Origin of the sequence: Salinicoccus jeotgali, from assembly GCF_039538805.1 — a bacterium.
GTDB classification, from domain to species: Bacteria; Bacillota; Bacilli; order Staphylococcales; family Salinicoccaceae; genus Salinicoccus; species Salinicoccus jeotgali.
Map to the genome: position 1 here is coordinate 1 of NZ_BAABCK010000021.1, position 112,290 is coordinate 112,290.

Sequence of the window (112,290 nt, forward strand, 5' to 3'; positions counted from 1 at the left end):
CCCGTTTTTATTCCGGATTCTAAATCCTAAAACCTCGTCGACCTGATCTCCACTCCTACTATATGAAAATAGTACCACAGGACCTGGCCGGGTCCTGTGGTACTAATCTTAGTATGTTTTTATTGGTTATTTTAAAGGTGAAAGTTGATTCAGTTAAATGTTATGGTGGCACGCACTCTACATTTGATTAAATTAATTTCATTCTAGAAAGTGTTTGATATGGGGAAGATAGGGAAGAAAGTAACAACTCTGAAATTAAGAAGAGTTGCAATATGAGGTTCTTCATCTTCAGTGCATTTTAGGTTTGCATTTCTATGGAGCATGAAGTGTAATCATATTATCTCGAATCAAAGATAAATTTTACTACATGGAGGTAATTGACAATGACAGTTTATGTATCTGATCAAGCGCATTCAGAAGTTGCATTTCAAGTTAAGCATATGATGGTGTCAAAAGTAAGGGGAGGCTTCGAGAACTTCCATTTCGAAATCGAAACAGAAGATCTGGAAACTTTTAAAGATGCCAGCCTCTATGCGGAAATCCAAACAGAGAGCATCAACACTAAAAACACCTCACGAGATGAGCATTTGAGGTCCGAAGATTTCTTCAACGCCGAAAAGAATCCGAAAATCACATTCCAGTCTAAAAGTATAAGTAAATCGGGTGAAACGATTTCAGCTACTGGCGATGTTACGATGAATGGTGTTACAAAAGAGAAGACAATAGAACTTGAATATAATGGCAAAGCGATGGACCCTTGGGGCAATGAAGTGCACGGTATCCAAAGTGAGTTCGTCATCAACCGCGAAGAGTTCGGTCTGACTTGGAACCAGAAATTGGAAACAGGCGGCGTCATGGTAGGTAAAGAAGTCAAAGCGATGGTTGAACTCGAGTTTACAGAAAAGACAGAGTAGTATTATTCCATAAAAGCCTCTATGAATTCATAGAGGCTTTTATTAATGCTTTTTATAACGGCTAACTCAAATGCTATAATTGGATCATCTGGTTCACGATGTATACATATGGAGGTTCGATAATGGATAACGAGAAGATTATTGTAGAAGCAAAGGCCATGGTGGGTGAATTTCATGGAGATGACATGACGGGACATGATTATTGGCATGTGATGCGCGTATATAATAATGCATGTATGCTGCAGTCGAAAGAGGGCGGAGACCTCTTTACAATCCAGATTGCAGCATTGTTCCATGATATGATCGACTATAAAATGACAGATGATGAAGGGCGAGAGTTGAAACGCATAAAAACTTTCCTGAGAGAGCATGGTGTGGCTCAAGGCACCGTCGATAGAATCATCCATGCTATGCAGGCCGTATCTTTCAAGGGAGGAACGAACCCTGTAGAGGTTGAAACCATTGAGGATGCCATCGTTCAGGATGCAGATCGACTCGATGCATTGGGCGCAATCGGCATTGCACGTACGATGGTTTTTGGCGGAAGTAAAAACCACAAGCTCCATGATCCAAAAATGCATGCCAGGCAAAACTTGACTTTCGAGCAGTACAGTAAGGAAGATAACACTATAATCAATCATTTCTATGAAAAACTGCTTAAACTGAAAAAACTGATGCATACTAGATCAGCCAAACTACAAGCTGAAAAAAGACATCAATTCATGGAAAGATATCTTGAACAATTCTATAATGAATGGGACGGAACGCTCTAAAATTGCCTTCTTGCCTAGAAAATCTGGAACAGTCAAAAGAATGGAGTGGATGTATTGGATTCTTTGTATACACTAGCGGAACAATGGCCGCTTATAACAGAAATGTCGCGTAAAAAAGAAGTTTTCTGGGAAAATCCAGTATACGGAAAAACCATTGAAGAACCTCAAGGTTTTGAGCTGACCCTAGAAGATATAAAGGAAGCAGATGCACGGTTGAGACGATTTGCACCGTTCATACAAAAAGCCTTTGATGAGACTGTGAAGGATGAAGGAATCATCGAATCACCATTGTTGCCGGCAGATCGGTTCCAAGCGCATCTAGAGAGAGAGTTTCATAAGATGATCAGGGGATCATGCTTCATTAAAGCGGATAATGCTCTGACTGTATCCGGTTCTGTCAAAGCACGTGGAGGCATCTACGAAGTATTGAAGTATGCAGAGGAATTGGCGGTAAATGAAGGGTTGATTGGACTGGATGGAGATTACAGTCGCTTCTCTTCTCTGCCATTCAAGAAATTCTTTTCAGACTACACAATAATTTGTGGTTCGACTGGAAATCTCGGACTGAGCATCGGCATCATCAGTGTAGCACTTGGCTTCAAAGTGACGATCCATATGTCGAGTGATGCAAAACAGTGGAAAAAAGATCTTTTAAGGGAACATGGGGCTGAAGTCGTCGAACATGAAGATGACTACAGCAAAGCTGTGGATGTGGGCCGTCAGGTGGCAATTTCCGATAGGAATAGCTATTTCGTAGATGACGAAAATTCAAAACCACTCTTTACAGGTTATGCAGTGGCGGCACTGCGCTTGCAGAATCAACTGGATGAAGCAGGCATTACTGTAGATGAAAAGCATCCTTTATATGTTTATCTGCCGTGTGGTGTAGGGAGTGCACCAGGCGGCATCAGCTTTGGTCTGAAGCAAGTCTACGGCCAACATGTCCATCCGGTGTTCGCTGAGCCTGTAGCGGCCCCCAGCATGCTTTTAGGGGTGATGACGGGACGGCACGATGCATTGTCGGTAAAAGACATCGGATTGGATAATAACACGGTAGCGGACGGGCTTGCTGTGGGGAGGCCGTCGCAATTCATCGGCAAGCTTTTGGAGAATCAGATCCATTCCTTCTATACCATTGCAGACGAGCAGTTGTATCAGCTGCTTGCAACGGCCTACGACACTGAGGGGATCAAAGCTGAGCCATCTGCGGCAGCAAGCTTTATAGGCCCTATCAAAATGGATGTCGAAGAAGAGGAAGCAACGCATGTTTTGTGGTGTACAGGCGGAAGCATGGTGCCTGAAGAAGTGTGGCATTCGGATTACCAAAAAGGAAAAATATAGATAGCCGAGGGTTGTGGCTAACGTCCGTCTGATAGTATAATATCAAGCGGCATAATAACGTGGTCGAAGAAAGCAGGTGACGAAATGGACCGTGTTGAATTTAAGAAAAAAATCATTGAGTACGCCCATTCAATCGGCATTGATGATATAGGGTTCACCCATACCGAGCCGTTTGTGGAATATAGGGAAAAATTGATTGATTATCATGAGAAAGGCTTTGAATCAGGGTTTGAAAAAGGGACCATCGAGGAGAGGACGGATCCTGACCGCACATTGCAATCAGGGCGCAGCATAATCTCCATCGCGGTGGGATATCCGAATAAACTTCCTGATGCACCTAAAAGTAAAAAGGGTGAGCGGCGGGGCATGTTCGCCCGCGCATCCTGGGGGATGGACTATCATACCTTGCTCAACTCAAGGCTTGAAAAACTCGAAGCCTATATAAAATCCATCGACGCTTCAATCGAATGCAACTCGATGGTGGATACCGGGGTGTTGAGTGATCGTGAAGTGGCGCGGCGGAGTGGTCTTGGTTTCATAGGGAAGAATGGCTTCGTCATAAACCCCACACTCGGAACGTATACTTATCTTGGTGAGATGATCACCAGTTTCCCATTTCCGCCTGATGAAGAATTGATCGACTCTTGCGGGGACTGCAATATATGCGTGGACAGATGTCCTACAGGTGCCCTCGTCGGAAATGGGCAGCTGAATTCAAAAAAATGCATTTCTTTCCTGACACAGACAAAAGGCTTCCTGCCTGATGAATATCGCGGTAAGATCGGCAACAGGCTGTATGGCTGCGATACATGTCAGCAGGTATGCCCGCGCAATAAAGGCATCAATACAAACCACCATGATGATATTGTACTGGAACCTGAAATATTGAAGCCTGAACTTACTGGACTGCTTGAAATATCAAACAGGGATTTCAAGGAGACATACGGGCATCTTGCAGGAACCTGGCGCGGCAAGAAACCCATACAGCGCAATGCGATCATAGCCCTGGCACATTTCAAGGAAGTATCGGCTGTAGATGTATTGAAACGTGTAGCGGAAAATGACCCGCGTCCTGTAATCAAGGGGACCGCCTACTGGGCGATAGGCTGCATACTGGAAAACGATGCACTTGGCTACATTGGAGAAAGATTTAAAATAGAGACGGACGAGACAGTAAAGGAAGAGATGCTAAAAGGCATCCAAGAGAGCGCTTAGGAGGAACATATGGCAAACCATATCGTATTATATCAACCCCAGATCCCGAACAACACGGGCAACATAGGAAGGACTTGTGCAGCAACGGGTTCGACACTGCATTTGATCCACCCACTCGGCTTTTCTACGGACGATAAAATGCTGAAGCGGGCTGGCCTCGACTATTGGCCACATATAAATGTCGTCCACCATGATTCGGCAGAAGCGTTTTTTGAAGCGACTGAAGGGAACTATTACCTGCTTACGAAATTTGCGACAAAACCTTATACGGATATGGACTTTTCGAGTGACGAAGAAGCCCATTATTTCATTTTCGGACGGGAGACGACAGGGCTACCCGACTGGCTCAAGGAGCAGTATGGCGATAGTGCCTTAAGAGTCCCGATAACAGATAAGGTGAGATCTTTAAATTTGGCTAATACAGCGGCGATCCTCATATATGAAGCATTGAGGCAACAAGGTTTTCCGCATATAAAATAGGAGGAGAAAAATGAATTCAGTTACCGAGCTACTACAGGCGCACAGATCGATCAGGAAATTTAAGGAGACGCCCCTGGATCAGGAGACGATTCGGGAGCTGGTGAAATCTGCACAGGCGGCGAGTACATCCAGCTATGTGCAGGCCTATAGCATCCTGGGTGTCACCGATAAAGACAAGAAAGCGGCTTTAAGGGCAATCAGCACCCAACCGTACGTAGAGGATAATGGCCACCTTTTTGTATTTCTAGTTGATTATCACCGCCATATCGAACTGTCAAAAGACAAAGGGACACCGATTTCGCACGATAAGACAGAACAATTTGTTGTAGGTACCGTCGATGCCTCCCTAGCAGCTCAAAATCTTGCTGTGGCGGCAGAAAGCATGGGACTTGGCATGTGTTATATCGGCTCACTGAGAAATGATATGGCGGAGGTCATAGAAATACTTGAATTGCCTGAAGGTGTATTTCCGGTTTTCGGCATGGTAGTCGGTTATCCGGATCATGAGGGCAGTCAGAAAGAACGCCTGCCTTTTGAAGCGGTCTATCATGAAAACACCTATACTCCAACGGCAAAAGTGAAACCGGAGATCGACGCCTACGATGAGAGGATAAGGAGTTATTATGAAGGTCGTACCGGGGGGGAACGGCGAGACAGCTGGAGTGACCAGGTGATCGGCATGCTCGGCAAAAAGCAACGGCTTGATGTGGATGCTGTCGTAAAGAGGCAAGGCTTTCTCGGCCAATAAAAAAAGCAGGCCATGCTATACATGACCTACTTTGAACTTAACTTAGCTTTTCTTCACCGTCATCCTTATATCCATATTCGGAATCACGGCTTGAAGAAAGAATGGCAGTGATAAAGGACATACTGACCATCAATATCAGAAATGCTTTCATAATTAGCGCCTCCTATATTTCCATACATGATAACATTATAAACCATCCAGAAGAAAGAAAAAAGCTGAAAAGGGATAATTTTTGTTAGAATCGCTACTCACCAGGGTAGAATAATATAGATGTTTATAAAACAGAGAAAACCGGGAGGAATTTATATGGCAATGAATTTTAAGATATTCAAGGATAAGACTTTGGTAAACGACTATATTGCAGACATCATAAGAAAGCAAATCCATAACAACCCGACAAGTGTGCTTGGTCTGGAGATGAGCAGTGAATTGGAGGGGAGCTATGGCAAGTTGGTTGAAGAATCAAAAGAACACCCGGCCAACTATTCCCAAATCTATATTGTAGCCATCAATCGGGATGGAAATACTGAAGTATTCAATGAATTGGACATTCCTGAAAGTCAACTGAAATTAGAAGGCACCAAAGAGTCGATGAAATCGGTCCTTGATGACAAAAAACAAGCAAACCTTACAGTGTTATCGATCGGAGCCAATAAAAAGATTGGCTACAACAATGTCGAAGGGAATGAACAATTATTTGAATCACGGGAGATGATTCTTGTGGCCACCGGAAACGATAAGGCTAAGGCAGTGAGAGATCTGTACGACGCGGCAGAGAACGGTCAGGAAGATTTCGCCAAAGTTAAGAAACACCGCATGGTGACTGTTGTCATGGATTCAGAAGCGGCATCCCAGCTTGACCACGATATCGTCGACTACTACACATCAGAGTTTGCGTAAGGTGGGATATGATGAAAAAAGATGAAGAAGTGGATTATAGGAAAGATATCGAACCTGAAAGTAATGAGATGACAGAGGATATGGAAGATGTGAAAGCGCTGGGAAAAGAAATGGAACAGATTTCTCAAAATGAAGATTATCCGATTGATTCCTCGAACGATGAAACACATGAAGAAGACTTAGATGATGAAAATAATGGATAACTGATGAATCCTTCTGTAAATTAGTATAAAATATTCTATGAATACTAATTTTCAGGAGGTTTTTTAATTGTCATACAGGATAGAAAAAGATACGATCGGCGAAATTAAAGTTCAAAGTGACAAATATTGGGGTGCACAGACAGAAAGAAGCAAGCAGAATTTCCCAGTAGGAAAAGAAAAAATGCCTATTGAGGTCATTACAGCATTTGCACACCTCAAAAAAGCTGCGGCAGTTTCCAACCATGCACTCGGCAAACTTTCCGAAAATAAAAAAGAAGCGATCATCCACGCGTGTGATAAAGTAATCAATCGTGAACTGGACGACCATTTCCCTCTTGTAGTATGGCAGACTGGAAGCGGTACCCAGAGTAACATGAACGTCAATGAAGTCGTCAGCTATGTCGCGAATGAATATCTATCTGAAAAAGGTGTAGACGAAAAGGTCCACCCGAACGATGACGTCAACAAATCCCAAAGCTCCAACGACACATACCCAACGGCAATGCATGTCGCCCTCTATCAATCTGTAGAGGAACAACTCATACCTGCCCTCGAAGGTCTTAAAAAGACATTCAAGGAAAAAGAAGAGCAGTTTGAAGACATAATCAAAATCGGTCGCACGCATCTGCAGGATGCCACTCCATTGACATTGGGCCAGGAAATCAGTGGTTGGAGATACATGCTCGAAAAGTGTGAAGCACTGATAGGTGAATCCAAAAATCAAATCAGAAACCTTGCAATCGGTGGTACGGCTGTAGGTACAGGCATCAACGCCCACCCTGAATTCGGCGACCGTGTAGCAAAAGAAATCTCCAAGCAGACCGGTTACGAGTTCGTCTCCTCCCCAAATAAATTCCATGCTTTGACGGCGCATGATGAAGTCGTCTATCTCCATGGTGCATTGAAGGCGTTGGCTGCGGACCTCATGAAGATAGCAAATGACGTCAGATGGCTTGCCTCCGGTCCACGCGCTGGAATAGCAGAAATTGAAATCCCTGCGAATGAACCGGGCTCATCAATCATGCCAGGTAAAGTCAATCCGACGCAGTCTGAGATGCTGACGATGGTTTCAGTACAAGTCTTCGGTAATGATTCGGCAGTCGGGTTTGCAGCCTCCCAGGGTAATTTCGAGCTGAACGTATTCAAGCCAGTCATCCTTTATAATACACTGCAGTCCATCTACCTGCTTGCAGACGGCATGCAGACATTCAACGATAATTGTGCTGTCGGAATAGAACCGATTGAGGAGAACATCAATAAATTCCTAAACAATTCCCTTATGCTGGTCACGGCACTGAACCCACATATCGGATATGAAAATGCAGCGAAAATCGCCAAAAATGCCCATGAGAAAGGTTTGACCCTCAAAGAATCCGCAATTGAATCCGGACATCTGACCGAAGCTCAATTCGACGAATGGATCAAACCAGAAGAGATGACCCAATCCAAAGATTAGGAGACTGTATATGATGAAGAGAATCGGACTTGTGGATATCGGATCTAATACTGTACGCCTTGTATTGTTTGAATATGATGAGGAGACCGGTCTTAAAGAGCTCCAGAACATCAAGACACCAGCACGGTTGGCGTGGTACCTCGATGAGGACAAAGTCATGGCAGAAGAAGGGATCGATAATCTCATTTCCATCCTGAAAAGTTTCCAGCTGATCAGTGAAAAATACAGCGTCAAGGAAATCCATCCGGTCGCAACAGCGGCCATCAGACAGTCCGTCAACGTGGATGACATCCTCGAACGGGTAAAATCAGAAGTCGGTATGGAAATCAAAGTCATCACTGGCAGGGAAGAAGCATTCTACGGCTATCATGCAGTGGTTCATACCATCAGCAATATGGACGGCCTCATCATCGATATAGGTGGGGGGAGTACTGAACTGACATATTTCGAGAATAAGGAACTCATCCATTCGGTCAGCCTCCCATTCGGTGTCGTAACATTGAAAAGCATGTTCTTTGATGATAAGAAACATAATGATGAAGAGGCGTTGGAAGAGACGGAAAAGTATGTCAAGAAACAGCTTAAATCGATCAAGTGGCTCTCAAAGCGTAAAGTACCGATACTTGCGATTGGAGGAAGTGCGCGTAATATAGCACGTATCCACCAATCTTCAACCAATTATCCCATAGCAGGCGTCCACGGTTACTCCATGGATCGGAATGATCTACAGGATGTATATGATCTTCTTGAGAACACAAAGGAAGATAATCTAGATGACATCGATGGGTTGAGTAAGGACCGTAGCGACATAATCCTGCCGAGTACCATCGTCTTCAAATCGCTTTACGATATCTCAAGAGCCCAAGAATTCAAGTTCAGCAGGCAGGGGATACGGGAAGGTCTGGCGATGTCCATGATTACCAGAGACTACCCGGCGGCCTTTAATAAATACCATATTTTCAGGGATTCATTGAAGGAACTTGCCAGTGATTTCCAGATCGATTTCGAGGAAGGGAAGAAACGTCAGGAGATCACTGAACGCCTTTATCATGAATTGGAGCGGTATGATTTCATCTCCATCAGCAGACATGAGAAATACCTGATGAAGAATGCTGCATATATTTTCTATCTCGGGTCGTTCATCGACCGGGATGCGACAAGTCAGCACACCTACTATCTGATCTCAAACAGCAACATCAACGGCATTGTCCATAGAGACCGGGTGAAGCTGGCTCTGCTTGCAAGCTTCAAGAACAAGACGCTCCTGAAGTTCTTTGCGGATGAATCCGGATGGTTCAATAGCGAGGAAATGAGCATTCTCATGAAGCTCGGCAGCATATTGAAGTTTGCGAATGCCCTGAACATCTCGAACACAAGCATTGTAGAGGATCTTTATCTGGATGATGAAGAAGATGATATGACTCTCACAATCAAATATAAAGGGGATCCGATTGCAGAAGAGTACCAGGCAGCGAGACAGAAGAAGCATATCGAAAAGATTATGGATGGGCATCTGGAAATCAAATTCATAGAAGCATGATAACCAGTTTCATCTTAGAGGAAGTAGGAGAATAGTAATGACATATCGATTGAACAATAAAGAATACTACAACAATCGAGAGCTCAGTTGGCTCAGCTTCAACTACCGGGTGATTGAAGAGGCAGAGGACGATACGAACCCGCTACTTGAAAAGCTGAAGTTCCTGGCAATTACAAGTTCAAATCTGGATGAATTCTTCATGGTACGTGTTGCAGGGCTGAAAGACCAGGTAAAGATGGATTATCATGAACCGGACACCAAGACGCAGATGACGCCTGGCGAACAGCTCAAGGGCATCAGTGATATGAACAGGCGGAACTGCGATGCCCAGTATGCCATCTTTCATCGTCTGATGAAGGAATTGGAAGGCTATGACATCATCCTGAAGCGGCCGGATGAACTTCCGCATCATCTGCAGGAAGAACTCGGCACGATATTCAGAAATGAAATATTCCCTTCCCTTACTCCTCTTGGAATGGATGCCTATCGCCCATTCCCAAAATTGATGAATAAGAAAATCAATATTTTCGTCAACCTTTCGAATGAATTGGGTGATCAGACCGCCATCGTCCAACTGCCGACTGTTATCCGCAGGTTTTATGAACTTAAGGAAGGGGACAGAACCTATATTGTCCTGACTGAAGATATCATTGAACAGCACATCAGTGAATTGTTCAGAGGTTATAGGATTGAACGGACCTTCCCGTTTAGGATAACGCGCAATGCGGACCTGACCATCCATGAAGAAGGGGCTGCTGATCTCCTGATAGAGATCGAGCGTTTCCTGAAGGAACGGACAAAAGGAGCGGCCGTCAGGCTGGAGATAGACACAAGCAAGGACGATTCCATCAATGGCTCCTTTCTGAAAAATGAATTGAATCTCGAGGAGCAGGATGTATATAGGTTCAACGGGCCATTGGATTTAACCTTCCTGTTCGACTTGACAGCGAGGTTCAAGGAACGCCATCCCAATCTTGCATACCCGCCATTCGTGCCGCAAGAACCAAAATTCCTGAGAGGAGAGAACATCTACAAGCGTGCCTTGAAAAAAGATGTCTTCCTACATCATCCTTTCGAAAGCTTCCAGACGATTGTGGATTTTATGCGTGAGGCGGCAGAGAATCCAGATGTCCTTGCGATTAAACAGACACTCTACCGGGTCTCAAGTGATTCTCCGGTGATTGCAGCACTGAAGCATGCTGCTGAAAATGGTAAGCAGGTGACTGTGCTCGTAGAGTTGAAGGCACGCTTCGATGAAGAAAATAATGTCCAGTGGGCAAAAGAACTTGAAGATGCCGGATGCCACGTCATTTACGGCATGAATTTCCTGAAGACCCACAGTAAAATTACTTTGGTGGTCAAAAGAGTCAAAGGCAGATTGATCCGCTATGTCCACCTTGGTACCGGCAACTATAATGACTCCACTGCGAGACTGTATACGGATATGGGGCTGATCACAACGGACGAGGCCATAGGGAATGATGCGATCAACTTCTTCAACTACCTCAGTGGCTATTCCCTAAAGCCCGACTACCAATCACTCCATGTCGCTCCGTTTGAAATCCGGGATCTATTCGCGGATCATATCGATAAGGAAATCGAACTGCATCGGACATACGGCAAAGGTTATATATTCGCCAAAATGAACTCGCTTACAGATAAGAAAATTATCAACAAGCTTCTTCAGGCTTCCCAAGAGGGTGTGAAAGTAGATCTGGTGGTGCGGGGCATCTGTTGCCTTAAACCAGGAATAGAGGATGTCAGCGAAAATATCAGAGTGGTGAGCATCGTCGGAAGGTTCCTTGAGCATTCAAGAATCTATTATTTCAACCATAATGGTGAAGGGAAGATGTTCTTATCTTCTGCCGATATGATGACGCGGAATATGATCAAGCGTGTGGAAATATTGTTCCCAGTCAAAGATCCAGCAATCATCGAAGAGATCAAAGCGATTGTCAGGTTGTATCTGATGGATAATATCAAAGCGCGTAGCCAACGCGCTGACGGCACTTATGTTTATGTTGAAAACGAACATCCTCCCATCAGTGCCCAAGTGGAATTGATGCGCCGCTCTGAAAGAAGCGGTCGCGAACAGATCATCCAACATGAAAATCAGCTGTTGCTTAAAGTAAAAGATCGTTTCAGAAGACGGAAATGAAACGATACAGGCTAAAAAAACCTTCACCCCGTAATTTCTTGGGGTGAAGGTTTTTTCTACAATGTCTTTCTGTCGAGTTCTACGCGTACAGTTTTTTGAAGCAGGGGGTGGATGAATTCGATTCTATAGCTGAAGAGTTGCAGGTCCCTAAGCGTCGAGTTCCCGTACAGGGGATCACCGATGACTGGGGAACCGATGTGTGCCAAATGTACTCTAATCTGGTGGGTGCGGCCTGTCTCCAATTCAATTTCAAGCTCGCAATAATCCGGTGTAACATGCGACTTGGTGATATGGGTCACTGCTTCTTTCCCTTTATCAGTAACATGGTATTTATTGCGCTCTTTTGGATTTTTGGCTATCGGGGCACTGATGGTTTGTTTTTCAATCAACCTTTTTGTATCAATGCGTGCAATATAAGTCCTTTTGATTTCACGTTCACTCAACATATGGTCAAGCATCTTCTTGACTAAAGGGTGCTTGACGACAAGGAGGACGCCCTTGGTTTCCTGATCAAGACGATGGACTGGTTCGAGGTAGTCGGCCTCTAGAGTATAGATGGCATGGTTCATCAGTGTATTGGTCTCAGACATCTCGTTCGGATGTGTCTTGACGCCGCGAGGCTTGAAGAGTACAGCGAGATAACGATCTTCATATAAAACATCACATGTCCGATAGCTTGGTTTGTACTGGCTTTTGGAACCGTCATCTGGGAGAACGACTACATCTTCTGCATGGATGGGTGAATTGAGACGGGCTGGTTCACCATTTAGCGTTATCTCTTTCGACATGCGCAGCAAATGAAGTTCTTTTTTGGGTACATGAAGGGTCTTCAGCATTTCTTCAAGTGTTGACCCGTCAAAATTCTCATGTATTGTGAATTTCATCTATTTGTCCCCTGTCATATCTTCAATGAAAGATTTGTAGTCATCAGAGTTTCCGGGATTACCATAGAGGCGATCGACTTCCTTGCCATCTTCAAAATAGATGAGGGTCGGTGTCCCTTCAATTTCAAATTCCGACCATGCTGCGTCATATTCCAAGACATTCAATTGCGTGACTTCAGCATCCGTCTGTTCAAATGCATCAGCTAAAAATGGCGTGGCTGCGATGCAGTGTACACATGTCGGGCTCCATAGATAGACGAACGCGTTATCTTCTTCCTCTATAATCTTCTTTGTCTCATCGAAAGTTTTATTGAAGTGGTAATTCTCATCATCCAACTTGTCGATGGTTGCGCCTTCAAGCTCCTCCGGCTCAAGGTCCGTGTAGGGATAGTATCCCGAATCGCTGATTTTATCAGGATCATTTGATGCACTGTTCATAAATATAAAAATGCCTACAAATGCCACGATGATAAGTGCTACAATGCCGTAGAATATTTTATTTCCCATGGTTCAGTCTCCTTCTTATTTTCTTTTTGAAATAAATGATAGTATAAAGATGAGCGCAAATGCAATGAGCGACAAGAATGGAATTGTAATGAAGCCCAGCCAGTCTATATACTGGATGGTACAGGAAACTCCGGTACAGGCTGTAAATCCATCACCGAGGAAACTGATTTTCTGCAGGGCGTAATGGTAAGATGCGATAATGAGACCAAGCAGACTCATGAATCGGATATAGTATACGGCACCATGATCATTACGGATGACTGAAATGATGGAAATCAGTACTAGCGGATACATGAGTATGCGTTGATACCAGCAGAACTCACACGGTTCATACTGTCTGATTTCGCTGAAATAAAGCGAACCGAGAGTGGCGATCAATGAGATGAGGAAAATGGATTGCATATAAAACTTGTTTTTTGACATGGCTGCCCTCCGATAGACGAGTGATTCGAACCCATACTGTATCATTATAAGTGAAAACGGCCGTTGGATGTGGAAGTTAAGGTTACAAAGCTGTTAATTTTTAAAGTGGGGTGATCCTTATGAAAAGTAAACTTCAGTTGTTGAAAGACATCGCAGAGTTCCTGAATGAAGAGACGGATAGGCCGACAATGGTCGAAGGGGCATTGAAGATGCTGGTCGATCACTCGGAATTTGATACGGGGTGGATATTCTTCATAAATGAAGCGGGCCAACATGAACTCACCACGCATTACCGTCTCCCGTCCTCCCTAAAAAATAACAATTATCATTATTTATGTGAGGGCAAATGCTGGTGTGTCAATAAATATAACAGGAAAGAACTTAAGACGGCAACGAATATTTTTGTATGTTCGAGGCTTGAACAAGCCCGTAACGAGTACCCCAATGAAAATAATGGGATCACTCATCATGCTACTGTCCCACTTATTTCTGGGGACGAATCCTTCGGTCTATTGAACGTGGCAAGCCCTTATCGTGAGAAGTTCGCCAAGGACGAGCTGGATCTTCTGGAGTCGGTGGCATTTCAGATAGGATCTACTTTAAAACGCATAGAACTGACGACGCGTGAGCAGGAGAATATGCTCATAAAAGAGCGACAGCGACTCGCGAGAGATCTGCATGATTCGGTCAATCAAATGCTGTTCTCGATAGGCATCACTTCGCATGCTGCAAAATCATTGAATGATGCGGACAAGGCGAATGTGGCTTTTGATTCCATAGAGCGGACTTCGAAACATGCGATGAAGGAAATGAAAGCCTTGATCTGGCAACTGAAGCCGATAGGGCTCGAGAACGGCATCATCGATGCTGTCGAAAAGTATGCAGGGCTGCTTGGCCTTGAAGTTGAGATTGGTATGGAGGGCTTCTATGATGTGCCAGACCATGTGGAAGTCGCCATTTATAGGGTTATACAGGAAAGCTTGAATAATATACGCAAGCATTCGGGTGCTGAACATGCGATAATTAGAATGATGGCGAAGGACGATGTCTTCTCCGTAATCATCGAAGATCGAGGCAGCGGTTTTGAATTTGAGGAAAATCATCGGTCCAGCTATGGCTTGTCGAATATGACCGAACGGATCCATAAGCTCAATGGAAATATAAATATCGATACCGGGAAGGGGAGGGGGACCCGCATCATGATCACCATCCCCATGAAGGAGTGAAGCATATGTACAATATCATATTAGTGGATGACCACCATATAGTAAGGGAAGGCATGAAGTTCCTGTTGTCGACTACAGAAGATATTCGCGTAGTCGAAGATTTCGGTACTGGTAGGGAACTTCTTGAATATCTGAAGAGTGCCAAAGATATAGACTTGATCCTTTTAGATCTTGTCATGCCCGAGATGGATGGTATAGAAGTCACACGTGCAATCAAGGCATATTACCCTGAAATTAAAGTTCTGGTGCTCTCCAGTTATACTACCGAAGAGTATGTGAGGCCGGTCTTTTCGGCGCATGCTGATGGTTATATCATAAAAGAAATGGAAGCAGAGGAACTCATTGCCTCGATTAAAAGTGTAATCGAAGGGGAGAAGGTCATCCATCCTGATATACTTGAGGTAATAGATAGGGAAGGGCATATGCCGCATGAAAAAAATGCGCTGTCCGCACGTGAAATTGAGGTGTTGAGGGAAATCGTTCGTGGAAAATCAAACCGTGAAATTGGTGAAGCCTTGTATGTCAGTGAAAAGACAGTCAAGACGCATGTCAGCCATATTCTCAACAAGCTTGAGGTGACAGACCGGACACAGGCTGTAATATACGCCATCAAGTACAATATAATCAAATTGTAAGGTGTTTTGGAAATCGTTTTCAATTATTGTTTACAAACGTTTGCATCAAACAGTATAATTAGCACAGACATTTCAAAGTTTGGAGGCATAATATGAAAATAGGAAATAAACTTACTATACAGATTGTAGTTGCACTAATCCTTGGTATCATCATCGGCTCGATACTGAGCCCGATGTATGACAGCCAGCAATGGGTGCAATGGGTCGACCAGTACATATTCAATATTCTCGGCCAGCTTTTCCTTAATATGATCTTCATGATGGTGGTACCAATAGTCTTCATCTCCATCGTGCTTGGCGTTGTAAGTGTAGGCGACCCTAAACTGCTTGGAGGTTATGGTCTGAAGACGCTGCTGTTCTATTTGGCGACCACCGCCATTGCAATCACCATCGCAATGGTCGTTGCGAATATACTGGATCCGGGTGAAGGGCAGTCTGCTCTACTTGGTTCAGACGAAGTCGCTGAGTATCGCGAGACCGAGCTTGAAGGTGGAAGCACGGGGGAAGCACTGCAGCAAGGTTTTGATCAAACTGTCATCAATCTGATCCCAACAAACGTCGTCGAGGCGATGGGTACACAAAACATGCTTCAGATCATCGCATTTGCGATTTTCATCGGTATCGCGATAATCGCCAAGAAGGATAAGACGGCGGGCCTCGTCAAATTATTCGAGGAAGCAAATGAAGTAGTGATGTGGATAGTACTCGCTATAATGAAATACTTTGCAGCCATCGGTGCGTTCGGGCTGGTTGCAACAGCTTTCGTCCAGGCCGGATTCGGAGCGATACAGCAACTCGGCATGTATTTCATCTGTGTACTGTTGGCACTCTTCATCCATATGTTCCTGGTTTACGGTGCTGCAGTGAAGTTCTTGGCAAAGAAGAGCTTCATCTGGTTCATTAAAGGTTTTGCTCCCGCAATGGGTGTGGCGTTCAGTACATCTTCGTCCAGCGCAGTGCTGCCGATTTCACTGAAGTCAGCTCAGGAGAACCTCAAGATCCGTAAAAGCATCTCCAGTTTTGTGCAGCCGCTCGGTGCCACGATCAATATGGATGGGACGGCAATCATGCAAGGTGTCGCGACGGTATTCATCGCACAGCTTTCAGGCATCGACCTGACGATCATGCAGATGGTTACAGTCGTCTTGATTGCGACGATCGCAAGCATCGGTACAGCAGGGGTGCCGGGCGTCGGGCTTGTCATGCTGGCAATGGTGCTGACTGCAATCGGACTCGATCCTGCAGCAATCGGAATCATCATCGGTATAGATAGGTTGCTTGATATGACGCGGACGATGGTCAATGTTACAGGTGATGCGGCAATATCTCTGATCATCAACGAACAGGAGAACCGTAAAGAAGGCAAAACCGGACAGGAAACATGATGATTAGTGACAATTAAATGACGGGCATATATTGAACTCTTGGTGAAATTCAATATATGCCCTTTTAATTTACATGAAAATATACTATTATATTAAAAGTGTATTATTATAGTAAGTGGTTTTTATAATAACCGAAACGAGTGAAAGGAAGAAAAGAATGGATAAACAGACTTTTACGGAGTTACTCCAGTCCAAGTTCAAAATGGTAAGGACCGAAGCGGGCTATACTCAGGACTCCATGAGTCAGACGATCGGCCTATCCAAAAAGACGCTTGTACAGATAGAAAAAGAACGGATCCTTCCTAACTGGACGACATGCATTTCGCTTTGTGCCCTGTTTAGGGATAGTGATGTCCTGACCAACAGTTTCGGCGGTGACCCTCTGGAGTTGGCACAGCTGATCTCAAGAGGCCATTGTGTCTACCCGAACTATGAAGGGGAAGCGGTCTATTGGGATGACCTTGAAAGAAAGAATGGCTATCGCCTGCAATATAATAAAAGCAATAAAATCTATCGGGTACTGAGCCCGATGAACCGACCGCTCCATGCATCATATATCGAAAGGGAGATCAGAACGTACTTTAACAGACAGTCTGATCTACAACCTGTCTAAGGCACCTCATGGTGCCTTTTCTTATTTATACATGACGGTAACAGGAAGGGGTGTTTTTCATGAATGATGGAATCCAGATCGTCCTGATGATGATCATCGGGGCTCTGATAGGCGGATTGACCAATATGCTTGCCATAAAGATGCTGTTCAGACCCTATGAACCTAAATATATCTTCGGCAGACAACTGCCATTCACACCAGGTGTAATTCCGCGCCGCAGGGAAGAAGCGTCAGTTAAGATGGGGGAGATCATTACCCAACATCTGCTGACGCCGGACGCTTTCATCAACAAAATCGACAGTGATGAAACGAGGCGCTTCATCATGCTGTTCATAGATCGGCAGATAGAGACAATAGAATCGGAGAATTTGAGCCTTCGCTATTTCCTGGAGCGGATCCATGAAGGCTTGTCAGAGAAGGTGATGAGGAGCTTCAACGATGCCCTTGATGTAAAGGTGGCTGAAGAAGGCGGCAAGCTATATGGCCGGAGCATCGAGTCACTGATTCCTAAAGCCGCGCTCGCCACACTCGATGGAAAGGTGGATGGACTCCAACCCCAATTGACGAGGAAAATTTCAGCCTACATCAATTCTCAGAAAGGGTATGAAGACCTGTATACGATGGCTGACGAGTTCGTTCAGAACAGAGGGAGGCTCGCACGCTCCCTGAAATATATAATGACGACGGAATCCATCGTACGTAATATCCAAAAGGAATTGAACAAGCTGATATACGACCCGAAATTGACCGATATAGAGCTGAGGATCATCAATGAAGAATATGAACGCCTCAAAAAGACCCGATTGGATGAAATCGTCACAGAAGGTGACCGGGATGCTCTGATTGACAGCATTGCGGAGACATTGAAAAGGCGGATAGATATAGACGGCATACTGGATTATCCGATTAAGGACTTCAATCCCGAGATGTTCAATACCTTCAAGGAAACCGGCAAATACAAATTGGGTGGTAATATCATTGAATATCTGAAAGCGAATACCGGAAGGATTGTCGAGAAGCTCCATTTGGCCCACGTCATAAAAAATCAGATTGACAGCTTTGAATTGAGTCATATCGAAAAGCTTGTCATGGAAATATCTGATAAAGAGTTCCGTATGATCACATTGCTTGGCTTTTTCCTTGGTGGCATGATCGGAATCATACAAGGGCTGATTGTTGTATTTTTATAAGTGCCGATTTTATGTTACAGTATAGTTATCTTTATTAAAGGGAGTTTTTTATCAATGTCAGTCAACGTATACGATCAGGCAAATGCATTGGAAGATGCATTGCGCAAATCAGATGAATTCAAGAATATGAAAGAGTACTATGAAAAAGTAAATGCTAATCCAGAGTCGAAATCACTCTTCGATGAGTTCAGGGAAGTACAGATGAACCTGCAGCAAAAACAGATGCAAGGTGAGGAAATCCAGGAAGAAGATGTCCAAAAAGCACAGAAATCCGCTGAAGACATCGAAAAGGACGAAAACATCAAAGCTCTTATGGAAGCAGAACAGAAGATGAGTGAACTCATCCAGGATCTGAACCGTGTCATCATGAAGCCGATTGAAGAACTATACGGTGTAAATAACGAAAACTAATTGCTAAGAGGTCTGTTGAGGGCCTCTTTTCTTTTGGTTTTTGGTATACTGTAGATATAATGAGCAGAAAAGTCAGGTGAGGAATATTGTTTAAATTTATACATTGTGCAGACCTGCATCTGGACAGTCCATTCAAGTCCCGCTCGAAAATGATTCCAGGAATCTTTGACGTGCTTACAGAAAGTACATATATCAGTGTCAAAAGGATGATTGACTACGCGATCCAGGAAAAGGTCGACTTCCTTGTCATAGCAGGAGACATGTTCGATGCAGCGAACCGTACACTGAAATCCGAAGTGTTCATGAAACGCCAATTTGAACGTTTGAAAGAAGCCGGCATCTTCGTCTATATCATCCATGGCAACCATGACCCGTTGACAGATGGCTTCAAAGCGGAGTGGCCGGACAACGTCACGGTATTTGGTGAAAATGTAGAAACGTATGAGATGGTGAGTTCACACGGAGAACGTATCTTCCTCCACGGTTTCAGCTATTTCATGGATGATACATATGAAAACAGACTGGAGGAATATCCAGTCAATACAATGAACGAAGGCATACATATCGGCCTGCTGCATGGTACTTATTCCCAGAGTCAGTCCACCCAAAAACGATACACGGAATTCAATCTACGGATGTTGAATGAAAAACTGTATCATTATTGGGCGCTTGGCCATATCCATCAGCGTGAAGAATTGAGTGATCTGCCACCTGTGCATTACTCAGGTAATATACAAGGCCGCCATAAGAATGAGTATGGCGAAAAAGGCTTCCTTGTGGTGGAGGGCGATGATGTATATCTTACAACACGGTTCATCCCTGTACAGGAAATCATTTTTGCCGAGTATGAACTCGAAGTGGCAAACCTGAGCAAGCAGTCCCTTTACCAGGCAATTGCAGAATTCAAAAATCGCTTAAGGGATAAAGGAAAGCACATCATCCAGTTGACTACCGTCTATGATGGAGACGAGGAACTGACGGGTGCCGATCTGACTGAAGTAATTGAGTTGTTGAAGGAAGATGAGAGGGATATAAAAGAGTTCGTCTGGATTGATGACCTTAAGGTGAGGTACCTGCAGCAAGACAACATCGCCTTGATCAACGACATCAAAGCAAGTCATTCTTCCGATGAAGAACTGTTCAAAGAAGCGGTCAATGCGCTCTACATGGACCCGAGGCTGAACAGGTATCTGGACCCTGTGCAGGATATCATCCCGGAAGCGCTGCTTGAAGAGGGTGAAGAACGACTTAGAATGTTGATGAGGAAGTAGTGAATATATGAAAATTATTGGACTCGATATATATGGCTATGGAAAAATAACAGAAACAAAATTTGATACCAATAAACAATTAGTTCAACTCTTTGGCGAGAACGAGGCCGGCAAGTCAACGATGCAGTCGTTCATCCACTCCATTCTATTCGGATTCCCGACCCGTAAGGAACAGGAGCCGAGAAGAGAGCCGCGCATGCACAATCTATATGGGGGAAAGATTACAGTCGAATTTCCTGATGAGCCGGGCACCGTAGAGATCGAACGCATAAAAGGTAAAGTGCAGGGTGACGTCAAAATTTATTTTGAAGACGGGACTGTGCGTGGTGAAGAATGGCTCATCAAAAAATTGAATTTCATCGATAAAAGAACATACCGCTCGATCTTTTCCTTCGATGTGCTCGGACTGCAGGATATACACAAGAATATGACTGAAGACAAGCTGCAGGAGTACCTGCTTCGTGCAGGCGCGCTTGGCTCCCATGAATATGATGAGATGCTTAGTGCAATCGATTCCGAGCTAGGCACGATCTATAAGAAAAATGGTTCAAAGCCGGAATTGAATAAGGAAATTGCTGAAATGTCAGAGCTCAACGATAAGATCAGGGCGCTTGAGCAGGTGGAGGAACGGTACGATACTCTAACCAATGAAAGAGTGAAGAGTGAAGAAGCATTAAACTTCACCAAAGATGGTCTGCATCAGCTGGAATCGATAAGAAAGCAGAAAATGAAAGAAGTCGTTTACCATAAAGACATCAAAGAATGGAAGAATCTTGAGAGTCAAGTGAACATCGAACCGATCAATTTTCCTGAAAAAGGGATCGAGCGATATGAGAAGATGAAGCATCAACTCCAACAGTCCGATCAGGATATTGCCTTGCGTACAGAAAAATTAAAAGTTCTGGAAAAAGAGTTGGCAGGCATCAAAAAACCTGATGGAGAAAAAATCGCCCATTTGGAAGGTATATTGAAGAAAGAGCCTGAAATCAAGCAGAAGCGAATGGAGCACAAGCGTCTCGCTTCAGAAATAGCAAGCAATGAAGAAGCCATCGGCCTGCTCATGAGGGACGTAGGCTGGAGTGAGGAACATCATGAGGTCGATGATTCCAACATCGTGAAGGAGTCTGTTCAGTCGCTCCTTTCGAAATTGGATGAAGTGGCGCTGGAGGAACAATTTCTGGTGCGTGAATTCGATCAGGTGAAGTCCGACATCAGTCATTACGATAAGGAATTGGCACAGTTGGAAGCGGATCAGATCAGTGAAACGCGCATCAGAAAAAAGCAGGAACTGATGGACAAGGAATTTGAACTGAAGGAAAAGGAAAAGATGTTCAGTCTGATCGAAAAAGACTATGAACGGGAAAAACGTAAACGCAATAGATCCAGCAGGATGCAGCAGATGCTCATCATTGGGGTCGGGATCATTGCCCTGTTGGTTGGCATCTTCTATCTTGTCGGGTCAGAATGGGTGATAGGAAGTGCATCGGCCGTGGCCGGCGCACTGATATTGCTGCTACTTACCTTGAACAGGGAAAAACCGGATGAATCGCTGAAGGAGGACTATCAAAAAGAGGTCGCGGAACTTCAAGAAGCGATTGAAACCATCAACAGGAACCACAACATGGAGTTTGAGCTCAGTACCGCAAGAGAACTCAAAATGGATCTTAAGGAACTCAAGGCGAAACGCATTTCGACCCATGTCCGTCTTGAAGAACTGAAAGAAACTTTATCGAACAAAGAAGCACTGCATGATTCATTGAACACCGATTTGTCGAAGATGAAAGCAGATCTGAAGATAGATATGGACATGGAAAACAAATCAATGCCTGATGCCATCCACACGATCAGGGAGATAAAACAAAAGAGGAACCAGATCAACAGGTATCAAGTCGAGATGGATAATCTCACCCGTGAACTCCAGGAATTCAAAAGCAGCGTCAAGGAGGATCTGATGCATTACGGTATCCACTATGACGACGCGAGTGTATTCCATGATGTAAAGAATGCAGCATCCGACATGTATAAGGATGAAGCTGACCATACTCGATTGAATGATCAGATTACTCTCTTGCAGAATGAGAATAAGGTGCTTCAGGATAGCGTAAAAGAAGCGCACTACGAGATCAACTCTCTGTTCGACCAGGTTTTGGCAGAGGATGAAGAGACATATTATTACTATGCGAGAAAAGACGACGAACATAGAAGGAATGTCCGCCGTTATAATGAATTGGATGAGAAGTTGGGTGAAGAGCATTTCGATTATGATGCACGGAATGCCTTGGCCGATATCCTGATGTCTGAGCTGCGGGAGGAAGAAGAAGACATTGTCGAACAGATCGAAGCACTTAATGATAAGGTTCATGTGGAGCAAAAAACGCTGGCTGAACTGAACTCGGAGATCGCGATGATGGAGAGCGACGGTAAGTTAAGTGAACTTCATCACTTATATGAGATGAAAAAATCATATATCCAGAATATATCGAGAGACTACATGTCATTGAACTACATCCGGATACTGATTGAAGCGCACATCCGAAAGATTAAAGATGAACGTCTGCCTGTCGTCATCGAAGAGGCAAGGACTATTTTCCAGAAGATAACAAACGGACGTTATATCAACATCATCTATGATGATGACGGAGTGAAGGTCAGGCATGACAACGGTCAGCTCTTCCATCCGCTTGAACTGTCACAGTCTACAAAAGAAATGCTCTACATCAGTTTAAGGCTGAGTCTGATCAAGGCGTTGAAAGGGTATTATAAGTTACCTCTCATCATCGATGATGCCTTCGTGCATTTTGACAAGGAGAGGAAAAAGATCATCATGGATTATTTGAGGAATGAAGTGCAAGATCAGGTGCTGTATTTTACATGTAACCTCGATAACTCAATTCCTACGTCCCAAACCATCAAACTTAAAGAGAAAGTCAAATGAGGTGAGTGCACATGAATAATATATCGAAACTGAAGGCTGGAGATTCCGTCGACACTTTTTATCTTATAAAAAGGAGCCAGCAAGGCGTCACATCACAAGGTAAACCCTATATGACCCTGTTCCTGCAGGATCGCACGGGAGATATCGAAGCCAAGCTATGGACCGTTTCAAAAGAAGATATGGAAGTCCTGAAGCCAGAAACACTGATCAAGGTGAAAGGGGATATCATTGATTACCGCAACAAGAAACAGATGAAGATCGCTACCTTCAGATTAGCTACAGAAGAGGATGGGTTGAATCCTAAAGACTTCGTCGAGAAAGCGCCGATCGATGAAAACACCTTGTACGAAAGCATTATGGATTATGTGATCAAGATTGAAAATGGCAGTCTGCAAAGGATTGTAAGGCAGATGCTGAAGAAATATGGCAAGGAATTTTTAAGTTATCCGGCTGCAATGAGCAATCATCATGATTTCGTCTCCGGACTTGCCTACCACGTCCACTATATGCTGAGGACAGCAGAAGCGCTCTGCGACATCTATCCTTCACTGAACAGAAGCCTACTTTACAGCAGCATCATCCTTCATGATATAGGAAAGGTTAAGGAACTGTCTGGTCCTGTCGGTACAACCTATACGACTGAAGGAAATCTGATAGGGCATATCGTGATAGCGAGTGAAGAAATCTCCAAAGTGACAGCTGAACTCAATATAGAGGGAGAGGAAGTCCTGCTGCTTAAACATATGATTTTAAGTCACCACGGTAAGCTCGAATACGGTTCACCTAAGCAACCAATGCTGAAAGAAGCAGAAATCCTCCATTTCATCGACAATATAGATGCGCGCATGATGATGATGGATAAACACATAGACAAGGCGGAAAAAGGTCAGTTCACGGAACGGATCTTCCCTCTTGAAAGCCGCTTCTTCTACCGCCCGGAACATTTGGAATAAAAAATACCGGGACGCTAATTTTAGCGTCCCGGTATTTTTTTATTCTTCCGATTCCTCAGTCGGTTCTTCTACAGAAGTGTCGTCACCTGGTTTTTCAACTGGTTCTTCTGATTCCGGATTCAGGTAAGTATCCTCGATGTACGTCTTGATTTCTTCGTTTTTGAACTCTACATTATATTCTTTGAGCAATTCTTTGTAATACTCAAGGACTTTATCTGGGTTTTCTTGAATCTTCTCGTTGATCAGTTGACCTTTTATGGAATCGAGTTCTCCATCAATGTCTTTTTCTTCATGACGTTTGATGATGTGGTATCCGTATTCAGATTCGACAACATCCGAAATCTCACCTTTTTCGAGTTCGAATAGTGCATCTTCAAAACCTTCAACCATTTGTCCCCGTTGGACGTAGCCGAGTTCGCCGCTGTTTTGGGCACTACCGGTATCAGATGACTCTTCTTTGGCCACTTCTCCGAAGTCTTTGCCATCTTTGATTTCCTTAAGCAACTCTTCGGCTTTCTCTTTGCCTTCTTCGTCACTTAGGGCGTCCTCTCCATCTCCAGTCTCTATCAATATATGAGAGGCTTTACGGACGGATTTTTTTGCTTCTTCATCAGTGATATCAAATTTTTCACTGAAGAATTTATCATGGAAGGCGTTGTTGATCCGTTGTTTTTTGTATTTCTCGACGGTCATGCCTGGTTGTTGCTGCTGAAGCAGTGCGGCAAATTGATCTTCCCCGCCCATGCCTTCTATTTCTTCATTGATCTGTGATTCAATTTCTTCTGTGTCGATCTCATCAGCATATTTCTCTTTAAGTATTGTATCCAACGTCAGTTGGAATGTCTGGTTGGCTATACTGTCTGTTCCCAACTGGTTAAGTATGTCGTCTGTAGTTACATCACCTGCATCACTTGTGGCAAGGACGTCACCATATTCTGTTTCACTGGATGAGCTGTTTTCACTGTTATCGTCTGAGCATCCGGCCAGGCCGATGAGACCAAGTCCGAGCACCATGGGCGCTATTATCTTCTTCATTGCACAAATCTCCTTTGATAGTGGATACAGGTGCTAATATATCATAATAAAGCGACGAGGCACAATTGTAGTCCCCCGCCGCTTCATCAGATTGATTTTATTTGTCGCTGTTAAAGGTGTCCTGGATCTCTTCGACACGATTCTGTATATTATCCACATCTTTTTTGATATGTTCAATATTTGGATTGATATCCGCCTGGAAGTTGCTGATCATTGTTTTGACTTCGTCCCCAAGCGTTTCAAACACTTCCTGTGATTCGCGCTTAGTCTGGAGGAAAGAGGATTTCACTTCATTCGCTTCCATTTTAAGCTGATTCATCTGTGTCTTCATATTTCCGGACCCGGATTTAAGGGAAGATTGCAATTCAGCTCCTGACTTCGGGGCATTCAAAACAGCGATGAGTGTACCGCCCGCTACACCGACAGCGAAGCCTGCCGCTAGATTTCTGAATTTCATACAGTGTCACGTCCTTTTTGATTTATATTACATTACCCTCATGTTCTCGGGTTCATGCATCCAATTGTTCACGGATTGAGCGGGCGATTTCTTTTTTCTCTTCATCAGAGTGCAAGTTCTCATCAGACTGCCATTCATATCCGAACCCATCATATTCTGCCTTGTAGCGTGGGATGAGGTGGAAGTGTAGATGGAAGACGGATTGGGAAGCGTAGGAGCCGTTATTCTGGATGACATTCAGGCCATCGGGATTAAAAGTACTCTTCAACGCATTCGCCATCTTCGTGACGACTTTCATGATGTGCGCGCCGGTTTCTTCATCGAGATCATAAATGTTTTCAATCGGTTTGCGGGGTATGACCAGCGTATGCCCCTTTGATAGGGGGAAGGCGTCCATGAAGGCGATGCATGTTTCATCTTCATATAGGATGTTTGCTGGAATTTCACCGTCTGCAATCTGTTCAAAAATGGTTTTACTCATTCATTGTACCTCCATTGTTCTCTTGTGATATATTTACTTAGTATCAGTATACAAATAATAACCTACATTTAAAAGGAAGTTGAATATGGTACTTCAAATAGATCAATTGACCGGCGGCTACTCCAAAGTCCCGGTTATACATGATATTTCGTTCAATATCGATAAAGGTGAAATAATAGGTCTGATCGGATTGAACGGTGCAGGGAAAAGTACGACTATCAAGCATATATTGGGTCTGTTAAGACCGCACTCCGGAGAGATCAGGGTAGGGGGTGTGACTGCTGATGAAGATATCGAGGCGTACCGCAGGCAATTAGCCTACATTCCGGAGTCACCGGTCCTCTACGAAGAGCTCACCTTGAAAGAACACATCAATATGACAGCCATGGCTTACGGGATAGATGAAGCAACTGCGATGCAGCGTGCAGACAAACTGCTTAAGATCTTCCGGCTGGAAACAAAAATAGATATGTTCCCGACACATTTCTCCAAAGGCATGAAACAAAAAGTCATGCTGATCTGTGCTTTCTTGTCCCACCCTGAACTTTTCATCATCGACGAACCGTTCCTTGGGCTGGATCCACTTGGCATAGAATCACTCATACAATTGATGGTAGAGGAAAAGGAGCAGGGGCGCTCGATACTGATGAGCACCCATATCCTTGCCACTGCAGAACGCTACTGTGATCGATTCGCTATCGTCGACGACGGGCATTTGACTGCAATCGGCACACTGCCGGAGTTGCGGGAGGAGTGGCATATGCCAGGGGCGACTCTTGATGAGGTCTACCTCAAAATAACAGGGGGAGAAGTCTACGATGACTGATCGACTGTTCAGAATGCGGATGAATGAGGATGTTGCAAGGCGCAGCCATTACGGGAAATTCATATTCAACAGCCATTTCCTCATATTCTTATCGATAGCAATCGGATTCTTCCTATATTCCTTATTATCGCTCGTCCAGACACTCACCCCATCCTTCTGGCTGAATGTCATCATCTCATTTGTACTCGGCATCACGCTGCTGCCGTCCTACCGAACTTTATTCAAGCAGGCGGATGGAATCTTCCTGTTGGCCTATGAAGCGCAGCTAAAAGACTATCTTAGAGCGGTAGATCGCTACTCTCTGACACTTGGGCTATGGAGGCCGGTTGCAGGTGGCGTTGTTGCGTTGATTCTGATGACGGCAGGACACCCGGCCATTGAAATAATCATTGCACTGCTAGCCTCAGTTTTTTTCTACGTGATGAATTTCATGATCAGAAAAGAAATCATCAATTCAGAGTGGCCTGTGCTGCCCGTATCATTCGGATTGATCGCCCTGACCATCCTCTCGCTTATCTTGATCCTTACAGAGCCCATCCTGATTGTATTGCCGTTCATCGTCTACGCGCTCCTCCTGCTCTTTGCCAAAAAGCATAGTCATGCAAGTATGGATTGGCGAAAACTGATCGGTTACGAAGAGGAACAGCTGAACAAGTATTACCAGACGGTCTCGTTGTTTACGAATGTCAGTCATATAGATAAGCAGTTCAAGCGTAGAAGATATTTGGACCCGCTACTCTGGAAACCAAAAGAAGCTTCCTTCAACAAAGAAAAGATGTATGAATACCTTTTCTACCGGACGTTCGCCCGAGACCATGATCTGCCTATGATCGTCCTAAGATTACTGGTTCTGTTCGGTGTCGTTATGGTATGGATCGCCAACTTGTATCTATCTGTAGTCATCGCACTTTTTGGCATATACATCATCGTCCTTCAGATGTCTCAGATCTATACAGCACAGGCATACTTGCTCTGGCCGAAGGTCTGGCCGGTGGATCGGTCATATATACAGAAGAGTTATGTAACCTATTCACATAAATTGGTGTTCGTGATAGCGCTGATTTTCAGCATCCTTTTCATATCAATCCACCCGGGATATTTCTACTTAGGGATCATGTTCCCGCTCTGGGGGTACATCATCAACCGAAGCTTGAGCCGGGCGGTCTACAGAAAAGAAAAAGAACTAAGCGACTGAGTCACTCAGTCGCTTAGAAGTCGTCCTCTCCATCTTCTTCATTGTCTTTCAGCGGGAGATAGAATTTGGAAGAAATCGATTTATGGAAAAGCGATTCCTCCGTCCTGAATTTTGCCAGGGCATCGGTGCTCAGGAAGTCGGAGTAGCCATCGGTATCCTTGAAGTCGTAATAGGTTGAGGACTGGGCCCAGCCAATCATTACTATGAATTCGTCTTCGCCGAGTGCTTCGCCGATACGGTAGAACTGTACGCCACGCGTGTTGTCAAGCACTTCTGAAAGTCTAGACAGATGGCCATGCACAGGGCCTTTACTGTCTCCGGGCACAGGAATGAAATGGATTGAAACCGGAGAGTGTTCATCAAGTTCACTGGTCGAATGACTCAAATTATATGAATGCCTTGAACTGAACATGCTTTCCTTTTCTTCGGATTCATAATATAGGAGGGCGTCTTTGCCGATTGCTGCGATGTTGAGCCCTTCATTATTCTTTTTCAAATCAATCATGTAGGATATTGTTCCTGTCGTCAGATGTAAGTTCATCTATTTCACCTCGTCGTTAGTCTTATTACAGTTATACCTTAAACGCTAATGTCTTAAACCTGGTTCAAATGAATCGAATTTTTGACATTATGCCACTTATTTCAATTCGCCTGCTTCAATATGTTAAAATACTGGGTGGATATATATATAAATTGGAGGAGAATGATGTGTTCAACGATACAATATTGAAAGCAGCAAGGGGAGAGAAGACGGATCATACCCCTGTATGGTTTATGCGTCAGGTTGGTAGGAGTCAGCCTGAGTACAACAAGGTGAAAGAAAAGTACTCTTTGCTTGAAATCACAAGACAACCTGAGCTGACAGCTTATCTGACAGGCACACCGGTAGAAAACTATAATGTCGATGCGGCAGTACTGTATAAGGACATCGTATCACCATTGGCCCCGATGGGCATCGATGTCGACATCAAACCTGGTGTCGGCCCAGTCATTTCAAATCCAATCAGAGACATAAAAGATGTAGAAAAACTTGGAGAGCTGGATCCTTATAAAGATCTCGACTACATCTACAAGACAATTAAAATATTGACTGAAGAAAAACTCCAAGTACCGCTCATCGGCTTCTGCGGTGCGCCGTTTACTGTAGCAAGCTATATGATTGAAGGTGGACCAACCAAAAATTACCATAAGACGAAGACGATGATGTATAATCAACCAGAAACTTGGTTCAAGCTGATGGATAAGCTGACTGAGATGAGCATCCGTTATCTTAGTGCCCAAGTGGACTCCGGAGCGAAAATGATACAAATCTTCGACTCATGGGGCGGGGCGTTAAGTAAAGAAGATTATGCATATTATCTATCCCCTTCGATGGACAAGATCATCAGAGCCATCCAAGAAAAGGGTGTACCAGTAATCGTCTTTGGAATCAGTGCCTCCCACCTTATTCCCGAATGGAATAAACTCAGCATGGATGTGTTGGGTCTTGACTGGAGAACGTCAATCAATGAAGCGAGGGAAATGGGTGTCAAAAAAGCACTTCAGGGCAACCTTGACCCAGCATTGTTGCTTGCAGATTGGAACGTCATCGAAGCGCGGGCGAAAGACATCCTAGATCAGGGGAACAATGAAGGTCATATATTCAACCTCGGACACGGGGTGTTCCCAGCAGTTGAGCCGGACACATTAAAACGTCTTACGGCTTTCGTTCATGAATACAGTAAAGGAAAGTGATAGTGATGAAAGAGAAAAAAGGATTGCTTGTCATGGCGTACGGTACGCCTTATAAAGAAGAAGATATTGAACCATATTACACGCATATAAGGCGTGGCAGAAAACCTTCTGAAGAAGCGCTCCAAGATTTGAAGGACCGCTACGAAGCGATCGGTGGCATTTCACCGCTTGCTGATACGACAAAAAGGCAGGCAGAAGCGTTGGCAGCTAAACTCAACGCTTCGCAAGATGCAGTGGAATATGAATTGTTCATTGGACTCAAACACATCGACCCATTCATCGAGGATGCGGTTGAAGCGATGCATGACCATGGCATCAAAGAAGCTGTTTCAGTCGTACTGGCACCTCATTACTCGAACTTTTCAGTCGGTTCCTACAACAAGCGTGCTCATGAAGAGGCCGAGAAGTATGGTATTTCAATCAAATCGGTGGAATCTTATTATGAACAGGAACCGTTTATTGATTTCTGGACAGAAGCAGTGAAATCTTCCCTTGCTGAAGTACCGGATTCCGAGCTAGATGAGACGGCGGTCATCGTCAGTGCACATAGTCTGCCTGAGAAGATTAAAGAGCATAATGACCCGTATCCGGATCAGCTTGCTGAAACTGCAAAATTGATCCAGGATAACGCTAATCTAAAGAACGTGCATATAGGTTGGCAGTCAGAAGGAAACACCCCGGATCCATGGCTTGGTCCGGACGTCCAAGATCTGACACGTGACTTGCATGCCGAATACGGTTACAAGCATTTCGTCTATCTGCCAGTCGGCTTTGTCTGCGAGCACCTTGAAGTGCTGTTTGACAATGACGTCGAGTGCAAAGTGGTATGTGATGAAGTCGGTGCGGGCTATCATAGGCCAACGATGCCGAATACTGATGAACGCTACATCCAAGCAATGATAAACGAAATAAATAGATTGTAGTAAAGGCGGATTAACTTGAAGAAAATTGCAGTTATAGGCGCAGGTATAACAGGTTTATCAGCAGCGTACTATCTCTCGAAGCTGGAAGATGTCGAAGTGGACGTGTATGAAAAGAGTGACCGTGCAGGCGGTAAGATCAACACGTACCGAAAAGACGGATACGCAATTGAACTTGGTCCTGAATCCTATCTTGCCAGAAAGCAGAGCATGACGGATTTGGCTGAGGAGATCGGCCTCGGAGATGACCTTGTGCGAAATTCAACAGGAACATCCTATATTTACGTGAACAACAAGCTCTCATCCCTACCAAAAGGTTCAGTCCTCGGGATGCCAACCGAGCTTGTACCGTTCATGACGACAGATCTCATCTCTGCTAATGCCAAACTGCGTGCCGGTGTTGATTTCCTTAAGAAGCCAACCCCCGTATATACAGATATCTCTGTCGGCCACTTCTTCAGGGGACGGCTGGGTGATGAGGTTTTGGAAAATATCATTGAACCATTGCTTTCTGGCATCTACAGTACAAAAATAGATGAACTCAGCCTACTGTCGACCTTCCCTCATTTCAAGGAACTTGAAGAACAGCACGGTAGCCTGATCAAAGGGGTCTATCATCAAAAGAATCAAAAAGCCGGAGGTGCCAAAACCCCTACCGGTAAAAAACAGGGGCAATTCCTACAGTTCAAGCATGGTCTACAGTCCTTCATAGACCGACTGAAAGAGACCACTGAGCAACAAGGTGCCTCGATGCATTTCGGATACGATGTCAGTGCCATCAAAAAACATGGCAAACGCTATCGCCTGACCGCAAACGAACGTACAAAAGAGTATGACAACATCATCGTGACGACGCCACACTTCCAATACAAAAGGTGGTTCAACGACCTTTCGCTTGAATATTTCAAGCATATGGAAGCCACAAGTGTTGCGACAGTGGTCATGGCCTTTGATGAGAATCAGGTCAAAAATGATATAGATGGTACAGGTTTCGTTGTCAGCCGCAAGATGGATACGACCATTACAGCATGTACGTGGACCAGCAAGAAGTGGACGTATTCCGCTCCGGAAGGCAAAGCACTTCTACGCGCTTATGTCGGTCGCCCGGGCGATCCGATCGTCAACGAGAAGGATGATGATGAAATCATCCGCTTGGCTAGAAAAGACCTTGATGATATCATGACGATCAATGGAGAACCTGAACTATCCATCGTAACCCGCTTGAAAAACTCCATGCCACAGTATAAAGTCGGCCATAAAGAAATGATCGCCGGAATCAAGGAATATATGGCCAAACAGTATCCAGGAATCATCCTGACAGGTGCTTCGCATAATGGGGTAGGACTGCCGGATTGTGTGGATCAGGCCATAGAAGCAGTAGAATCAATTTCAGAATAAATGTAAAAAAATGCCCCGGATGTTATTATGATAATATCAGGGCATTTTTAATAAGGAGGCACCAGTTGAATGAAATTCATTTCGAATAATGACATCAAAGATCCAATGATCAATCTCGCTATGGAAGAATACGTGTTGCGTGAAATACCTACAGACGATTCCTATTTCCTGTTCTATGTAAATCAGCCTTCCATCATCATCGGCAAAAACCAGAACACGATCGAGGAGATAAACGAACCTTATATACGTGAAAATGACATAAAGGTTGTACGTCGTGTATCGGGAGGGGGCGCGGTCTATCATGATGAGGGTAACTTGAACTTCAGCTTCATAACAGAAGACGATGGAGAGAGTTTCCATAACTTCAGCAAGTTCACTCAACCTATTGTGGATGTACTGCAGAACATGGGTGTCAATGCAGCATTGTCTGGACGTAACGACCTAGAGATTGATGGAAAAAAAGTCTCGGGGAATGCTATGTTTACACAAAAGGGCCGGATGTTCTCTCATGGCACGCTGATGCTAGATAGTGACATCTCAGAAGTCCAGAATGCGCTCAGGGTGAATAAGAAGAAGATTGAATCAAAAGGAGTAAAATCAGTAAGAGGCCGTGTCGGCAACATCAACGATTTTATGGAAGAACCTCTTGATATAGAAACATTTAAACAGAAAATACTCGAATCCATATTCGATGGCAGCGAAAATATTGAAGAATATGTGCTGACTGAAGAGGATTGGGAAAGAATCTATAAGTTATCGGAAGAGAAGTATCAGACGTGGGATTGGAATTATGGCAAAAACCCTAAATACAATTTTGATGTCTCCCACAAGTTCGATGCAGGTTTGTTGGACGTCAGGCTTAATGTCAAGAAGGGCAGAATAGAACAGGCAAAAATATTCGGCGACTTTTTTGGCGTAGGAGAAGTGAATGTCATCGAAGAACGACTGATCGGCACCGAGCATAATCGTGAAGCCATCGACAAAGCGTTGGCGGATGTCGATATCAGTTTTTACCTCGGCAGGATCACCAGAGAGGAATTTCTCGATCTAATTGCATAAAAATAAGCTGACTGTTAACCATATGTATAATCTACCGGTTAACAGTCAGCTTTTTTTATATTGATTACTCTTCAGCAGCATCTTCATTATCCATTTCCTTTAGCTTTGATGTATATATCATAAACTTCTCTTCATCTTTTTCTACAAGTGATGCTTCAATCTTTTCAAGGTATAGCTTGCGATTATAGTCGTCAATCGCTTCTTGGAGAAGAAGTTCGGCAGAAAGGTCGTTTATGGTGTTGATGAAGACTCTCAACTGGTTCGCCGGGTATACTTGCTTATTCATCTCTACATCCCCCTTCATCATTTGGTTGTTACAAATTATATAACACGAAATGCCATAGGTCAAACAACATTTCGAATATTCCGTTAATTTAATAATGTAAAATTACATTAAAGCAATTTATTTAACATTTTGTTATATTATAGTTAACAAAAATAAATGCATGTGCTATTATTTAATTAACATAAAGCAAAGGGGAGCATGCGATGAAAAGACTTCATTACCAGATACACGAGGAAACGATGTATATCGTGCCGATCGACAATGATGGGATGATCGAAAGTCGGATTGGAGAAGCGTACGGAGAGGGGATCGAATGCAGACTCAATCCAAATAAAGTGATAGAGAGGAATTGCCGTAGCCATTCGCAGAACTATCATGCGAGAAAAGATTTGAGCAGGACGTTGACCGGCATCTCAAGCAAAGTACCGATCATCATCGATCTATTCGGATCTTACATATATTTCTGCACCCATTCCGATCGGATTAGTGAAAATAACTGGTTCAACATCAATCATATTCAATCCTATATGAATGATGAGGGCATGACACGGGTGCTATTTTCAAATAATGAAGAGCGGATAATAGACATTTCATATACATCCTTCAACAATCAATACTTGAACGCCTTGAAGCTGCATTATAAATTCAATCAGCAGAAAGAGAAGTATCAGAAGAAAGAAATGAGTATGCAGTTCCAATATCCTACCATGGGACGGGGAGAAGCGGCACGAGTGAACGAAACGATCTATCATTCTTATATAAGTTACATAAATGGGTTGGAAGTTAAGCGAGAAGTGTAATAAGAATATAAAACATGTGCTCAAACGGTTGAAATACTGTGTAAAGTTGTTATAATTGTAAATGTTCGATTGAAATTGACAGCATTCCACAGTAGCTCAGTGGTAGAGCTATCGGCTGTTAACCGATCGGTCGTAGGTTCGAATCCTACCTGTGGAGCCATGGAGATGTACTCAAGTGGCTGAAGAGGCGCCCCTGCTAAGGGTGTAGGTCGGTATTCCCGGCGCGAGGGTTCAAATCCCTCCATCTCCGTACCAATCCCGTAACCCCTGTGGTTATGGGGTTTTCTTTTTGTGTGGCCACGCTATGGCCACGGAATGGACACCAAAACGTATTTATAGGCCGGATATGGCGTCCTTTTCTGTGCTTGGATAAAGATGGCCATACACCTTTTCGATGGTAACTGATGAAGCGTGTCCGAGTCTTTTGGCCAGTGTCTCCCGGTCCATGCCCAACCGATTGATGCAGTCGGATGCATGGGAGTGTCTGAATTCATGTATCTTGATTCTTTTAATATCTGTCTGCTTCACCAGCGCATCGTATTTTTTCCCCACTGTTGTTTCTCCAATGGATTGGTAAAAGGAGCCGAACACGACATAATCCTCTTTATATGGTTGATTCTCCTGATACCATGCTTTATACTCCTGCAGCACCTCAATTACGTGGCCCGGAATGTACACTTTCCGTTTGGAAGTCTTGGTTTTTGGCTTGTGGACTTGGCCATTGTAGTTTGTCTTATCTATATTAATATACCCTTCCTGAAAATTGATATCCCGCCAGGTCAGCGCCCGTTGCTCTCCATGTCGCACACCACTGAAGTATAGCAACCTGAAATAAGCCCTGTATCGTAAATCCTCTATTACACTATAGAAATGTTCAAACTCCGCTACAGTCCAATAATTCCACGTATAGTCCTCATCATTCTCAATGTTGCCTGCTAGTGCCGCGACATTGGATTTTAAGTCATAGAACTTCATGCCATGCGACAATATGCTACTGAGCGCAGTATGGATATCCTGAACGTACCCCTTCGATAGCTTCTTTCCTCTAAACTCTTTTTCCTGCATATGCTTATGAAAATCCAATATGTCCTTTGTGGTCATGTTATAGACATCTATGTTCCTGAAATATGGATCCAGATGATTATTGATGTAATTCTTCATGGTTTTAATACTGGACGGCTTTCTACGATCCGCGTACCATTCCAGATAATCATTGGATAGATGAGTGAAGGGGAGTGCATCTTTGATTGCCCCTTCATCCAAGCTGATGAAGAAGTCATCTTCATACGTTCGAGCGTCCTTGCGGCGTCTGAACCCTCTTTTCTTGTGATATCTCCGTTCTCCAAACTTATCCATATAAGACAAACTGACATAGTATGTCTTTCTGCTTTCATCCTTGTATATCGGCATGTTTATTCCTCCTAGTTATAAATGGTCATCCGCGTGTGTTCAATCAGCATCTCGATGCGTTTCAAAGCAAGATCAAATGGTACATTAAAGTAGCTTGTCACTTCCTGCGCCGTATATAATTCATACTTCATGATTAACTTCTCCGGCATCATCAACAGAATAGCGAACTTCTCAGCCTCAGCTTCCTGCATCTGATTAAACGCGCGTGGCATGTGGCGTTGATCTGTACAATGCAGGAACATATGGCCGGCTTCATGGCAGAACGCCTTCCACATTTTAAATGATGCATCGATTTTAAGTGCTATGACATCTATTCCTCGTTTTGTCATATAAGCGTTATCAATATGGTTGTAGAGTATGTGTGCTGAAAACATATAGGACAGGTGCGAGATGTTCAAATCCAACCGATCCGTGACGCACATATCTACAATGTCATTAACCCTTTTTTCAATTCTCATAAAATCCCCCTTAGTTTAAGAACGTGTGTTCGGTTTCAAGTTTAAAAAATTACTGACCACCAAAAGTGCCAGTGGTCAGCTGGTTATATTACTACTGTAAATTGATGATGCCTGTCTGTGTGCCCCAGAATCCGGATTGTACTTGCAGCTGTTTAGTGTCACTGTCAATGACGCCAGGTGCTACATCATAAACTACATACGCATTTCTGGAAGATCCCGGGTTGACTTCTTCAGCCAATAATCCGAGATTGTCCGCTGCAACTTCCTGATTCATATAAGTAGAAGCAGTCGTATCTGGTTCATATACCACTTCACCATCGGTGATTTTAAAGAAGTCGCTCGTTAGCATTACAGCTTCATTTTTATTATTGGTTACTGATACATCCAAAACAAGATAGGTGTCGTTTGCTGTTGATGATAAACCAGTGCCGACGGAATCGCGTTGGAACCATTCATTCACAACAAAGTCGATTTCATCCACTGTTAAAGCTTCACCTACACTAGCCGTTTCATCAACTTCTTCTTCAACAGTCTTTTCTTCTGTCGGTTCCTCCTTTTCAACCGTCTCTTCTTCGGTTGGTTCCTCTGTATTTTCCTCAGTTTCTTCTTCCACCGTCGCAGGTGCTGAAGTAGCTTCTTCACTCTGTTCGGTACCGGTGGCGACTTCTGTGCCTGCGGTGTCTGTTTCATCTTCTCCAGTGATTAAAGATGATAAGCCAATCACTGCAATTGCTGCTGTGACGATCCATTTCGCCGCCTTATTCCAATTTGTGTGCGCCCACATCAGGTATAAGCCGATCGGAAAGAAGATAATCAACATAATAATGACGAACCACGACTTCTTGTAAATTGGCGTCTTTTGTTCTGGCATACTAAATCCCCCTATAATTCTAAAATATGTAACTTAAATCTATAAATAATAGGGCAGTGCCCTAATTACTTCCCCTTGTTCTTCTTATCAATCCAATACTCTAGTTGATCGTTCAGCAACTCCCTTAACTCCTGCTTATCCTCTTCGGAAAGATTATCGAAGCCTTCCTTATCAGAGAACATTAAAGCGTCCACATCATCGAGAGGGGTTTCCAGCTCTTTTCTCTTACCTAATAAATCATCAGTAGAGCAGTCGAGCGCATCGGATAATTTTATTACATCTTCATAATTTGGGTTAGTGTATCCTCTTTCCCAATTAGATATAACTTGTGAAGATACCCCGATTTTATCAGCCAGTTGTTTCTGGAGTAAGTTATTCATTTTTCGATATTTTTTGATGTTATCGGAAACACTCATATAACCCCCTCCAATCATCTTTAATACTATCAAAAATAACGGTATATGTTACCTTACTAACGTAATTTGATAATTTTTTATCTAAAAGTGTTGACATTAACTAAAAACGTTAGTATAGTCTAATTAACGGATAGCGTTAGTGGGAGGTGAGGCAAATGATTAACAAAAATATCAGATCTATCCGTCAAAGAAAAGGGCTCACTCAGAAGCACGTTGCAGAACAACTGGGGCTCTCCCAGATGCAGTATTACAGGATTGAAACAGGCGTAGCGAAATTAGATGCCAATCTCCTTCCTGAATTAGCGAAAATACTGGATGTAGACCCATCAAATTTTTTTGACATTATAGTAACGGATAACGTTAATTAAGGAGGCATAACATGGAAGAACTAATGCAGGAAACAGTCAAAGCACTACTTGAAGAAATTAAAGAAGGTAGAGATCCGCAATTGGTTGAAGCAACTGCGAATCTCATTAAAGCCATTACGGATTACAACATCAATGCTTAAGGCTTGGCATATCGCCTGATTTAGGTTCATCAAGTTTCAGATAGTCGATTCTATCCTTGTTTATAAGAAATCTTGATTGATTACCTAAAATCAAGAGCGTGTCGTCTGTTTCGTTAATAACTTCTTTGATTCTTAGAGGCTTACCGTTGACGTAAGCATGTACTCCTCTATTCGAATCAAGAACGCTTTGGATTTCAGCAGAATAATTCATTTAATCACCTCCCATCTAAAGGGAGTATACCAAAGAAAGGAGAGACGACATGAACGAGAAACAGCTATCTAGAAAATCTATAAAAAATAAAAAGAATTCTTTATTAGAAATTATTGAGTCCTGTGAGATTTGCGGTTTCGATTTTAAACCGACATTAGAAGTGCATCACCAAATACCTGTCTCTCGAGGAGGGACGGACGATATAGAAAATCTATCTATACTGTGCCCGAATTGCCATAGTTTAATTCATGCCATCACAAGTGACAATTCCAAAAAAGTATTTAGTTGCGAAGAGATGGATCAATGGCTAAAAGAGAATTTTAATAGAGTGCAAAGGGATAAGGTTTTTTATTACTCCATGCGACTATTACGGACAGGTGATGAAAATGAATGAAATTCAAACGAACAACTTCGATTACTCGGTTTTGGATTCTTCCACTGCTGAATATCTGAAAGATAGAGAAAACAGCATGAGTAAGACGTTGGAAAACGCAGCCGAAAAACTCGGAGAAGATTTGACTAAAGCGAAAGAGAAACTATCCAAAAAAGGATATGGATGCTTCGAAGACTGGTACACGTCATTAGGCTTAAAAACTACTAGCGTTTATAGATATATCAACCGTTACGAATTCGTTTCTTCCAAATTGGAAGATTCAAAAATGCTAGAAACATTCCAAGAACTCACACCTAGTTTACAAAACGAAATGTCCAAACCATCAGCGAATCCTGAAGTTAATCAGAAAGTATTCGATGGTGATATTAAAACTCACAAAGAATACAGGGAGTTAGAAAAGCAACTCAAACAGCAGGAAGAAGCATTAAAACAACGTGACTCTGTCATCCAATCCACCCAAAGAGAGAATGAGATTCTTCAATCAAAGGTGGATGAAGCCGAGAACAAAGAGCCTGAAATCAAGACCGTCTACAAAGAGAAAGTACCGAAGTATATTGAGCAACAGATGAGCGATAAGGAAAGAGAACTCCTTGATTCCAAGCGCTCCATTGCCCAACTTGAAAGCGAATTGCGGAAGGCCAAGGAGAATCAGGAAAAGATGCAACGCGTCGAAGAAGTTGACGAAGAGACGCAGATTGGATCAAGACGTTTCCAAGCGGAAAGCAACGTCCTCTTCCTGAAGGAAAACATAAACGATTTCCTTGAAGAAAACTCCGTCAACGCCTTTAGAGAAGGTGCAATTGCCACAAGTAGCCAGAGAACGAAAGACAATCTATTGCAGGGCGTAGAAGAATTGGAAGCCTTCTGCCGAGCAATGCGTACAGCATTGAACAATAGAATCACAGTAAATTAATGGAGGCGGTTCACATGAAATTTCAAGAAATGTTCGGAGTTAGAAAGCAAGAGCAAGCAATGGAAGAGTACAACTTGACGGTAGCTGACCTAGATAAAGGGATCATGGCGGTTTTAGAAGCATTCAAGGAGCGAAACGACGAACTGGTCAGGCATCTGAAGATGAACGATAGACGCGAGGAAAGAAGGCATGAATTGAACAAAGAGGAGTTCGGCAAAGTCAGGAAGGACATCGAAACCGTCGATGAAAAGCACTCAAAAAAGTATGCGGAACCTTGGGAAGTGGACGCTATAAAAAATGCAGTATCCGATAAAGCGGAGCTTTTTGTCAGACGCAACGGGGTTCAACTTACGTTAGATGCAATCACACCAGTCGGTCATATGACCCTAGAAGAAATTACAATCAAGCGAAATGCGGCAGAGAAGCAATTCAGGAAAGACTTAAGAGCTGTCAAAAGTAAGATTCTTGTCTCCACCAAGAAGTATCTGGGGATGAAAGGTAACGCCCGAAATGACCATATCAGAAGCGTGGATGTAGATAGGGCGACACGGTACATCAAATCACTTACAGCAAAAGATATTCAAATTTAAAGGAGAGTTCATAATGAATCAACATACCTACAATCGACTAAAATATCTAATCGACCTAATTGAACAGGCGCGGCTCAATAAAGAGAAAGTATACACGATTCCCGAAGAATATGAAGGTGCAAAAATCAAGTCGCTGACGGATAGAGAAGGATTCCTGGAATACATTCTTTCTCACGTGCAGGACGTACTGATCGATGAAACGACCGTTAAAGAACTGGAAGATCAGCTTGAAGCGCTCAAAAAAATAGATGTATCTATGCTGCGAGATGCCCAAAAGAGGAAAGGGTTCACAGTTATGAAAGGCGGTAAGGACTAGCGACCAACTAGCCTTACCAGTGAGTTATCAATTATGCGACTGATTAACTCTAACTTAATAATAACCGTAGACACTGACAACATTCAATAGATGAAAAATGACAGGGGGTCAACTTATGAAATCATCAATTGTCAGGTATCGAAAACGCACCGGAGCCACCCAACAAGACGTTGCAAATATGCTTTTCACGGACAAGTCCCAAGTCTGCAAGATTGAAAAAGGCGACCGCACCATGACCGTTTCAATGTATGAAGCAGGCTTCAACAATGTACCAGATCCACATCTACTCAATGACATGGCCCATGAAGTCACGGGTGGTTATACCATGCCAACACCATCTAACAGAGTGTACGACGACCACCGCATGAGCTTCAGGTTCCGCATTCAGAAGGAGATTGAGGAGTTTACAGACATGTTGCCTCAGATCCGTTTGGACAAGCACCCAGAGTTCCTGACAAGAGAAGAGAAGGAATCCGTCACTCGAATCGCATCGGAGCTGCAGGACGTTCTGTTTGAAGGGCAAGGCATGCTCATGAAACTGCTGGATGACTACGGTATTCCACCAAAAGAAATCAACCAGGGTCGGGACGCTCGACTCAGAATGGAGCGACGTATATGAAGAAGTTCTACACACTCTACATTGCACGAAACGAAGCCGGCGACTCTATAGCAGATACCGCCAAGCTGCTCGGACTCACTAAAGGGAACTATTGGAACCGTGAGAATGGCATCACCGATTTCAAGTTAAAAGAGGCCTTCAAGTTGGCTGAACATTATGGCTTGTCTGTGGATGAACTATTCCAAGAAGCGCCGAAGATCAGAAGGGAAGTGGGATAGATGGTATGGCTTGGCATCTTCGCGTTTGGTATTGTCGCTACGCTTTCCGCACTACAAGTCATCAGTACAGGACAGATACTTTTCATTAGTTTCATCGCAGTCGCGCTACTCACGATGGTCGCACCTGTAATAGCAGGCAAAATGGCGCAGAAGGAGTGATTACATGCATGCAGATCCAACACTACCAGTCGTCAAAGTGAAATCCATCGAAGTCACTGTAAACGCCACTGTCGATGTTGCTTATGTCGAAGATTTCAACGATGTACGCAACGAGGATTACATCCAGCAGCAGATCAAGGATGCCGTCACTAAAGCTAATTATGAAACAACTGAGCTTGTGGATTTGAAGCTCGAAGATTACTGAAGGGAGGTGATGGAATGGATCAAATCAAAGTGAAAGTTATCCAGCATGATAGCAAGAAAGTCTTTGAGAGGGATGTTCAGTCGCTCGTGAACACTACGAATATCGAAGTGGTAGACATTGAGTTTTCGCCGATACTGCACGACCGGAAAAGAACAAGGTTCCTAGCAATTGTTCTTTATAAAGTAAAAACGCCCTGACTGCAATCAGGACGAGTAAGGAAATTATACCAACTTAATTATATCACAGGAGGTCTATCATGGTACAACCAATCAATATTAAGCAATTGACCCACGAAGAATGGCTGCAACACCGTCAGACAGGCATTGGCGGCAGCGACGCGGGCACAATCCTTGGCGTGAATAAATGGAAGTCCAAGACGCAGTTGTTCTTCGAGAAGACGAACCCGGAGCTCAGGCAGGGCATCGACAACGAATATATCTATTGGGGTCATGTGCTTGAAGACATCGTAGCCAAAGAGTTTGAGAACCGCACAGGCAAGCGCGTGAGAAGAGACAACAGGATGCTGAGGCATCCAGAGCACGACTTCATGCTCGCCAATATGGATCGTGTGGTAGTGGGGGAGAAAGCACTGCTCGAATGCAAGACTACTTCACAGTACAACAAGGACCAGTGGGAGGGTGATGACATCCCGGCACAGTACCTTTGCCAGGTGCAACATTATATGGCCGTGACAGGCTATGAAAAAGCCTACATCGCCGTTCTATGTGGGGGTAACACCTATATCTGGAAAGAGATTGACCGTGATGAAGAACTGATTGACATCATCATCGAAGCCGAAAAGGACTTCTGGGAGAACCATGTGCAAGCTGGCGTCATCCCTGAAATCGATGGAAGCGATGCAACGAGCGCCTTCATCAATCATATGTATCAAGACATCGACGACGAAGAAGTGGCGCTCAGTGACGATGCTGACACACTCTTGAAGGCCATCGAAGCATGTAAACGGGACATCAAAGAGACGAAGGAGCTCCAGTCGAAGTACGAGAACCAACTGAAGGACCAGCTTGGCCATAACGTAGCAGGTAAGACATCAAACTTCTTGGTGTCCTGGAAGCCGCAAACCAGGCGCACGATTGATAAGAAGGCGCTTGAAGAGAAGTACGGTAAGGACACACTCGATGCATTCCACAAAGAAACGACGTTCCGCAAGCTCGCTATCAAAGAAATCAAGGAGGAAGAGTGATGAAGTTTGAGATCGGAGATTATGTTGAGATATCCAAACGTTGGACAAAACCGAAAAGAGGAGTGCCTGTATTTGAAGGCCAAAAAGATTTCTATGAATGGTGCGAAAAACACAATGATGATGATTCAATGGTTGAAATAAAAAAACTCGAGAAAGTAACAGCGAAAGAAAAGGGTGTTATATGCGGATTCAGGAATAACGTAAAAACGGACTACACACTCTCTTATGAAGAAGGAGTTGATACCGGGTTCGGTATAGCGGGAGAAGGTATTCATCAGATTGATTCAAAGCACATTGATGTCTATCTAGTCGCTACGAGAATGAATTGTATCAGACGCGTAAGCAAAGAAGATATTCAATTAATCGCTGATTCCAGCAAAATCAAGGAGGAGAAATAATCATGGCGACAAACGAAACACTCAAAAATCAAGTAGCAACTAAACAGAATAACGAGGTGGCAAACGGCAAGAAGCCAATGACCATAAACGACTATATCGATCAGATGGCACCTGCAATGGCACAAGCGCTGCCGAAGCATATGAGCGTTGAACGTATGACAAGAATGGCAACGACAGTCATCAGGACTACACCACAACTGAAAGAGGCGGATGTGACAAGTCTCCTGGGCGCCGTTATGCAGTCTGCACAACTTGGCCTGGAGCCGGGTCCAATGGGGCACTGCTACTTCTTACCATTTAAGAACAATAAGAAAGGGACAACGGATGTCACGTTCATCATTGGCTATCGCGGCATGATTGACTTGGCCAGGCGTTCTGGTCACATCCAAAGTATCTACGCCCATGCAGTGTATGAGAATGATGACTTTGAGTATGAGCTTGGCTTGCATAGCGACTTGAAGCACAAGCCGGCAGAAGATAATCGTGGACAGTTTAAAGGGGCTTATGCAGTAGCACACTTCAAAGACGGCGGCTATCAATTCGAATACATGCCGAAATCAGAAATTGAGAAACGCAGGGCGCGTAGTAAAGCAGGCAACAGTAAGTACAGTCCTTGGGCGACGGATTATGAGGAAATGGCGAAAAAGACTGTGATCCGTCACATGTGGAAGTATCTTCCGGTATCAGTAGAAATGCAGAATGCTGTTGAACATGACGAAGGCACTGGAAGGAATATCAAAGATATTACGCCAGATGATGAAGCATATGTAGACATTCCTGAGATGGTAGGGGACACACCTGCAGATGGAGAAAACGAGGGGGAATAACTCCCTCTCTAATTAGGAGGATAAATCATGATTAATAGAACAGTACTTGTGGGTCGCCTTACTAAAGATCCTGAACTCAAAGTCAGTCAATCCAATATATCCGTGGTCAACTTCACCTTGGCAGTCAATCGTCCATTTACCGACGCCAATGGCGAACGGGGTGCAGACTTTATAAACATTGTTACTTTCCGCAAGCAAGCTGAGAACGTGAATCAGTATCTAAAGAAGGGGAGCCTGGCTGGTGTAGATGGCCGACTTCAGTCCCGCGGTTATGAGAATAAAGAGGGGCAACGAGTCTATGTGACTGAAGTGGTCGCTGACAGCGTGCAATTCCTGGAGCCTAAGGGATCCAATGGCTCCGGTGGCCCATCGACTCCCCAAGACCAAAGAAGCGCCTCAGGTAGCAGCTACGGTGGCGAGAGCAGGGGGCGGAACAATTCGAATAGCTACACCAACGCTTATGGCAGTCAAAATAAACAACAGGTAGAAGATAATCCCTTCCAGGGTGATGGCCCGGTGGATATCAGTGATGATGATCTGCCGTTCTAAACAAAAAAAGAGTGCCTACTTGGCACTCTCTAATCCTTTATCAACCAGATCTCTAATCGCTTCAGTGCGGCTGGGGATGCGGTTTTCAAATTGATAATCTTCAATTCGTTTCAATTGTTCATTAGTGAAAGTGACGAGCACCTGCCTGTTCTTCTCTTTATCAACCGCCATGACAATAACCTCCTAAAGTTATATTGATAACCATTATAAGTTATATAACCCATATTGACAAGAGATGGTGGAAGCAGTATATTAAGCATATAAGTTATATAACTTATATAATATATATGAATGGAGTGATCTGGTGAACAGATGTAAAACAGATCTTCAAAATCAGTTTAAGACAGAATTATTTAGGCTCTTCGAACATGCAAGAGTGGCGGCAGAAAATCAAGTTGGATTGGATGTATACGAACAGTACGAGTTTTATCACGAAGATAAAATGTATTTCGCAGACTTTATGGTGACATTGAATCAGTACAAAAGCGAACCGAATCGATTGTTGTACAGAAAAGCCTCAGTTGCAGTGGAAATAGACGAGAGTCGATTGATGCAAGATCCAAAGAATCAGAATATCGCAGACTACATTATTAACTCTAACGGTGTGGATTGCATTAGATACAACGGAGTGACTGTTAAAAATCATAAAGAAGGTGCGGCACTAGAGGTATTAGAAGAATTATTCGAGGACTTATACGAGCGCGAATTCGAAACTGCATGAGAGGTGGAAACAGTGAATAACGACAAAAAAATTAAGACAATAATATCTTCGCTTTCTGGCCAGAACAACATCATCAGCTTCCCAAAAGTGTATTTGATTTTAACTGAAGATATTAACGCAGCACTCTTATTAAATCAAATAGTTTATTGGAGTGATCGGACGAAAAGAAAAGATGGCTTTTTCTACAAAAGCTATAAAGACTGGACAGACGAAATTATGTTGACTCAGTACCAGGTGAAGCGAGCAGCGACGAAATTGGAGCAATTAGGTTTCATCTCGACAAAGATAAAAAAAGCTAATAACGCGCCGACAAATCATTACAGGGCGAATATCCAAGAGATAACAAACTCGATTATGAAGAAACTTGATAATAAAGAAACTTCACAATCGGATTATCAAGAAACTTCATTTTCCGATTATGAAGAAACTTCATTTTCTTCAATAACAGATGATTACAAAACAGTTGACTACACAGTTGACTACAGCGAATCTCCGCATCCTCCGGATGCTATCGAATCCGACTTCGAGAAATGGTGGAATCTTTACGATAAGAAGCTCGACAAGAAGAAAGTCAAATCAATCTTTAAACGCTGCCACAAGAAACATGGCTACGAAGCGATCAAGAAAGGAACGGAAGCATATCTCAGAACTGTCACAGATAAGCAGTTTCAAAAATATCCGACAACCTTCTTAAACGCAGAAAGCTATCTGGATATCGAAGGGTATCAGCAAGAAGCGAAGAACATGGTGTCGACTTACAAAGCTAACTCTCCCTCTCGGGACACCAGTCGTCAAGAAAGGCAAATCGCAGAAATGAACGCAAGACTCGAAGAAGATGAGAAGACGGGCTACACGCCATTTTAAAGGAGGCACAGCATGGAAGAGCTGAGTAAATTATATCGCGATGTCGAGAGCAAGGTGGCTGTTCCAACCCGGAAGCCAGTTGAACGAACGTTCAGTCATAGATGTGACGGATGCAACCGAAGGGTGCAACTGGTGACATTCGATGATGGCAACAAAAAAGAAATCGGCTGCCACTGCGATAAAGTGCAAAGTGACAGAAAGAAAATAGAGATACGGAAACAGAAGGAATACTGGCGCGCGTCCATGTTCCCGTATTCTCATAAGCGCGCATCCTTCGATAAATTCAAAACCTTCGACAATAAAAAGATGGAGCGTGCGCTGATAATTGCCAAACGGTATGCAGACAAGTTTGCGGAGAATTTCAAACAGAAGCGTCTGTATGAACGCTATGAACGATCAGATCTGACACTCGAAGAATTCAACCAGGAGTACGGTACAGCCGTGGAAGAGGACGCTGAAGACATACTGACCAACCTCATCATGAAAGGCGCACCTGGCACAGGAAAAACGATGCTGGCCAATGCGATATACCATCAGCTGCATAAAGAAGGGTTCAAATGCTTCTTCATCAGTTCGAGCGAATACCTGGAGCGCGTCAAAGACGGGTTCGATGATTCAGCTGCAAAAGTGCAATTAAGGAAGTATCGAGAAGAAGCTGACTTATTCGTACTGGATGACATCGGCACCAGTTTTGACAAGCCATGGAAGGTGGATGAATTTTACAAGCTGATGGAAATCCGCAAAGGAAAATTCAATGTATTTACAACCAACTTATCAGACGAGGAATTCGTTAGAACGATTGAACTGGAGCGTATTCACTCTCGAATGAATCAGGATGCTTACACGATCCGAATGGACTTTGAAGACTACAGACTGAAAGGAGATAACCGATGATTGCAACTACAGAGAAATCAATTGTCTACAAGCTGCTGGATGGCGACGAGATCACCAAGCGAGACATACAAAGCATTGGCATGTTCAACGACCATTACATTGACTTACTGCTCCGAGCTGGCCAACAAATCGCTCGGCAGAAGGTCGCAGAGGCATTAACGCGAAATGGCATACAAGAAGTGTGAGAAAGGAGAAAAGAACAGTGAAAAGGACGTACAGAAGTGAGGATGTAGCAGAAGCAGAGCGTAATGGTATCAACTATGAAACATTTACCAGGCGCGTCAGGAACGGTTGGACGGTAGAGGAAGCCAAAACAAGACCACTCAGCGGCCGTCGGTCAATGGAAAAGGTGCGCTATGCCCAGATGGCTGCTGAGAATGGGGTATCAGACAACACTTTCGGTGCACGATTGAAAGCGGGATGGACGCTGGAAAAAGCAGCGACAACCCCCATTCTGAATCAAAAGAGCTTGGACGCGGACTTAATCCAGAAAGCAGAGCGCAACGGGATCTCCTATGCACTCCTCTACAACAGGATTCGTAAAGGGTGGAACGAAGAAAGAGCAGCGACAGAAAAAGTGGAGAAGCCTAAAGAGGATATGACGGATGAAGAAGTGCTGGAAGTGATCGGCAGAATTAAGACAATGCGCAAACTAAACAAAGAGTTCCCAATGACATACCCGGCTCCGATGGTTGAGCGTATTACTGCAATGGGGATGACCGTGGATGAAGTCGAACCTAGGAGGGTGATGGATCTTGGCTAGTGGAGCGAAGCGTAGAAAGAAGAAGGTATATCGGTATCTACGACACGGCAACATTATGGCAGAAGGCACTGTGGAAACGATAGCGAAAAGAATGGGGAAGTCCGAGATGGGCATCTATCAAATTGCATATCGGACTAAAAAAGGTTTAATAAAGGGTGCAGAAAAGGTGGTCGAATACGGTAAGTATGAACCTGTGTATGATCTAATCCGGGACGGCGCCCTTGAATCGACAGGGACGATTGAAGAGCTTTCTGAAGCGCTTTTCCTTTCAAAAGAAACGATTAAAACTTATGTGAGCAAAAAGGAGCGTCATAACATAGAAGTAAAATACCGTGGGACTAAGTTAGTCAAGCTGGAGGAGATGAGCGAATGATTCAAAAGAAAGCACACAACAGACATGCTCCAATACCAACCAACGACCAGCAAGAACCGGACGCGGTTAAAAGTTATATCCATCGACCAGTGGAGCATAAGCCGTTGCGGCTATCTGATTACTGGATGGATTGCTTTCATTCAATGTTTAAGGAGTGGAGATAATGACTGTAACAGACAAGTATAAAGTTGCCTACAGCGTATACGAAACCGATCAGTACGACGACTTCAGCTTCATGGAAGAGAATAGAGGGATTTCAGCGAACCATGTAAAGGCGCTGGTCAAGAATATCAAAGACGGATATGAGATGCCGCCAATCATCGTCAACGAACATATGGAAGTAATGGATGGTCAGCACCGGTTGATGGCACATAAAGAGCTGGACGAGCCCGTTACCTTCATCATTCAGAGAGACATGAAAGAGAATGCCATACAACGTGCGAATACCGACGTCAGCAAGTGGACGACGCCACAGCATATCGAGTATCACATCAAACGCGGCAATGAACACTATGCCAAACTGAACGAGTTTAAAGAGTACAGTGGTATGCCAGTGGTCCAAGCGATGCGCATTCTCGGTAAAAGCGCAGATTCAAGAATCAAGTCATCTGCAAAGATTATCCAGCATGGCGTGTTCGTAGTTACTCACGAAACAGATGCGTATAGCTTTACTGATGAGGTGGTGCTGCGTATGAGGATGGAAGCGCCGACCGGCAAGATAATCTCGGCTTTGAAGCGTTTGTATGACGCAGGTGTCGATACAAAGCGGCTGGTTACTGCGGTCAACGTAACAGAAGATGAATTAAAGTTGCTGAACACTGTGCCAAAGATCATTGAGACGATTGTCAAGGTCTACAACACGGACTTAAAGCGTGCGGACCAGGTCAAAATGAAAGAGTACGGTAAGAATCAATATAAAGTGTATATCTAAGGGGAGTGATGACATGAGTGCAACCATCATGATTTTAATGGCAATTATAGGCGGCTTGGTTGGTACATTGATCGCACAGATACAAGCGGCTAAAGCGTGGAAAGAATGGGCGCGAGAACTGAGTGATGAAAACCTTGAAATGCATAAAGAATTAATGAAGTTAAGGAGGCTGTAACGTATGAGCTACTTCCTCAACCTCCGTCATTTGTACCAGGACGGCGAAAGGTTTGCCACAGCCATTCCTAAGGCAGATCATGTCGCAGTCATTAAGCATATGTACCAAACAGTCCTGACGGAGGATATGGAATTAACGTATGTAGAGTATCGAAGCTTTATAAAACAGCACAGCTTCAGCGAGAAGACGCCACAGGGCGTTGAAAGCAGTTTGCCCGACCTAAGTGTCCAAAATGAAGAAAACGCGCGACAGGCTACGCTATTTGACTATATATAAGGAGCTGATTTAATGCATTACAATCATCACTGCAATGGTACATGTGGAGAACGGCTCGATGCACAAGCAACAACGATACGACGGGAAAACCTACTAAAAAATAAGTGGCGCAAGAAATACCATGAACTACTTATCGAGAAAACGCATTTGGCTATAAAAGCAGGCAAGCAAGTGGCACAGCTCCAGAGAGAAAAACGAGAGCTGACAGCGTTGGTCAATAAGTTGGGCGAGGAAAATAAACGCCTAAAATGCAGCTACACTAAAGCGGCTGCTCGATCGGATGCCAATTGGGATGGCGGTAAGAGAAGGGAGAGGGTTAGATGACAGGACTCGTATTGCTCGGCTACACAGCATTCATACTGCTGATTATTGCAACGTTGATGGTGATTATCGATTTAGCTGTAAATTGGATTGGGAGGTTGAGGAAATGATGACTATTTTATTAGCAACAACTATTGGACTGCTTGTCGTATCGGTTGGGCTGAATGCATTTCTGTTCATAACATCTTTCGCTTTTTATAAGAAAATCAATGAGCTTGAAAAATGATGGAGGAGGAGAAGGAATGAGTGAGCATGAATATCCTTACTTGGAAAAGGCGGTTAAGTATTACGAAGAGCGTTTCGAGCGAAGAAACCCTATCCGAGACGAGCGTGACGAGTACAACGATTTGAAGACGGCTCTTCGCAAAGCTAAGGCGTTTGATGAAATCGTCGAATTAGAACCTAAGAATTTAAAGTACGTCGATAGACCACATCTGTTAAGGAATCAAATCATGGATATTATTTGGCAGTACGAAAGCGAGGAATTGGAATGAAAGCAGCCGTCAGCGATTTCGGAAGTAAAGACTTCTTCATGACCGTAAATGCCAATTTCATTAGATTAGGCCAGGACGACATCAGAGAAGACTTCCTGCATATTGCAGATAAAGTCATTATGCCAGGTGATCGAATCACACTAATCGGTAAGGCGGACAGAAAAGCGAGGAGCATTCATCTGAATGAAAGTGACTTCCTGGAGTATAGAGGCACATTCACTGATGGCTTTCACACGCTTGCTGTATTTGCAGTCAATGGTTCAGCGCCAGAAGGATTGTATGAATCATTCTTTTACCTAGATCATAAGCAACTATGCATCATGACAAATTACGGTCAGTCTGCAACTGATATTCAAGCGAACGAAATACATGTACTGGAGGAGATTAAATAAATGAATCAACTAATACAGCAAGTAGAACAGTGGAGCAAAGACAAAAACTTACACGAAGGTAACTCAGACAGACAAGCGCTTAAATTCTATGAGGAAGCCGGAGAAGTGGCTGCTGCATTATCAAGAGGCAACACAGAAGCACTAAAGGACGGCATAGGCGACACGGTGGTCACACTGATTATATTGGCTCAACAGCACGGTATGACGTTGGAGGAGTGCTTGCAGTACGCATACGACGAGATTAAAGGACGGAAAGGTAAGACGATTAATGGCACATTCATCAAAGAAACAGACCTCTAAAGACATACTGCAGCAAGTGAAAGAGATACTGGAGCGTGATAATGATTGAATTTAAAGTAGAGGGCAAACCAGTACCACAGCCAAGACCGCGTGTGTATCAGGCTGCTTCGGGTAAATCAAAGGCAGTCAATTCTAGGCGAAGCAGAACATACAAGCGTTTAGTGAAACTGACAGCCAAGAGCTACATGAATAGACAGCGACTGACCATTGCTGAGTGTCCTATAACCGTTCATCTGACATTCGTTTTTACTCCGCCTAAGTCTTACACCAAAAAGAAGTTAAAGGCCATAGAAGACGGTTCGCTGGTGTATCAGAAAAAGCCAGACCTGGATAACTTGGCCAAAGGCATACTGGATGCACTGAATGAAACGGTATACAAGGATGATTCACAAATTGTAGAGCTTAACGTAAGGAAACAATATGGGGACACTGACCATGTGCTCATAGTGATAGACAAACTATAAAACGGGGAGCGAGTTTTAATTATGCGACTGATTGAACCGACAAAAGACGAGGTGCTTGTGCTGATAAACGAGTACAACAAAAACATCAACACGATTGACCAGCTGCTACGCGCACACCAGGAATTATCGAGCTCCGGGCTCGTCTCTCAATACGGGGATGAAGCAGGAATGCCAAAAGCCGTAGGCGGCGCAAGTGAACCGATACTGTTTGAAGTGGACAGGCGTATCAAGCAAGACCGGATGATTGACCGTTACAAGGAGAAGGTGCAGTACATTCAAAATCGTCTGGACTGGATTATAAACGAACCACAAGCCATCGTCCTGCATCATCGCTTAAACGGCACGAGTATCAAGGAGATATCGAAAATAGTTAACTTGTCGCCAAATAAGGTAATGCAGCTACTGGAAGAGTGCGCAGAAATACTTACAGACAAATAACAAAAATAACGAAAATAACAAAAATAATTAATTTGGGGAGTCGCATGTGCAAAGTGTAAACTGTGGGTAGGAGCGGACGGCCCACTCACACCGCTCAACGACAGACCTCCATAGTTAGAAAGCTGCTCACAAACGTGGGTGGCTTTTTTCAATGTTTGCTGAAAACTGGTGCTGATCCATATAGAGAATCCACAAATACAGGTGGCAATCAGCGCTGGTTTTGAGCAAGACAATACATAAATAGAGAAAGTAGGTGAGATATGAAGTGGCTAAAAGGAAAATGACACTGAAGCAGCAGCGCTTTGCTGATGAATATGTTATACATGCGAATGTCTTCAAATCGGCGATCAATGCTGGATATAGCGAGAATTATGCAAAGACGAATGCGAGTAAGTTGTTAGAAAATGATAGTATAAAAGCTTATATTGACGAGCGTTTGGCCGAATTGCAAAGCAAAGCCGTTGCAGATCAGCAGGAGGTCATGGAGTATCTCACCTCTGTCATGCGTGGGCAAGTTGAGGATGAGGAGTTGATGGTTGTTCCGCTAGGTGATTTTGAAAGCGAAGTGCAGCGCCATGAGCGACGATCTGATACTTCACAACGTACTAAGGCGGCTGAGCTATTAGGCAAGCGCTACAAGCTCTGGACGGACAAGCAAGAAGTCGAACACACCGGCGCCGTTCAGTTTGTGGATGATGTGGAATGACAACTGCGATTAAGATATCAGAGCTACTGCCTACAGCTTTTCATCCGGTGTGGAAAACAGCGAAGAATCCAAACATCCTCAACGTCGTCTGCAAGGGGGGCAGGGGCTCCGGCAAGTCATCAGACATCGCTCATATCATCGTACAGATGCTTATGCGCTATCCAGTGAACGCTGTTGGCATCCGTAAGATAGATAACACCATTGAGCTTTCCATCTTCGAACAAATCAAGTGGGCGATATCAGAACAGAAAGTGAGTCATCTGTTCAAGGTCAATAAATCCCCCATGAGAGTCACATATCTGCCGCGTGGAAACTATATGGTCTTCAGAGGGGCAAAAGAGCCGGAGCGCATCAAATCCTTGAAGAGTGCTGAATTCCCATTTGCAATCGCTTGGATTGAAGAACTGGCCGAATTCCTAACTGAAGATGAAGTCACGACCATCACCAACTCCCTGTTAAGAGGAGAACTGGAAGATGGTCTTTTTTATAAATTTTTCTATTCGTATAACCCGCCAAAGCGTAAGCAATCCTGGGTGAATAAGAAGTATGAATCAGCATTCATCGCAGATAACACATTCGTGCATCACTCAACATACCTGGACAACCCATTCATCTCTAAGCAGTTTGTTGAAGAAGCAGAGGCAACCAAGGCAAGAAATGAACGTAAATACAGACATGAATACTTAGGCGAAGCCATCGGCTCTGGTGTCGTGCCATTCGACAATCTGCAATTCAGGACCATTACCGATGAAGAGGTTGCAATGTTCGACAATATTCGACAAGGCATTGACTGGGGCTATGCTTCAGATCCATTCAGCTTTGGACGGTGGCATTACGATAAGAAGCGCAGAACGATATACGCCATTGCAGAAATACATGAAGTGAAGTTAAGCAACAGAGCAGCTGCTCAAAGAATTAAAAGTAAAGGATATGATGATGAATCAATTACTGCCGATGGTGCAGAGCCAAAATCAGTGGATGAAGTAAAATCATACGGATTAAGAGTGAAAGGCTCGAAGAAAGGTCCTGGTTCTGTTGAGTTTGGTGAAAAGTGGTTGGATGATTTGGATGCAATCGTGATTGATCCTAAACGGACGCCAAAGACAGCGTATGAATTTGAAAATATAGATTATCAAACAGACAAAGACGGCAATGTTTTGCCGAGGCTCCAGGATGTCGATAACCACACAATCGACCAGTTACGCTATGCAATGGAACGCGATATGAAGCAATCATCATTATCAATACTCAAATAAAGGGGGCTTCCCATGGATCCATTCACAAAACCGCATGGTGAGGTGCTGACAGACAGTGTCAAGCCATCTGAAGAAACACAAGAAGAAATGATTATTCGTCTTATTAAAGAAAACGCATCAAATATTGAAATCTATCGAACGGGCCAACGGTACTACGATAACCATCCGGATATCATAGATGAGCAAAAACCCACAGACCATGAAGGGAACTTTGATCCCTTAAAGCCGGACTGGCGGTTCGACCACAATCCCCATGCTAATCTGGTAGACCAGAAAGTGGGCTACATCGCAGGAGAGTCCCCCAACTATCAACATAAAGACGAAACGGTCATGGCAACCATTGAGAAGCATCTTGACTATGATTTTGATGATGACCTAAACGACATTCTCACTGCTGCTTCTAATAAAGGGGTTGAGTGGGTGCATCCATACGTGGATGAAGAAGGTGACTTCAAGATGCTGGAGATTCCAGCTGAGCAGATTATCCCCATTTGGCAAGACCGCAAGCAGCGTGTGCTTAATGCTGTCATCCGTCATTACACGGTGAGGAATGAATACCGGGTCGAGTACTGGACGGCTGATGATGTGACTTACTATCTCTATGTAGATAGTGGCTTGGAGCTTGCCTGGTATCATGGCATGAACGAGGACAACCCAACAACGCATCTAGATGGTGAGAGTTGGGGCAGAGTACCGTTTATACCATTCAAGAACAACAGTGACTCCACAAGCGATATATGGCGCTATAAGACATTTATTGATGCAATGAACCGACGGTCCTCTGACACACAGAACATGTTTGATGAATCGACTGAGCTTATCTACATTCTTAAAGGTTATGAAGGCACAGACTTATCGGAGTTTATGAAGAACCTGAAGTACTACAAAGCCATCAACGTGGACAGTGAAGGCGGCGTTGAAACAATACGCGTAGAGGTGCCCGTGACATCTTCTAATGAATGGCTGGATAAACTGCGCGGCTATATTTATGACTATGGCAGAGGCGTGGATTTCAACCGAAACGAACTCGGCAACAGTCCTTCAGGTATTGCACTACGTTTCTTATATACCGGCCTAGATCTTAAAGCCAAACAGTTGGCACGGAAGACCATCCCGGCCATCAAACAGCTCCTGTGGTTCATATTCGAGTATGAAGGCATTGACAGCAACCTTGCTGAAGAAGTGGATGTCACATTCAACTACAACCGTATGGTCAATGAAAAAGAACAGTCAGAGATTGCATCGACATCTCAGTCTTATCTATCCGAGGAAACAGTCCTGACGCACCATCCTTGGGTGGATGATGTAGAAAAGGAGAAGGAACGCAAGGACACGGAGGGTATCGTGATGGGCGGTGAGGGCGATGGTCCAGAACCAGAATGACATCGATAAGCATATCGACAAACTCATTGCCGAAGCTGAACACGAAGCTGAGAAGATACTAGCTGCCCGTCTGAAACACATCAAACAGTCTTTCGCTGAAATGTTGGATAAGTATCAACACGATGATCCGCATATTACTTGGACGGAATTCAACAAGTACAACCGATTCAAAAAGGAGCTGCAGCGCATTGAAGAGCTTCTGCAGGATGACTACAGCGAAATCGTCAACCTGATTGTGTTCAGTCAGACAAAGATTTACTTGGACAACTATATGCGCCATATGTATCTATTCGAGTATTCTAGTGGTATTCAGATGAGTTTTACGGTGCCATCGACTGAGCAGATTAAGAAAGCACTGGAGCAGCCGATCGAATTGATTAAGCTGGCACCGACGTTTCAAAGACATCGTAAACAGGTCATTCAGAAGCTCCAGGGGCATATTGGAGAGGGCATCCTGGCAGGCAATAGCTACAACCAGATAGCAAACCGCATCAACCAGGATGTCGGACTGAGCATGCGACAGGCTCGAATGGTGGCACGTACAGAAGGTCATCGGGCACAAACGCAATCCGCAGATGATGCAGCAGATAAAGCGCGTTCCTTCGGCGCTCGTATCAAAGGCTACTGGGATGCAACGCTTGACCGCAGAACCCGAGCATCGCACCAGAAGATGGACGGCAAGTCAGAAAATGAGACCGGCATGTTTAAAGTCGGCTTATCCGTTGGACCGTCTCCCGGGAATCTGGTAGGTGTGGACAGTGCCAAGCAGAATATCAATTGCAGATGTAAGAAGTTATATAAGGTCAATGGACAGTTACCCTCTGTCAGACGGGCAAGGAATGATGATGGTAGTACAAGCCTGATACCTTATCAAACGTATGAAGAGTGGGCTAAATCTAAAGGAGTGGATGACTGATGGCAAAGTACAGAAAGAAACCAGTGGAGGTTGAGGCCATGAAGTTCACCGATAAAGACAAAGATAGAGTATTCATGTGGATGTATTACGACCCTTATATAAGCCTCAATGCAACATACGAAGACGGCAAGCCTGTTTTAAAAATAAGGACGCGAGAAGGTATTATGACCGCTTGCGAAGGCGATTATATTATCAAAGAACCGAGTCCCACGGAAAATAGACGATTCTATCCTTGCAAACCCGACATCTTCCATGCGACATATGAGCTGGTCGAATGAACATCTCAGTCGATTTAAAACAGATAAGACCGAATGTATATGTTATCAAGAACCCATTTACAGGTGCTCTAATGATTGTAAGGAGGTAGTCAGCATGGGAAGTGTTAAGGGGTTAAACATAGCCATATTCGCATTCTTTGGTTTAACATCAATTCTTTTCTCCATTGCACATTTCGGCACGGAAGACCCTGTTAGAGGCACAGCATATGCTGTGTTCACAGTACTGAGCATCTTGCTGACTATTCGTGAGATAAAGCTGTGGAAGAAAGAGCGCAATTCAAGAAGGTTCTAGGAGGTCAATTATGGATAAATCAGAACGCTACTTGAAAGACATTGCCAAGTCACTACAAGCTGTTGAGAAGAATACAGCGGAGATTGCTCGAGAACTCAAAAAGCAAGGACGAAAACCAACCATCGATGAGAGAACAACGGAGATTGCAGATGCGATTAAGAGTCGACAAATAGACCACCGAAGGGAGTGATGCCAAGTGATTAATTTCAGTTGTAAACATTAACGAGGAGGTGATCTCCCATGATGATAAGAGTGGGAATATCTTGATGGCACTACACCGTGCTTAACGTTTATCCAGTCGGGTAAGCGTATTTATTTTGCCCAAACTACTCATGGCGTTAAAAGGTGTATAACTCGTGCTGGATTAGACCAGTGTTAATAAAAAATGTGAGGATTGATTTATATATGAAAAGGCAATTTTTGAGAGATTTAGGCGTTGACGAGGAGCATATCCCGAAGATTATTGATGAGCATCACGACACGGTGAGGGAGTATAAGGAGTCTGCAAGTAAAGCAGATGACCTACAATCCCAACTCGATACAGCGAATGAAGAAATCACTGAACGGGATAATCAAATCGAACAGCTTAAAAACTCGACTGACAACGAAGAACTTCAGAAGAAACTGAACGAGTACGAAACTTCTAACGCAGACTACGAAAACAAACTGAAGCAAGTACAACTGGACAGCGCCATCAAATTGGCAGTAGCCAAAGAGGCGAATGATCCATCCGACGTACTGGCATTCATCGACAAAGACGGCTTGGAAGTCGCAGAAGACGGTACTATCAAAGGGTTGGATGATAAGTTGTCCACACTCAAAGAGAATAAACCGTACCTGTTCCAAGCGCAGAAGAAGACAGGCAGGACACCACAAGAGGGTGGGCCTGCACCAAGCATCACGAAAGAGGACTTTGACAAGATGTCCTACACGGAAAAGAATGACCTCTACAACAATAACAAACAGCTTTACGACGAATTTACCAAATAATATTAATGGAGATGATTGAATATGGCTCAAACACAAGCTGCAAACCTAGTAAATCCACAGGTAATGGCAGATGCAATTTCCGCAGAACTGCCTAACAAAATCAAGTTTTCACCTTTCGCATCCGTAGATAACACACTCGTAGGCCGTGGTGGCGACACAATCACTCGTCCGAAGTATGCTTACATCGGCGCCGCCGAAGACCTCACTGAAGGCGTACCAATGGACCCGACAGCAATGAGCATGACGACTACACAGGTCACTGTCAAAGAAGCTGGTAAAGCGGTAGAGGTTACTGAAACAGCCATCCTTACTAATGTGGATGGCACACTTTCAGAAGCACAGGCGCAACTCGCTAAAGCGATGGCGGACAAAATCGACATCGACTATGTAGCGGCGCTCGCTGGTACAGCACAGTCCTTCGATGGCGCACCGAACACGGTTGAATCCGTACTGGGCGCACTGAAGACTTTCGGTGATGAAGATGCAGAGGATTATGTTCTCTTCATGAATCCATCCGACTACTACGACCTCATCCAAAGCCTGTTCACCGCTGGCGGTTCCGTACAGGACAGAGCGCTCACTAAAGGTCAAGTATCCGAAATTGTCGGCGTAACTTCCATCGTGACATCCAACCGCATCACAGCTGGAGAAGCCTACCTCCAAAAGCAAGGCGCTGTGGAAATCGTCTACAAGAAACAACCTGAAATCAACGTTGACCCGGACATCCTCGCACGTACAGTTGTGCTTGCAGGTAACGAGTTCTACGCTGTCAACCTCAAGAATGACAATGGTGTTGTAAAAATCGCTTCAGCAGGCGTCTAAGGGGGCTGGTATAGATGATGCTACGCAGACACAGAAGGAAGGGGCAGACGAAACAGTCTGACCTCTCTCCTAAACAACAACTCGACGACATGAAAGTATCCGAACTCAAAGACCTTGCTAAAGAAAAGGGTGTCGAAGGCTATTCTGAAATGAAGAAGCCGGAACTGATCGAAGCACTCCAGGAATAGGAGGTGCAGTAAATGGATGCAACGAAAGTAAAAGCAATCAATAAGTGGGATATCGCGGACACATCAAAAGATATGCACATCGAAACGCTTATCCCACACTATCAGGGCATGGCAGAAGAGTATTGCAATCGGACATTTAGCCCACAGCTGCCATTTAAAGTGGAGCAATACATTGCCAAGTCCATCGCACGGGATTTCACGCAACAGCAGGGCATCTCTAGCCGTTCTATGGGCTCGGTCAGTTATAGCTATGATGCTGACACTGATGAGAAGCTGAATGCGATCATTAAACCGCTGCGTAAGCTGAATTGGGGTGGCGCACATGTTCATGAGTGAATTCCCACATGAGATCAGCATCATCACTCGAAAGACGATTCAATCTGGCTCCTATCCGTTTAAGGAAGAAGTCGTGGAGACGGTAATTATGGTCAACGGCTTCATGGACACGCCTTCTACATCTGAAAGGCTAACCTTCCATAATATGCAGAAACAGCTCACACGGGCGCTCTATGTGCCGTACAGGGTGAAGCCCAAGCACACCGACATCATCATGCATGATGGGAAAGAGTACGAAATCATCGGCGATGTCGAAGACCAGGGTGGACAGCATGAAGTCAATCGGATTCCACTGAAAGAGGTGGACGAATGAAGAATTTAGCAAGAGCTTTGCAAGCCTACAACGATGAAACGATCGAGAAGGTTCAAAGAGGTGTTACTGAGACCGCTGTATTACTCGATACGGAAGCAAGCAGTCGTGTAGCAGTCGATACTGGTATGACAAAGAACTCCATACAGTCTGACATCGGCGGCTTGGAAGCGACAGTTAGTGTTGGTACGTATTGGGCAGTTTTCCTGGAGTTTGGGACTGGCATCTACGCTACAGGCCCTGGTGGCTCTAGAGCAAAGAAGATCCCGTGGACCTATAAAGGGGATGACGGCAAGTGGTACACGACTTATGGCATGGTCGCCCAGCCATTCTGGTTCCCTGCCATAGATGTCGCGAGAAGATACTTCAAAAATTACTTTAGTTAGGAGGAGATTGGATGAACTGGGTGAGTGCTCATGAGGAACTATATAACGGCTTATTCAATACGGTCCTGCAGTCGCCTCTGATGGCTAAAGTGAAGGGTGTCGAGGATGGCGTGAAGAAGGAACTCGTGACACCGTACATCGTCATCGGTGAGACGAATGTCACTGAAGAGGTAACTTCCACATCCATGCGTGAGGATATTGCCGTACAGATGCACGTCTATGCAGACGGTAAGCCGGAATGCCGGGAGCTGATGAAGTGGCTGAAGTTCTACACCCGTGTAAAGATTCCGATGGCGCATTATGAAGTCGAGAAAATCAGATTAAGCAATGAGCAGGTGATGACGGACATTGACCAGTACACATCTCATGGTGTGTTGCGCTTGGTCTATACAGTCCGACATCATGTGTTATACAGAAACGAAAAATAAGGAGATGAAGTGAATGGCTAACAATTATGCAGTACTGGTACAGCCTGCCAATTCAGAGTTGGGCGCTGAAGGAATAGTAGTTGGCGACATTACAGAAGGCGGTCACACGATTACAAATGAGGTTGTTGATAAAATCAGAGGTGGTAAAACAGATCGTGACTACGGCGCACATGCTGAAGAAGTCACATTTACTGCCAATCGTGTAGAAGGCGACGTAGGGCAAGAAGCCTTAGATGACGCCATCCGAAACAAAGAGCAGATTAAGATATGGCTCATTGACAAACGCGTGAAAGAAGTGACGATTGATGCAGCTCAGGTAGATGGACATGATGCCGTATTCGGCTACTCTGTTGTTTCTGAAATCAGCAAGTCATTTGACGATGAAGAAGATACCATCGAGCACACACTGGCTATTAAAGTCGAGACGGCTAAAGGTGCACTGCCGAAGCTACCGGATGCGGTACTGAATCCATCTACAGCCGCAATAGACTTCGAAGCACCAGGTGAATTCACAGGCTCACTCGAGAATAGAGATAACGCATCATCAGGAGTATAAAGCACACCGGACGGGCAATCGCTCGTCCTTTTTATTTATCTATTTTATCTATAAAGGAGCAATTACATTATGACTGAATCCATTAAAGAACTTGTGATCAAAGATCAACAGGTAGAAGCGAAGGGCTCATTCCTTTTCGGAGAGCGTGCCAAAGAATATGCGACGAAAGACAAGGACGGCAACGAAACGCCCGGTATCAATGCCATCTATCTTGGACTGGTGCAACGCCGTACGGATGCACTGCTGAACTTCTGGGACTGCGCCACGGCTCATGTAACCCGCTTTAAAAAAGGTGACATTCAAAAAGCGTTGGGCGAAATCATCGATGAGAAAGAAGATACGATCGAGCTCATCCGGGGTGCCATCGAAACCCTAGAAAACTCTGGTTATTTCAAGCAGGAAATCAGGGGGTTTTGGCTGAACGTGAGGCAGAGCTACAAACAGGCGAAGCCGGAAGATGGCCAGACGAAGGAAGAAGCGAAAGAGGCGGCCAAGGAGAGCGCTCAGTCTCTCGTGGACATGTACGAAGCAGTGATGGATCCAGCGAAGGAAGAAGAAGCAATGAAGTAATTGACATGGATTATGTCTTTGCCACCACCCAGCGCATGCTTGGCTATATTCCAGAACACGAAATATGGCAGATGACACCCCGGTATTGGCGCAATTTAATTAAAGGCGCCAGACACCGGCGATTGGACACTCTTGAGGACGGATTGTTCACTGCCAACGCAATGGCTCGGATGAACAACGGCGCCAATGTGAAGCCGCAAAAACGATATATCGAAGAACAGCGTGAGCTCATCGATAAAGACAAGGAGCAGGTTAAGTACGAAAAGTGGGTGGATAAGCATCGACGCAAGCATATCCGCAAGAAGCAAGTTGCAGAAATGGACGAATGGCTCAAAACAGTCAATAAAAATAGATAAATAAAAAGGGGTGAGCAGATGGATGATGTGCAGAGCTTTGTAGCGCGCATATATGCGAATATCCGTAACTTCGAGCGGAACATCAATAAAGCGGCAGCCCAGGCGAATAAAGTGCCGGATGAAATCAATACGGATGTGGATGCAAACATCTCCAAGTTCCGTCGTGGCTTGCTGCAAGCAGAAGCACTCTCAAAAGCATTTGAACGGAGGATAGTCACCAGAAAGATAAAAGCAGATGTGGACCATTTCAGTTTCCGTCGTGCGTACCATGCCATACAGAAGAATTTTACGGATCCATTTAACAGGCGAATGGGTGAGCTGGCCACTAACATCCGGTCAGTCGCGACTGTCATGGCGAATGTCTTTAAAGGTGCGTTGTTCGCATCACTGGCGGCAGGTATTCCGATCATAGCTGGATTGACGTCAGCCGTTATGGCACTGGGCGTTGCGCTTGGTACTGTCACAGGGGGCCTCCTGGCACTGGTTGGAGCATTCGCAATAGCTGGCGCAGGTGGTTTGGCCTTTGGAGGCATTGTTGCCACAGTGCTCAAACGATACAACGATGAGGCATTTCGGGCGACAGACGCATCAAAACGATTTACATCAGCGTTAGATGGCATTAAATCCACATGGAGCGATATAGTCGATGCGCATATGGATGCGACCTTTGACATCATGTCGAATGCGATTAACGGCGCTAACAGTGCATTGCAGCAGATGCGCCCATTCATTGACGGAGTGGTCGATTCCATCTCTGGCATGTCAAAGGAGTTTCAAAACTTCTTGGACAAATCACCGACAATGACACGGTTCTTTGACAATCTGAATTCAACAGGCGTTCGGGTATTCGAAAATATCATGCGAGCGGCCGGTCAATTTGGCAAGGGCTTAATCGACATGATGAACGCTGCCATGCCATTGATTGATTGGGTTGCACAAGGATTTAATAACCTAGGCGAGCAGTTTGCGAACTGGGCCGCTAAAATGGCTGAAACGAACGGCTTCCACGACTTTACGAATTATGTGATGGAGAACATGCCGAAAATTGGACGCATCTTTGGCAATACATTCCTCGGCATCATTGACCTATTCGCTGCATTCGGCGCAAACAGCAGTCATGTATTTGATGGCTTGGAGCGTATGACGCAACGCTTTAGAGAATGGGCAGCTGAGTTATCCAATAACAGAGCCTTCCAAAACTTTGTCGAGTACATTGAGCGAACCGGGCCGGTAGTCGTCGATTTAATCGGCAATATCATCGGAACACTGGTCAACCTCGGTATTGCCATGGCGCCGCTTGGTGAAGCTGTACTTAACGTAGCTAATGAAATATTCAAGTTTACGAAAGAGTTGCTGGCGAATCATCCGGTAGTTGGCCTACTTATCGGTGTCATTACAACATTGGCTGGCGTATTTATGATGGCCGTGCCAGCTGCAATGGCAATATGGACCGGTATTCAAGCGCTCACTGGCGTATTCAGTGCAGTGACTTTGAAAGTATTTGCCGTGATATCTGTATTCGCGACATTAGTCGGCTCATTTATATGGCTATGGCAGACCAACGAAGAATTCAGGAACAGAGTCGTCAATATCTGGAACCAAGTCAAAGAACATATCTCCAACGCCATAACGGCAGTGAGTAACTTCATCATGTCCGTATGGGGCATGCTGGTCGCTTGGTGGGATGCGAATCAACAGAACATCCTAACGATAGTCACAGGTGTATGGAACGCTGTCCTGACGGTTGTGCAGTACGTGATGGACACGCTGGTACCAGTTATCGTGAACGCTTGGAATTTCATTAAAAACACCATTTTCACAGTGCTTGGCTTCATTTTGGATATCGTCTCCACAGTGATTACTGCAGTTGCGAACTTCTGGACGAATAACCATGAAACAATTGTCAATGTGGCAATGCGAGTGTGGGACATCATACTCAATACGATCGTTACAGTGGTCACAGCGATATATAACATCGTCTCAACCATTGTCGGTGCAGTCGTTGCGTTCTGGCAAGCGAACCATGAAACAATCATTGCTGTCGCCAGCATGGTGTGGGAGGCCGTTTGGGGCCTTATCTCCACAGTAGTTGGTGCTATCTGGAATACTGTTTCAAGCATCTTCGGAAAAGTTCGCGAGTTTTGGAGTAACAACAGTGAGCAGATTATGCAGATTACGAGCGTAGTATTCCCTGCAGTACTTACAATCATCGGTGGCGTCCTCGGTGGCATCATTGCCGTTGTAACAGCCGGACTGCATGTCATCACAGGCGCTTTCGAAGTCGCTTGGGCGTTGATCTCAAACGTCGTGCAAATTGCAGTTACGTTGATACTTGGCATCATTGAGCTCTTTATCAATGTGGTAACTGGTCAATGGACAGCAGCATGGGAAGGCATCAGAGCAACGACTGAAGAAATATTTGGCTCTATCGGAGAAACCGTCGGTACGGTGCTCGGCGCCATTGGTGAAACAGTTGGAAAAGTATTCGGATTCATCGGTGATACGCTAGGTCTTGCAAGCAGTGACACAAGTGCCAAAACATCTGAGATGGCCAACAGTGTCAGCACGAACACAAGTACAATGAGCGCCAATGCTACGAACAATACAAGCAGCATGGCTTCTGGTGTCAACAGTAATACCAGTGCGATGGCGAGTAATTCGGCATTTGATTTCGAGAGCTTGATGTCTTCAGGTACAACGAATGCAGCAGCGCTCAACACTGGCGTCACCAGCGAAACAGGCTACATGCGTGACCATGCGACGCAGGACATCAGCGGCATGAATCAGATGGGTTCTGCAGACATGGAGAGCCTCCACAGTACAGGCTCAACAGAAGCCTCTGGCTTGAGCAGTGACTTTACAGCGGCCATTCAAGAAATGTCCAGCGGCTCCACAGCAGAGACAGCGAATATGGATGCCATAATGAGCGGCGACTTCGAAAGTTTGGCCAGTACGGGCAGTAGCGAAACGGCCGGATTGAGTAGTGATGTGCTAAGTGAGTTTGAAGGAATGAGTAGTGGCTCCATGTCTGAACTCGACAGTCTCCTCAGTAATTCAAACAGTAACTTTGCTGATATCAGCAGCACAGGTACATCCGAAACTTCCAGTATGAATAAAGCAGCTACGCAGAGTTACAGACAGATGCAAGTAGCCGGTACAAACAGTATGCAAGCGATGTCTCAGGCTACGAGTGCCGGTATGAGTCAGATGGTCGCCGCAACGAATTCAGGCATGAACGCTATGGTCAGTAGCATCACAAGTGGCGGTGCCCGTGCAGTCGCGAGCATTCAGTCCACGATGTCACGGTCTATCGCGACAATCCGGGGCAGTTACGGCGGCTTTTACAGCGCAGGCGCATACACAATGGGCGGCTATAGAGCCGGTCTGCAAAGTCAGGCAGGGTCTGTATATGCGACCGCAAGAGGCATTGCCAACAGAGCGGCTGCTACCATCCGGAGCGCACTGAAAATTAAGTCACCATCCCGTGTAACCATGGCAATGGGTGAATATACAGCCCAGGGCTTGGCAATTGGTATCGGCAATGAATCTGGAAGAGTCGTCAATGAAATACTCAGGATGACTGATAAGATGCAGAATGCGTACCAGCCAGAGTTTGATCCTATTGGATTCGATGTGGATGGTAAAGACTTAAACAATAGCATTACGGCGATTGGCGATGCGGAAATCAAGCATGACTTGGAGAATGGTCTGGATGTCAAACAGTCCGCCAATATCCGGTTTAGTCTTGGTGATAAAGAATACAGAGGATTTGTCGAGGATATCAATGATGAATCTGTCCGTGTCACCAATCTCGAAGAGTCATATCTAGGAGGTGTGTATGAATGATAGAGTTTGAACTGCCAGGAGAACGAACGGGAGGGCTACATCTCCCGTCTCCTCATCAGTTGATTGTAGAAGGTACGAACATTGACGAGACGCTAAGCGACATCAACTGCATTGTAGAAACGACAAACGTCACTGGCCGTCAGTTGAACAGTTACGACATTCAGACATCCACACCAGCTGGATATGATGGGCTGATGGTGCTCAGTAAGCGCATGGCGTCTAAAACCATCAGTGTGACGGTCGAAATCGATGCAGTTGATACAAGTGTCCTCAAAGAAAAACTGAGCGCCTTGAATGGCTTGCTGAAGCATGCAAAGCATATCCGATTCAGTGATGAAGCGAACTTAACCTACTATGTGGTGTATGAAGGTGGCTCGATACCAGATGATGAAGCTGAAAAACAGTCATTCGTCTTGGATTTCCTATGGCACGATCCATTGAAATATCGGGATGAGCACACAATCAACTATACTAGCGCTCAAATACTTTCTATAGAGTCTTCTGAACCTGTCCAACCCTATATCGAAATCAAATTTGATACAGGTATCAAGGAGTGGAGTTTGAGGAATACGACAACTGACTTGAATATCAACTATTCTCATGAGAACGTTTCTTCTGTGTATCGTCTGTATTTGGAAGACCAGACATTGACCAAGAATGTGACAGAGACGGATGCAATGGACGGTTTGAATATAGAAAGCGATATGGAAGAATTCACAGTGAAGACAGGGGACCAACTGGTCGTCACACCGACGCCTGCAAGTATCACCATCAAGTATAGAGGTGTGAGCCTATGATTTATCTATTCGACAGACAGAAAAAGCTACAGAAGATTATACCGAAGAAGCACTTGCTATCCGCAATTCAAACAGTGGAGCTCAATGGACTGTATCAGTTGTCCGTTGAAGTTCCTCTTTTTTATGAAACGAAAGAGGGTACGCAGTACAATCACAAGAAGAATATAGAACGGGCATGGTTTGCAGGGCACTATGACCGACATAAACGGTTCCAATTGTATAAAATCCACGCTCGAAAAGTAAGGGCGGATAACAAACGCATACTGCTATTTGATGGCGTGCATATCTTCTTCGATGAAGCCAAGGCAATGGGCAACATACATGATAGACGCTTCAGGGATTACGATATAAAGCCCGTGGCAGATGCCGCTTTCAATCCGATTGGGTGGTATGTAAAAGACTATGATGTAACGGGTACCGCAGATATCAACTTTTATCGAGACAGTGTTGCCAATGCCCGCAGCTTAATCATCGAGAAATTCGGGGTCGAGTTTGACTACGGCCTGACATTTGATGGACGCAAAATCATTAGCAAAGATCTGTACATTAAAAAACGCCTTGGCAAATGGACGGGTAAGCGATTTGCTTATGGCACTAACTTGTTGAACCTGACGCAAGAGCAAGACGAATCGGAAGTCTATACCGCAGCAGTCGGACGGGGACGTGGTGAAGAAGCTGGTGACGGTTTCGGTCCACGTCTTGAATTCGGCGACATCGAATGGTCGAAAGATGGCATCACAAGTCCGGTCGGGCAAAATTGGATAGAGATTCCATCAGCTACTGCAGAATATGGCTATTTTGAAAACGGCGAGATTCATCCTCGTGTAATGCCAGAAGTCATTTTTGAGAATGTAGAGAATAAGCAACTGCTTGCTGATTCAACCTATCAATGGCTCCTTGAAAACTGTGTACCGAAAGCAACATGGAAGACTGATGTTGCCAGAGTAGGGGCGCATGACCTTGGTGATAGTGTTGGTGTGATTTATAAGCAAGCTGACATCATCAAAAAGGCGCGCATACACAAAATAGAGAATAACCTACTCGATGACAACCTCAGTAAAATCACTTTAGGCGACTATCAGCATTTCAAGACTGACCGTCGGCAGCAAAATATTACTGCTCAGATCAAACGGAATCAGAGTGATACGCAAAGCTACATCACACAACTCAAAAATGACTTTGATGCCCGGTATGATGCCCAGACGACAGCCATAGAGAACGCCTATCAGCAAGCCGTCATCGACGCCAAAGCGGAAACACAAGCGGCTGAACAGCGGATGAGTACGGCACTGAATGAGCAGAAGACGACGCTGGAAGGACAAATATCCACGGTGAGAACTGGCGCAATAAATGCGGCAAACGACTATTCCGACGATGTGGAAAACAGGCTGAACACCTCAATCTCCACTCAAAGAACGGAAATTGAATCGGCTATCAGTACAGCGAAGACAGACGCCATCTCTCAAGCGGAATCAGATGCCGCTCAAAAGGCGGGCGCTGTGCAGGATGACCTCGAGACTTATAAGCAGACCTCACAGCAACGGCTTGAAACGCTGGCCGGTGGTGATGTTGAAACGGTCACTAAGAATCTCCGGGAAGTCATCAGTGACTTGAAGAGTAAGGTCGGGAGTATTGAGTTCGGTGAGACGAAGGAGAGCCTTCAACAACAGTTGGATGCGGCGAAAGCTGAACTGGATGGATTGGAAGTTGGTGGGCGGAATTTACTGGTTGGCAGTAAAAGCATTTATTTAGAATCAAGTGATAATTCAGATGTAACCGAAAGGTATTACGATGAAGAAAACAAAATGTCTGTTACCGAAATAACAGCGGACACCCCTAGATTCAACGCATATCATTGGATTCAATCCGATATGAGCATGCCTGACATCATATTTGAAGAAATTCAAAAAGGTATACCTTATATATTGTCTTTTGATATTCGTACTACGGTGGAAAACGGTGTTCGATTGAGATTCGACACAAGAACGCCTGACGGAGCATTGTATAGCGAAGATAATGCAATTTATCCTAGCGATGGATGGCAAAGACATTCGACACTTAAAGTGGAGGGTGGCTCACGTGGTATACAAACAAGAAGTTTATTAGTTTTATCATCATTAGATGGCGCATTACTTGGAGATAAAGTTGAGATAAGAAATTTACAATTAGAACAAGGGAATAAAGCGACTCCTTACGAACCCGCCCCCGAAGACACCGAAGCGAAAATCACAACGTTGAATCAACAAATCGAATATATTGATGGACAACTTGAAGCGAAACTCAATCGAACAGAAATCGAACCTATCCAGAATAAAATCACAGAGTATGGTACAACGTTAGATGCCAATGCAGAATCTATCGGATTGTTACAAGATAAAACTCAATTGCATGATGATGATATTGAACAGTGGAGCAATCAAGCGACATCAACAGCAGAAGAAGTCAGTAGAATCCTCACGCATAACAGTGAACAGGATGATTTAATTACATCAGTCACTAATGAATCGAGAGAAACAGCAGAGGGATTAGAACGTGTCATCAGTAGAGTATCAGAAACTGAATCAGATATATCTACTGCAAAAGTTGACATCATTGCAAATGCAGATTTAATCGGCGCAACGATGACAAGGGTAGATAAAAATGACCGAGCAATTGGTGAATTTCAAGCTACGGCAGATGGATTGAAAGCGGATTTTGCACGATACCAATCTGATTTTGGTGATGACATGAGTGCTATACAGTCACAAGTTGCATCATATGAAGCAAATGTGGATGGATTTAGGACTGAGGTTGTCACATTGCAAGGAGATATTGATGATGCGGATAGTTGGATGGCAGATAAAGGTGCTATTATAGATGGTAATGCGGATGCGATTCGCACGAGGGTGTGGCAGACGGATATAGATGCGATTGAGATTGGTGGAAGGAATTTGTTTCAACAATCTAATTATTCTAAACATCTTCATAACCAAGGTACAATAAACAATTCAGCTACATCAGCTGTAATAAAAGTAGAACCAAATACGACTTATACGATTAGTTATACTGTAACTGAGTCTAATAGATTTGGTATATATCAAGGTGATTTACCGAATGGGGATATCTCAAAACCTTCTCCTAATATCTCTACAGTAATAGGGTATATAAACACAGTTGAGGGTTCAAAAATTAATAGGACTTTTACAACTGGTTCGGTAGGAGAATTCATATTTGTGTACCTAGATTTCGGTAGTGGTTCTGTTAAAGAACCTTATTTAAAACTCGAAAAAGGCAACAAGGCCACAGACTGGACACCCGCACTAGAAGATACAATCCAGTTCACAGATTTCAAGCTGCAATCAGATGGCTTCCTGCTAGGAACCACACACGTCGGCGGTGAAGACTTTGCGACAGCCATTGTCGGGGATGCTACCGGCATGTCGATGATTGCAAACAATGTGGATTTCTCGAACAACATCACCGTGCAGAACCAGATCAAGTCATGGAGCATTGAGTCGGTCAAAGCAGACTTTGCATCAGCAACGATTGATTACCTGACTACGGGTGTTATTAAGAACGCGATGCTCGATTCGGAAGTGGTTTCCGCAGATAAGTTGCTTGTTAATACGGCACTTGTAAACAAGTTGACTGCAAACACAGTCTTTGCTGATGATGTCAAAGCACTCTCCGTTGAAGCCGCTAAAGCAAACTTTGGGGATATCGTCGCAGGAACAGCAGACTTGCAGTTTATCAAAAACAAACACTTGGCTACTGAATCGGTAGATGCGGATAAGCTGAAGGTCAACGCCGCATTGGTCAATAAGTTGGTCGCTGATACAGCGTTTATCAACGAAATTAATACCATGTCCATTGACGCAGCTAAAGCGAATTTTGCATCAGCTACATCTGAGTGGTTTGGTGCGAACATGATTGAGTCAGATTGGCTGAAAGTTGATACAGCGTTATTTAATCGGTTCACATCTGATGTTGGGTTCATTAACAGTCTTACTGCTAAGAGTGCGTTTATTAGTAATTTAAACGCCTTAGACCTGTCGGCACGTCGCATTTACTCACGAAATGGAGCGCACGAACTGAATATTGAGGGCGGGTTCATGACAATTACCCGAGACGATAATGCGAAGATGGATATGAATATTGACGGCATTTCTATGTATAATAGTAATGGCTCGAAAAGATTCAGTATGGACAGTGTATTGGTTACAAGTGCTGCGCTCGGTACATCTAATGCCAACGTGTACTTAGCTCCTATGAGTAACGGCGAAGTGCGTGTCAGCCCATACCCAGACATTCCGGGAGATGGCTTTGTTGACAGTTACAGGTACCTCCCTATCAGAGCAAGCGGATTATATGCAAATTTTTGGAACATAAACTCAGCGTCCACATTGGGAGGGGCGCAACACCTTTACGCTCGACCGTTATCAGGCGGAGAACTACGTATCACGTTAAACGGTCAAACCACGAACTATCAGAATTTAAGAGCTGATGGAGCTATTGTAAATAAAGTAGTTGTGAATAGCCTACATGGTAATAGTAGGCATCTGTTCTTGCAGACTTTAACAGATGGAGAAGTACGCACAACTATCGCAGGAAACACTAGCTACTACATGCCTTTACGGACTGACGGTGTATTTATAGAGGGCGGAAAGATAGGATTCAACAATGACGGTAACTCCTATATTGGAAGTAACAGTGAGGTAAGATTCACTAGCAATAGATTTTATGAAGGGGACTCTACCGCTTATCGAGATATTAGATTTGCCAACTGGCGTGCAATGTCACACGAGAGATATAAGAATAGCATTGAAGAGTGGAATCTTGACGTTCTCGAAATATTCCGCACCGAGTTACAGCTCCACACTTATAAACTAGATTCTGAAAAAGGAACTGAAAAAGACCTGATTCATCAAGGCATTGTCATCAGGGAGAACAGCAACTATGATCTATTTCCATCTGAGTGGCGTGAGGGCGATGGATTCAATGGCAATAAGGTGCTGTGGTGGGCGGTGCAAGGCGTTAAGTTGCTTGCGATAAACGACTATGAAAAAGACTTAAAAATACAGACGCTATTTGAATTGGATAGCGACAAGGACAAGCGGATCAAAGCGTTGGAAAAAGAAGTTAAAATCTTAAAAGAAGCCGTGGCTTAAATGCTTCGGCTTTTTATATTGAGGAGAATGATTATGAAAATATCAGAACTGCAAAATATATTTACCGGACTATCGCAGTTGGCGGCAAAAGAGTTCCCCGTCAAGACATCACTCAAGATACAACGGAATTATCAAAAGGTGCAGGATGCACTCAAACCGTCAGAAGAGGTGAATAAAAAACTTGTTGAACAGTACAAAGAATCAGATGACGGGCAAGGGGGTGTGACGCTAAAAGCCGAAACAGCTCCAGAGTTCCACAGAAAAAGGGCGGAACTCATGGATGAAAATGTGGAAGTAGAGCTGGAAAGCATCGGCACCGAGGAAATCGAACAAGTCGCAGAAGGTACGATCAAAACACAAACACTCATTCTATTGGATGAGATTATCAAGGAGGAAAAATAATATGGCAAAACTGACAGGTAAAGATACAAGGTACTTTGTAGCACGTGAAAAAGAAAGTAATCAAGAGGAATCTCTCGTCAGAGTAAATACATTCAACGGCATGACAAGTAGTGTGACAGAGTTTAGCCAAGCGGACGCATACAGCACATTTGAGGAGGCGAAAGGTATCAAGGATTGGCTCAACAGCGCCCCGCCGTTTATCAAGCAAGACTACGACTACTATGTCATTCAAAAAGATGAGGATGCCTTTCGATTAGACGATACAGGCAATCGAGTAACTGGAGACCCTACACCGTAGAGGTCTCTTTTTTATGTCTAAATAAAGGGGTGATTAATATGTGCCCGAACATCGATGAAAGGATGGGTTTGATGCCGACAGAAGACAAAGATATTGCCATTAAGATATTTGATCGCTTAGGGCAGATTGACGGCAAGCTAAGTGGACTAGAACAGATACGGCAACGGGCAGATGATGCGTTTGACAAGTCTAACAAAGCATTCGATATGTCTGAACACAATGAAAAGAAGTTAAAGGAACTCAAGGTGACATTGAAATGGGTGGCTGGATTTACATCTGGAATATTAGTGCCGTTCATTATATTTGTGCTTGGGTTCATATTCACGTAATGAGAGGAGGTGAGACATGATGGAAGGCATACTATTATTCAGTGGTGTTATTGCAGGCATCACACTCGGCATCGTGGAGGTATTGAAACGGACGCAGCGCATGCCGAAGAACTATCTGCCACTGATCAGTGTCCTGATTGGTGCAGGGCTTGGCGCATTGACCATCTTCGTACCCGAATTGGGCGCGGAATTATCAATGGGTGGCAGAGTCGTTGCTGGGCTTATCAGTGGCTTGATGGCAACCGGCGCATGGGAAGTGGCGAGCAAACGAGAAGGGCAGACGCAAGGGCCTAGAAACGTAAGGAAATAAGGTGAGGCATCTCTTAACTGAGGTGCCTTTTTATTTTATATAAGGAGTGAGTGTAATGTCCGAAAAAGACAATAAAAACAAATCCAATCAAAAGAACTCCGATAAAGAAAAAGAAGTGTATACAGATCCGACCATCTTGAATAGTGATACTCAATTTGGTGGAGGAGGCAGTGCCGATGGCAGTAAAAAATAATCCGATTAAGTATCTGAATGATGACGGTTTCAGGATTACTTCAGACCCTAATAAATACTTTGAATCTTATGATCCCGACAAAGGCAAAAAACCTTGGGGGAAACGAGACCATTATGAATACGGCATGAATGTCGATTCCTATTGTGGCGGCTACCATAGAGCATATGATGTGTCTAAAAAGCATAAAGCACCGATTAAATCTGTCGCCAATGCGCTTGTTGCACCAGGCACCGGCTGGAATACATTTGGCTGGACGTTAGTATTGACTTTCTTTGATGCTAATGGCAAGCACTACCAGGTTATTTATGGTCACTTGGATCGTAATCCACTTGATTATTTGAAGATTGGGCAGAAAGTGAAGAAGGGGCAAATTGTCGCATATCAAGGCAACTCCAATAATATCAACGCAGATGATATGAACAGCCACCTGCACATTCAATTCCAGCCATACGGTGCGCTAGACGCAAAAGCGTTCACGTGCAATGGCATTGACCCTCTGAACATTAACGTGAGCAAGACACACGCCACACGACCGCCTAAAACGAAGACAGCTGCCAAGAAGACAAAGCCGAAGAAGAAAAACGGCAAAGTCATCGCACTCGATATCGGCCATGGTGTCGATACCTTCCCTGGTCGAGGCAAGGGCGTATTCAAAAATGGCAAAGGCTATGCGGAATTCACGTTCAATAATGAGTTGGCCAAAAAGACGAAACAGATCCTGGAGCATAACGGCTTCACAGTCATCATGGCGCAGCCGTTCGATGGCAAAGACGTGCCGTTGATGGACCGGACCAACTACTACGACAGCAAGCGTCCAGACCTCGGCATATCATTGCACGCAAACGCAGGCAACCCTAATGTGGGCGGTCGCTGTGCATTCTATTGGCATAGCAGTAAGCAGGGGAAAAAGTTTGCGACTAATATCATCAACAACATGATTAATAAAGGGTATGGCATACACGGTAATGGCCTGCACGCCTCTCAGTATAATTCATGGACCAATCTTCACATGATCCGTGAGTGTACGACATTCCCTATGGTATTAGTCGAACATGGTTTCATGACAAACAACTTGGATTTCCCATTGATTTTTGGCAACAGACAGAATCAATATATCGAGGATATGGCGGACTGTGATGTGAAGGCGGTATGCGACTACTTCGGTGTGAAATTCAAAACGCTCGACAGTAAAGTGGACGCACCTGTTGCGCCAGCAAAGCCGAAACCAGGCAAGAAAAACGATGCTAAATGGAAAACAAACAAGCACGGTACGCAATGGAAGAAGTTAAGAGGCGTTTGGATTAACGGCAATGAGCCAATTAAAAAACGTAAGGGCAGTCCGAAACTTGCCGCTAAATCCACTGGATGGATGAAGCCTGGGCAACGCTTAGACTATAGAGAGATTGCACGTTCTGATGGTCACATCTGGCTACTCGACTTGAAATCCGACCAGTGGGTTCCGGTCAAGAAATGGAATCCAGTCACTGGTGAAGTTGGCGATGACTGGGGTGCGTGGAAGTAGAGTAAAGTAAGAAAACACTATATGTGTATTGCAAACCTCCACAGTCTTTCTCTCTGTCCTGTGGAGGAGATACATAAAACCCCTATAAGATGAATCATTTTTGTACGAAAAGGGTATTTAATAATATAAGCTTTTGATAACGAAATTATGACATTTCGAAATTAGCACTAGAATACCAATCATATGTCGTGTAAAATGTGGTTAATTGTATTAAACTATATGTACAAGATAAATGTGTGAGTGTGCACACTAGGGGGAGAATCAAATGGCTACTAAAAGCTTTACTACAGAGTTTAAGTTTAATAGTAAGTCAGCAAGAGTGCTTGCCAGAGCATTGGAAGAAGAACGCTACCAAAAGGTTAGAGACACCAAAACAATCACGGAAGTGAAAAGCAAAGAAAGATTATCTTCAATAGTAGGTAGCTTTTCTAAATAATGGCATTAGAAGTAGTACCCTTGATGCAAATTCTTGATGAGCATGGTGAAGAGGTAGCGCAAACCATCCTTAACACGTTTGAAAGCATCACAGTAAGCGGCAAAGACACTGCTCACGATGTGGAATTCTTTCTGAAAAGTAAAGCGATTGAGTTTTCAAAAGCTGGTATTTCTGCAACTCATCTTATTTTTGGATCATATAGAGGAGAATCTATATTAGTTGGCTATTTCGCAATAGCTAATAGACCTCTAGTCATCCCAAGCAGACATTATAAGAAGCTGTCTAGCGCTATTAGAGGTAAGATAAGGTTTGGTGGAGGAGTTGTGGAAGATAACTCAACTATCATTACAGGTTATTTAATTGGGCAGATTGCTAAAAACTATTCTGATGAATGCAAAAAAGCTAAGCTTATATCAGGAGTAGATATTTTGCAGAGTGCTTACGACCATATAATGAAAGCAAGCAATATAACCGGTGGGAGTATCGTTTATCTAGAATATGAAGATGTTGATTTTCTTCACAAATTCTATTCAGATTTTGGATTCACGAACCTTAAAGAATATACGACCAAAAATGGTTTGCAACTTGCGCTCAAAAAACTGAAATAGAAACCACCTCACTGTAGGTGGTTTTTTATGTTATAATCATCTAAAAGGGACACACTATGAAACTAAACATTATTGAGCACTACGTCATACTTAACCACAAACTGCAGCAAGCCATTGTATCTGGTGAAATCGACAAGTACCAATCGCTCTATTACACGATGGAGAATGATTTAATTGTCGATTACTACACAGATCTGAATGATGTACCAGGCGCCGTCGCAGGCATGCTGAATGCGATAGAGTTGAGTGAGACATTGTTGATATCTCACTTCGAATAGTAGACATAGTTAAAGCCACCCATGAGGTGGCCACATAATTCATCTTTTTGGATTTAAAAAACATTGTATATTTTATGATATGTTTTGCATCCCTTGAAAACACTGATTTCACAGTTTATATATTTAAGAGGAAATCGCTTATCAAGATTCCCTCCATCTCCGTACCAACCCCGCAACCATAAGGTTGCGGGGTTTTATATTAAGTTCACTTCAATAACGCAACAATTGATGTAAAGTTAATAAAGAACACATGACCGTACGGTCATGTGTTCTTTATTTGCCTTCTAGGAATTCTTCTTCTTCTTTGTCGCTTTTTCTGAAGTAGACGGCTTCGTCATTATTATAGTCTGCATTTGATGGATCATTATTCTTAACTTTCATCATGGAACGTTCGCCTGTATTTGTATCTACAATTTCAGTATCGTACTCATCACGTGGTTTGACGTTGGTCTGCTTCTCACTGGATTCATCTTGTTCGGTTTTTAATGAATCTGTTTCATCAAATCTTTCGAAAATGATGACTGCGCCTGCATCATAATGCTTCATGAAGTCATCTTTACTTCCTGCGTCAAACTCCAGTTGTGTCACCTTATCGTCGAAATCATTGCTCTCACTATCGACAATTTCCAATTCAGGGAATTTGTCTTTAAGATCTGCAAGATTCTGGTTTGAAATGACTACATACTATTTCAAGTCGATGTAGTTATCCAAATAGAGTTCTGCATCCTTCTCTGTTTCAAATGGTTTGTATTGATTTTTATACATATACAATGCCTCCTAAGTTTTACATAGTTATTCCCTTTGGTATGGTGTTCAAACTAAATTAGAGCGATTATGGATAATGTAGAGGGGATTTGTTATCTATGGACATTATAAAAAGCAGGAGAGAGGTTCTCCTGCTTTTTGGCAACTTATTTTTCCATGCGTTCGGCGTTCAGAAATACAGGACGTTTTGCCCTATAAGTTTTTCTCTTATATGATTTTGGTTTGAATAGATAATCTTCTTTATCGACATCATCTACACGTGTTTTAAGGTAAAATTCACCTTTTGTAATAATGGCAATCAGCACCGTCAACAAGGCAGCTAGAAGAGAAGCGAAAAAGGCTGCAGTGTTGGCCAGGAATGGCCCCATATAACCTAATGCCGCTACAGTGCCGAGTACGCTTGCGATGATCAATGATACTACCCCGACAGGGTTCCATTTATACAAATTGTCTTGTCGGGCTTCATAGAATGCAGGCCCGATCTTGAGCAGCATCTTAACGATGAGAGCATCGGTTATAAGAACAGACGCCCAAGCGAGGAGGAACACCCCCTGGAATGTAAGTGCTGCATCGAGGTGATCGACGATGCCACCAAGCATTAGTGCCATAGCAGTCATCCCGGCTACAACAATCCAGAATCTACGTCCCGGGGTGAAACGGAATACGTTTTCGAAGAAATTGGATAAGGATAGGGAACTGCTGTATATGTTCGTCACATTGATGCGAACTTGTGTAAGCATTGTAAACAATGCCCCGCCAATACCGAGGAGCTGTACTATATAGACACCAGGGTTTGGTTCTGCAAGTCTTACTCCGAACCAGATACCTAAGCCGCCCATTACTCCGTAGCAGAAAATCTGCGGGATGAATCCGATAGCGACCGATCCAAGCTTGATGTGTTCAGGTTTCAAGAACCGTGCATAATCGGAAGCGAGTAGGGCAGTGAGCCCCATGATACCATGTTGCATACCAATGCACATCAAGAGTGCTGTGCCGCCTACTTGGACGCCTTCAGGCATGTATGTCCAGAATGCCCCATCATAAAGTGATGTTGTAAAGAGAGCGACTGTAATTGCGCCAATCAAAAAGGCGAAAAATATAGGCAGAGACCATTTCTGCAGCTTATCCAATTGTTTGATTCCAAACCAGTTCAAAGGAATGACGAGGGAGCCGAATACCACAATCAACAACCACTTCGGTATGGCCGGGAAAAATTCGTGCACCGCGTAGACCAGTATCATCCCTTCAAAAGCACAATACATAATAAAGTTTGAAGCATATATCAAAGAGGTCAACGAGGCGCCTATGTAGCCAAATCCGCCACCTCTGGACATCAAGTTCACATTCATGCCCGATCGTGCAGATAGATAAGAGATGATTGTCGCCATGATACCAGCGACTACAATCGCATAACCTGCTGAGATAAGGGCGTTGATTGCACCAAATTGCAATGCCATTACACTGCCAAGCTGGAAATAGAAGATAGCAGTTGCAATCCCGAAGGTGATATTGGTTATGCTTAACCAGTCCATGTTCCGTTCTTTATAGGGAACTTTGTTCAGTGAGTAGTCACTTTCTTCGACATTATGAGTGTTCTGCTGATCTGTCACTTGCACAGATCCCATAAATATCCTCTCCATTCTTTTGAAATTTTATAATTAACCGACATTTATACTATATAGAAGATTGAATGGTATTTCAAACGCGTACACGGCTTTCAGAGGGTTCAATGTGATTTATTTCATATTTATACAGTATATAAAGTGAAATATTAATTGTATAATGTTTGAAAAATTAGTTTCAGAAACCATTATGAAAACACCGTGAAAACGTTGATAAGAGTTAGATGGCAAGGGTGTGAAATATTTAATACCAAGTTCTGTTTGACAATAATATCAAGGAGTTGATATAAAGCGAATGTATATCTAAATTTTTTTCATTTACAGCCTCTATATTAAAGAAAAATGATAGAAAAGTTGATAGGGGGAGAGAATTGAGGATTAAAGTGTAAATTTTACTCAAGTAAATTGATGAAATAACTTGAAAATAAAACAGAAAACCTTTAGTATATATATCAGGCGTTAAAAAACGTAATAATATTATCGCGGGATGGAGCAGTTCGGTAGCTCGTCGGGCTCATAACCCGGAGGTCGGTGGTTCAAATCCACCTCCCGCAATTTTTTTCTGTCTACATATAAAAGGTCCCGTGGTGTAGCGGTTAACATGCCTGCCTGTCACGCAGGAGATCGCGGGTTCAATTCCCGTCGGGACCGCCATTTTTTTGATTATATACAACTTAAATAGAGCAAGGTTCAGTAGCTCAGTCGGTAGAGCATGTGATTGAAGCTCACAGTGTCGGCGGTTCGATTCCGTCCTGAACCATCTTTAAATAATGGCGGTTGTGGTGAAGTGGTTAACACACCGGATTGTGGTTCCGGCATGCGTGGGTTCGAAACCCATCAGCCGCCCCATTTTTTAAAGCGGGTGTAGTTAAATGGTATAACCTCAGCCTTCCAAGCTGATGTTGTCGGTTCGATTCCGATCACCCGCTCCAATTTATTCCACAGTAGCTCAGTGGTAGAGCTATCGGCTGTTAACCGATCGGTCGTAGGTTCGAATCCTACCTGTGGAGCCATGGCCCGTTGGTCAAGCGGTTAAGACACCGCCCTTTCACGGCGGTAACACGGGTTCGAGTCCCGTACGGGTCATACTGAAGTGAGAACTCTCACTTCTTTTTAAATCTTGGACAGTTGGCCGAGTGGCTTAAGGCGCACGCCTGGAACGCGTGTATACGGTAACCCCGTATCGAGGGTTCGAATCCCTCACTGTCCGTTAAAACTTATTGATATAGCAACGTTTAAGGCGGACACGTTTTCAATACGTGTCCACTTTTTATTTTCTTCTATAAATTTTTCTTCATCATGTTTCCCTGAGCTGGTCTATGTTCATCGAGCGAATGGCTCTAAGTATAGTATTATGCTTCTTTATTCAGCAGAAGGGCTCAAGGTACAATTAAACTGTGAGATTAGATGTATCGACAACCATATCAGTCCTGTCACTGTACTCAAAAATTATGAGCTGGCCTCAACCTCATTTATGTACATCTGCAAAATATTATTCTACTTAGTATATTTTCTATGATTTTATGCCTTTTCTGTATTTGTTGCCGTTAGATTTAATAGAGGTAATGAGATGAGAAATTTATACTCTAATAGAATAACTTTGACTATAAAGAGATTAGTCATACCTGTCTAATAGGCTACTCATGCTATAAGACAAATTATACATAGATTATTCCGCGAAATGGATATTCAATTATACGTGGCATTATTCAACTTCTAGGTACAGTTAAAAGATTGCAAGGAGTCAGTCCCTATATTGCTTGGTTTAAACAAACAGAGTACTCGAAATGCGCCGTGTTGATCTAGACCATAGTAAAAGCCACTCATGAAGTGGCTTAATCTTATTCTTTCATTATTTCAATACGTTGTTTGTATTCTTCAGACACTATATCGTAATTCTCATCACTCAAACTCGGGATAATAATATCTACCCATTCAATATCGTCCGCATCACTATTTCGCAGTAAAAAAGTTACGTCTCCTGTCGACTTAACAGCACCTAGCATTTCAGACTGTAAACCACTGTCCATTAACCACTCGCTTTCTATTTGTTCGCCCGTGCTTGTAATAAGTGTTGTCTGGTTAAGATAAAAATCTCTTGGATCCTCCACAGTATTTTCGACTGTGTACTCGATAGTTATCATTTGTACTTCGTCTCCGAGTGAGTAACCTTCATCTTCAAAATACCATGCTGTATCTTCATCTAATTCCATGCCAAACACAACAGCGGAATTACGTGTAACAATTAGGCTACCTATTTCTTCAGTAACTTCTTCATCATTATATCCGTATATTTCTGTCAACCCATCCTCGCCGGCAAGTTCTTCGTTTGCCTCTGCAAGTGAATTTGGTTCCTCAACTTCATCAACCACTTCATCAACCTCGTCTTCAACTTCAGCAGCTTCTTCAGTAGTCTCTTCCCCAGTTGTTTCCTCAGTGACCTCTTCAGTTGGTTCGGATTTCTCAGTTTGTTCTTCTGTCGTTTCTTCAGCTACAGTTTCTTCTGACTGCTCTTCATCGGTCCCACAAGCACCAAGTAATAGTGCAGTGGCAAAGCCGCCAGTTAATAGATACTTTTTCATGATATGTAACCTCCTAGATTAAATTACATTTATTGTAACATAGGTTGCTTGTTGGCTAAGTTAGATTTCATTCATATTTTTTTATAAAGTTTAAATATCAATTTTATTTTAATTTAAGCATCGTTCGCTCAAACATATATTACTTATGCAACTCAAATATCAAATTCGAAAACTTAAAGATTCAACTAAATAGTGTATATGGAATTAAAAACACAGGCACACCCATTTAGGGTGTGCCTGTGTTTTGCAGTGTGTTTATCTGTATTGATTGGATGGGTTTTCGCCTTTTTCCAACTCTGCCTGATCTTCTACATCAGGGGCTCTACCTTGTGTTTCAACATGTTTAGCAAGATCTTTTGATTTCTCATCTCTATAATCACTTTGTTTGGCTTGGGCTTTTTCCTTCATCTGTTCTTTCTGTCTTTTGCCTTCTTCTGCCTTCTGCTCTGCTACTTCTTTCATCTGTTCCTGTTGGTTCTTATTTTCTTCTGACATGATCAAACACTCCTTTGTCTGTTCATTTAATTATTATTACCATATTATCCATGCTGTTAAACAATTACAGCATAATGAAATCAAATACGGGTAATTGAAAAGGACATTAAATGTATAATCCATCCATAATTTGGGTGCGATGGGGAGGATAAAATGGAAAGTCTGCTTACCTATATCATAAATAGTTTCGGTTATCTCGGCATCGCCTTTTTGATGGCTTTAGAAAATGTTTTTCCACCCATTCCTTCCGAAGTGGTGCTGAGTTTCAGCGGTTTCATGACGACCCAGTCAAACTTGAGCGTAGCTGGTGCTGCCATTTCAGCGACCATCGGTTCCGTCGGTGGTGCTACTGCATTGTATTACTTCGGAATATCTCAAGGCCAGAAGCGGATGGAAAAGGCTGTCGACAAGTGGGGGCATATCTTCCGTCTGGATCAGGAAGACCTCCGTAAATACAATGACTGGTTTAGTAAATATGAAATAGGGGCGGTCCTCGTAAGCCGCTTCATTCCCTTGATGCGCAGCATCATTTCGATTCCTGCAGGGATGGCGCGCATGAATATTCTGCTGTTTCTTGCGTTGACCACATTGGGTACTCTAATTTGGAATACGGTCCTTGTGTACTTAGGTGCTTCGGCCAGTGGCTCGTGGCAGACAATTGTCGAGTATATGGATATCTACTCAAAGATCATTTATGCCATTCTTATTGCAGTGGTGATTATCTTTATTTTTATATTAATAATAAGAAAAAAGAAATGATGATTTTATCACTTACTCGCCCATAATAATTTTAAACCTCCTAGTCAAAGGTATTCGCACGCGTATATTCTATCAGCATTTCCATGCGCAGCATGGCCAAATCGATTGGGACTTCAAAATAATTAGCAATATCTTGCGCTTCATATAATTTATGACGCATAATCAGCTTTTCCGGCATCATCAACAGCAATGCGAATTTCTCTGCTTCAGCCTCCTGCTTATAGTTGAAGGCATGAGGCATTACCTGCTGATTGGTGCAGTGGAGGAACATATGCCCAACTTCATGGCAAAACGACTGCCACATCTCGAAGGGGTCGCCAACCTTAATGGCGATGATATCTACCCCCTGCTTATTGTAGTAAAAACTTGTATGATCGTTATACATGATGTGTGCAGAGAACATAAAAGATAGGTGAGGGATGTTCAAGTCCAGGCTATCTGTAACGCAAGTATCAACCAGCTCGTTGACGACTTTTTCAATTCTCATAAAATCCCCCTTAAGGAACGTATGTTCGATTTTGACTTTAAAAAATATCTGACCACCTAAAACCCTTGTGGTCAGTTGAGCATTGTTTTAAATGCTGAAGTAGATTAAAAGCACTTTCTAGCGAAGACTAATCGTTATAATTCACTTAGAAAGCATTGCTTCTACTCATATTCACAGCTGCCTATGGCAGCAAGTTATTTCCCCTTGTTCTTCTTCTCAATCCAGAACTCCAACTGATCATTCAACAATTCCCTTAACTCCTGCTTGTCAGCTTCTGAAAGATTATCAAATCCCTCTTTATCAGAAAACATCAAAACATCTGTTTCATCGAAGAGATTCTCTTTTTCCTCCCTATCATTTCCCAGCAGGTAGTCGGTGGACACATCATGTAGTTTAGCTATTTTTACAAGCATTTCACTGTCGGGCTTTCGATGGCCATATTCATAGCTCGAATAAGTGCTGGTAGCTATGCTTAATCTACGGGCACTCTCGGCCTTAGTCCATCCTTTCTTTTCCCTCAGATGTATCAGACGGTCTTTATTCATGGCACTCCCCGCTTTCATAGATGTTGCTCACATGATAAGTATATGTCATTTACTCTAATAGAGAAAGTTATTTATACATAATGAGTAAATTATTTATTGACTTACTCATAAGGAGTATTATAATGAAAGTTAGCAGGATGCTTATTTTAATGGTCAAAAGTATATTTATTGTATTCGAAGCCATAGCAAGCAAATAAAATTTTTTGATTTAAATTTACTCACTAAGAGTAACTTATCAGCAGCTTACCTTAAACTAAATCGAAACGGAATATGCAGTTGTTTCTGGAAAGAAGTCACCGATGAACTGGTTGCTGAATAGATAACTGAAGAAATGAAGTAAGAAGAGTGGGGATGATTGCATGACTGGTTGGATCAGTCTACACCGGAGTATAGAGGATCATTGGCTTTTCCAGGAAAAACGAAAATTTTCTAAGTTTGAGGTTTGGGTGGATTTACTGCTGATGGTCAATCATAAAGACAACAAAGTGGTGTGTGATAATGAATTGATTCGAGTCAAGAGAGGACAAAGGATTACCAGTATACGCCAGCTTGGAGAACGTTGGGGCTGGTCGAGAACAAAGGTTGATGGCTTCCTGAAATTATTGGAGAGCGATGGGATGATACTTACAGAAAAGGACACCAAAAAGACGCTACTGACTGTCGTTAATTATGACGTCTATCAAAATGGAGATATACAGAAAAGACACAGGAAAGCATCTGAAAAGATACAAGAGGGACACACTGAGTGCGCACAAGTGACAGAAAGAAGCACAAACAATAATGACGATAAGGTGAATAACGAATTAATAATGAACAACAATGATGATAAGCAATATACATCCAAAGTCTACGAGGAACGGATTGGGAAGATATATCAAGCATATGAGTATTTCGGTTTCGGGGTAGTGGCTGCTGCTTTAAATGCACAAGTGGATGAATGGTTAAAAAGACATTCTCCAGAAATCATTATCGAAGCCATGAAAGAAACGTATGATGCAGGCAAAAAGCATCACAGCTATATCAACGGTATTTTATCCCGTTGGCAGGCTGATGGCTTGGATACTATAGAAAAAGTCAAAGCGGACAGACAACGGTTTGAACGTGCCAACCTAAAGCGCACGAAGCCTTCTTACCAACAGAGGCAGCGTGAGCGAATGGGTGAGGTTGCACCATCCTGGTTGAATGATGAAAACAGATCAAAATCGGAGGGAGCACCAGAATCAATCAAGACAGCTGGTGAGGATCCTGAAATTCAGAAGATGATTGCGGAATTCAGAAGCGACGGATAGGCGAGATGTTAAAAGAGCATATGTGCAATAACAAGAACTGCTTATAAAAGAAGTGTTTAGCCATTACAAAACTTGCTCGTATTTAATAATGGAACGATATATAGAAGAGATGCAGAATGTACAACTCAATCTGCAGAACGAGCGGGGGTGTCTCGTTTACTTAAACACTAATCAAATTTTAAAATGGGGTGTAGCTGAATTATGAAATATGAAACTGAAACATACTCAACAGAAAAGATTATGGATATGATCAATAGTTATCCGTACTATATCTCGAAAATAAAAGAATTGCGCGCGCAATATAAGTCAGACGTGGGTGGTGGTGCGACTGCCCAGTATGGTATCGAATCCGCCATGCCAAAAGCACAGGGTACCACCAGTGACCCGGTACACAATGAAGTTGAAAGACGGTTGAGGATGGATGCTGAACTATCCCGTCTTGAAGCGAAAGCACGATATATCCAGAATAGGTGGAGCCGTATTACAGACGAACGTATGGCGCTAGTCTTCAATCTAAGACTCGATGGCATGACGTACCAAAGCATCGCAGAAGAAGTTGGGGTGTCAACGACACGCGTCTACCAGATCATGAAGGATGCATGTTTGTTGATGAAGGACTGAAAAAGTTGAAAATGATGAAATTGTTATAAAAATGATGAGGATGTAGGGGGGACTACTGTAGAATTAAGGGTGGATAGAGAAGATGAAATGCTTGGCCGCACAACTTTTCTTCATTGACCTCGTTCTAAATACAGATACTGTGAAGACACTCATATGAGTGTCTTTCTTGTTTGTCGCCAAACATTAACGATCTTGAGTAGAACAATACACAAAAAGTAGGGGGCGTGAAGCGGTGAGGAGAAAAGTTTGAGGGCCAAGCTAGCTCTGATGATCTATCTGCATTACTGGAAAGAGCATTTTAAAGATATGGGTCTGCTGAGAAGCGGCCTCTTTTTTATGGAAAAAGGGGGTGGTCAATATGCGCTTGAATATAAGTGAAGGGGTGATTTGATGCCAGTAGATGAAAAAGATATCGCCATTAAGATATTTGACCGCTTGGGACAGATAGATGGCAAACTGAGCGGGCTGGAGCAGATACGGGAGCGTGCGGATGAGGCATATGACAAGTCTAATAAGGCGTTCGATATGTGCCAACATAACGAGAAGAAGGTGAAGGAGCTCAAGCTGACATTGAAATGGGCAGCCGGTTTTGCAGCCGGCATATTGGTGCCGTTCATTATATTTGTGCTTGGGTTCATCTTCATATAATGAGAGGAGATGAAAAACGATGGAAGGAATACTGTTGTTCAGTGGAGTTATAGCAAGCATCACACTTGGCATCGTGGAAGTGTTGAAACGTACCCAAAAGATGAAGAAGAATTTTCTGCCCTTGATCAGCGTAACAATCGGTGCAAGTCTTGGTGCCTTGACCACATTCGTGCCTGAACTGGGTGCTGAATTATCAATGGGTGGCAGGGTGGCCGCAGGGGTGATCAGCGGTCTGATGGCAACAGGTGCATGGGAAGTTGCGAGCAAAAGAGAAGGATTTACAACAGACACTCTGAAATAGGGTGTCTTTTTTATGCCGAATTTTAAAAATAGATTAAGGAGTGGTAAGTATGAGTAAAGTAATTGCATTGGATATTGGACATGGGAACAACACATTCCCACCAGGTAAAGGTGTCTACAAAGATGGAAAAGGCTATGCGGAATTCGATTTTAATAATAAGTTGGGGAAACGTGTAAAGCGTCTGCTTGAACATAACGGTTTTAAAGTCATAATGGCACAGCCATTCGACAGCAAGGATGTATATCTTGTGAATCGCACCAACTACTATGACAGCAAGCGCCCAGATCTTGGAATATCCCTGCATGCGAACGCTGGGACATCAAGTGCAAACGGCCGTTGTGCATTCTATTGGTATACCAGTAGCCAGGGCAAGCAGTTCGCAACCAACATCATCAACAATATGAAAGGGAAGGGTTATAGTGTCCATGGTAATGGACTGCATGCAGCCCAATATAACTCATGGACAAACCTTCACATCATCAGGGAATCCACTACTTTCCCGATGGTCCTGGTCGAGCATGGGTTTATGACGAACAACTTAGATTTTCCATTGATCTTCGGAGATAAACAAGGTCGGTACATTACAGATATGGCGGACTGTGATGTCAAAGCGGTATGTGACTACTTTGGCGTGCCGTTCAAGACACTATCAGATACAGGGGCACCCGCGCCTGAAGAAGAATGGCAGACTAATCAATATGGCACACAATACCTTAAAACAAATGGAACCTTTAAAGTAGGAGGCACGCGGATCATGTCCCGCATTGGCAGTCCATTCCTGTCCGCCCCTGAAGGCGGCTACGCAAATCCAGGATGGTCAACAGAGTACAGTTATCTATTGAGGCAGGATAATCATATCTGGATTGAATACTATGTAAATGGTCAGACAAAATATCTGCCAGTCAAAACATGGAATAGTGTTACTGGTGAGGTCGGCACAGATTGGGGTACGTTTAGTTAATAAAAATGCCTCCCACAGTTGAGGGAGGATACATAATGGAATAAATTTTTGCTCGCTTAAAAACTTTTGAAAGTAGTACAAAATTTTGATAATGCTTACAATGAATCATTTTTTGAAATGTATTATTTATCTCTCGTAAGATATTTATAAAAATTAACAAAAAGAGGGGCACAATGCCCCTTGGAAACTAGTTGTCTAAGTTGTCTATAGCGTATTGGGCTTCTTCCTCTGTGTATTGATCTCCTGCTGCACTTGTTAATTGATTAAATAGTTCACTGTCAGACATCGGCATGATATCTTGATAATTTTGGGCTGATTTTAAAGCGTTCTCTTTATAATCGACATCCAAATTATCTATAGCATATTGAGCTTCTTCTTCAGTATATTTATCGCCGGCTGAGCTTGTTAATTGATCGTATAGACCGGCTTTTGACATTGGCATGACATCTTGGTAGCTTTGCGCTGATTTCAAAGCATTTTCTTTATAATCAGCATCCAGATTATCTATGGCGTATTGGGCTGCGTCTTCTGGATAATCTTCGCCGGCTGAGCTTGTCAATTGATCGTACAAACCAGCTTCTGACATCGGAATAGTGGTATTATATTGTTCTGCGCTTTTTAAAGCATTTTTAAATTCCCGGCTTACATCGTCATTATTTTCTTCTTCTTTCGCATTATCCTCTTCAGGTTCTTCAGATTCTTCAGTTTCGTCTTTAGTGCTGGCTTCTTCTGTGCTTTCATCTGAGGTATTATCCTCAGTTGTTTCTACCGTCTCCGAATCATTATTACTGTTCGAAGTCTCAGTATCTTCTCCATCTCCTTCACTCAATAGAGCGCTACAAGCACCAAATAAAATTATGACACCTATAATGATAAATGCCCATTTCAGGCAACCGCCTTTTTTCTTTGGTTGCTGCATAATAACTCTATTGCCATCCTTGTCAAAAAATTCTTGTTCCTCTTGCTTTTTCGCCAACCTAAACATCCCCTTTTCTGAATTATGTAATATGATGTGTGCACTCAATCTCAATCGATAAAATCACCCCCTTTATATGGCTAAATTTTCAATAGGATGTTATATAACCACTATAATTCATTATTATCTGATCAGTTAGGATGTTGTAATGGTAAAGATTCTAAGTAGATGAAGGAAGTTTACAATTTTTTCACCTCATTTGCTACAGTGGTAAAATCGATAGATTAATTGTTGATTACTGGCTAAAAGTTTATTGGAAGTAAGTAATTCATCTTATGTAAAAACTTTCATTAATATTATAATTACATTGTATCCTAATATTGGTAATAATTGTTGTTACTATTTAATTTTTCCTCTTGAGAAATTTACAGGCTCTTAAATCTAAACATAATACAGAGACCATATAAGATAAAACCATCTCTTCTACTGTTTAATAAAGAGGATAAGAGTTAGCGATTGGGAAAAATTTAATACATTGGCATTCTATTTTAATTTCGAAATCTTTCATCAACTAAGAAACGCCCATTAGATAAATATCTAGTGGGCGTTTCTCTCGTATTTATTGAAGTATGGTTGACGCAAAGGGTGTATATATCTTGCATCTAAGGTTCATCATCCTTTAAGTCTATCCAGGACAATCTCACCAAGCGTTTTTGCACTGATCAATAAAGAGTCTTCGTTTATCAAAAATTTAGGATGATGGTTGGGGTACGGGTCTTCCATGCCTTCAGGTCTGGCACCGATGTTTATGAAAGTGCCTGGTATCTTTTCGAGATAGTAGGAGAAATCTTCCGAGCCGCTGAAAGGTTTGGGATGGGTTATCTCATCAATGTAAGATCCAACGCTCTTTTTGAGGATATCTTCCACAAGTTGTGTTTCCCTGGGGTGATTATATGTGACGGGATAATCATAAAGATAATCGAGCGTGCACTCGACATCGAAAGAGGTTTCGATGCCTCTAGTGATCTTCTTCATTGCTTCGTATGCAGGCTCTTTATTATCTTCGTCCAGGTAGCGGACAGTCCCGCGCAGTACGACTTTATCCTGTATTACATTAAACCCTCCAGGTGCATCGAATGCTGTGATGGATACGACTACTGAATCGTTCGGGTCCATGCGTCGCGACACGATGGTCTGGGCTTCTGTGACGAAGTACGAGCCGGCAACCAGGGCGTCACGGGTCGTATGCGGCATGGCGCCATGACCACCGGAACCTTGGATGGTCAAAGTGAAGTTCGATCTGCCGGCCATTGCGTTGCCGGGAACGAGGGCGATGGTACCGGTATCGAATGCTGGGAAGATATGAATGCCGTAGATTTCGTCCAAATCATCGAGCATCCCTGATTCGACAATGCTTTTTGCGCCGCCAGGCGGGACTTCTTCAGCATGTTGATGAATCAGTTTTATGGTCCCTGGCCATTCTTCCTTGAGTTCAATGAGCGCTTCACCCAAGTGGAGCATATAGGCAGTGTGTACATCATGGCCGCAAGCATGCATCACACCTTCATTTTTGGACTTGAAAGGCACATCTGCTTCTTCCTCTATGGGAAGCGCATCGAAATCAGCGCGCAATCCGATTACCCGACCCGGGCCCTTGCCACTGATTTCAACGATGATGCCGTATCCATTGCCCACGTTGCTTGTAACTTTGACATCCTTATCGTGATAGAAGTCTTCGATGAACTTCGCAGTGTTATGCTCTTCGAATGACAGCTCGGGATTTTCGTGCAGAAATCTTCTGGTTTCAATCATATCCTGCTTTTTATCTTCCAGTTTCCTAAAAAGTTTATCCTTCAAATCCACTATTAATACCCCCTAATATCTTTTGGTGTAAATTCTAGCATTCAAGTGCCTGAAAGGAAATCATTAACACAGCCTGCAAAAATACTTTAGTAATTTTCAGGATATACGTAAGCGGGTCAGAGAGCGGTAAAATTTCAATTAAATATTTTATTGGCCATTTTTTTAATTAAAGGTCAATATTTACTTATTTCATATTTACACTTTTAATTCTATCCTTAAATGTTATACAGATAGACTTGTTATTTTTTCCTTAATTGCTTGTATCATTAGGCTTTAAGATGTTTTTAGTACTAGGTTATAACATCAGATATAAAACTTTATAATGAGAAAATTTAAATATTTCTGAAATGAAAACGTTTACAACTAATTGTCGTAGTGATACATTTAAAATTGTAAGGTCAACATAAACAGGGGGATGTTATATGTTAAAAGTGTTGTTGGAATAAATAATGTCGGGAGAATGGAATATGAAGATTATTTCATACAATGATTTGGAGCATATCGTTAAAACAGGGGATGTCATTTCGATAGCTGCTCTATCAGTGGGTAATCTGCCAGTCGAAATACTTAAAAACTTGGCAGAACAGCATGATGAGAATAAGAAAGTAAATAGTCTTACGTTTGTCGTCTCGAACGACATCAGTGATTTTGATGATGGATTCGATCTGGATTCCTTTGTAACACGGGGGATGGTCAAATGCATCATCACAAGTTTGGTGATAGCATCGCCGTTTACAGTCAAGGCGGTTAAAAATAATGAAATAGAAATGTATTTCCTGCCACAAGGCATCATCGCCACCCAGTATCGCCATCAATCATCGGCTTCACCGGGCATGATCTCTAAAATTGGCTTGAACACAGTTGTTGATCCAAGGTATTCGGGTGGTAGAGCAAATGATGTGACTGGGGAAGATATAGTGTCAGTCATTGATATCAATGGTGATGAATATCTGCACTATGATTTCCCTAAGATTGATATTGCTTTATTAAGGGGGACTTATGCGGATGAGAAGGGCAACATCTACATGACTCATGAATCCCATCTCGGAGAAGGGTATGCTGCAGCTGCTGCAGCACGCAGTAATAACGGCAAGGTAATCGTCCAAGTGAAAGAGATCATCAAGAATGGCAGCTATAATCCAAAGGACGTATTCATACCGGCCGAACTTGTAGACTACGTAGTCGTCAATGAAGACCCCAAATATCATAAGCAAGTGATACAGGATTATTATGATCCTGCTTTGGCAGGGCACCACAGGATTGCAGAGTCTAGACAAAGATTCCCGAAATTCGATGCACGGAAAATAATTCTTAGACGCTCAGCCCAGTTCCTTTCACCGGGAGATGGTGTGAGCATCGGTTATGGAATCAATAACGAGCTCTCCAACCTGCTACGTGAAGAGAAGGTGAGCGAGCTTGTGAATTTGAACATCGATACCGGTATTTTTGGCGGCATGTTCGGCAGCGGCAAGCGTTTCGGCATGAATTATAACTTGGATGCGAGAATACGCCATGACATGACTTGGGATTTCATATTCAATGGTGGTCTCGACATCGCATACTTGAGTTTTGCGGAAATCGACCAACACGGCAATGTCAATGTCTCGGCTTTTGGGGAAAGGCTGAACGGCAGCGGCGGCTTTATAGACATCAGTCAAACTGTCCAGACATTGATCTTTTCAGGCACCATGGTCGTGGGAAGCGAGACAGCGTGCCGCGATAAAACTCTTGAGATAAAAGAGGAGGGGCACACCAGGAAGTTCGTGGACAGCGTCAAAAGCATGGATTTCAATGCAGCTTATTCCAGACAGCTCGGGCAGCAGGTCTACTATGTTACGGAACGTGCGGTCTTTGAGTTGACTGATGCAGGATTGAAAGTCATTGAAATCGCACCAGGGCTTCAATTGGAAAAGGATGTACTTTCTCAGATGGATTTCAAACCGATCATTGCAGAAGATATAAAAGTAATGGATCCGGAAATCTATCAGGAAACATGGGGGAAACTGCAATATTCCATAAAGGGAGAATAATTACAAACAAAGGGGAAGATAGACATGAATTATGATTGGATCAAGACACGGGCGGACTATGATGAAGTGAAACCAGCAATAATAGATCCTCTGAAGGGGACAGAGTGGTCTTATCAGGATATGGACAAACGCGCTGAAAACTTGGCGAATCACCTCAGGGAACAAGGTATTGGCCACGGGGATGTAGTCGGGATATTTGCGCCCAACGATGTAGCAATATTCGACCTGTTATTCGCGACATTCAAGATGGGGGCGGTATTTCTACCGATGAACTGGCGTTTGAGTCCAAAAGAAATACAAAGCGTCATTTCAGATTCTGGCGTCAAACTAATCTTGTATGCAGAAAAGCATAAGGAAAGCCTGACCGGCACTCCTGAAGGTCTACTTCATATGAATATCGATTCAAAAGAATATGATGACATATGCAACCCTGATAACCATCGACCTTTCAAAACCGTCGATGTTGAAAGTGATGAGCTTGCAGCACTAATCTATACAAGCGGCACGACTGGACTCCCTAAAGGAGTGATGTTCACATATGATTCATTCATCAGCAATATCGTGAACACGGCCTTGACCTATAAGATCAATGCCTCGTATAAAACAATCCTTACGACGCCGTTGTTCCACGTCCTCGGGCTGAATGACACCGCACTTCCGGCAATCATGGTAGGGGGTACACTCGTGCTGCACCGCTACTACGATGGGGCACAGTTGAATGATCTGATGGCGGAGCATAAACCAGATTACCTCACATTAATACCGACGATGTACTACGGCATGATTTTTGCGGACAACTTTGATATTAAAAACTTTGAAAATATAAGGTTCCTGATCCAGGGAGGCTCCTCTCCGCTACCAGCTGTCCAGAGACATTTTGAAAGCATGGGCCATACATTGATTAATGGTTATGGTCTGACTGAGGCACCTCTAGCAATGGTCAATACGCCAGAGAATGCCAAAAGAAAACCGATGAGTATCGGTAAGCCGATCATGTATGTCGATATGAAGCTGCTCGATGATGATTGTAATGAAGTTGGAACGAATGAAATAGGGGAACTGGCGATTAAAGGTAAAAACGTAACACCAGGCTATTGGAATAGACCGGAACTGACTGAAAAGTCATTCCACAACGGCTATTTCCTAACTGGAGACCTCGCCCGCAAAGACGAGGATGGCGATATATTCATCGTCAACCGTAAGAAAGAACTAATCATCACCGGTGGTGAAAACGTATTGCCGTCTGAAGTCGAGTCTGTATTATCCGAGCATCCATTAGTGAGGCAATCAATCGTAGTCGGCTTCGATCACCCGAAATATGGTGAATCGGTCTCTGCAGCAGTCGTCTTGACGGAGGATGAAGAAGGTTTTGAAGAGGTCTTGAACGCACATATGAGGGAAAGATTAGCAGGTTATAAAGTTCCGAGGATGTATCTGAAACTGACGGATATCCCGTTGAACTCGACTGCAAAACCGGACAGGATGGCCATCCAGAAACTCATGAACGAAAAAGCACAGGAGAATGGGCTTGTGCACTAGACGATCAACAGCGATTTTGGAAGCGGTATCATAAAATGATGGGGGAAATATAATGGCAACTAAAGATGAACTATTGAAGGAACTATATCCAGAAGATCTACTGAATGTGTCTAAAGAGCTCACTGAAGGAGAGGTGAAGTTTTTAAAGCAACTGAACGACCTGCTTGAGAGTAAATACCGGGATTCCATCAATGACCATTGGATAAATGCAACCATTCCAGAGGGATTCTTTGAAGAGATGGGCAAACTTGACTATTTCAATAATCCTTTGTTGTTTGAAGGTCGGGAAGGCGCCAGGATGGCAAGTCAGATGTTCCAGTTCTTCCTATCCTACACAGTAGCCAGGTTTGATGTATCGTTGGTGACTTTGCTTGGTGTCCATCAAGGACTTGGTCACAATGCCTTCTTGTTTGGAGGGAGTAAAGAGCAGGTTGCGCACTATATTCCAAAACTACAGTCCCATGAACTCAGAACGTGTTTTGCATTGACTGAACCGGAGCACGGATCCGATGTGGCGGGAGGATTGGAGACGACGGCAAAACGTGAGGGTGACAAATGGATTATAAATGGCGCGAAAAAATGGATTGGGGGAGCGAATGTATCAGATGTCATCCCTTTGTTTGCGGTCGATGTTGAAACCGGCAAACCGAAAGGTTTCATCATCCGACCAGAACAGGAAGGTGTCGATATCGACATCATAGAGAATAAAATTGCACTCAGGATCGTACCCAATGCCAACATCCATTTAAAGGATGTCGTAGTGGAAGAGGCAGATCGACTTCAAAATATCAACAGCTTCAAAGACATCGCCAAAATCCTTTATTCGACACGTGCAGGCGTGGCATATATGGCGACTGGCGCAATGGCAGGGGCACTGCGTGCCACACTTGATTATGTGACTAAACGTAAACAGTTCGGCAAGGAAATCAGCAAGTACCAATTGATCCAGGAAAAATTGGCCATGATGCAAGGTAACCTATCGCAGGCAATCACTTTATCTGCACAACTTGCACGTATGCAGGAGAAGGGTGAATACGACGAAGTGGCGACCTCTACTGCGAAGATGATGAACGCGTTACGCCTAAGGGAATCTGTGGCTATGGGCAGAGGCATTACAGGGGGCAATGGTATCCTTGCCGAGTATGATATCGCCAGGTTCTTCTCGGATGCTGAAGCGGTCTTCACATACGAAGGGACCCATGAAATAAATGCATTGGTGATAGGCCGTGCATTGACCGGCGACTCTGCATTCATCTAAAGTCCGTAGGGCAAAAGTACATCGGAGATCAAATAATTTGGAGGGTATTTCCATGACGATAAGAAAAGCAACCGTTCTAGGTGCTGGGGTAATGGGCAGTCAGATTGCTGCACTGCTCGTCAATGCCGGCTTGAAAGTGAAATTATTGGATATAGTGGCGGATGACAAGGATCGCAACAAGATTTCAAAAAAAGCATATGAGATGATAACAGATAAAAAGCGTCCACAGCTGTTCGACCTGGATTTTGCATCAAACTTGTCCTACGGCAACTTTGAAGATGACTTGAAGGGGCAGGATGATTCGGATATCTTCATCGAAGCTGTTAAGGAAGAGTTGGAGATTAAACATGAAGTGTGGAATAAGGTGAAGGGTGTTGCAAAAGATAACGCACTATTTGCAACGAATACTTCCGGCATACCGATTGCTTATATCGCAAAAGTATTGGGTGAAGAAGAACGCAGAAGATTCTTTGGAATGCATTTCTTTAATCCGCCAAGGATAATGAAGCTTGTGGAAATCATTCCGCTTGAAGACACTTCTGAACAATCGGTCGATAAAGCGCAAGCCTTCGCTGAAGATAAGCTCGGTAAAGGTGTAGTGATTGCTAATGATGTTCCAGGATTTGTCGCTAACCGGGTTGGCACACAGACGATGAATGACATCATGCACCGGGCTGAAACCCAAGGTATGTCGATTACCGAAACGGATGCTCTGACAGGGCGCAGCATCGGCAGACCGAGTACGGGGACCTACGGGTTGAGCGATTTGGTCGGATTGGACATTGCAGTCACTGTAACTAAAGGACTGCAGCAGATTCCTGAGGAAAAAGAATTTTTCCATGACACCAAAGTAGCCGAAAAACTAGTCGGACAGGGTGCACTCGGCAGGAAGACCAAGCAGGGCTTCTACAAAAAGGACAAAAAAGAGATTCTCGTCTTCGACCCGGAACAGAATGATTATGTCTCCCAACAGCAACCACAGTTTGAAATCCTGGGGCAGTTCAGCAAAGATCTGAAAGCGAACATGGATGTAATATTCAATGCTCAAGATGAAGCGGGGCTGTTCATGTGGGAGACACTCAGAAACAACTTCTATTATTCTGCTTTGAACGTACCGAAAGCGGCTTCTGACTATAAAGATATAGACCGGGCGCTTGTATGGGGGTTCAACTGGAAGAAGGGGCCGTTCCAGCTCTGGGATCTTATGGGATTCGATCGCGTTAAAAACCGCATGAAGGAAGAACTTGAAGAATTACCTGATTGGATCGAGAAACGTGCTTCAGAATTCTATGAAGCAGGCGAGACCATTGAACGGATAACTCCAGTGGCATCGTTTATAGACAGTCAGATATGGGACCGGGAAGATTCCAATCTCTCGGTAGCCCATTCCGATCAGTTGTTGTTGAAGCTGCAAAGTGCCAACAATATCATCTCAGATGGTTTTTCAAGCGATCTGATCGAAGCCATAGACTTGCTCGAAACTGAGGATTTCTCAAGTATGGTCATCTATGCAGACGGCCGGAACTTCAGCGTAGGGGCAAATCTATATATGATGAAGAAAGCACATGAAATGAAGCAGGTGGATGATCTGGTCGGCCCAGCCATAGATCAGCTCCATAAAAGCTTCAGCCGCTTAAAATATGCATTGAAGCCGGTTGTAACCGCTGTCCAGGGCAAGGCGCTTGGTGGTGGGTGTGAGCTGGTGCTGCATTCACCGTTCGTCGTAGCTGCAAGCGAAACTTATATGGGTATGGTGGAAACCGGGGTTGGTCTATTACCGAGTGGTGGTGGACTCGCTGAAATGGCAGATCGTATATTAAGTACATCCCATAAACAAAATGACAAACAGGAATTGATGACGGAAGTACTGATGAATATCGGCCTGGCTAAAGTTTCGACAAATGCTTATGAAGCGAAAAGGTATGGTTACTTGAGAGATACAGATTCCATACTGCTTAATTCAGAAAAGCGTATTGAAGTGGCGCTTGAAAAAGCGCGATTTGAAGCCAAAACCAATTATATACCTAAGACAAAAGGGCAGTACATCGCCTTAGGTCGGGATTTCATTGCACTTGTCAAAGGTCAACTTGATGCACAGCGTCTCGGTCATTTCATCAGCGACTATGATCATGAGATTACTTTGAAAATTGGAGAAGCATTGGCAGGTGGAAATCTACCGCGAAACACCTATGTAAATCAAAGGTATATCCAGAAACTGGAGCGCGAGCGTTTCTTGAGCCTGCTCCAAAATGAAAAGACGCATGCAAGAATCAGTCATATGCTTGAAACAGGGAAACCACTACGCAATTAATGGATCGGCTAAAAAGAAAGGATGAGTCTTAATGCAGGAAGCATATATAGTGGCTTATGGCCGTTCTGCTGCAGGCAGAGCTAAAAACGGCGCGATGTTCCACGATAGGCCAGATGAAATAGCGGCACAAGTACTTAAAGGCGTGCTGAAACGTGTGGATGGAGGATTTGAATCTTCCATGGTTGAAGATGTCATAGTGGGCAATGCTTTTCCAGAAGGACTACAGGGGCAAAATATAGCCCGTTCCATTGCATTGCTTGCGGGAATGCCAAACAGTGTACCGGGACAGACTGTAAATCGCTACTGTTCATCGGGGCTTCAAACGATTGCGATTGCAGCAAATCAGATTCAGGCAGGCCAGGCAGATGTCCTGGCGGCAGGTGGAATTGAGCTGATGAGCGCTGTACCGATGGGTGGGAATGAGCCTACGAACAGTCCCATTCTTCAAGATGCAGACTCAGGCGTCTCCTATCCGATGGGACTGACCGCAGAGATGGTGGCTGAGGAGTTCGAGGTCTCCCGGGAAGATCAGGATGCTTACGCGGTGCAGAGCCACCAGCGTGCCAAGGCGGCACTAGATGCGGGCCGTTTTGAAGATGAAATTATCCCGATTGATGTGACAAGAGTATCTTATGACAAGAATGGTCCCGTCGTCACTAAGGAAGAGTTTAAAACGGATGAACATATACGACCGGACACTACAATGGAGGGACTGGCGAAACTGCGTACAGTATTCAAGGCAGATGGTACAGTGACTGCAGGTACATCAGCGCCATTGACCGATGGTACCGGGTTCGTCGTTCTGATGTCAGGTGATAAGGTGAAGGAGCTCGGGGTGACACCAATCGCGAGGTTCGTCGGGTTCAAAGCTGTAGGCGTCGACCCTAAAATAATGGGGATTGGTCCGGCATATGCCATTCCTGAAGTGCTGGAGCAGGCCGACCTATCAGTTGAGGATATGGACCTGGTGGAATTGAATGAAGCATTTGCTTCTCAGACCGTCGCCTCGATCCGTAAAACTGGCTTGGACATCGATAAGACGAATGTAAACGGCGGTGCGATATCGCTTGGACATCCGCTAGGCGCTTCTGGTGCAATGCTGACGGCACGACTGTTGTCGGAAATGAAACGCAGAACCGATTCGAAATATGGCATGGTCACCATGTGCATTGGAGTCGGCATGGGCGCAGCAGGCATCTTCGAATATGTAAGATAATCCAAAACCCTCCCGCAGATAAAATTTCTACGGGAGGGTTTTTTGCTTTTGAAACAATCAGTCAATGATTTCAAACTCGGCCGCAAGCCAAGTAGTCTCTCCCGTGTCCTCATCACTGAACGCCTTGACGATTCTGTATGTACCCACGTCGAATGTTAGTCCATAATCATCCAAGATCACTGTAATATCTGCTTTGTCTTCCGGTCCAAGTCGACTGCCGTAGTTATCGAATGAGGTGAAGTCGTCAAAGACGGAGTCCTCTATTTCCAGCATATGCCATTTATCTTCGAATTGCTTTTCTATATAGAAGAACTCACCGTATGTATACACGGTATCACCAGCATTATGGAGGTGAAGTGTCATTGTCTGCATGGGTAGGTCGTATGTAGTTTTATCGAGGGAAAGGGAAACATTATTTGAGGTGCCGGATAGATTTTGTCTGGGTGAGGGATCTTCCAACAGTTCTGATGTAGGCGGTGTAATACAGGAAACCAGAAAGAAGGAGACGGATGCCAGCAGCAGTACCAGCTTCTTGTAATGCTTTTTTTCCATCAGGACGACCCTCCTATCGAGCTGCAAAATTTTAAGCATCAAACTGTAGAATCCAGGATGGCAAACAATGAATTAAGTCCCATCTCAAGTGACAGGGCTTATTGGACAAAGCCGAATTATGCGCCTCTGCATATTCAGCACATGTTTTTCCACATCTTTGGCAATGTTCATGGTCTTTTTTTCGCATTCTTCGTCGTACGCATCACACATTGAGGCACATACTACTGCAAGTGCTTTGATGAATGGAGAAATTCTGGAGATGGCCTGTTCCAAGTACCCGCACATATCGGCGCATTCCCTGTCGAGTCGTATGCATTCCGCCATCATCTTGACATCGTCTTCCTTAAGACAGGCATCGAAGCAGCAGTTGCGCTCGGTCATGCATTGCTGCAGCGTTTCAAGCGGATGATTGCATTGAATTTCCATTGGAAATCTCCTGCTGGCAAGTAGTCTAATACGCTCTATTCTTTCCTCTATGTTGCATGATGAAACGCATACATAAGCGATATCATTCGCTAAGATCTATGTTGATATAGCCATAATGAAAAAGGCTGGAAGGTCTTTTCTCTTGAACGAAACCCAAGTCATGAAACCGGCTGCTCTGCCAGTGGTCTTTCATGACTATGCGTTCTCTGGCGACGCGTCTGGCTTCAGTGATGGTATCAAGTGACAAATCCGATTTATCTGTCTGTTCATGAATAACCTGCATTGCATCTGATGTTTCGACGGTTTCGGTGAACATCGGATCGAAGTAGATGACGTCAAAAGAATTGTCTTCCTGCCTCTGTAGGAATTCGTGGTGCACGGCGTGCAGTGCTTCTATTCGACTCATCGCCTCTCTGATTTCTACGTGTTGCGTGGTAAAGTGCTTGAGGCCTTCTGATACGGCCAAGTAGAGGAGTGGATCGCTTTCGAGCGCGGTTACCCGCCCATCATCGCCTACAGCAAGGCTGGCAATCAAACTGTCGGCAGCGAGTCCCATTGTACAGTCGAGTACATGCATGCCAGATTCCAGACCAGCTGTTTTGATGAAAGGATCGGCTTTCCCTTCCAATATTCTTTTGGCCCTTACCATCGCCATATTGGGATGGAAATGAATCGGCTCGATTTGAGGGAACGGATGGATGATGATTCCGCTCCTGCTGACGACCACGACATCCTGATGATAATGCCTCTTTAGGGTTTCAATCGATCTCTTCGAACGCTTGATATAGGGGGCATCATATTTATCGGCAAGGGAATATGCGTACAAAACGGTCTGTTCATCCGTTCTGCCGCCGGTAGTTATAATCATCGCGGAGACTCCTTTAGTAAGAATGGATAAAATCACCGGCCCCCAAAATTGTATATTCTGGGGGCCGGATTAAAATGCCTGAAGCATTTTTATATTATTTTACTCATCATTCGGATTTTTCAAGTTCTATCTTATGGTCAAGTGGTTCCGACTGCTCTTCTGCCATCGGATTTTCACGGCTTTGGAGAACTGTTTCAAGTTCCGGGTCGACTGATCCATAAGCTAGTACGGCTGTAGCACTCTCTCCAGGCTCGACTGTCTCGGTGGCGGCTGCCGCCTCTTCACTCATTTCGAAATCTTCCGGAAGGCTTGTGGTCATATTTTCAAGTGTCGATTCACTTCCTTCAGCTACTTGTCTTACCGCAAGATCCAGACCAAATGCTTCTTGTGGTGCAGTCGGGACTTCGGAGTTATTCGTGAATTCGAATTCTATGACTACAACTTCTGAAGGTTGGGGTTCTTCGGCACCTTCTTCAGTCGACTCTTCTTCGTTCTCTTCTGGCTCGATGGTGAATTGACTGAATTCATTGAATGCATAATCCCCATATTCTCCGGAGTATGAAACTGCACCCTCTTCAGATGATCCGTTTTCATTTGATTCATCAGAGGCCTCACCGCTTGATTCTTCCCCCGTTGCTTCGTCTTCTGCTTGCCCCTCGTCAGAACCGCCATCATCGCTGCAGGCTCCAAGGAGCAGTACAGCAGAAAGGCCACCCGTAAGCAGGTACTTTCTTAGACTCATTTTATTTCCCCCTATTAATTAGATACAGGTTAATTATAGTATACTATACGGAATAATCAATATTATTTCGGTTATTGAAATAAATAAATATTTAAAACAACATACTCGCATATAGTGAAGGTTTTAAAAGGGCATCCTTCAAGTTGGATATGTATCGATAAAATAAAAACTCCGGCATAAGTGCCGGAGTTTCTAGATTCCCGTCAATCCATAGAGGACAAGACCCAATGTCAATAAGATGCCGAAGATCGAATTCAATTTGCCCATAGCTGCCATCGCGGGAATCAATTCCTGCGGCGTGTCTCCCTGCCACATCAACTTCACGGTCTTTATGAACTGTGGTATGGAGAGGAAGGTGAGCAGCATAAATAGGGAGCCGTAAGGTTTGAATATCGCTATCCATGTGATGAACAGGTAGGCGAATGCCAACAGCACTCCGGTAGTCATGACGGCTAACGGTTTGCCGACCAATATGACGAAGGTCTTACGGCCACTTTCCTTATCCTTTTTACGATCCCTTATGTTGTTCGCCATGTTCAGAAGTCCGATTGTGATGGCTACAGGAATCGAGATGAGAAACGGGAAGATGTGCAATATACCCGTATGGATGTAGAAGGTGATCATGATGATGACGGTACCCATAAAGAACCCCGCAAACACTTCACCGAACGGTGTCCATGATATGGGGAACGGGCCGCCGGTGTAAAGGTAGCCGACGGCCATCGATATGATGCCGGCTATGAGCACCCATACCGAGCTGTTGACGGTGATGTATATGCCGATCACTGCAGCAAGGGCATAAAATATGACTGCAATGGTCATGACGATGCGCGGGGACATACCGTTCCTGACGATGGCACCTGCAATGCCGACCGAATCCTCACTGTCCAGTCCTTTTTTGAAGTCGAAGTACTCGTTGAACATATTGGTTGCAGACTGTATGAGGAGTGTTGCGATCAGCATGGCGAAAAACATATCCCATCTGATCGACGAGAATAACAATACGCTTGCAGTACCCACAAGCACGGGGATGAAGCCGGCGGTCAGCGTATGTGGCCGTGTCAGGCTTATATATTTCCTTATCCCAGTATGTGTATCTGTTCCTTGCATTTTTTATCTTCCTTTGTATCTATGATGATAACAATTTTATCACAATTAACCTGTTATCATACACAGGGAAATAAATAAATGATAAAATGGTATTAATTATGCAGAAAGAAGTGTGTAGCAATGAATTTGGAAGCTTACCAGCGTATTCTGGATGACCTCAAACTTGATACTGATAAAAAGTACTTGAGTCTGCAAATGCCAATTGACGGATTTGATTTAAATGAGCGGAAGATATTTTCGCATTTCCATGATGCACAAGGGTCCAGATATTGGTTCCGTTCGAAGGATGGCCGCTATGATTCCATAGGCATCAAATTCCAGGAAAGCATAAAGCGGGATAAGTATTCGGCGGAAGTCCTTGAGGAGCAGAAGACATCTCTATTTCAAAAAATCCAGCAAGTGGCTGTGAAGGATGGGATGGCTTCTTCTTTAGGTCTGTTCGGAGGTACACGCTTTGATGATAAGGACACGACGGACGAATGGAACGATTTCGGCATGGTGGAATTCCATCTGCCGAAGTGGCAGTTTGACTTGGCGAATAGTGAGTTGTTCTATACGGTAAGGACAGACGAAGTGGATCTTGATGAGATCCTTATAGATATCAGCGACAAGCTTCGGGAGATTGGAGCCATCACTCCAGAACCAGCTCAGGCGCCCGAAGTCCATATGATGAAAGATATCTTCCCGGAAGAGTGGAAGGCGTTAGTGGATGAGGCGCTTGGGGTCCTGGACGACACCGACTTCAGGAAAATTGTACTTGCCAGGCAGAGGTTGCTGACATTCAAGGCGCAGGCTGATCCGCTCTACCTCCTGGATAGGTTGAATGATGAATCGGGCACTTATACGATATATTACGAAAAGGGTCAGTCGATCTTCATCTCCAAATCCCCAGAGAAGCTTTTTGACATCAAGGACGGCGTGCTCCGTACTAATGCGATTGCCGGTTCGGCAGAGCGCACGGGTGTAGAAGCGACTGATGAGCAGCAGAAGGCGTTCCTTCTGAATGATGAGAAGAACCGTTACGAGCATGAATTGGTCCGGGAATCGATTGTCCAGAATCTGGAGCCATATACAGAGGATATCGAATTTGCTGAAGGTCCGGCCATACTGTCAAATAGGTACATCTATCATCTCCATACACCGATCAGTGCAAAACTTGCTGAAGATGCGAGTTTATTTGCACTACTTGATGCCATTCATCCGACTCCTGCTGTTGGAGGGATGCCGAAAGATAAGGCGCGGGATTACATCATGGAAAATGAATACGGTACTCGGGGGTTGTATGCGGCACCGCTTGGTATGATCCATGAAAATGACGACAGCGAATTTGTCGTTTCCATAAGATCAATGCTCCTTAATTCGAAAAGCGCCACGCTGTTTGCGGGCTGTGGAATAGTCAGAGGGTCTTCCAGTGAGAAGGAGCATGAGGAGACCCGGATTAAATTCACCCCGATGCTGAATGTGCTGGGGGTGGAACCGGAGTGATGACTAAAGATCATAAAGACAATATGACATATCAAGTCTTTACTCTGATTGACCTGCTATATGCCCAAGGCGTCAGCGAATGCGTCATCAGCCCAGGCTCGCGCTCGACACCTCTGGCCATCGGAGCAGAAATGCACCCGGGCATGAAGACGCATGTCCACCCGGATGAACGGAGCGCGGCTTTTTTTGCGCTTGGAATCGCCAAATATTCAAGTGAACCTGTGGCTTTGATCTGTACATCAGGTACAGCGGCTGCAAACTATACGCCGGCAATCGCAGAAGCAGGCCTCAGCCATGTGCCGCTCGTTGCCTTGACGGCAGATCGGCCACATGAGCTGAGGGATGTCGGGGCACCGCAGTCGATCAGTCAGGAAGATATGTACCGCAACTATACGAAATACTATACGGAGTTGCCGATTGCTGATGGTCATTTGAGCAGTCAGAACTTATTGGAAGCCAAGGTACTCCAGGGAGCCCAATACTTTTTTGGTGCCAATCGGGGCCCTATTCATATCAATGTACCCATCCGCGAGCCATTGATGCCTGATTTGACGCGAACAGACCTCTTTTTCAGGAGTAGATCGGAGCCTCCTGCCCAGATTACAGGGCCAGTGCCAAGCTTCACCTTTAAAGGAAGTGGCATCGTCTTCATAGGGGAGACCATCGAAGATCTCGAGGGTCTTTTACCGTTGATGGAGAACAAGGGGCTGACGGTCATCACCGATCCGAGGCAACATATAAGAATGAAGGCTGCGACAGTCACACACCATGATCTTCTGTTCGGCAGCCTTTCTGAAGAGCAGAAGGCTTGGCTTGATAATGAAGTCGACTTCATTATCAGAATCGGCGATCCATTCACTTCAAAGGCACTCAACAGCTTCTTGTCCCAGACATCCATCCCACAATATCTGATCAGTGAGCATCAACAGTTGAAGACTTATCCGAAAACGCCGGAAAGGGTATTTGTCGGTTCTATCGGACACATACTCCGTTCCATGGATTTTGAAGGGGGAAGCTCCACCGTCAAAGGGTGGTTCGCTGGGGTCGATGCTGCCATCCGTGACTACATCATGACGCAGATGCCGGATTATAAAGATGAAGGCAGATTCATGTACGAGATGCTTGAACGATTGCCGGAGGACCGCACACTGTTCGTTTCCAGCAGCATGCCGATACGGGATGTTGAACGGTATGATGTTGGCAATCGCCACAAGATCTTAGCCAATAGGGGCGCGAATGGCATAGACGGTGTCGTTTCGACCGCTTTAGGTATGGCTACAAAGACACCAGTCACTCTGATCATTGGTGATATTGCCCTTTACCATGATATGAACGGATTGCTCATATCAAAGCTTGAATCGATCGACATCAACATCATCGTCTTCAATAATAATGGTGGCGGTATCTTTGGCTTCCTGCCCCAAAAGCAGGAAGCCACCCACTATGAACGCCTTTTCGGTACGCCGATCAGCATCGATTTCTCACACGCTGCTGCCATGTACGGTTTTAACTACCGATTGGTGGAGGCGGCAGAGGCAATCACTGAAGATGATATGTCGGCAGCTGGCCGGAATATCATGGAAATCAGGACGGATAGAGATGCTAACGTGGAGAGTCATCAACAACTGCGGTTCAAGGTGCAGGAGATGATCCAATCTTATGGAACTTAATTATCATTTTGAAGATAACGGTAAAACAGAAACTATAGTGATCCTGCACGGCTTCCTCTCGGATAAGTCGAGCATGGCACAGATATCGACCGAGCTCGATGGCATCCGCAACATCATCACTGTAGACTTGCCAGGGTTTGGGCAATCAAAGAGCATAGGACAAGACTACGGTATCGAAACAATCGCGAATGCTTTGGCTGGGATGCTTGAGTCACTCTCAATTACCCAAGCGGATATCTACGGCTATTCGATGGGCGGGCGTGTGGCGCTGTCATTCGCAATCAACCACCCGGGTTATGTGAAGCGGCTGATATTGGAAAGCACTTCACCGGGCATAGCTTCCAAGGAAGATCGTGCTATACGCCGACAGGTGGATCAAAGTCGTGCTGATGAAATATTACGGGATTATCCCGCCTTTATCTCACAATGGGAAATGCTGCCCCTCTTTTCGAGTCAAGCAACAATGACCCGTGATGACCAGGCCAGACAGCGTGAAAACCGGTTGGCCCAAAAACCGGAGGAAGTGGCTGACAGCCTGTTGAAATATGGGACCGGGGTGCAACCTTCCTACTGGACAAAATTATCCCGGCTCCACATGCCGATTCTTTTGGCGGTAGGCAGTAAGGACCAGAAATTCATCGATATCAATACTCGCATGTCTCTGCATATGCCTGATGCCCGACTGGAGATCATAGATGGGGCAGGGCATAATATTCATATGGAAGCAGGCCCGAAGTTTGGTATACTACTATTAGACTATTTATCAGGAGGAATGAATGATGGCAAGAGAATGGCAAACGATTCGCGAATATGAAGAAATTAAATATGAATATTATAATGGCATCGCTAAAGTGACAATCAATCGTCCTGAAGTACGCAATGCTTTTACACCACTGACAGTAAATGAAATGATTGATGCATTCACTAGAGCGCGGGACGATGAAAAAATCGGTGTCATCGTGCTGGCTGGGGAAGGCGATATGGCATTCTGCTCAGGCGGCGACCAAAAAGTACGCGGACACGGTGGTTATGTAGGGGAAGACAACGTTCCAAGATTGAACGTACTCGATCTGCAGCGACTCATCCGGGTCATTCCGAAGCCGGTAGTGGCGATGGTTTCAGGCTACGCAATCGGTGGTGGACATGTTCTGCACGTGGTGTGCGACCTGACTATTGCAGCAGATAATGCACGCTTTGGCCAGACAGGCCCGAAAGTCGGTTCATTTGATGCAGGTTACGGTTCCGGTTACCTTGCACGCATCGTCGGCCATAAGAAAGCGAGAGAAATCTGGTACTTGTGCCGTCAGTACGATGCCCAGGAAGCCCTCGATATGGGACTCGTCAATACTGTAGTGCCGCTTGAACAGCTAGAAGACGAAACAGTCCAGTGGTGTCAGGAAATGCTCGAGCACTCCCCGACAGCACTACGCCTGCTAAAAGCTGGAATGAACGCTGACACAGACGGTTTGGCGGGTATTCAGCAGATGGCTGGGGATGCGACACTCCTTTATTACACCACTGATGAAGCAAAAGAAGGACGCGAAGCATTCAAAGAAAAAAGAAAGCCTGATTTCGGACAATTCCCGAGATTCCCATAAGAAATCGTAAAGCCCATCATATGATGGGCTTTCTTTTGAGAGGTGAGACATTTATGTATGAATGGCTGAAAGCACAAGCAGAGGAGCAGCCCGACAAAACAGCAGTAGTCTACGAAGGTCAGCATTTAAGCTTCAAAAGTCTCTACAAAGAAGCTTTGAAACTGAGCAGACACCTGAAAAGGCTCGACCGTAATCGAGTGGGACTCTATATCGGTAATACACTGGAAGCAGTCGTTCTGGTACATGCTTCAATGATTGCGGGAATTGAAATCATCCTGATCAATACTCGTCTGACAGCACGTGAAATTACAGTTCAGCTTGGAGATATTAATGTGGACACGGTCATAACAACAAAGCCTTTCGAATTGGAAGGGCACCGTCTATATGATCTCACTGATTTATATGAACTGGAGCCACTCGATTACAAGGTCGGTTCCCCAGCCGGTGAAACAACATTATCCATCATGTTCACCTCGGGCACCACAGGCCGGGCGAAAGCCGTACCCCAAAGTTACAGGAACCATTTCACTTCTGCCAAGGGATGTGAACAACGATTCGGCTATGGGCATGCGAGCGTCTGGATGAACGTCAATCCGATCTATCATATATCGGGGTTTTCGATTCTTATGCGGTCCGTCATCGCGGGATGTCCGATGGTATTGGTCGACAAGTTTGACGAAGCGCGCATCTGGCAGAAGGTTGTCGAATATGACATAACGCATACGAGCATGGTTCCGATAATGCTTAAGAGACTGATGGCACATTCTATTCCTGACCATAGGCTTGAAGGCATATTGCTCGGTGGAGCAGGCGTGACCAGAGAGGTACTGAAAGAGGCATTATCAAAAGGGCTGCCGGTCTACAACTCTTTTGGCATGACGGAAACATGTTCGCAGATCGTCTCGATTGGAGCCGACGACCCGAAAATCCTGGAAGGCACTGCAGGGCGGCCATTGGATAATGTGGAAGTGGCAATCGACCATGCAAACGATGGAGAAATACTGGTCAAGGGCGGCCCTGTCATAGGACATTACCTGAATGCAGATATCGAAATCACTGAAAAATTCTTTAGGACAGGTGATATGGGATATTTGGATGAAGAAGGCTACCTCTATATCCTTGATCGGCGTAAAGATCTGATCATCAGCGGCGGAGAGAACATCTATCCGAAAGAAATAGAGGACGCAGCAAACGCATATGTAAAAGTTGCGAATTCCGCTGTAGTGAAGCGTCAGGATGATGAATGGGGCGAAGTGCCTGTTCTGCTCGTAGAAGCAGCAGGTGAAACGATACAAGAAAGTAATCTGATGGGGCATCTCGAGGCAAGGTTAGCCCGCTACAAGCTGCCGAAAGAAATAAAAGTGGTTGAAAATATTATAATGACCTCGACTGGCAAGGTTTCACGGGGACAAAACCAGCAAGTTTACGATCAAAGTAAAAATGGCAGTCATTAAAATGACATGACCCTGAAAACCTGCATCATGCGCAGGCCCTCAAGGTCATGTCGAACTGTCGCTTCTTTTTTTATTTTTTACCGGCACAGGATCAAAACCGCCTTCATGGAACGGGTGGCATTTGAGTATGCGTCTGACAGCCAGATACCCGCCTTTTAAAGCGCCATGTTCCTGTACAGCATCGATGCTGTAGTTCGAACAGGTCGGATAGAATCTGCAGCTTGGTGGAAACATCGGGGAGATGGCCTTCTGGTAAAAACGAATCATGGATAGAAGGATTGATTTCATTTGTTATCACCGCTCTTTTATTTATAACTTCCATAATATAAGGTACACTGGATTTAATCAAATTTAAGACTCAAAATCGATTTGGAGAGGATGCAATGCTGGAATTTACAGATCATCATGAACGCAAGGTCACTTTTGACCCAAATAGTGCAGAAGATGCAGACCATGTGCTGGGAATCTGCAAGATGGATGGAAAATATCTATTCACAGAACATAAGGTCCGCGGCATTGAATTCCCGGGTGGCAAGTTGGAAGATGGTGAGACGCTCAGAGAAGCATTGCAACGGGAAGTGTTTGAAGAGACGGGCGCGAGCCTCGCCGAACTCAAGTATATGGGGGCATATACTGTACATGGCACCCAACCATTCAAAAAAGGAGTCTACTTCGGCATCGTCGATGACCTTTTCTTCAAATGTGAATACATGGAAACTTATGGCCCTGTCGTCTACCCTTCGATAGAGGCAGTGCCAGAAGAAAAGCGGAGTTTCCTGCTTGATGACCCGTGCATCCACTACATATATGAAATCAGTAGAACTGATGGCTTTTTCAGTTGAGCATTCCAGATGACAAATAAAAGATCAGGTCGCAATGCGACCTGATCTTTTATTATGGTGCAGGCAGCTTCATCAGACTGTGAAGCCACCTTTTTGTGCGATATGTTCGGAATCTTTACTGAACTTTTTGAAGTTCTCGATGAATGATTCCTTCAGTTGCTTCGCTTTTTCATCATATGCTTCTTCGGATACCCATGTATTGCGCGGATTCAATATCTCCTTCGGTACACCAGGTACAGAAACCGGTATACTTAGACCAAAAACGGAATCTTCTTCGAAATCATTGAGGACAAGTTCTCCACTGATGGCGCGCCTTACCATGGAACGCGTATATTTGAGATCCATACGCTTGCCGACGCCGTATTCTCCTCCGGACCAACCGGTGTTTACGAGGTAGACATTGACGTTATGCTTATCGATGAGGTCACCCAACATATTCGCGTAAGTTGTCGCATGAAGCGGCAGGAATGGAGAACCAAAGCATGTAGAGAAGACAGGCTGCGGAGAAGTGACGCCGCGCTCTGTACCTGCAAGTTTGGAAGTGAAGCCGCTTAGGAAATGATACATGGCCTGTGACTTAGTCAGCTTAGAGATGGGAGGCAACACGCCGAATGCATCAGCAGTCAGGAATATAATCGTATTCGGGTGGCCTGCCACTGAAGGGATGCGTGCATTGTCGATGTAATCAAGCGGATAAGCTGCACGTGTATTCTCAGTCAATGAATTATCATCATAGTCCGGAGTGCCTTCTTCATCTACTGCCACGTTTTCCAGAACCGTTCCGAAGCGGATTGCCTGGTAGATTTCTGGTTCCTTTTCAGCAGATAGATTGATCGTTTTGGCATAGCAGCCACCTTCGATATTGAACACACCATTTTCATTCCATCCGTGCTCATCGTCACCAATCAGTTCCCGTTGCGCATCTGCAGACAATGTCGTCTTTCCGGTGCCTGAAAGGCCAAAGAACAGTGCAACATCCTTATTCTCACCGACGTTGGCAGAGCAATGCATGCTCATGACTCCTTGTTCTGGAAGCAGATAATTCATGACCGAGAAGATGGATTTCTTCATTTCACCAGCATACTCCGTACCGCCGATGAGGATTATGCCTTTTTCGAGGGAAACGATGATGAACGTTTCCGATTTGGTACCATCGACTTCAGGGTCTGCCTTGAATGTCGGGGCGGATACGATGGTGAAGTCAGGATTGATGTTAAGAGCCGCTTCTTTCGTTTCCGGTCTGATGAACATGGTGCGGGCAAACATATTGTGCCAGCTGTATTCATTTATTACTCTAAGATCAAGGCTGGTTGCCTCGTCAGCACCTGCGTGCCCGTTGAAGATAAAGACTTCTTCCTTCTTATCGAGATAGTCGACGACTTTCGCAAAGAGGTTGTTGAAGACTTCTTCGGAAATTGGCTGGTTGACTTCTCCCCAATCAACCTTGTCCCTGGAAGTGTCATCTTCGACGATGAAGCGATCCTTAGGACTTCTGCCGGTATACTTTCCGGTTTCTGCACGCAAAGCCCCCGTATTGGTCAGTTTTCCCTCTCCTCTTTCCAAAGATTTTTCGACAAGTTGGGAAGTGGGGAGTTGAATGTGTGCCGCATCCTTCGACACGAGATTTTGAATTAACTCGGAATGGTTTACCATTGTTTATGCCCCCGTTTTATAGATTATGCATAGATGAAGCTTTTCATGAATTAGTATAACACATTCATAATTGAGGTGACATAATAAATATCAAACAAGAATGGCTTGATTTGAAACCTCTCATCTAGTATATTATAGGTTAAGTTATCTCTTATCAAGAGCCGGTGGAGGGAACATACCCGATGAAGCCCAGCAACCTCTTTACTGAAGAAAGGTGCTAAAGGATGCAGAAGTGATTCTGATCGATAAGGGGAAGAGCGGAGCCTTTTCTCGTCTTATGGAGAAAAAGGCTCTATTTTTTTGCAGTGGGAGATAGCTAATATACTTAAAGGAGATAAAGTTAATGGCAGAGCGTAGACTTTTCACTTCGGAATCTGTTACTGAAGGTCATCCCGACAAGATTGCAGACCAAATTTCCGATGCGATACTTGATGAGATACTGAAAGGTGATAAAAATGCCAGGGTGGCCTGCGAGACGGTGGTCAATACTGGTATGGCACTGATTGTTGGAGAGATAAGTACAAATACTTATGTAGATATTCCTAAAATCGTCAGGGAAACAGTCAAAGATATCGGCTATATCCGTGCTAAATATGGTTATGACTATAAGACGATGTCAGTACTGACGGGAATTGATGAACAGTCTGAAGATATCGCCCAAGGTGTTGATGACGCTTTTGAAACGCGCGATTCGTCAACCATTTCAACAGGGGCAGGCGATCAAGGTCTGATGTTTGGTTTTGCGTGCGATGAGACAGAGGAGTTCATGCCGCTGCCGATCGCCTTGGCACATCAGCTTGCCAAGCGGTTGACGGATGTACGTAAAGAAGAGATCATCAATTATCTGCGACCGGATGGTAAGACTCAGGTGACGGTGGAGTACGACGAGGAAAATAATGTAAAGAGAATCGATACCATCGTCATTTCTTCACAGCACCATGAAGAAGTGGAGACGGAAAAGATCCGCGAAGATCTCATTAACCATGTCATCCGTGAGGTGGTGCCTGAAGAACTGCTTGACGCAGACACACGTTACATCATCAACCCGACGGGCCGTTTCGTCATCGGAGGTCCTCAAGGTGATGCAGGGTTGACTGGACGCAAGATCATCGTCGACACATACGGAGGATATGCCCGCCATGGTGGAGGGGCTTTCAGCGGTAAAGACCCGACTAAAGTCGACCGTTCTGCAGCCTATGCTGCGCGCTATATCGCAAAAAACATCGTGGCGGCGAAAGTTGCCGCGAAATGTGAAATTCAACTGGCTTATGCGATAGGGGTCAGCGAACCGGTCTCGATCTCAGTAGATACATTTGGAACCTCTGAATATAGTGAGTCGGATATCGTTGCGGTTATAAGGAAGCAATTCAACTTGTCGCCTGACGGCATCATAGATATGCTTGACCTAAAGCGCCCGATATATAAAGCGACGGCGAGCTACGGCCATTTCGGCCGTAACGATGCTGAATTCCCATGGGAGAAGATTGATAAGGCCGCTGCCATAAAGACAGAACTTGAGAGTGTCACGATGAAATAAATGGATAGCCCCCTATGAAACAGGGGGCTAAATTACATAAGTACGCTAATCCGGGATATTTAGATGCATGTGCATTATTTTCCCTGAAAAGCTCACTTTTTCTATGTAAAGATATAGCATTTCCGGTATAATGAACGGAGTCTTAATTAAGACGGGAAAGTCAAACAGGAAAGGAATTGAGG

General features: G+C 44.1%; 134 protein-coding genes, 10 tRNA genes and 1 riboswitch. Of the genes, 115 read left to right on the top strand and 29 right to left on the bottom strand.

Annotated features, from left to right (window positions below; all coding sequences use genetic code 11):
- Positions 1-383 precede the first annotated feature (383 nt).
- The 11 genes from ABD734_RS05425 (at position 384) to ABD734_RS05475 (ending at position 11,728) form a co-directional block, all read left to right on the top strand.
- Positions 384-914, top strand: a complete 531-nt coding sequence (locus ABD734_RS05425; protein WP_344702175.1) for a YceI family protein — start codon at positions 384-386, stop codon at positions 912-914.
- A gap of 122 nt (positions 915-1,036) precedes the next feature.
- A complete protein-coding gene (locus ABD734_RS05430; RefSeq protein WP_344702177.1) occupies positions 1,037-1,687 on the top strand; it encodes an HD domain-containing protein in 651 nt (216 codons plus the stop codon).
- Between the two features lie 45 nt (positions 1,688-1,732).
- Positions 1,733-3,028: a D-serine ammonia-lyase gene (dsdA, locus tag ABD734_RS05435; protein WP_344702179.1), complete on the top strand. Its 1,296-nt coding sequence runs from the start codon at positions 1,733-1,735 to the stop codon at positions 3,026-3,028.
- 84 nt (positions 3,029-3,112) lie between these two features.
- The gene (gene queG / locus ABD734_RS05440; protein ID WP_344702181.1) at positions 3,113-4,243 is read left to right on the top strand and encodes a tRNA epoxyqueuosine(34) reductase QueG; all 1,131 of its coding nucleotides are present in this window, start codon (positions 3,113-3,115) and stop codon (positions 4,241-4,243) included.
- Positions 4,244-4,252: 9 nt separating this feature from the next.
- Positions 4,253-4,723: a tRNA (uridine(34)/cytosine(34)/5-carboxymethylaminomethyluridine(34)-2'-O)-methyltransferase TrmL gene (trmL, locus tag ABD734_RS05445; RefSeq protein WP_344702183.1), complete on the top strand. Its 471-nt coding sequence runs from the start codon at positions 4,253-4,255 to the stop codon at positions 4,721-4,723.
- Between the two features lie 10 nt (positions 4,724-4,733).
- Positions 4,734-5,471: an oxygen-insensitive NADPH nitroreductase gene (nfsA, locus tag ABD734_RS05450; protein ID WP_344702185.1), complete on the top strand. Its 738-nt coding sequence runs from the start codon at positions 4,734-4,736 to the stop codon at positions 5,469-5,471.
- Between the two features lie 306 nt (positions 5,472-5,777).
- On the top strand, positions 5,778-6,371 hold the full coding sequence (locus ABD734_RS05455; RefSeq protein ID WP_344702186.1) for a sugar phosphate isomerase family: 594 nt from the start codon (positions 5,778-5,780) through the stop codon (positions 6,369-6,371).
- Positions 6,372-6,382: 11 nt separating this feature from the next.
- The gene (locus ABD734_RS05460; RefSeq protein ID WP_344702188.1) at positions 6,383-6,574 is read left to right on the top strand and encodes a hypothetical protein; all 192 of its coding nucleotides are present in this window, start codon (positions 6,383-6,385) and stop codon (positions 6,572-6,574) included.
- 67 nt (positions 6,575-6,641) lie between these two features.
- On the top strand, positions 6,642-8,030 hold the full coding sequence (gene fumC / locus ABD734_RS05465; protein ID WP_344702190.1) for a class II fumarate hydratase: 1,389 nt from the start codon (positions 6,642-6,644) through the stop codon (positions 8,028-8,030).
- A gap of 10 nt (positions 8,031-8,040) precedes the next feature.
- Positions 8,041-9,570, top strand: coding sequence for an exopolyphosphatase (gene ppx, locus ABD734_RS05470; protein WP_464761438.1), 1,530 nt, complete (start codon positions 8,041-8,043; stop codon positions 9,568-9,570).
- Between the two features lie 37 nt (positions 9,571-9,607).
- A complete protein-coding gene (locus ABD734_RS05475; RefSeq protein ID WP_344702193.1) occupies positions 9,608-11,728 on the top strand; it encodes an RNA degradosome polyphosphate kinase in 2,121 nt (706 codons plus the stop codon).
- Between the two features lie 56 nt (positions 11,729-11,784).
- Here ABD734_RS05475 and ABD734_RS05480 read toward each other — a convergent pair whose 3' ends face one another.
- From ABD734_RS05480 to ABD734_RS05490, 3 genes are read right to left on the bottom strand one after another with little or no spacing between them, the layout of a single operon-like run.
- Complete coding sequence (locus ABD734_RS05480; RefSeq protein ID WP_344702196.1) at positions 11,785-12,612, bottom strand: RluA family pseudouridine synthase; 828 nt, start codon at positions 12,610-12,612, stop codon at positions 11,785-11,787.
- Positions 12,613-13,119 (bottom strand): thioredoxin family protein, encoded by a 507-nt coding sequence (locus ABD734_RS05485; protein WP_344702198.1) that lies wholly within the window; start codon positions 13,117-13,119, stop codon positions 12,613-12,615. It lies immediately after the preceding gene.
- A gap of 15 nt (positions 13,120-13,134) precedes the next feature.
- Entirely contained in the window at positions 13,135-13,542 is a 408-nt protein-coding gene (locus ABD734_RS05490; RefSeq protein WP_344702200.1) for a disulfide oxidoreductase, read from the bottom strand.
- A 119-nt stretch (positions 13,543-13,661) separates the two neighbouring features.
- Between ABD734_RS05490 and ABD734_RS05495 the strand changes: the two genes are divergently transcribed.
- From ABD734_RS05495 to yhaM, 9 genes are all read left to right on the top strand, one after another.
- Positions 13,662-14,768 carry a GAF domain-containing sensor histidine kinase gene (locus ABD734_RS05495; protein WP_344702202.1) on the top strand — a complete coding sequence of 369 codons (1,107 nt, stop codon included), beginning with the start codon at positions 13,662-13,664 and terminating at the stop codon, positions 14,766-14,768.
- Positions 14,769-14,773: 5 nt separating this feature from the next.
- Positions 14,774-15,403, top strand: coding sequence for a response regulator (locus tag ABD734_RS05500; protein WP_344702204.1), 630 nt, complete (start codon positions 14,774-14,776; stop codon positions 15,401-15,403).
- A 92-nt stretch (positions 15,404-15,495) separates the two neighbouring features.
- The gene (locus tag ABD734_RS05505) at positions 15,496-16,788 is read left to right on the top strand and encodes a dicarboxylate/amino acid:cation symporter (RefSeq protein WP_344702206.1); all 1,293 of its coding nucleotides are present in this window, start codon (positions 15,496-15,498) and stop codon (positions 16,786-16,788) included.
- A 157-nt stretch (positions 16,789-16,945) separates the two neighbouring features.
- Entirely contained in the window at positions 16,946-17,401 is a 456-nt protein-coding gene (xdrA, locus tag ABD734_RS05510) for an XRE family transcriptional regulator XdrA (protein WP_344702208.1), read from the top strand.
- Between the two features lie 59 nt (positions 17,402-17,460).
- Entirely contained in the window at positions 17,461-18,591 is a 1,131-nt protein-coding gene (locus tag ABD734_RS05515; RefSeq protein WP_344702211.1) for a DUF445 domain-containing protein, read from the top strand.
- A gap of 54 nt (positions 18,592-18,645) precedes the next feature.
- Complete coding sequence (locus ABD734_RS05520; RefSeq protein ID WP_344702214.1) at positions 18,646-19,002, top strand: YlbF/YmcA family competence regulator; 357 nt, start codon at positions 18,646-18,648, stop codon at positions 19,000-19,002.
- Between the two features lie 86 nt (positions 19,003-19,088).
- Complete coding sequence (locus ABD734_RS05525; RefSeq protein WP_344702216.1) at positions 19,089-20,273, top strand: metallophosphoesterase family protein; 1,185 nt, start codon at positions 19,089-19,091, stop codon at positions 20,271-20,273.
- A gap of 7 nt (positions 20,274-20,280) precedes the next feature.
- Positions 20,281-23,208 (top strand): ATP-binding protein, encoded by a 2,928-nt coding sequence (locus ABD734_RS05530; protein ID WP_344702218.1) that lies wholly within the window; start codon positions 20,281-20,283, stop codon positions 23,206-23,208.
- An 11-nt stretch (positions 23,209-23,219) separates the two neighbouring features.
- Positions 23,220-24,161, top strand: coding sequence for a 3'-5' exoribonuclease YhaM (gene yhaM, locus ABD734_RS05535; protein WP_344702220.1), 942 nt, complete (start codon positions 23,220-23,222; stop codon positions 24,159-24,161).
- Between the two features lie 39 nt (positions 24,162-24,200).
- Here yhaM and ABD734_RS05540 read toward each other — a convergent pair whose 3' ends face one another.
- From ABD734_RS05540 to ABD734_RS05550, 3 genes are all read right to left on the bottom strand, one after another.
- Positions 24,201-25,196 (bottom strand): peptidylprolyl isomerase, encoded by a 996-nt coding sequence (locus ABD734_RS05540; RefSeq protein WP_344702222.1) that lies wholly within the window; start codon positions 25,194-25,196, stop codon positions 24,201-24,203.
- A 97-nt stretch (positions 25,197-25,293) separates the two neighbouring features.
- Positions 25,294-25,653 (bottom strand): YtxH domain-containing protein, encoded by a 360-nt coding sequence (locus tag ABD734_RS05545; RefSeq protein WP_344702224.1) that lies wholly within the window; start codon positions 25,651-25,653, stop codon positions 25,294-25,296.
- 52 nt (positions 25,654-25,705) lie between these two features.
- Positions 25,706-26,134, bottom strand: coding sequence for an HIT family protein (locus ABD734_RS05550; RefSeq protein WP_344702226.1), 429 nt, complete (start codon positions 26,132-26,134; stop codon positions 25,706-25,708).
- An 85-nt stretch (positions 26,135-26,219) separates the two neighbouring features.
- Here ABD734_RS05550 and ABD734_RS05555 point away from each other — a divergent pair, with 85 nt between their 5' ends.
- A complete protein-coding gene (locus ABD734_RS05555) occupies positions 26,220-26,960 on the top strand; it encodes an ABC transporter ATP-binding protein (protein WP_344702228.1) in 741 nt (246 codons plus the stop codon).
- Entirely contained in the window at positions 26,953-28,155 is a 1,203-nt protein-coding gene (locus ABD734_RS05560) for an ABC transporter permease (RefSeq protein ID WP_344702230.1), read from the top strand. The genes ABD734_RS05555 and ABD734_RS05560 overlap by 8 nt, the downstream gene beginning before the upstream one ends.
- Positions 28,156-28,168: 13 nt before the next feature.
- Here the strand turns inward: ABD734_RS05560 and ABD734_RS05565 are convergent, their stop codons facing one another.
- Positions 28,169-28,696, bottom strand: coding sequence for a hypothetical protein (locus ABD734_RS05565; protein WP_344702232.1), 528 nt, complete (start codon positions 28,694-28,696; stop codon positions 28,169-28,171).
- Between the two features lie 167 nt (positions 28,697-28,863).
- Here ABD734_RS05565 and hemE point away from each other — a divergent pair, with 167 nt between their 5' ends.
- The 4 genes from hemE (at position 28,864) to lplA (ending at position 33,266) form a co-directional block, all read left to right on the top strand.
- Entirely contained in the window at positions 28,864-29,889 is a 1,026-nt protein-coding gene (hemE, locus tag ABD734_RS05570; protein WP_344702234.1) for a uroporphyrinogen decarboxylase, read from the top strand.
- Between the two features lie 5 nt (positions 29,890-29,894).
- Positions 29,895-30,812 carry a ferrochelatase gene (hemH, locus tag ABD734_RS05575; protein WP_344702236.1) on the top strand — a complete coding sequence of 306 codons (918 nt, stop codon included), beginning with the start codon at positions 29,895-29,897 and terminating at the stop codon, positions 30,810-30,812.
- A gap of 15 nt (positions 30,813-30,827) precedes the next feature.
- Positions 30,828-32,207, top strand: a complete 1,380-nt coding sequence (hemY, locus tag ABD734_RS05580; protein WP_344702238.1) for a protoporphyrinogen oxidase — start codon at positions 30,828-30,830, stop codon at positions 32,205-32,207.
- Positions 32,208-32,276: 69 nt separating this feature from the next.
- The gene (gene lplA / locus ABD734_RS05585; RefSeq protein ID WP_344702240.1) at positions 32,277-33,266 is read left to right on the top strand and encodes a lipoate--protein ligase; all 990 of its coding nucleotides are present in this window, start codon (positions 32,277-32,279) and stop codon (positions 33,264-33,266) included.
- Between the two features lie 64 nt (positions 33,267-33,330).
- Here lplA and ABD734_RS05590 read toward each other — a convergent pair whose 3' ends face one another.
- A complete protein-coding gene (locus tag ABD734_RS05590) occupies positions 33,331-33,552 on the bottom strand; it encodes a hypothetical protein (protein ID WP_344702243.1) in 222 nt (73 codons plus the stop codon).
- Positions 33,553-33,755: 203 nt separating this feature from the next.
- On the opposite strand from ABD734_RS05590, the gene ABD734_RS05595 reads away from it, so the two are divergent.
- From ABD734_RS05595 to ABD734_RS05605, 3 genes are all read left to right on the top strand, one after another.
- The gene (locus ABD734_RS05595; protein WP_344702245.1) at positions 33,756-34,352 is read left to right on the top strand and encodes a competence protein ComK; all 597 of its coding nucleotides are present in this window, start codon (positions 33,756-33,758) and stop codon (positions 34,350-34,352) included.
- 85 nt (positions 34,353-34,437) lie between these two features.
- Positions 34,438-34,512, top strand: a tRNA-Asn gene (locus ABD734_RS05600).
- A 1-nt stretch (position 34,513) separates the two neighbouring features.
- A tRNA-Ser gene (locus ABD734_RS05605) sits at positions 34,514-34,602 on the top strand.
- An 83-nt stretch (positions 34,603-34,685) separates the two neighbouring features.
- On the opposite strand, the gene ABD734_RS05610 is transcribed toward ABD734_RS05605, so the two are convergent.
- The 4 genes from ABD734_RS05610 to ABD734_RS05625 all read right to left on the bottom strand — a co-directional run bounded on the left by ABD734_RS05610 (position 34,686) and on the right by ABD734_RS05625 (position 37,507).
- Complete coding sequence (locus tag ABD734_RS05610) at positions 34,686-35,762, bottom strand: tyrosine-type recombinase/integrase (RefSeq protein ID WP_344702248.1); 1,077 nt, start codon at positions 35,760-35,762, stop codon at positions 34,686-34,688.
- Between the two features lie 11 nt (positions 35,763-35,773).
- Positions 35,774-36,220 carry an ImmA/IrrE family metallo-endopeptidase gene (locus ABD734_RS05615; protein WP_344702250.1) on the bottom strand — a complete coding sequence of 149 codons (447 nt, stop codon included), beginning with the start codon at positions 36,218-36,220 and terminating at the stop codon, positions 35,774-35,776.
- A 91-nt stretch (positions 36,221-36,311) separates the two neighbouring features.
- Complete coding sequence (locus tag ABD734_RS05620; protein ID WP_344702252.1) at positions 36,312-37,091, bottom strand: DUF4352 domain-containing protein; 780 nt, start codon at positions 37,089-37,091, stop codon at positions 36,312-36,314.
- Between the two features lie 65 nt (positions 37,092-37,156).
- Entirely contained in the window at positions 37,157-37,507 is a 351-nt protein-coding gene (locus tag ABD734_RS05625) for a helix-turn-helix domain-containing protein (protein WP_344702254.1), read from the bottom strand.
- Positions 37,508-37,662: 155 nt separating this feature from the next.
- On the opposite strand from ABD734_RS05625, the gene ABD734_RS05630 reads away from it, so the two are divergent.
- Complete coding sequence (locus tag ABD734_RS05630; RefSeq protein ID WP_344702256.1) at positions 37,663-37,875, top strand: helix-turn-helix domain-containing protein; 213 nt, start codon at positions 37,663-37,665, stop codon at positions 37,873-37,875.
- 11 nt (positions 37,876-37,886) lie between these two features.
- A complete protein-coding gene (locus ABD734_RS05635) occupies positions 37,887-38,015 on the top strand; it encodes a hypothetical protein (protein ID WP_344702258.1) in 129 nt (42 codons plus the stop codon).
- Here ABD734_RS05635 and ABD734_RS05640 read toward each other — a convergent pair.
- Entirely contained in the window at positions 38,005-38,226 is a 222-nt protein-coding gene (locus ABD734_RS05640) for a hypothetical protein (protein WP_344702260.1), read from the bottom strand. The two genes, ABD734_RS05635 and ABD734_RS05640, sit on opposite strands and share 11 nt — an antisense overlap.
- Positions 38,227-38,275: 49 nt before the next feature.
- Here ABD734_RS05640 and ABD734_RS05645 point away from each other — a divergent pair, with 49 nt between their 5' ends.
- From ABD734_RS05645 to ssb, 13 genes are all read left to right on the top strand, one after another.
- Positions 38,276-38,620 carry an HNH endonuclease gene (locus ABD734_RS05645; RefSeq protein WP_344702262.1) on the top strand — a complete coding sequence of 115 codons (345 nt, stop codon included), beginning with the start codon at positions 38,276-38,278 and terminating at the stop codon, positions 38,618-38,620.
- Positions 38,613-39,533 (top strand): hypothetical protein, encoded by a 921-nt coding sequence (locus tag ABD734_RS05650; protein ID WP_344702264.1) that lies wholly within the window; start codon positions 38,613-38,615, stop codon positions 39,531-39,533. Before ABD734_RS05645 ends, ABD734_RS05650 begins: the two co-directional genes overlap by 8 nt.
- A gap of 14 nt (positions 39,534-39,547) precedes the next feature.
- Positions 39,548-40,123: a hypothetical protein gene (locus tag ABD734_RS05655; RefSeq protein ID WP_344702266.1), complete on the top strand. Its 576-nt coding sequence runs from the start codon at positions 39,548-39,550 to the stop codon at positions 40,121-40,123.
- Between the two features lie 13 nt (positions 40,124-40,136).
- The gene (locus tag ABD734_RS05660; protein ID WP_344702269.1) at positions 40,137-40,439 is read left to right on the top strand and encodes a hypothetical protein; all 303 of its coding nucleotides are present in this window, start codon (positions 40,137-40,139) and stop codon (positions 40,437-40,439) included.
- 115 nt (positions 40,440-40,554) lie between these two features.
- Positions 40,555-41,058, top strand: coding sequence for a helix-turn-helix transcriptional regulator (locus tag ABD734_RS05665; RefSeq protein ID WP_344702271.1), 504 nt, complete (start codon positions 40,555-40,557; stop codon positions 41,056-41,058).
- Positions 41,055-41,276, top strand: a complete 222-nt coding sequence (locus tag ABD734_RS05670; protein WP_344702274.1) for a helix-turn-helix transcriptional regulator — start codon at positions 41,055-41,057, stop codon at positions 41,274-41,276. Before ABD734_RS05665 ends, ABD734_RS05670 begins: the two co-directional genes overlap by 4 nt.
- Positions 41,277-41,435, top strand: a complete 159-nt coding sequence (locus ABD734_RS05675; RefSeq protein WP_344702276.1) for a hypothetical protein — start codon at positions 41,277-41,279, stop codon at positions 41,433-41,435. It abuts the gene before it with no gap.
- A gap of 4 nt (positions 41,436-41,439) precedes the next feature.
- Positions 41,440-41,640 (top strand): hypothetical protein, encoded by a 201-nt coding sequence (locus ABD734_RS05680; RefSeq protein WP_344702278.1) that lies wholly within the window; start codon positions 41,440-41,442, stop codon positions 41,638-41,640.
- Between the two features lie 14 nt (positions 41,641-41,654).
- Complete coding sequence (locus ABD734_RS05685) at positions 41,655-41,837, top strand: hypothetical protein (RefSeq protein WP_344702280.1); 183 nt, start codon at positions 41,655-41,657, stop codon at positions 41,835-41,837.
- Positions 41,838-41,896: 59 nt separating this feature from the next.
- On the top strand, positions 41,897-42,844 hold the full coding sequence (locus ABD734_RS05690) for a YqaJ viral recombinase family nuclease (RefSeq protein ID WP_344702282.1): 948 nt from the start codon (positions 41,897-41,899) through the stop codon (positions 42,842-42,844).
- Complete coding sequence (locus tag ABD734_RS05695) at positions 42,844-43,242, top strand: hypothetical protein (RefSeq protein ID WP_344702284.1); 399 nt, start codon at positions 42,844-42,846, stop codon at positions 43,240-43,242. The genes ABD734_RS05690 and ABD734_RS05695 overlap by 1 nt, the downstream gene beginning before the upstream one ends.
- Positions 43,243-43,244: 2 nt before the next feature.
- Positions 43,245-44,069, top strand: coding sequence for a recombination protein RecT (gene recT / locus ABD734_RS05700; RefSeq protein WP_344702286.1), 825 nt, complete (start codon positions 43,245-43,247; stop codon positions 44,067-44,069).
- A gap of 27 nt (positions 44,070-44,096) precedes the next feature.
- Entirely contained in the window at positions 44,097-44,618 is a 522-nt protein-coding gene (gene ssb / locus ABD734_RS05705) for a single-stranded DNA-binding protein (RefSeq protein WP_344702288.1), read from the top strand.
- Positions 44,619-44,633: 15 nt separating this feature from the next.
- On the opposite strand, the gene ABD734_RS05710 is transcribed toward ssb, so the two are convergent.
- Positions 44,634-44,789 (bottom strand): ribbon-helix-helix domain-containing protein, encoded by a 156-nt coding sequence (locus ABD734_RS05710; protein ID WP_344702290.1) that lies wholly within the window; start codon positions 44,787-44,789, stop codon positions 44,634-44,636.
- Positions 44,790-44,922: 133 nt separating this feature from the next.
- On the opposite strand from ABD734_RS05710, the gene ABD734_RS05715 reads away from it, so the two are divergent.
- From ABD734_RS05715 to ABD734_RS05930, 44 genes are all read left to right on the top strand, one after another.
- Complete coding sequence (locus tag ABD734_RS05715) at positions 44,923-45,339, top strand: hypothetical protein (protein WP_344702292.1); 417 nt, start codon at positions 44,923-44,925, stop codon at positions 45,337-45,339.
- Positions 45,340-45,351: 12 nt separating this feature from the next.
- Positions 45,352-46,203 (top strand): hypothetical protein, encoded by an 852-nt coding sequence (locus ABD734_RS05720; protein ID WP_344702294.1) that lies wholly within the window; start codon positions 45,352-45,354, stop codon positions 46,201-46,203.
- Positions 46,204-46,215: 12 nt separating this feature from the next.
- Positions 46,216-47,097 (top strand): ATP-binding protein, encoded by an 882-nt coding sequence (locus tag ABD734_RS05725; protein WP_344702296.1) that lies wholly within the window; start codon positions 46,216-46,218, stop codon positions 47,095-47,097.
- Positions 47,094-47,282 (top strand): hypothetical protein, encoded by a 189-nt coding sequence (locus tag ABD734_RS05730; protein ID WP_344702298.1) that lies wholly within the window; start codon positions 47,094-47,096, stop codon positions 47,280-47,282. Before ABD734_RS05725 ends, ABD734_RS05730 begins: the two co-directional genes overlap by 4 nt.
- A gap of 17 nt (positions 47,283-47,299) precedes the next feature.
- Positions 47,300-47,860, top strand: a complete 561-nt coding sequence (locus ABD734_RS05735; protein ID WP_344702300.1) for a hypothetical protein — start codon at positions 47,300-47,302, stop codon at positions 47,858-47,860.
- The gene (locus ABD734_RS05740; protein WP_344702302.1) at positions 47,853-48,233 is read left to right on the top strand and encodes a hypothetical protein; all 381 of its coding nucleotides are present in this window, start codon (positions 47,853-47,855) and stop codon (positions 48,231-48,233) included. The genes ABD734_RS05735 and ABD734_RS05740 overlap by 8 nt, the downstream gene beginning before the upstream one ends.
- Before the next feature lie 163 nt (positions 48,234-48,396).
- The gene (locus tag ABD734_RS05745; RefSeq protein ID WP_344702304.1) at positions 48,397-49,164 is read left to right on the top strand and encodes a ParB/RepB/Spo0J family partition protein; all 768 of its coding nucleotides are present in this window, start codon (positions 48,397-48,399) and stop codon (positions 49,162-49,164) included.
- Between the two features lie 13 nt (positions 49,165-49,177).
- On the top strand, positions 49,178-49,339 hold the full coding sequence (locus tag ABD734_RS05750; protein WP_344702306.1) for a hypothetical protein: 162 nt from the start codon (positions 49,178-49,180) through the stop codon (positions 49,337-49,339).
- A gap of 3 nt (positions 49,340-49,342) precedes the next feature.
- Entirely contained in the window at positions 49,343-49,615 is a 273-nt protein-coding gene (locus tag ABD734_RS05755) for a hypothetical protein (protein ID WP_344702308.1), read from the top strand.
- A gap of 12 nt (positions 49,616-49,627) precedes the next feature.
- Complete coding sequence (locus ABD734_RS05760; protein ID WP_344702309.1) at positions 49,628-49,939, top strand: hypothetical protein; 312 nt, start codon at positions 49,628-49,630, stop codon at positions 49,937-49,939.
- Between the two features lie 239 nt (positions 49,940-50,178).
- Entirely contained in the window at positions 50,179-50,430 is a 252-nt protein-coding gene (locus tag ABD734_RS05765; RefSeq protein WP_344702310.1) for a hypothetical protein, read from the top strand.
- Positions 50,427-50,822, top strand: a complete 396-nt coding sequence (locus ABD734_RS05770; protein ID WP_344702311.1) for a hypothetical protein — start codon at positions 50,427-50,429, stop codon at positions 50,820-50,822. The genes ABD734_RS05765 and ABD734_RS05770 overlap by 4 nt, the downstream gene beginning before the upstream one ends.
- Entirely contained in the window at positions 50,823-51,122 is a 300-nt protein-coding gene (locus tag ABD734_RS05775) for a MazG-like family protein (RefSeq protein WP_344702313.1), read from the top strand. It abuts the gene before it with no gap.
- Positions 51,123-51,163: 41 nt separating this feature from the next.
- On the top strand, positions 51,164-51,586 hold the full coding sequence (locus tag ABD734_RS05780; protein WP_344702315.1) for a RusA family crossover junction endodeoxyribonuclease: 423 nt from the start codon (positions 51,164-51,166) through the stop codon (positions 51,584-51,586).
- A gap of 21 nt (positions 51,587-51,607) precedes the next feature.
- Positions 51,608-52,024: a hypothetical protein gene (locus tag ABD734_RS05785; RefSeq protein ID WP_344702317.1), complete on the top strand. Its 417-nt coding sequence runs from the start codon at positions 51,608-51,610 to the stop codon at positions 52,022-52,024.
- A gap of 280 nt (positions 52,025-52,304) precedes the next feature.
- Positions 52,305-52,730: a terminase small subunit gene (locus tag ABD734_RS05790; RefSeq protein WP_344702439.1), complete on the top strand. Its 426-nt coding sequence runs from the start codon at positions 52,305-52,307 to the stop codon at positions 52,728-52,730.
- The gene (locus ABD734_RS05795) at positions 52,727-53,986 is read left to right on the top strand and encodes a PBSX family phage terminase large subunit (protein ID WP_344702318.1); all 1,260 of its coding nucleotides are present in this window, start codon (positions 52,727-52,729) and stop codon (positions 53,984-53,986) included. The genes ABD734_RS05790 and ABD734_RS05795 overlap by 4 nt, the downstream gene beginning before the upstream one ends.
- Positions 53,987-53,998: 12 nt before the next feature.
- Positions 53,999-55,369, top strand: coding sequence for a phage portal protein (locus ABD734_RS05800; protein WP_344702320.1), 1,371 nt, complete (start codon positions 53,999-54,001; stop codon positions 55,367-55,369).
- Positions 55,350-56,285 (top strand): phage minor head protein, encoded by a 936-nt coding sequence (locus tag ABD734_RS05805; RefSeq protein WP_344702322.1) that lies wholly within the window; start codon positions 55,350-55,352, stop codon positions 56,283-56,285. The genes ABD734_RS05800 and ABD734_RS05805 overlap by 20 nt, the downstream gene beginning before the upstream one ends.
- Complete coding sequence (locus tag ABD734_RS05810) at positions 56,285-56,563, top strand: hypothetical protein (protein ID WP_344702324.1); 279 nt, start codon at positions 56,285-56,287, stop codon at positions 56,561-56,563. The genes ABD734_RS05805 and ABD734_RS05810 overlap by 1 nt, the downstream gene beginning before the upstream one ends.
- Before the next feature lie 94 nt (positions 56,564-56,657).
- Entirely contained in the window at positions 56,658-56,855 is a 198-nt protein-coding gene (locus tag ABD734_RS05815) for a hypothetical protein (RefSeq protein WP_344702326.1), read from the top strand.
- A 10-nt stretch (positions 56,856-56,865) separates the two neighbouring features.
- Positions 56,866-57,045: a hypothetical protein gene (locus tag ABD734_RS05820; RefSeq protein WP_344702327.1), complete on the top strand. Its 180-nt coding sequence runs from the start codon at positions 56,866-56,868 to the stop codon at positions 57,043-57,045.
- A gap of 215 nt (positions 57,046-57,260) precedes the next feature.
- Positions 57,261-57,845, top strand: a complete 585-nt coding sequence (locus ABD734_RS05825) for a phage scaffolding protein (RefSeq protein ID WP_344702329.1) — start codon at positions 57,261-57,263, stop codon at positions 57,843-57,845.
- 21 nt (positions 57,846-57,866) lie between these two features.
- Positions 57,867-58,667 carry a N4-gp56 family major capsid protein gene (locus ABD734_RS05830; RefSeq protein WP_344702331.1) on the top strand — a complete coding sequence of 267 codons (801 nt, stop codon included), beginning with the start codon at positions 57,867-57,869 and terminating at the stop codon, positions 58,665-58,667.
- 14 nt (positions 58,668-58,681) lie between these two features.
- Positions 58,682-58,855 carry a Rho termination factor N-terminal domain-containing protein gene (locus ABD734_RS05835; protein WP_344702333.1) on the top strand — a complete coding sequence of 58 codons (174 nt, stop codon included), beginning with the start codon at positions 58,682-58,684 and terminating at the stop codon, positions 58,853-58,855.
- Positions 58,856-58,867: 12 nt separating this feature from the next.
- The gene (locus ABD734_RS05840) at positions 58,868-59,191 is read left to right on the top strand and encodes a phage head-tail connector protein (protein ID WP_344702335.1); all 324 of its coding nucleotides are present in this window, start codon (positions 58,868-58,870) and stop codon (positions 59,189-59,191) included.
- Complete coding sequence (locus ABD734_RS05845; RefSeq protein ID WP_344702337.1) at positions 59,184-59,504, top strand: phage head closure protein; 321 nt, start codon at positions 59,184-59,186, stop codon at positions 59,502-59,504. The genes ABD734_RS05840 and ABD734_RS05845 overlap by 8 nt, the downstream gene beginning before the upstream one ends.
- Positions 59,501-59,887 carry an HK97 gp10 family phage protein gene (locus tag ABD734_RS05850; RefSeq protein ID WP_344702339.1) on the top strand — a complete coding sequence of 129 codons (387 nt, stop codon included), beginning with the start codon at positions 59,501-59,503 and terminating at the stop codon, positions 59,885-59,887. The genes ABD734_RS05845 and ABD734_RS05850 overlap by 4 nt, the downstream gene beginning before the upstream one ends.
- A gap of 11 nt (positions 59,888-59,898) precedes the next feature.
- Positions 59,899-60,315 (top strand): tail completion protein gp17, encoded by a 417-nt coding sequence (gene gp17, locus ABD734_RS05855; RefSeq protein ID WP_344702341.1) that lies wholly within the window; start codon positions 59,899-59,901, stop codon positions 60,313-60,315.
- 13 nt (positions 60,316-60,328) lie between these two features.
- Positions 60,329-60,871 (top strand): phage tail protein, encoded by a 543-nt coding sequence (locus tag ABD734_RS05860; protein WP_344702343.1) that lies wholly within the window; start codon positions 60,329-60,331, stop codon positions 60,869-60,871.
- Between the two features lie 69 nt (positions 60,872-60,940).
- A complete protein-coding gene (locus tag ABD734_RS05865; protein ID WP_344702345.1) occupies positions 60,941-61,441 on the top strand; it encodes a tail assembly chaperone in 501 nt (166 codons plus the stop codon).
- 5 nt (positions 61,442-61,446) lie between these two features.
- Complete coding sequence (locus tag ABD734_RS05870) at positions 61,447-61,797, top strand: hypothetical protein (protein ID WP_344702347.1); 351 nt, start codon at positions 61,447-61,449, stop codon at positions 61,795-61,797.
- A gap of 18 nt (positions 61,798-61,815) precedes the next feature.
- Entirely contained in the window at positions 61,816-65,643 is a 3,828-nt protein-coding gene (locus ABD734_RS05875; protein ID WP_344702348.1) for a hypothetical protein, read from the top strand.
- Positions 65,640-66,440, top strand: coding sequence for a distal tail protein Dit (locus ABD734_RS05880; protein WP_344702350.1), 801 nt, complete (start codon positions 65,640-65,642; stop codon positions 66,438-66,440). Before ABD734_RS05875 ends, ABD734_RS05880 begins: the two co-directional genes overlap by 4 nt.
- Positions 66,437-71,587 carry a phage tail spike protein gene (locus tag ABD734_RS05885; RefSeq protein WP_344702352.1) on the top strand — a complete coding sequence of 1,717 codons (5,151 nt, stop codon included), beginning with the start codon at positions 66,437-66,439 and terminating at the stop codon, positions 71,585-71,587. The genes ABD734_RS05880 and ABD734_RS05885 overlap by 4 nt, the downstream gene beginning before the upstream one ends.
- 33 nt (positions 71,588-71,620) lie before the next feature.
- The gene (locus ABD734_RS05890) at positions 71,621-71,989 is read left to right on the top strand and encodes a hypothetical protein (RefSeq protein WP_344702354.1); all 369 of its coding nucleotides are present in this window, start codon (positions 71,621-71,623) and stop codon (positions 71,987-71,989) included.
- Between the two features lies 1 nt (position 71,990).
- Complete coding sequence (locus ABD734_RS05895) at positions 71,991-72,287, top strand: hypothetical protein (protein WP_344702356.1); 297 nt, start codon at positions 71,991-71,993, stop codon at positions 72,285-72,287.
- A gap of 38 nt (positions 72,288-72,325) precedes the next feature.
- On the top strand, positions 72,326-72,616 hold the full coding sequence (locus ABD734_RS05900; RefSeq protein WP_344702358.1) for a hemolysin XhlA family protein: 291 nt from the start codon (positions 72,326-72,328) through the stop codon (positions 72,614-72,616).
- A gap of 16 nt (positions 72,617-72,632) precedes the next feature.
- On the top strand, positions 72,633-72,926 hold the full coding sequence (locus tag ABD734_RS05905) for a holin (protein WP_344702360.1): 294 nt from the start codon (positions 72,633-72,635) through the stop codon (positions 72,924-72,926).
- Between the two features lie 55 nt (positions 72,927-72,981).
- Positions 72,982-73,119 (top strand): hypothetical protein, encoded by a 138-nt coding sequence (locus ABD734_RS05910; protein ID WP_344702362.1) that lies wholly within the window; start codon positions 72,982-72,984, stop codon positions 73,117-73,119.
- The gene (locus ABD734_RS05915) at positions 73,103-74,641 is read left to right on the top strand and encodes an N-acetylmuramoyl-L-alanine amidase (protein WP_344702364.1); all 1,539 of its coding nucleotides are present in this window, start codon (positions 73,103-73,105) and stop codon (positions 74,639-74,641) included. The genes ABD734_RS05910 and ABD734_RS05915 overlap by 17 nt, the downstream gene beginning before the upstream one ends.
- 265 nt (positions 74,642-74,906) lie before the next feature.
- Positions 74,907-75,077 carry a hypothetical protein gene (locus ABD734_RS05920; protein ID WP_344702366.1) on the top strand — a complete coding sequence of 57 codons (171 nt, stop codon included), beginning with the start codon at positions 74,907-74,909 and terminating at the stop codon, positions 75,075-75,077.
- Positions 75,077-75,685 carry a hypothetical protein gene (locus ABD734_RS05925; protein ID WP_344702368.1) on the top strand — a complete coding sequence of 203 codons (609 nt, stop codon included), beginning with the start codon at positions 75,077-75,079 and terminating at the stop codon, positions 75,683-75,685. The genes ABD734_RS05920 and ABD734_RS05925 overlap by 1 nt, the downstream gene beginning before the upstream one ends.
- Before the next feature lie 56 nt (positions 75,686-75,741).
- Complete coding sequence (locus tag ABD734_RS05930) at positions 75,742-75,963, top strand: hypothetical protein (protein ID WP_344702370.1); 222 nt, start codon at positions 75,742-75,744, stop codon at positions 75,961-75,963.
- A gap of 273 nt (positions 75,964-76,236) precedes the next feature.
- On the opposite strand, the gene ABD734_RS05935 is transcribed toward ABD734_RS05930, so the two are convergent.
- A complete protein-coding gene (locus ABD734_RS05935) occupies positions 76,237-76,593 on the bottom strand; it encodes a hypothetical protein (protein ID WP_344702372.1) in 357 nt (118 codons plus the stop codon).
- Positions 76,594-76,874: 281 nt separating this feature from the next.
- The gene (locus tag ABD734_RS05940) at positions 76,875-78,353 is read right to left on the bottom strand and encodes a purine-cytosine permease family protein (RefSeq protein ID WP_344702374.1); all 1,479 of its coding nucleotides are present in this window, start codon (positions 78,351-78,353) and stop codon (positions 76,875-76,877) included.
- Between the two features lie 478 nt (positions 78,354-78,831).
- On the opposite strand from ABD734_RS05940, the gene ABD734_RS05945 reads away from it, so the two are divergent.
- The 8 genes from ABD734_RS05945 to ABD734_RS05980 all read left to right on the top strand — a co-directional run bounded on the left by ABD734_RS05945 (position 78,832) and on the right by ABD734_RS05980 (position 79,560).
- Positions 78,832-78,905 (top strand) — tRNA-Met (locus ABD734_RS05945).
- 23 nt (positions 78,906-78,928) lie between these two features.
- A tRNA-Asp gene (locus ABD734_RS05950) sits at positions 78,929-79,004 on the top strand.
- A 33-nt stretch (positions 79,005-79,037) separates the two neighbouring features.
- Positions 79,038-79,110 (top strand) — tRNA-Phe (locus ABD734_RS05955).
- Positions 79,111-79,123: 13 nt separating this feature from the next.
- Positions 79,124-79,199 (top strand) — tRNA-His (locus ABD734_RS05960).
- A 9-nt stretch (positions 79,200-79,208) separates the two neighbouring features.
- Positions 79,209-79,282: transfer RNA gene (locus tag ABD734_RS05965), tRNA-Gly, on the top strand.
- Positions 79,283-79,288: 6 nt separating this feature from the next.
- Positions 79,289-79,363 (top strand) — tRNA-Asn (locus ABD734_RS05970).
- 1 nt (position 79,364) lies between these two features.
- Positions 79,365-79,436, top strand: a tRNA-Glu gene (locus ABD734_RS05975).
- A gap of 36 nt (positions 79,437-79,472) precedes the next feature.
- A tRNA-Ser gene (locus tag ABD734_RS05980) sits at positions 79,473-79,560 on the top strand.
- Between the two features lie 631 nt (positions 79,561-80,191).
- On the opposite strand, the gene ABD734_RS05985 is transcribed toward ABD734_RS05980, so the two are convergent.
- Positions 80,192-80,932 (bottom strand): hypothetical protein, encoded by a 741-nt coding sequence (locus ABD734_RS05985; protein ID WP_344702376.1) that lies wholly within the window; start codon positions 80,930-80,932, stop codon positions 80,192-80,194.
- A 255-nt stretch (positions 80,933-81,187) separates the two neighbouring features.
- The gene (locus tag ABD734_RS05990; protein ID WP_344702378.1) at positions 81,188-81,427 is read right to left on the bottom strand and encodes a hypothetical protein; all 240 of its coding nucleotides are present in this window, start codon (positions 81,425-81,427) and stop codon (positions 81,188-81,190) included.
- Positions 81,428-81,580: 153 nt separating this feature from the next.
- Here ABD734_RS05990 and ABD734_RS05995 point away from each other — a divergent pair, with 153 nt between their 5' ends.
- Positions 81,581-82,186 (top strand): DedA family protein, encoded by a 606-nt coding sequence (locus tag ABD734_RS05995; protein WP_344702380.1) that lies wholly within the window; start codon positions 81,581-81,583, stop codon positions 82,184-82,186.
- Between the two features lie 40 nt (positions 82,187-82,226).
- Here ABD734_RS05995 and ABD734_RS06000 read toward each other — a convergent pair whose 3' ends face one another.
- On the bottom strand, positions 82,227-82,673 hold the full coding sequence (locus tag ABD734_RS06000) for an ImmA/IrrE family metallo-endopeptidase (RefSeq protein WP_344702382.1): 447 nt from the start codon (positions 82,671-82,673) through the stop codon (positions 82,227-82,229).
- A gap of 194 nt (positions 82,674-82,867) precedes the next feature.
- A complete protein-coding gene (locus ABD734_RS06005) occupies positions 82,868-83,218 on the bottom strand; it encodes a helix-turn-helix domain-containing protein (protein ID WP_344702384.1) in 351 nt (116 codons plus the stop codon).
- A 461-nt stretch (positions 83,219-83,679) separates the two neighbouring features.
- Here ABD734_RS06005 and ABD734_RS06010 point away from each other — a divergent pair, with 461 nt between their 5' ends.
- The 6 genes from ABD734_RS06010 to ABD734_RS06035 all read left to right on the top strand — a co-directional run bounded on the left by ABD734_RS06010 (position 83,680) and on the right by ABD734_RS06035 (position 87,038).
- Positions 83,680-84,507: a DnaD domain-containing protein gene (locus tag ABD734_RS06010; protein WP_344702386.1), complete on the top strand. Its 828-nt coding sequence runs from the start codon at positions 83,680-83,682 to the stop codon at positions 84,505-84,507.
- A 201-nt stretch (positions 84,508-84,708) separates the two neighbouring features.
- Entirely contained in the window at positions 84,709-85,128 is a 420-nt protein-coding gene (locus ABD734_RS06015) for a sigma factor-like helix-turn-helix DNA-binding protein (RefSeq protein ID WP_344702388.1), read from the top strand.
- A 246-nt stretch (positions 85,129-85,374) separates the two neighbouring features.
- Positions 85,375-85,506, top strand: coding sequence for a hypothetical protein (locus tag ABD734_RS06020; RefSeq protein WP_344702390.1), 132 nt, complete (start codon positions 85,375-85,377; stop codon positions 85,504-85,506).
- 12 nt (positions 85,507-85,518) lie between these two features.
- A complete protein-coding gene (locus tag ABD734_RS06025; protein WP_344702392.1) occupies positions 85,519-85,776 on the top strand; it encodes a hemolysin XhlA family protein in 258 nt (85 codons plus the stop codon).
- A gap of 19 nt (positions 85,777-85,795) precedes the next feature.
- A complete protein-coding gene (locus ABD734_RS06030; protein ID WP_344702394.1) occupies positions 85,796-86,077 on the top strand; it encodes a holin in 282 nt (93 codons plus the stop codon).
- Between the two features lie 49 nt (positions 86,078-86,126).
- The gene (locus tag ABD734_RS06035; protein ID WP_344702396.1) at positions 86,127-87,038 is read left to right on the top strand and encodes an N-acetylmuramoyl-L-alanine amidase; all 912 of its coding nucleotides are present in this window, start codon (positions 86,127-86,129) and stop codon (positions 87,036-87,038) included.
- Between the two features lie 187 nt (positions 87,039-87,225).
- Here ABD734_RS06035 and ABD734_RS06040 read toward each other — a convergent pair whose 3' ends face one another.
- Both ABD734_RS06040 and ABD734_RS06045 read right to left on the bottom strand, forming a co-directional pair.
- On the bottom strand, positions 87,226-88,014 hold the full coding sequence (locus tag ABD734_RS06040; RefSeq protein WP_344702398.1) for an Ltp family lipoprotein: 789 nt from the start codon (positions 88,012-88,014) through the stop codon (positions 87,226-87,228).
- A gap of 612 nt (positions 88,015-88,626) precedes the next feature.
- Positions 88,627-89,817, bottom strand: a complete 1,191-nt coding sequence (locus ABD734_RS06045) for an amidohydrolase (RefSeq protein ID WP_344702400.1) — start codon at positions 89,815-89,817, stop codon at positions 88,627-88,629.
- Positions 89,818-90,284: 467 nt separating this feature from the next.
- Here ABD734_RS06045 and fadX point away from each other — a divergent pair, with 467 nt between their 5' ends.
- Genes fadX through ABD734_RS06070 form a run of 5 tightly spaced genes read left to right on the top strand, consistent with a single transcriptional unit; the run spans position 90,285 to position 98,171 of the window.
- The gene (gene fadX, locus ABD734_RS06050) at positions 90,285-91,847 is read left to right on the top strand and encodes a fatty acid degradation protein FadX (RefSeq protein WP_344702402.1); all 1,563 of its coding nucleotides are present in this window, start codon (positions 90,285-90,287) and stop codon (positions 91,845-91,847) included.
- Positions 91,848-91,871: 24 nt separating this feature from the next.
- Positions 91,872-93,386, top strand: a complete 1,515-nt coding sequence (gene fadD / locus ABD734_RS06055; protein ID WP_344702404.1) for a long-chain-fatty-acid--CoA ligase FadD — start codon at positions 91,872-91,874, stop codon at positions 93,384-93,386.
- 52 nt (positions 93,387-93,438) lie between these two features.
- The gene (fadE, locus tag ABD734_RS06060) at positions 93,439-94,644 is read left to right on the top strand and encodes an acyl-CoA dehydrogenase FadE (RefSeq protein ID WP_425568355.1); all 1,206 of its coding nucleotides are present in this window, start codon (positions 93,439-93,441) and stop codon (positions 94,642-94,644) included.
- 52 nt (positions 94,645-94,696) lie between these two features.
- The gene (gene fadB / locus ABD734_RS06065; protein ID WP_344702406.1) at positions 94,697-96,955 is read left to right on the top strand and encodes a 3-hydroxyacyl-CoA dehydrogenase/crotonase FadB; all 2,259 of its coding nucleotides are present in this window, start codon (positions 94,697-94,699) and stop codon (positions 96,953-96,955) included.
- Between the two features lie 31 nt (positions 96,956-96,986).
- Positions 96,987-98,171, top strand: a complete 1,185-nt coding sequence (locus tag ABD734_RS06070; RefSeq protein ID WP_344702408.1) for a thiolase family protein — start codon at positions 96,987-96,989, stop codon at positions 98,169-98,171.
- Between the two features lie 57 nt (positions 98,172-98,228).
- Here ABD734_RS06070 and ABD734_RS06075 read toward each other — a convergent pair whose 3' ends face one another.
- The 5 genes from ABD734_RS06075 to ABD734_RS06095 all read right to left on the bottom strand — a co-directional run bounded on the left by ABD734_RS06075 (position 98,229) and on the right by ABD734_RS06095 (position 101,869).
- Positions 98,229-98,723: an immunoglobulin-like domain-containing protein gene (locus ABD734_RS06075; RefSeq protein ID WP_344702410.1), complete on the bottom strand. Its 495-nt coding sequence runs from the start codon at positions 98,721-98,723 to the stop codon at positions 98,229-98,231.
- A gap of 84 nt (positions 98,724-98,807) precedes the next feature.
- Positions 98,808-99,149, bottom strand: coding sequence for a four-helix bundle copper-binding protein (locus ABD734_RS06080; RefSeq protein ID WP_344702412.1), 342 nt, complete (start codon positions 99,147-99,149; stop codon positions 98,808-98,810).
- Positions 99,150-99,231: 82 nt separating this feature from the next.
- A complete protein-coding gene (locus ABD734_RS06085; protein WP_344702414.1) occupies positions 99,232-100,017 on the bottom strand; it encodes a class I SAM-dependent methyltransferase in 786 nt (261 codons plus the stop codon).
- A 106-nt stretch (positions 100,018-100,123) separates the two neighbouring features.
- On the bottom strand, positions 100,124-100,759 hold the full coding sequence (locus ABD734_RS06090) for a DUF5067 domain-containing protein (protein ID WP_344702416.1): 636 nt from the start codon (positions 100,757-100,759) through the stop codon (positions 100,124-100,126).
- Between the two features lie 192 nt (positions 100,760-100,951).
- Positions 100,952-101,869, bottom strand: coding sequence for a 1,4-dihydroxy-2-naphthoate polyprenyltransferase (locus tag ABD734_RS06095; protein ID WP_344702418.1), 918 nt, complete (start codon positions 101,867-101,869; stop codon positions 100,952-100,954).
- A 120-nt stretch (positions 101,870-101,989) separates the two neighbouring features.
- On the opposite strand from ABD734_RS06095, the gene ABD734_RS06100 reads away from it, so the two are divergent.
- The 5 genes from ABD734_RS06100 to menE are packed head-to-tail and all read left to right on the top strand — an operon-like array spanning position 101,990 to position 108,076.
- Positions 101,990-103,354: an isochorismate synthase gene (locus ABD734_RS06100; protein WP_344702420.1), complete on the top strand. Its 1,365-nt coding sequence runs from the start codon at positions 101,990-101,992 to the stop codon at positions 103,352-103,354.
- A complete protein-coding gene (menD, locus tag ABD734_RS06105) occupies positions 103,354-105,024 on the top strand; it encodes a 2-succinyl-5-enolpyruvyl-6-hydroxy-3-cyclohexene-1-carboxylic-acid synthase (protein WP_344702443.1) in 1,671 nt (556 codons plus the stop codon). Before ABD734_RS06100 ends, menD begins: the two co-directional genes overlap by 1 nt.
- Positions 105,014-105,838 (top strand): 2-succinyl-6-hydroxy-2,4-cyclohexadiene-1-carboxylate synthase, encoded by an 825-nt coding sequence (menH, locus tag ABD734_RS06110; protein ID WP_344702422.1) that lies wholly within the window; start codon positions 105,014-105,016, stop codon positions 105,836-105,838. The genes menD and menH overlap by 11 nt, the downstream gene beginning before the upstream one ends.
- Positions 105,801-106,622: a 1,4-dihydroxy-2-naphthoyl-CoA synthase gene (menB, locus tag ABD734_RS06115; RefSeq protein WP_344702424.1), complete on the top strand. Its 822-nt coding sequence runs from the start codon at positions 105,801-105,803 to the stop codon at positions 106,620-106,622. Before menH ends, menB begins: the two co-directional genes overlap by 38 nt.
- Positions 106,623-106,675: 53 nt before the next feature.
- A complete protein-coding gene (menE, locus tag ABD734_RS06120; protein ID WP_344702426.1) occupies positions 106,676-108,076 on the top strand; it encodes an o-succinylbenzoate--CoA ligase in 1,401 nt (466 codons plus the stop codon).
- A gap of 45 nt (positions 108,077-108,121) precedes the next feature.
- Here menE and yidD read toward each other — a convergent pair whose 3' ends face one another.
- Positions 108,122-108,364, bottom strand: coding sequence for a membrane protein insertion efficiency factor YidD (yidD, locus tag ABD734_RS06125; protein ID WP_344702428.1), 243 nt, complete (start codon positions 108,362-108,364; stop codon positions 108,122-108,124).
- A 95-nt stretch (positions 108,365-108,459) separates the two neighbouring features.
- On the opposite strand from yidD, the gene ABD734_RS06130 reads away from it, so the two are divergent.
- Positions 108,460-108,918, top strand: coding sequence for an NUDIX domain-containing protein (locus ABD734_RS06130; RefSeq protein WP_344702429.1), 459 nt, complete (start codon positions 108,460-108,462; stop codon positions 108,916-108,918).
- Positions 108,919-108,990: 72 nt separating this feature from the next.
- Here the strand turns inward: ABD734_RS06130 and pckA are convergent, their stop codons facing one another.
- The gene (pckA, locus tag ABD734_RS06135) at positions 108,991-110,571 is read right to left on the bottom strand and encodes a phosphoenolpyruvate carboxykinase (ATP) (protein ID WP_344702431.1); all 1,581 of its coding nucleotides are present in this window, start codon (positions 110,569-110,571) and stop codon (positions 108,991-108,993) included.
- A 148-nt stretch (positions 110,572-110,719) separates the two neighbouring features.
- Positions 110,720-110,823, top strand: a riboswitch (SAM riboswitch).
- Between the two features lie 91 nt (positions 110,824-110,914).
- On the opposite strand from pckA, the gene metK reads away from it, so the two are divergent.
- A complete protein-coding gene (gene metK / locus ABD734_RS06140) occupies positions 110,915-112,108 on the top strand; it encodes a methionine adenosyltransferase (protein ID WP_344702433.1) in 1,194 nt (397 codons plus the stop codon).
- Positions 112,109-112,290 lie beyond the last annotated feature (182 nt).

Coding starts and splice junctions, on each gene's coding strand:
- trmL (WP_344702183.1), top strand. CDS start 4,253: ATGGCAAACCATATCGTATTATATCAACCCCAGATCCCGAACAACACG.
- pckA (WP_344702431.1), bottom strand. CDS start 110,571: ATGGTAAACCATTCCGAGTTAATTCAAAATCTCGTGTCGAAGGATGCG.
- ABD734_RS05920 (WP_344702366.1), top strand. CDS start 74,907: ATGGCTACTAAAAGCTTTACTACAGAGTTTAAGTTTAATAGTAAGTCA.
- ABD734_RS05650 (WP_344702264.1), top strand. CDS start 38,613: ATGAATGAAATTCAAACGAACAACTTCGATTACTCGGTTTTGGATTCT.
- metK (WP_344702433.1), top strand. CDS start 110,915: ATGGCAGAGCGTAGACTTTTCACTTCGGAATCTGTTACTGAAGGTCAT.
- ABD734_RS05555 (WP_344702228.1), top strand. CDS start 26,220: ATGGTACTTCAAATAGATCAATTGACCGGCGGCTACTCCAAAGTCCCG.
- ABD734_RS05635 (WP_344702258.1), top strand. CDS start 37,887: ATGGAAGAACTAATGCAGGAAACAGTCAAAGCACTACTTGAAGAAATT.
- ABD734_RS05775 (WP_344702313.1), top strand. CDS start 50,823: ATGAATCAACTAATACAGCAAGTAGAACAGTGGAGCAAAGACAAAAAC.
- ABD734_RS05640 (WP_344702260.1), bottom strand. CDS start 38,226: ATGAATTATTCTGCTGAAATCCAAAGCGTTCTTGATTCGAATAGAGGA.
- ABD734_RS05425 (WP_344702175.1), top strand. CDS start 384: ATGACAGTTTATGTATCTGATCAAGCGCATTCAGAAGTTGCATTTCAA.
- ABD734_RS06030 (WP_344702394.1), top strand. CDS start 85,796: ATGGAAGGAATACTGTTGTTCAGTGGAGTTATAGCAAGCATCACACTT.
- ABD734_RS06025 (WP_344702392.1), top strand. CDS start 85,519: ATGCCAGTAGATGAAAAAGATATCGCCATTAAGATATTTGACCGCTTG.
- nfsA (WP_344702185.1), top strand. CDS start 4,734: ATGAATTCAGTTACCGAGCTACTACAGGCGCACAGATCGATCAGGAAA.
- ABD734_RS05665 (WP_344702271.1), top strand. CDS start 40,555: ATGAAATCATCAATTGTCAGGTATCGAAAACGCACCGGAGCCACCCAA.
- ABD734_RS05710 (WP_344702290.1), bottom strand. CDS start 44,789: ATGGCGGTTGATAAAGAGAAGAACAGGCAGGTGCTCGTCACTTTCACT.
- menE (WP_344702426.1), top strand. CDS start 106,676: ATGTATGAATGGCTGAAAGCACAAGCAGAGGAGCAGCCCGACAAAACA.
- ABD734_RS05995 (WP_344702380.1), top strand. CDS start 81,581: ATGGAAAGTCTGCTTACCTATATCATAAATAGTTTCGGTTATCTCGGC.
- ABD734_RS05880 (WP_344702350.1), top strand. CDS start 65,640: ATGATAGAGTTTGAACTGCCAGGAGAACGAACGGGAGGGCTACATCTC.
- ABD734_RS05870 (WP_344702347.1), top strand. CDS start 61,447: ATGGATTATGTCTTTGCCACCACCCAGCGCATGCTTGGCTATATTCCA.
- ABD734_RS06035 (WP_344702396.1), top strand. CDS start 86,127: ATGAGTAAAGTAATTGCATTGGATATTGGACATGGGAACAACACATTC.
- ABD734_RS05785 (WP_344702317.1), top strand. CDS start 51,608: ATGCGACTGATTGAACCGACAAAAGACGAGGTGCTTGTGCTGATAAAC.
- ppx (WP_464761438.1), top strand. CDS start 8,041: ATGATGAAGAGAATCGGACTTGTGGATATCGGATCTAATACTGTACGC.
- ABD734_RS05810 (WP_344702324.1), top strand. CDS start 56,285: ATGGCAAAGTACAGAAAGAAACCAGTGGAGGTTGAGGCCATGAAGTTC.
- ABD734_RS05800 (WP_344702320.1), top strand. CDS start 53,999: ATGGATCCATTCACAAAACCGCATGGTGAGGTGCTGACAGACAGTGTC.
- ABD734_RS06090 (WP_344702416.1), bottom strand. CDS start 100,759: ATGAGTCTAAGAAAGTACCTGCTTACGGGTGGCCTTTCTGCTGTACTG.
- ABD734_RS05485 (WP_344702198.1), bottom strand. CDS start 13,119: ATGGGAAATAAAATATTCTACGGCATTGTAGCACTTATCATCGTGGCA.
- fadD (WP_344702404.1), top strand. CDS start 91,872: ATGAATTATGATTGGATCAAGACACGGGCGGACTATGATGAAGTGAAA.
- ABD734_RS05680 (WP_344702278.1), top strand. CDS start 41,440: ATGCATGCAGATCCAACACTACCAGTCGTCAAAGTGAAATCCATCGAA.
- ABD734_RS05730 (WP_344702298.1), top strand. CDS start 47,094: ATGATTGCAACTACAGAGAAATCAATTGTCTACAAGCTGCTGGATGGC.
- ABD734_RS05515 (WP_344702211.1), top strand. CDS start 17,461: ATGAATGATGGAATCCAGATCGTCCTGATGATGATCATCGGGGCTCTG.
- ABD734_RS05530 (WP_344702218.1), top strand. CDS start 20,281: ATGAAAATTATTGGACTCGATATATATGGCTATGGAAAAATAACAGAA.
- ABD734_RS05895 (WP_344702356.1), top strand. CDS start 71,991: ATGGCAAAACTGACAGGTAAAGATACAAGGTACTTTGTAGCACGTGAA.
- yhaM (WP_344702220.1), top strand. CDS start 23,220: ATGAATAATATATCGAAACTGAAGGCTGGAGATTCCGTCGACACTTTT.
- gp17 (WP_344702341.1), top strand. CDS start 59,899: ATGAACTGGGTGAGTGCTCATGAGGAACTATATAACGGCTTATTCAAT.
- ABD734_RS05560 (WP_344702230.1), top strand. CDS start 26,953: ATGACTGATCGACTGTTCAGAATGCGGATGAATGAGGATGTTGCAAGG.
- ABD734_RS05685 (WP_344702280.1), top strand. CDS start 41,655: ATGGATCAAATCAAAGTGAAAGTTATCCAGCATGATAGCAAGAAAGTC.
- ABD734_RS05460 (WP_344702188.1), top strand. CDS start 6,383: ATGAAAAAAGATGAAGAAGTGGATTATAGGAAAGATATCGAACCTGAA.
- ABD734_RS05610 (WP_344702248.1), bottom strand. CDS start 35,762: ATGCCGATATACAAGGATGAAAGCAGAAAGACATACTATGTCAGTTTG.
- xdrA (WP_344702208.1), top strand. CDS start 16,946: ATGGATAAACAGACTTTTACGGAGTTACTCCAGTCCAAGTTCAAAATG.
- ABD734_RS06130 (WP_344702429.1), top strand. CDS start 108,460: ATGCTGGAATTTACAGATCATCATGAACGCAAGGTCACTTTTGACCCA.
- ABD734_RS05620 (WP_344702252.1), bottom strand. CDS start 37,091: ATGCCAGAACAAAAGACGCCAATTTACAAGAAGTCGTGGTTCGTCATT.
- ABD734_RS05985 (WP_344702376.1), bottom strand. CDS start 80,932: ATGAAAAAGTATCTATTAACTGGCGGCTTTGCCACTGCACTATTACTT.
- fadB (WP_344702406.1), top strand. CDS start 94,697: ATGACGATAAGAAAAGCAACCGTTCTAGGTGCTGGGGTAATGGGCAGT.
- ABD734_RS05540 (WP_344702222.1), bottom strand. CDS start 25,196: ATGAAGAAGATAATAGCGCCCATGGTGCTCGGACTTGGTCTCATCGGC.
- ABD734_RS05885 (WP_344702352.1), top strand. CDS start 66,437: ATGATTTATCTATTCGACAGACAGAAAAAGCTACAGAAGATTATACCG.
- ABD734_RS05675 (WP_344702276.1), top strand. CDS start 41,277: ATGGTATGGCTTGGCATCTTCGCGTTTGGTATTGTCGCTACGCTTTCC.
- ABD734_RS05490 (WP_344702200.1), bottom strand. CDS start 13,542: ATGTCAAAAAACAAGTTTTATATGCAATCCATTTTCCTCATCTCATTG.
- ABD734_RS05745 (WP_344702304.1), top strand. CDS start 48,397: ATGACTGTAACAGACAAGTATAAAGTTGCCTACAGCGTATACGAAACC.
- ABD734_RS05505 (WP_344702206.1), top strand. CDS start 15,496: ATGAAAATAGGAAATAAACTTACTATACAGATTGTAGTTGCACTAATC.
- ABD734_RS05835 (WP_344702333.1), top strand. CDS start 58,682: ATGATGCTACGCAGACACAGAAGGAAGGGGCAGACGAAACAGTCTGAC.
- ABD734_RS05825 (WP_344702329.1), top strand. CDS start 57,261: ATGAAAAGGCAATTTTTGAGAGATTTAGGCGTTGACGAGGAGCATATC.
- ABD734_RS05520 (WP_344702214.1), top strand. CDS start 18,646: ATGTCAGTCAACGTATACGATCAGGCAAATGCATTGGAAGATGCATTG.
- ABD734_RS05760 (WP_344702309.1), top strand. CDS start 49,628: ATGCATTACAATCATCACTGCAATGGTACATGTGGAGAACGGCTCGAT.
- ABD734_RS05925 (WP_344702368.1), top strand. CDS start 75,077: ATGGCATTAGAAGTAGTACCCTTGATGCAAATTCTTGATGAGCATGGT.
- ABD734_RS06100 (WP_344702420.1), top strand. CDS start 101,990: ATGAATTTGGAAGCTTACCAGCGTATTCTGGATGACCTCAAACTTGAT.
- menB (WP_344702424.1), top strand. CDS start 105,801: ATGATGGCAAGAGAATGGCAAACGATTCGCGAATATGAAGAAATTAAA.
- ABD734_RS06010 (WP_344702386.1), top strand. CDS start 83,680: ATGGTCAATCATAAAGACAACAAAGTGGTGTGTGATAATGAATTGATT.
- ABD734_RS05865 (WP_344702345.1), top strand. CDS start 60,941: ATGACTGAATCCATTAAAGAACTTGTGATCAAAGATCAACAGGTAGAA.
- ABD734_RS06095 (WP_344702418.1), bottom strand. CDS start 101,869: ATGCAAGGAACAGATACACATACTGGGATAAGGAAATATATAAGCCTG.
- ABD734_RS05545 (WP_344702224.1), bottom strand. CDS start 25,653: ATGAAATTCAGAAATCTAGCGGCAGGCTTCGCTGTCGGTGTAGCGGGC.
- ABD734_RS05660 (WP_344702269.1), top strand. CDS start 40,137: ATGAATCAACATACCTACAATCGACTAAAATATCTAATCGACCTAATT.
- ABD734_RS05495 (WP_344702202.1), top strand. CDS start 13,662: ATGAAAAGTAAACTTCAGTTGTTGAAAGACATCGCAGAGTTCCTGAAT.
- ABD734_RS05910 (WP_344702362.1), top strand. CDS start 72,982: ATGTCCGAAAAAGACAATAAAAACAAATCCAATCAAAAGAACTCCGAT.
- ABD734_RS05690 (WP_344702282.1), top strand. CDS start 41,897: ATGGTACAACCAATCAATATTAAGCAATTGACCCACGAAGAATGGCTG.
- ABD734_RS05830 (WP_344702331.1), top strand. CDS start 57,867: ATGGCTCAAACACAAGCTGCAAACCTAGTAAATCCACAGGTAATGGCA.
- menD (WP_344702443.1), top strand. CDS start 103,354: ATGACTAAAGATCATAAAGACAATATGACATATCAAGTCTTTACTCTG.
- ABD734_RS05930 (WP_344702370.1), top strand. CDS start 75,742: ATGAAACTAAACATTATTGAGCACTACGTCATACTTAACCACAAACTG.
- ABD734_RS05860 (WP_344702343.1), top strand. CDS start 60,329: ATGGCTAACAATTATGCAGTACTGGTACAGCCTGCCAATTCAGAGTTG.
- ABD734_RS06000 (WP_344702382.1), bottom strand. CDS start 82,673: ATGAGAATTGAAAAAGTCGTCAACGAGCTGGTTGATACTTGCGTTACA.
- ABD734_RS05565 (WP_344702232.1), bottom strand. CDS start 28,696: ATGAACTTACATCTGACGACAGGAACAATATCCTACATGATTGATTTG.
- ABD734_RS05875 (WP_344702348.1), top strand. CDS start 61,816: ATGGATGATGTGCAGAGCTTTGTAGCGCGCATATATGCGAATATCCGT.
- ABD734_RS05595 (WP_344702245.1), top strand. CDS start 33,756: ATGAAAAGACTTCATTACCAGATACACGAGGAAACGATGTATATCGTG.
- ABD734_RS05695 (WP_344702284.1), top strand. CDS start 42,844: ATGAAGTTTGAGATCGGAGATTATGTTGAGATATCCAAACGTTGGACA.
- ABD734_RS05725 (WP_344702296.1), top strand. CDS start 46,216: ATGGAAGAGCTGAGTAAATTATATCGCGATGTCGAGAGCAAGGTGGCT.
- ABD734_RS05815 (WP_344702326.1), top strand. CDS start 56,658: ATGGGAAGTGTTAAGGGGTTAAACATAGCCATATTCGCATTCTTTGGT.
- ABD734_RS05550 (WP_344702226.1), bottom strand. CDS start 26,134: ATGAGTAAAACCATTTTTGAACAGATTGCAGACGGTGAAATTCCAGCA.
- ABD734_RS06005 (WP_344702384.1), bottom strand. CDS start 83,218: ATGAATAAAGACCGTCTGATACATCTGAGGGAAAAGAAAGGATGGACT.
- ABD734_RS05820 (WP_344702327.1), top strand. CDS start 56,866: ATGGATAAATCAGAACGCTACTTGAAAGACATTGCCAAGTCACTACAA.
- ABD734_RS05475 (WP_344702193.1), top strand. CDS start 9,608: ATGACATATCGATTGAACAATAAAGAATACTACAACAATCGAGAGCTC.
- ABD734_RS05645 (WP_344702262.1), top strand. CDS start 38,276: ATGAACGAGAAACAGCTATCTAGAAAATCTATAAAAAATAAAAAGAAT.
- ABD734_RS05615 (WP_344702250.1), bottom strand. CDS start 36,220: ATGAGAATTGAAAAAAGGGTTAATGACATTGTAGATATGTGCGTCACG.
- ABD734_RS05795 (WP_344702318.1), top strand. CDS start 52,727: ATGACAACTGCGATTAAGATATCAGAGCTACTGCCTACAGCTTTTCAT.
- hemH (WP_344702236.1), top strand. CDS start 29,895: ATGAAAGAGAAAAAAGGATTGCTTGTCATGGCGTACGGTACGCCTTAT.
- ABD734_RS05790 (WP_344702439.1), top strand. CDS start 52,305: ATGACACTGAAGCAGCAGCGCTTTGCTGATGAATATGTTATACATGCG.
- ABD734_RS05750 (WP_344702306.1), top strand. CDS start 49,178: ATGAGTGCAACCATCATGATTTTAATGGCAATTATAGGCGGCTTGGTT.
- ABD734_RS05500 (WP_344702204.1), top strand. CDS start 14,774: ATGTACAATATCATATTAGTGGATGACCACCATATAGTAAGGGAAGGC.
- ABD734_RS05805 (WP_344702322.1), top strand. CDS start 55,350: ATGGTCCAGAACCAGAATGACATCGATAAGCATATCGACAAACTCATT.
- ABD734_RS06015 (WP_344702388.1), top strand. CDS start 84,709: ATGAAATATGAAACTGAAACATACTCAACAGAAAAGATTATGGATATG.
- ABD734_RS05655 (WP_344702266.1), top strand. CDS start 39,548: ATGAAATTTCAAGAAATGTTCGGAGTTAGAAAGCAAGAGCAAGCAATG.
- ABD734_RS05840 (WP_344702335.1), top strand. CDS start 58,868: ATGGATGCAACGAAAGTAAAAGCAATCAATAAGTGGGATATCGCGGAC.
- ABD734_RS05990 (WP_344702378.1), bottom strand. CDS start 81,427: ATGTCAGAAGAAAATAAGAACCAACAGGAACAGATGAAAGAAGTAGCA.
- ABD734_RS05670 (WP_344702274.1), top strand. CDS start 41,055: ATGAAGAAGTTCTACACACTCTACATTGCACGAAACGAAGCCGGCGAC.
- ABD734_RS06075 (WP_344702410.1), bottom strand. CDS start 98,723: ATGGAAAAAAAGCATTACAAGAAGCTGGTACTGCTGCTGGCATCCGTC.
- ABD734_RS05480 (WP_344702196.1), bottom strand. CDS start 12,612: ATGAAATTCACAATACATGAGAATTTTGACGGGTCAACACTTGAAGAA.
- ABD734_RS05455 (WP_344702186.1), top strand. CDS start 5,778: ATGGCAATGAATTTTAAGATATTCAAGGATAAGACTTTGGTAAACGAC.
- ABD734_RS05625 (WP_344702254.1), bottom strand. CDS start 37,507: ATGAGTGTTTCCGATAACATCAAAAAATATCGAAAAATGAATAACTTA.
- yidD (WP_344702428.1), bottom strand. CDS start 108,364: ATGAAATCAATCCTTCTATCCATGATTCGTTTTTACCAGAAGGCCATC.
- ssb (WP_344702288.1), top strand. CDS start 44,097: ATGATTAATAGAACAGTACTTGTGGGTCGCCTTACTAAAGATCCTGAA.
- ABD734_RS06085 (WP_344702414.1), bottom strand. CDS start 100,017: ATGATTATAACTACCGGCGGCAGAACGGATGAACAGACCGTTTTGTAC.
- menH (WP_344702422.1), top strand. CDS start 105,014: ATGGAACTTAATTATCATTTTGAAGATAACGGTAAAACAGAAACTATA.
- lplA (WP_344702240.1), top strand. CDS start 32,277: ATGAAATTCATTTCGAATAATGACATCAAAGATCCAATGATCAATCTC.
- ABD734_RS05900 (WP_344702358.1), top strand. CDS start 72,326: ATGTGCCCGAACATCGATGAAAGGATGGGTTTGATGCCGACAGAAGAC.
- fadX (WP_344702402.1), top strand. CDS start 90,285: ATGAAGATTATTTCATACAATGATTTGGAGCATATCGTTAAAACAGGG.
- ABD734_RS05630 (WP_344702256.1), top strand. CDS start 37,663: ATGATTAACAAAAATATCAGATCTATCCGTCAAAGAAAAGGGCTCACT.
- ABD734_RS05430 (WP_344702177.1), top strand. CDS start 1,037: ATGGATAACGAGAAGATTATTGTAGAAGCAAAGGCCATGGTGGGTGAA.
- ABD734_RS05770 (WP_344702311.1), top strand. CDS start 50,427: ATGAAAGCAGCCGTCAGCGATTTCGGAAGTAAAGACTTCTTCATGACC.
- recT (WP_344702286.1), top strand. CDS start 43,245: ATGGCGACAAACGAAACACTCAAAAATCAAGTAGCAACTAAACAGAAT.
- ABD734_RS05850 (WP_344702339.1), top strand. CDS start 59,501: ATGAAGAATTTAGCAAGAGCTTTGCAAGCCTACAACGATGAAACGATC.
- ABD734_RS05780 (WP_344702315.1), top strand. CDS start 51,164: ATGATTGAATTTAAAGTAGAGGGCAAACCAGTACCACAGCCAAGACCG.
- ABD734_RS05905 (WP_344702360.1), top strand. CDS start 72,633: ATGATGGAAGGCATACTATTATTCAGTGGTGTTATTGCAGGCATCACA.
- ABD734_RS05845 (WP_344702337.1), top strand. CDS start 59,184: ATGAGTGAATTCCCACATGAGATCAGCATCATCACTCGAAAGACGATT.
- ABD734_RS05765 (WP_344702310.1), top strand. CDS start 50,179: ATGAGTGAGCATGAATATCCTTACTTGGAAAAGGCGGTTAAGTATTAC.
- ABD734_RS05590 (WP_344702243.1), bottom strand. CDS start 33,552: ATGAATAAGCAAGTATACCCGGCGAACCAGTTGAGAGTCTTCATCAAC.
- ABD734_RS05940 (WP_344702374.1), bottom strand. CDS start 78,353: ATGGGATCTGTGCAAGTGACAGATCAGCAGAACACTCATAATGTCGAA.
- queG (WP_344702181.1), top strand. CDS start 3,113: ATGGACCGTGTTGAATTTAAGAAAAAAATCATTGAGTACGCCCATTCA.
- ABD734_RS05890 (WP_344702354.1), top strand. CDS start 71,621: ATGAAAATATCAGAACTGCAAAATATATTTACCGGACTATCGCAGTTG.
- fadE (WP_425568355.1), top strand. CDS start 93,439: ATGGCAACTAAAGATGAACTATTGAAGGAACTATATCCAGAAGATCTA.
- ABD734_RS06070 (WP_344702408.1), top strand. CDS start 96,987: ATGCAGGAAGCATATATAGTGGCTTATGGCCGTTCTGCTGCAGGCAGA.
- ABD734_RS06080 (WP_344702412.1), bottom strand. CDS start 99,149: ATGGAAATTCAATGCAATCATCCGCTTGAAACGCTGCAGCAATGCATG.
- ABD734_RS05915 (WP_344702364.1), top strand. CDS start 73,103: ATGGCAGTAAAAAATAATCCGATTAAGTATCTGAATGATGACGGTTTC.
- ABD734_RS05755 (WP_344702308.1), top strand. CDS start 49,343: ATGAGCTACTTCCTCAACCTCCGTCATTTGTACCAGGACGGCGAAAGG.